The organism is Caballeronia sp. J97 (assembly GCF_905220305.1).
In the GTDB taxonomy this organism is placed as follows: Bacteria; Pseudomonadota; Gammaproteobacteria; order Burkholderiales; family Burkholderiaceae; genus Caballeronia.
Window position 1 is genome coordinate 1 of the sequence record NZ_CAJMZL010000027.1, and the last position, 108,028, is coordinate 108,028.

The following is a 108,028-nucleotide window of genomic DNA, read 5'->3' on the forward strand; positions in this document are numbered from 1 at the left end:
CGCCCCCACAAGCAGAACCGGGCTTGGCTCGCACACGGTCTGACAAGCCAGTCGTTCAAGGACACTGGTTCAGCACGAAACAGCATCGGCACAGCGCTACGCGCTGCCGCCGGGTCCACAAGGGAAACCAACCAGGGGCAATTGCAGTGAGATGGAAACGTTAGTAAAGAAGCACGGACCGACCCGATGGACCCATCGGCCGCGAAGCGGGCCGGAGCAGTTTTGTGCTGTACCAATTGGTCGTGTGGTGCGATGAGACGGATCGTGCGCGATCCAAGCGGTGTTCTGCTTGTGAGGGCACTTGCTACGGGCGGGCCATTAGGCCAATCGCCTGTGCCGGGGCCGGTGTGAGGTACTTTGGATGGGAGAAGCTGCTTTCTTTGGTTACTTTCTTTGCAGCAGCAAAGAAAGTGACTGCCGCCCCGCACAGGGGCAGAGCTAATAGACCGACACGAAAACAGGATTTCACGAGCAAAAGAAAAAGCAAAAGAGAAAGTAAAAGCAAGAGCAAAGACAAACCCAAAATCATTAAGGATGACAAAATGAACATCACACAAGGAACATTCTCATTCCTCCCACCTTTAACCGATGAAGAAATATCGGCACAAATCAACTACGCCTTGGACCAGGGCTGGTCCTGCTCGGTGGAATACACCGACGATCCCCATCCCCGCAACACCTACTGGGAAATGTGGGGCCTCCCCATGTTCGACCTTCACGACGCCGCCGGCGTGCTGATGGAAGTGAACGAATGCCGCAGCACCTATCCGAACCACTATATCAAGGTCAATGCCTTCGACTCGGTGCGCGGTTTCGAAACGATGCGCCTCTCCTTCATGGTGAACCGCCCGGCGCAGGAACGAGGCTTCCGTCTCGAACGTCAGGACGACAGAAGCCGCGTCCAGCGCTACGCGATCCGCACTTACGCAACCGACCGCCCGAGCGGCGAGCGCTATTGATGAGGAGGCGAGATCATGAGCGCCGAAGCCACGCTCGAAGAAGCGCCTCTTCGAACCAAACCGACGCATGCCGATCTGATGGCGCTGTACCGCGAATCGCGCATCGGCGAAGTGCTGGCCGAGCTGGACCGAGATCTCATCGGCCTCGCGCCCGTCAAGACGCGTATCCGCGAGATCGCCGCGCATCTGCTCGTGGAACGCGCCCGCGAAGCGCTCGGCATCGCATCGGGTGCGCCCACGCTGCACATGTGCTTCTCGGGCAATCCCGGCACCGGAAAGACCACGGTCGCGCTGCGCATGGCGCAAGTGCTGCACCGGCTCGGCTATATCCGGCGCAATCATCTCGTCTCGGTGACGCGCGACGACCTCGTCGGCCAGTACATCGGCCACACCGCACCCAAAACGCGCGAAGTGCTCAAGCGCGCGATGGGCGGCGTGCTCTTCATCGACGAGGCCTATTACCTGTATCGCCCGGAGAACGAACGCGACTACGGACAGGAAGCCATTGAGATTCTGCTGCAGACGATGGAGAACCAGCGCGATGACCTCGTCGTGATTCTCGCGGGTTACGAATCGCGCATGGAAACGTTCTTTCACAGCAATCCGGGCTTCCGTTCGCGCATTGCGCACCACCTCGTGTTTCCGGACTATGCGCCCGACGAGCTCTTGCAGATCGCCGAGCACATGCTGACCGACATGCACTACCGCTTCGATGACGACGCGCGCCGCGCCTTCGAAGCGTATCTCGCACTTCGCATCCAGCAGCCGAACTTCGCCAACGCGCGCTCGGTGCGCAATGCGCTCGATCGCGCGCGATTGCGTCAGGCGAACCGGCTTTTTGCAGCGGCCGAAAGCGGCAGCGGCATCGCCGATGCCGACGCATTGATGCAACTCGACGCAAGCGATATCCGCGCGAGCCGCGTGTTCACCGATTCATAACGCCAGGGAGAGCGCGATGCAGGATGGACGCACGACCTTATCGAAGTTCCTGATCGACACGCTGGACCGCAAGCCCGGACCCGAAGCGGCAAGCGGTCTGTCCGCGTTGCTGATCGACGTGGCCGCGTCGATCAAGACCATAGCCGCGGCATTGACACGCGGCGCACTGGGTGGACAGCACGGCTCGGCGCAATCGATCAACACGCACGGCGAGGAACAAAAGAAGCTCGACCTCGTGACCAACGATATCTTCCTGCAACATTGCGAATGGGACGGCTTGCTTGCGGGCATGGTGTCGGAAGAGATGGACGAGGTCTATGCGATCCCCGAGCCGTATCCGCGCGGCGAGTATCTGCTCGCGTTCGATCCGCTCGACGGATCTTCGAACATCGATATCAACGGCGTGGTCGGCTCGATCTTTTCGGTGCTCCGGCGCGGCAACGACGAAAACGATGCACCAGACGATGCATCGTTCCTGCGCCCGGGCCGCGAACAGGTTGCAGCAGGCTACGCGATCTACGGCCCGTCGACGATGCTCGTGCTCTCCGTCGGCAACGGCACGCACGGCTTCACGCTCGAACGCGATGTCGGCAACTTCGTGCTCACGCACTCCGATATCCGCATCCCCGAAGATTCCTGCGAGTTCGCGATCAATGCATCGAACGAGCGCTTCTGGGAACCCCCCGTGCGCCGCTACGTGCAGGAATGCAAGGACGGCCGCACCGGCTGCCGCGAGCAGGACTTCAACATGCGCTGGATCGCGTCGATGGTCGCCGAAGTGCATCGCATCCTGATGCGCGGCGGCGTCTTCATGTATCCGCGCGACTTCAAGACGCCCGAGATGGAGGGACGCCTGCGTCTGTTGTATGAAGCGAGCCCGATGAGCTTTCTCGTCGAGCAGGCGGGCGGCCTGTCGATCACCGGGCGCGAGCGCATTCTCGATGTCGAGCCGAAAGCACTGCATCAACGCGTGCCGGTGATTCTCGGGTCACGCAACGAAGTCCATCGCATCCAGCGCTATCACGGCGAATACGATCGCGGCGAGGACAAGCCGTTCTCGTCGCCGCTGTTCAAGGAACGCTCGTTGTTCCTGCCGGAAACGCAGGCGTAATTCATCTGAAACAGCGCTCACCAAATAGACCAAGGGAGGCAAGCGCATGTCAGTCAAACATCCGATCGTCGCGGTGACGGGTTCGAGCGGCGCCGGCACCACTACCGTCATGAAGAGCTTCACGCATATCTTCAGGCGCGAAAAAATCAATGCGCAGATCGTCGAAGGCGATGCGTTCCATCGATACGATCGTCTCGGCATGCGCGAGGCAATGAAGCAGAGCGAACGCGACGGCCTCGTCAACTTCAGCCACTTCGGGCCGGAAGCGAACTTGCTCGCGGAACTCGAAACGTTGTTCGAAACCTATGGCGAAACCGGCGGCGGCCAGTTCCGTCATTACGTGCACGATGACGGCGAAGCCGCGCACTACAAGCAGGACGCGGGCACGTTCACGCCGTGGGAAGACGTCACGCCCGGCACCGACATGATGTTCTACGAAGGCCTGCACGGCGGGGCCGTCACCGATAAGGTCGATATCGCGCGTCATGCGGATCTGCTCGTCGGCGTGGTGCCGATCATCAATCTCGAATGGATTCAGAAGCTGCATCGCGATCAGACGATGCGCGGCTATTCGCATGAAGCCGTGGTCGATACGATCCTGCGCCGCATGCCCGATTACGTGAACTACATCTGTCCACAGTTCTCGCGCACGCACGTGAACTTTCAGCGCGTGCCGACGGTGGATACGTCGAACCCGTTCACCGCGCGCGAGATTCCGCAGCCCGACGAGAGCTTCGTCGTGATCCGCTTCGCGAAGCCGAAGGGCATCGACTTTCCTTATCTGCTGACGATGCTGCACGACTCGTTCATGTCGCGGCCGAACGTGATTGTCGTGCCCGGCGGCAAGATGGGTCTCGCGATGCAGCTCATCTTCACGCCGATGATTCTGCAGCTGCGCGACCGATGCGCGCGCGCATAGAAAGGTTTCTCATCATCGCATCAAAGGAGGCATCTCATGAATGCCGTCGCTGAAGCTTTGCCCGCACTTCATCGCTCACCCGACACGCGACAGATGGCGAACGCGCTGCGCATGCTCGCCGTCGATGCCGTGAGCCAGGCGAACTCCGGTCATCCCGGCATGCCGATGGGCATGGCGGAGATCGCGGTCGCGCTGTGGGGACGTCATCTGAAGCACAATCCCGCCGATCCCGACTGGCCCGACCGCGACCGCTTCGTCCTGTCGAACGGTCATGGCTCGATGCTGCTCTATGCGCTGCTGCATCTCAGCGGCTACGACCTCTCTATCGACGAGATCAAACGCTTCAGGCAGATGGGCAGCAAGACGCCCGGGCATCCGGAAGCGGGTGTCACGCCCGGAGTCGAAACGACGACCGGGCCGCTCGGGCAGGGCCTGACGAACGCGGTCGGCATGGCGCTCGCGGAGGCGCTGCTCGCGCGCGAGTTCAATCGGCCGGGGCATGAGATCGTCGATCATCGCACGTATGTTTTCGTGGGCGACGGCTGTCTGATGGAAGGCGTGTCGCATGAAGCGGCGTCGCTCGCGGGCACGTTGCGGCTCGCGAAGCTGACCGTGCTCTACGACGACAACGGCATTTCCATCGACGGCCATGTCGGCGGCTGGTTCACCGACGACACACCGAAGCGCTTCGAGTCATACGGCTGGAACGTGATCCGCGCCGTGGACGGCCACGATGTCGACGACGTATCGCATGCGTTGCAGCTCGCGCGCGAGTCCGATCGTCCGACCTTGATCTGCTGCAAGACGGTGATCGGCCTCGGCGCGCCGAAGATGGCCGGCACGCACGATGTGCACGGCGCGCCGCTTCCCGCCGATGAAGTCGAGGCGACGCGGCGCGCGCTCGACTGGAGCCATGCGCCGTTCGAGATTCCATCGTCGATTCGCGCGCTGTGGGACGCGCGCGAGGCGGGCGCAGCGGCGCAGCAGGCGTGGACTCGGCGTTTCGACGCGTATCGCCGGGTATTCCCGCTCGAGGCCGCGGAGTTCGAGCGGCGCGTGCGTGGCGCATTGCCCGCGAACTGGCGCGACATGGCGCATGCGCTCGTGCGCGACGCGGACCGCGCGCGACAGACGGTTGCGACGCGCAAGGCCTCGCAGCTCGCGATCGAGGGGCTCGCGCGCGCGTTGCCCGAACTGCTGGGCGGGTCGGCCGACTTGACCGGTTCGAATCTCACGCGCTGGAAGGATGCGGTGGATGTGAGCGCGGCGCCGGAAAAGGGCAATTACATCCACTTCGGCGTGCGCGAGTTCGGCATGAGCGCGGTGTTGAACGGCGTCGCGCTGCATCGCGGCTATCTGCCGTTCGGCGGCACCTTCCTCACGTTCTCCGACTACTCGCGCAATGCGCTGCGCATGGCCGCGCTGATGAAGACGCGCACGGTGTTCGTTTTCACGCACGATTCGATCGGCCTCGGCGAAGACGGCCCGACGCATCAGCCGATCGAGCATGCCGCCACGCTGCGCATGATTCCGGGCCTCGACGTGTGGCGTCCGTGCGATACCGTCGAGACGATGCAGGCGTGGATCAGCGCGGTGGAGCGCGACCGGCCTTCGTGTCTGCTGCTGTCGCGCCAGAATCTGCCGTTCGTGCCGCGCGATGAAGCGCAGATCGACGGCATCGAGCGCGGCGGCTACGTGCTGCTCGACTGGCCGTCGACCTGCGAGCGCGCCGCGCGCCGCGTCGTGCTGATCGCGACAGGCTCGGAAGTGGCGCTCGCGCTCGCCGCCGTCGAGCCGCTGAAGCAAGAGGGCATTCTGGCGCGCGTCGTGTCGATGCCGTCGACCACGGTGTTCGACCGCCAGTGCAACGTGTGGCGCGAACGCGTGATGCCCGAGGGCGTGCCGCGCGTTGCGATCGAAGCGGGCATCACCGGGTTCTGGCGGCAGTACGTCGGGCTGAACGGCGGTGTGATCGGCATCGATCGTTTCGGCGAATCGGCGCCGGCGGGCGAATTGTTCGCGCACTTTGGCGTGACGACCGATGTGCTCGTCGACGAAGCGCGCCGCGTGGCCGCCTGATTTTCGCGTTCTGCATGGAGACATCACGATGGCTTTCATCGCATTGAGGCAGTTGCTGGATCACGCGGCGGAGCACGCTTACGGCGTGCCCGCGTTCAACGTCAACAACATGGAGCAGGTGCACGCGATCATGCAGGCCGCCGAGGCGACGCGAAGCCCGGTGATCCTGCAGGCGTCGGCGGGCGCGCGCAAGTATGCGGGCGAGCCGTATCTGCGGCATCTGGTGCTCGCGGCGGTCGAGGCGCATCCGGATATTCCGGTGGTGCTGCATCAGGATCACGGCGCGAGTCCGTCCGTGTGCCAGCAGGCGATTCGTTCGGGCTTCACGTCCGTGATGATGGACGGCTCGCTCATGCCCGATCAGAAAACGCCCGCCGACTACGCGTACAACGTCGACGTGAGCCGGCGCGTCGTCGATGCGGCGCATTCGGTGGGCGTGTCGGTCGAAGGCGAGCTGGGTTGTCTCGGGTCGCTGGAGACGGGACGCGCCGGAGACGAGGACGGGGTCGGCGCAGAAGGCACGTTGAGTCACGATCGCCTGCTCACCGATCCCGACGAAGCCCGCGCCTTCGTCGAAGCCACCGGCATCGATGCGCTCGCGATCGCCATCGGCACGTCGCACGGCGCGTACAAGTTCAGCCGCCAGCCGACCGGCGATATCCTCGCGATCGATCGCATCGCCGAGATACACGCGCGCGTTCCGAACACGCATCTGGTGATGCACGGGTCGTCGTCCGTGCCGCAGGAGTGGCTCGCGATCATTCGCGAGCACGGCGGCGAGATCCCGGCGACGTTCGGCGTGCCTGTCGATGAAATCCGGCGCGGCATCGCGAACGGCGTGCGAAAGGTGAATATCGACACGGATATCCGGCTCGCGATGACGGGCGCGATGCGCAGGGCGATGGCGTCGGCGAAATCGGAGTTCGATCCGCGGCACGCGCTGAAGGCAGCGACGGCGGCGGCGCGGGATTTGTGTATCGAGCGGTTCGAGGCGTTCGGCTGCGCGGGGCACGCGGATCGCATCAGACCGGTGGGACTGGAGGCGATGGCAAGGCGGTATCACTGAGGGAGCGCCGCGCGTTGGAGGGACGGGCGCCGCTGGGTTAAACAAGCTCCAGTCGTCCGGATCCAAACGGCCAACCGAAACAACAATTGGGAGCATCTCATGCCCACCGGATCACCGACAGCGGAACTCGGCACGATCGCCTCCGGATTCACGCTCACCGCGACCGACGGCAGCACGTACACGCTCGATTCGCTGAAGGGCGCGAACGGTCTCGTGATCGTCTTCATCTGCAATCACTGTCCGTACGTGAGGGCCGCGGTGCCGAACCTGATCCGCGATGCGCGGGCGCTGAGGGAAATCGGCATCAACGTGGCGGGCATCAATTCGAATGACGCGAGCGTCTACACCGACGATGCGTTCGATCGCATGATCGTGGCCGCGCGAGAATGGAATCTGCCGTTCCCGTACCTGCACGATGAAACGCAAGAAGTCGCGCGCGCTTACGATGCGGTCTGCACACCGGAGTGCTTCGGCTTCGACCGCGACTTGCGATTGAGATATCGCGGCCGGATCGACGCGTCGCGCAAGGAAGCGTTGCCCACCGCCCGCCGCGATCTCTTCGAAGCGATGCGCGTGATCGCGCAAGGCGGCGGAGCACCCGAAGCGCACTATCCGGCGCTAGGCTGTTCGATCAAATGGAAGGTTTAGCTCTGCTTCTTCGTGCTGCCCGGCGCATGCCACGCCATCAGATCCTCGTCGGGCCGATCGACTTCGCAGCCCCAATCGAGCGGCTGATCCTGATCGAATCGCTTGCCGAGTTGCCACGCGATTTCAGCGCGCGCAAGCTGCACGCCGAGATAGAACGCATGCCCGCCGTCGTGCTCGACCTCAAGCTCGGGATAGAGTGCGAACGGATCGGCCGCGACGTGATGTCCGTCGCGGTTATAGACATGAATGCCGTCCGCCGACACCTGCACGCGAAAATTCGGATCGCGCACCGCGGCGGCGAACGCGCCGATCTCATCGGCATCGTAGGGGAAGGGCCGCTTCGCATGCAGCGCCGACAGGTCGGCGCAGATGCCCTTGGGCAGCGTCTGCGTTTCGCGCGCGGCATGCATCACGCGGCGCGCGACATCGGCTTCACGAACCGCGCGACGCGCATGAAGACTCACCGACGTCGTCAGCACGGCGGCGATGCGCAATTCCGCTGCCATGCCGAACAGCACCGCATTGATGCCGGTCGTATCCGCCTCGGTCAGCTCGGTCACGTTGCCGACGCCCATCATGATCGGCATGTCCGGATAGCGCTCGCGTAGCGACACATAGCGCGCGATGGACGCCGCGAGCCCGAACGGAATCGGATCGAGAATCGGATCGGCGAGAAAGGCGCGGCCGCGCTTCGTCATCGCTTCGATGGCGGCATCGAGCGAGGCCGTGTCGGCCGGCTCGCGCGGCACGAGGATCGGTGTCGATGCGATCTCGTCCGCGATCCACAACGTGTCGGCGTTGAGGCTCATCACGTAGTCCGCGCCCGCGCGCCCGCCGCGCACGAGTTCTTCCTCGCGCATCGAATCGACGCTCACGCGATAGCCCTGCTCCTTGAGCATCGCGACGGCATCTTCGAGATGCGCGAACGCGGTCTCGGGCAGGCAGCCGATATCGATCACGTCCGCGCCTTGCCGCCTGTATTCGAGCGCGCGCGCCGCGATGCCATCGAGATCGAGCTTCGGCGCATCGACGATCTCCGCGAAGATTGCCGTCTCGTAGCGCGACAGATCGACATGCCGCGCCTCGCGCCCGAAAAATTGCGGCAGGTCCTTCACTTCTTCGGGACCGCGCTCGACCTTCACGCCGTAATGCGCGGTGAGCGCATCGAGATCGCCGCGGCATCGGCCGGGCACGATCATGCGGCTCGTACCTTCGCTCAAAGGCGTCGCGACGCGCCGGCGGATCATGTCGGCGGTCATCAGCCCCGCGACCTGAAGACCGATCTCGCGGACTTCCCACGTGAAGGGCGCGCGCGCGGCAACGGGCGCGATGCCTTCGAGCACCTGCAGCAGGCTTTGCTGAGCGAGCCGCCCCGTCAGGAAGACGATGTGTTCCATGCGAGCTTCAGGTCCGACAGGCGTTGATCGAGCGCGGCTTCGAGATCGTCGAGCGAGCGGGCCACGGTGGTATGCGCGAATCGCGCGAGCCGTTCGACGTTTTCGAACTCGATCGCGCGCGGCCTCACTTCGACCCATTCGTGCGGGGCGTGCGTGATGACGCTCGGCGCGGTATCGCATGCGAACACGATGCCCGGCACGCATTGCTTGCCGGCTTGCGCATAGAGATTGGTGGGTAGGGTGTCGGAGATGCCGAACGCGCATTTGGCGACGGTATTGCTCGTCGCGGGCGCGATCACGACCGTGTGATATTCGCCGTTATAGATCATGCCGACGGGAACGCTGCTCGCGCTGTTGTCGCGCAACACCTTGAAGTGCTCGCGCAGCTTCGCGATGGTCCAGCCATAGAGCGGCAGCACTTCCTCGCCGGCTGCCGACAGAAACAGATCGACGCCGGGCAGACGCCGCGCGAGCGCGATCGACTCTTCAAGCATATGGCCCGAGCCGGTCACGCACCACGCGAAGCGCGCGTCGGGCTTGAACTCGTCGAGCCGGCGGGCGGGCGTGGGTTGCGTCATGCGTCGGCTGCGTTGGGCGTGTCGTGCGAAAGGCGAATATGCAGCCGATGCATCTTCCGATACAGCGTGTTGCGACTGATGCCGAGCACCTTCGCGACATTGCTGACGTTCCAGCGATGCTCGTCGAGCAACTGGAGCACGGTCTCGCGCTCCTTCACCTGGATCGCGTTGAGCGACGAGGTATCGGCGTCTTCGGCGAGATGCGGCGCCGGGGTCAGCGGCGCGCGCGCGGCGGCCTGCGCAACCGGCGCGACGCCGTTCACGATCTCCGGCGGCAGATGCGCGCAGCGGATCTCGGGACCGTCGCAGAGCGCGATCGCCATTTGCAGTACGTGACGCAACTGGCGAATATTGCCCGGCCACGGATAGCTGAGCAGCGCCTGCTTCGCTTCGGCGGAGAGCGCGGGCGGCTCTTCGGCTTCGGTGCCGAGAATATGGCCGATGAGCGCGAGCGCATCTGCACGTTCGCGCAGCGGAGGCAAATTGATTTCGATGCCGTTCAGGCGGTAATACAGGTCCTCGCGGAACATGCCCGTCTGCACGAGCTCGATGAGGTTGCGATGGCTCGCGCTGATGAGCTGGAAGTCCACCTTCACCGTGGTCTCCGCGCCGAGCGGAGTGACCTCGTGTTCTTCGAGCACGCGCAGGAGCCGCGCCTGCAACGCGAGCGGCATGTCGCCGATTTCATCGAGGAAGAGCGTGCCTCCGTTCGCCTGCACGATCTTGCCGCGCCGTCCTTCGCGTTGCGCGCCCGTGAACGCGCCCGCGCGATAACCGAACAATTCGCTTTCGATCAGATTCTCCGGCAGCGACGCGCAATTCACCGCGACGAACGCGCCCGTGCCGTTCGGGCTGATGCTGTGCAGCGCATTGGCGAAGACTTCCTTGCCGGTGCCCGTTTGCCCGCGCAGGACGATCGGGATCTTGCGCTGGATCACGCGCGCCGCGAGCTGGATCTGCGAAGCCATGCGCGGGTCGCCGAATTCCAGATGCGAGAGCTTGTCGAGACGCCCGGCCGACGACGGCTCGCGCGGGTCTTTTTTCGCTGCTTTCGCGCGTGCGCCCGGCGCGGACAGATCGCGCGAGACGGGATCGTTCATCAGGATGCGCGTCGCGCCGTTCGCGCCTTCGCGCGGCGTCTGCGCGGTGAGGAAGAAGCGGCTGTTCGCCTTCGCGCTATAGACCGTCACCGGATGGAACGAGCCGCGGATGCTGCGCGCGATCATGTCTTCGAGCGATGCATTGAACGCTTCCTCGATGCGTTTGCCGCACAGCTCGGCGGGCGAGCGCAGATCGAGCTGGAAGAGCGCGCTGCGGCTCGCGGCGAGCACGACGCCTTCGTCGCTGACGGCGAGCTTGCCCGCATGCAGGGTGCCGACGAATTCGGGCCGGCTATGAAAGTGGATCATGTTCGCGTGCCGGTAGCGCGCATCGATCAGACGATTTTCGATCATCTGCCGCGACATGCCGACGAGCACGAGCGAATGCTGCTGCAGGAGCTTTGAGCGGCTCGTCACGTCGAGCACGCCGACGACCGTGCCGCGCTCGTCGAAGATGGGCGCGGCGGAGCACGTGAGGGACGTATAGCGCGGATAGAAATGCTCGTGCTGGCAGACGGCGATGCAATCGCGCTCGATGAGGCACGTGCCCATGCCGTTGGTGCCGGCCTCGCGCTCGCTCCACATCGCGCCGACGCGCAGGCCATCGGCGGCGACGGCTTCGCCGAACGGCACCGACGACACCTGATGCACGATGACGCCGTCCGCATCGACGAGCACGACGGCGAGTTCCGGATCGGCGAGCTGCTGATACAGCGTCGTCATTTCGAGCTTCGAGCACGCGATGAGGTCGCTGACGGCTTCGCGCCTGTCGTTGAGTTCATGCTGCGTGAGCACGGGCGGCATGACGAAGCGGCCCGGATCGAGCCTGAATTCCGTGAGGCACCGCAGCCACGATTGCGCGACCGAATCGCTGGCGCGGCGTGCGGCCAACGGATTATTGACGATGTTCAGCACTTCCCGGACATGCGTGTCTACGTCAGCGAGTGACGACATGGGGGCAAGTCTCCGTTGCGCCGCGTTCCGGTGCGCGGTCATCGCGCGGCCGGCCGGCGCCGAATCTGTTGTGTTTTACGCTGGCGCTGCGGCTTTTTCCCGCGTGGTTCGGTGCTGCCGATAGTCTGCTCGCAGGCGCGCCTCGTGGCCGGACAGTCGGGTGGTTTCAGGTGCTGTCCGAAACCCGATCCGGCCGGTTCTCAAAAACTTTACATCCTTAGACGCGTAGGTTCAATAAGTAGTCGCATACGGTGGCGCGGACTCGCCCGTTTTTTGCTTGCTGCTTACGGATGACTTCGGCGATGGGCGCCGGAGATCTTTCCGACAGGGGCCGCTTCACGCGGCGACGAGCATATGGGCCGATCCGAACCGATTCGCGAAGCGGTGTATGTTGCGCCGCAACCAGCCGCCTACGACGCGCGCGCTGCGATGGACATCGTTTATATCGAGGGACTCACGGGGCAGACGGTGATCGGCATCGACAAGAGCGAATTGCATGATCCGCAGACGGTGCGGATGAGTCTTGCGATCGGCGTGCCGTCGCTGCGTGCCTGCGTGACGGATCGGATCGAGGACACGGTCAATTATGCGGCGGTGCGGGAGGCGGTTCACGGGCTGCTCGCGTCGCATGGATTGCAGTTGCTGGAAGCGCTGGCGGAGCGCATCGCGCAGATGGTGATCGCGGATTTCGGAGCGCATTGGGTGAGGGTTTCGCTTGCCAAGCCCGCGAAGTTCGATGATGTCGAGGCGGTGGGGGTGGTGATCGAGCGGCGGCGAGGGGGGGAGGGGCGCGGGGCGGCGGGCGGCCCCGTGAGCCTCGCGTGGATCGGGCGGGGGTTTGTGCCGGGGTGATTGGTTTTGGTTTTGGTGTCGTCGGGTCCCGTTTTCGCGTCGGTTTATTAGCACTGCCCCTGTGCGGGGCGGCAGTCACTTTCTTTGCTGCTGCAAAGAAAGTAACCAAAGAAAGCGGCTTCTCCCATCCAAAGTACTTCACACCGGCCGCGGCACAGGCGATTGGCCTAATGGTCCGCCAATAGCGAGTGCCCTCACAAGCAGAACACGGCTTGGATCGCGCACGGTCGGTCACATCGCACCGCAACCCCCGCTGGCTCAGCACGATTTAACTCCGGCCCGCTTCGCGGCCGATGGGTTCATCGGGTCCGCACGTGCTCTCGTCGGTTTCTCTTGTGGACCCGGCGGCAGCACGCAGCGCTGTGCCGAAGCTGTTTCTTGCTGATGGGGCGTCCGTCATTATTGAGACAGTTCCGCGAGGACATCCCTGTCTCCCGATAGGATCAGCAATCCTGTTGGAATACGGAGGTGACATGTCGTTTCCCGAATGGGGATATTCCTACAACGCGCTCTATGTGCCGCTGACCGGAGGCTGGCATTGCGCGTTAATGCCCGCCCACGAGGTGCAGGAAGTCGACCGATCCTGGCGCTTGCCCTTCGAAGAGCGCAAGCAGAAGAGAAAAGAACAAAACGAGCAGATCGAACAAGACCGGCAAGACTTCGACCGCCTGTTCAAATTGCGCATCGACCGGCGCCGCGCGCGCTCATGTTCCGAATTCCGCGAATATGTGGCGTTCATCAGTCGTTACTCGCGCGTACCAAGTTGGGACTTGCGCGATGGCGCAGGCATCACACGGGCGCTGCGCACCGCCGTGCGTGACCGCTATATCATTCCCGTGATCGCGCGAAATTGGCACGGCGGACAACGCGTGTTCAGGCATTACGCCCCGCAACGCTGGACCGCGAGCGCCGGCGGTGGCACTTACAGGGAACCGAGCGACGTCATCACCTATAGCGAGTTCAAAGCATTGCAACGGGCCAATGGCGAACTCGGTGTGCTGGATTCAGTTGCCGATAGTGCAGGTCTGACCGCGGCGCGCGATCTCGCGTCGAGCGGTAGCGGCTTCGACTGGATGAGCGTCATCGAAGCAGCGGGCGGCGCGGTCGCGGGCGGCGCGCTTGCTGGCTCTGACGCCGACAGCAGCGACAATTCGATGCTCGAGAGCTTCGGGGATTCGGACGGCGGCAAGTCTCTGTTCGGCGATGCGCAGCCATTCGAATATCAGCCAGATTCGATGAGCGGCAATAGTTTCGAGGTAGCGGCGCGCGGCGTGAAAATGACAGGAAACGAACCAGGAGGATTCACGCTCAATCCGAATGGCCTTGATACGGATTTTTTCGATGTCAACGGAAATCTGACCGCGCAATATCATGAAAGCCACGGCGACGCGCATGGGCATAATTTCTACGATGGCGTCCGTGATCCCGCTCACTTACCGATGTCATCAATACCACGGCGTTAGATCTTTTTAGAAGCGATGCATATGAACGCAAAGAGTTTCGGCTGGGAATTGGCGAAGAATAGTTTTCTGTTTCCCAAGATACTCGGGGAATACCCGTCCTTTCATGATTCGGCCGTGCAATCCTTTTTCATGCAAAGAGTGAGATCCTCGCATGTGAACGACGAGGGGGAGCCGCTCGCGCCAGGTTGCGAGCGAGATCTGGTCGACCTCACACTCGAAATTCTTCACAACCGATACGGTCCACGGCATGCGAACGATGGCGCCGACTTTCTGGTAACGATCAAGTTGCTGGACATCAAAGCGGGAAACATCGATATTAACGCAATGCTTGAGGAAGCCTGGATCAGGGACATTACTTTGACTCAAGCAACAAGCGGTCTGATCGAGTTTGACCTCAATCCTAATATCGGACTCGACGTTGTTCTGACGTGCAAAGAGATCATCGTCGAATCGATCCGGCCGTATTATCGCTGACACATCATCTCGGACGCGAAGCTAAAAACCTGCGTTGAGGGCCGGCGAAAACAGGCATGCGCAACCACCATACGCAACCTCACTTCGCCGCAGACTTCTGCTGAATCCCACAAGCCTTATACGCATCCTTCTGCAAATCCCGATACTTCTTCGTCTGCGCCTTAGCGCGATCCACCCGAAACTCCGCCCCGCCTTCCCCGCCCAACGCGGCGTATTTGGAAAACGTAGACTGCTCGACGTAATCGTCATAAGTGAGCACCTGCGCGATTTTGTCGATCGCACAAGAGCACTTGTACACGTTGGCGAAGTCGTGCCCGTTATCGTCCATGCACCCGAGCACATACTCCACGCGCCCTTCGGTCGGATAGTCGTGAGTCTTCGCGGGCGCGCCGCCCCCGCCCCCCGTCGCGGCGAGCGAAAAAGGCGAAATCAGCGAGAGGCAAGCGAGCACCGTCAACGCGCAGCAACGTGGGGTCATGCGATGAGCCTCGTGGTTATCGAAAGGAGCAAGCGGCCGGCACGCATCGTCGAAACCCGCACCGGCCAGAGGCCGGATCAGTCCGGCGAGAACGGATGCGACATCGTGCCCTTCTTCGATACTACATCCTTCGCCGACGGCTCGCCCGCCACCGCGCGCGCGATCGCTTCCTTCGTCGCCTGATAGTTGAAGTCGTGGATCTTCTGGTCGTCGTCCGCTTCCCAGTGGATGAACACGCCGACGCAGATGAACACGTCGTCGGCTTCGTCGGCGGGAATCACGCCGCCTTCCACGCTGTCGGCGACCGCCATCGCCACCGCGCGCTGCGCCGGGCCGAACATCTGCACGGCCTGCTTCGCGCCCTTGATCGTCACCTTGTTGAAGAGAATCGTGTTCGGCTTGGTCAGCAGATTCGGCGCGACCACGGCGAGCAGCGACGTGAAACCATCCTTGTTGTTCGTGAGCGCGTTGCAGAACGCGGTCTCGGCTGCGGAACCTCGCGGTCCGATGATCAAGTCGATGTGTGCGACCTCGTTGCCATCGCCGACGAGCGACTCTCCTACCAGGACGCGGTTGATCTTGGCCATGCTGTTCCTCCAGTAATGTGTGGTTCCAGGGACTAGCGACTTGCTCTCGACTCGCGACGGTAAGACCTAAAGCCGCGCAAGGCTCGCGGTTCCACCGGATTGCCGATGCGACCGCTCAACCGCGAACTTCCTAACATGTTCCGTGCCAATTTTTGGTCCGCGCGGGCAGACTTCATGCATGGGTCGATGAGCTCGCCAGCGCGACGAACAGCGTCGCCACCGCGAGGTCCGCGCTCGTGCCGGGATTGATGCCGCGCGCCTTCAGTTCGGCATCCCAGTCGTCGAGCGACGGCGACTCGACGGGACAGCCCGCCATGCGCCACTCCACGCGATGCCGCGCCGCGTCGCGCGTGACACTTTGCGCCACCGCCGCGCCTTGCTTGCGCACTATGTGCGAATCGGGCCAGCCTGCGAGAAACGTCAGGAACACGTCCAGCATCGCGCGATGTTCGGTCGCCGCGCCGGGCGCGCCCGCCACGTCGAGGCCCGCGCCGAAGACATCGGCGAAACCGTTCTCATATTGACGCGCGATGCTGTCGCGATCCGCCGCGAGCGACATCGCGGCTCGCAAGGTCACGGTCGGCGGCGCGTGGACCGGTTGCTCGGGTGCGTCGCCCAGGCCGCCCGGATTGGCGAGCGCGATCGCGCGATAGGCGAGCCGCGCATCGTCGACATCCAGCTCCGCGAGCACGCGTTGCGTGGCCGCGCGCCAGCGCGATGGATCGATCGGCGCATCGGCGTCGAAATGTTCGAGCGCGGCGCACAAGGGCGCGGCGAGCAGCACGATGCCGAGATTCGTATTGCAGCCGACGGCGTCGAAGGTGCGGCGCACGGCGTCGAGTATGCGCGCGCCCACGCGCGCGCCTGGCGAGAAAATGCCCGCCGCCGCGGTGCCCGCGCTCGCGATGAATTGCGCCGACGTCATGTCGTGCCCCGCGCTCGCGATGCTCACGTTGCCGGGCTTTCGCGTCTCCACGTCGAGCCGGCACGCGCGCAGGAACGCGGCGCGCGCGCGTTGCGCGAGCGGTGCGTCAGACGCGTTCATCGCCGCTGGCGAGCGCAAGCGTGCCTTTCGATGCGGCCAGCTTGCGATCGATAAAGTCGTCGACGAGCAGCGCCGCGATATCGACCGGCGTCACCGATTGCAGGCCGCGCCACGCCGCGACGCCGTTCACTTCGAGCACGACCGGCCGTGCGCCCTCCGACGGAATCAGATCGACGCCCGCGTAATCCAGCCCGAGCGCCTGAGTCGCGCGCACGGCGATTTCCGTGAGCGCGGCTGTGAGTTCCGCCGGCTCGCATTTCGCGCCGCGCGCGAAGTTGTGAATCCAGTCGTCACCGCCGACGCGCTTCATCGCCGCGACCGCCCGGCCGCCGATCACGAGCACGCGCCAGTCGAAGCCCGGCGTGCCCGCATCGACATAACGCTGCAGATACGCGACCTGACTGAACGCCCTGAGCGACGGCAAGCTGACACCGGGCTTCTTCAGCCCCTTGCCCTGCGAGCCGAAGAGCGGCTTCATCACGACCTGCCGGCCCGCCGCCGCCTCGCGCATCAGCACGCGCCGCGCATGCGCCGGCGATTCGCCGGCCCACGTCGCGGGCGTCGGCACGCCGTAGCGGTGGAGCAGAAAGCTCGTCATCGACTTGTCGACGCTGCGCTCGATCGCGCGGGCATCGTTATAGACGGGCACGCCGCATTCGCGCAGCGCATGCAGAATGCCGAGCCGCAACGTCACTTGCTCGAAGGTGCCGCCCGCGATGCCGCGCACGAACACCGCGTCGGGCAGCGTGTGGCCGAAGCCGGGAATCGCGAGTCCGTGCGGCTTCCATGTCGTGTCGATGCGGCAATCGGCGAGATCGACGCAACGCGCGTCCACGTCGCGCGCGCGGAACGCTTTTTTCAGGCGGCCGGTGTGCCAGCCGGTTTCATCGGTCATGATGGCGACGCGCAAGCTCATGACGCGCTCCATTGCGCATCGAGCAGCGGTTTGTCGACCTTGCCGCCGTGATACGTCGCGCCGCTTTCGAGACTCGACACCCACGCCTCGGCGGGCGCGAAGAGCGCCGGGTCGATCTGATAGAAGTCGTAGTTGAACGACGTGAAGATGTCCGCGAACGGGCGCCCGTAATCGCGCGCATTGGACGACGGCAATTCGGCGGCGAGGCGTTTCGCGACCGCATCGCTCTTCACGGTCAGATGCACGCGGCCGCCGTAGAGGATCGCGTCGTTGGTGCGGCCCATCGCGGCGATGCCGTCGGGCGCGGGCGGCGGAAGCGGCGCGCTGCCGCTGCCTTCGACGATCTCGGCCAGATCGATCCCGAGCACATGCGTCTTGTGCAGCGCAACTTCGACGACACGCGCGACGACCTGCACCGTGCCCGCGACAGACTGTGTCGGCGTCACGGCGATCACGAGCTTCTCGGGCGCGAGGCCGCAATCGTTGAGCACCTTGTCGATGACGACCTGCGGCGGCAGGCGATCCACTTCCATCACGAGCGCGCCGCGATCGTGGCGGTCGCGATAGCCGAGCTCGTCGAAAAGCGGCTCCTTGCATGCGAGCGCGCGCGCCGGACCCGAGCCGAGCGAAAAGAACTTCTTGCCGCCCGTCTGCTCCTTCGTCGCCGAAAGGCTCCAGCCCGCGTACTGGCTCGCCAGGCACGCGAGCACCGGATTGCTCGTATGAACTTCGATGAAGCCCGGCCACAGCGGCGCGTCGTCGAACGCGACGCGACGCGCGACGCGCCCGAGGCCGCCCATGCAGATGCGCGCGATCAGGACGCCCGCGTCGGCGCTGCCTTTGGCGTTCACGCCCGCATCGACGATGACGGTGCCGGCGTTCGTGCGGGCGATGTCGACATGCAGACGCGCGGCATCGTCGATGAGACGCGCGACGAGCCGCTCGCTCGATGCGTTGACGCTCACCGCGGCATCCGCCTGAAAAGTTGAAGTCATGGTTTCGACAAGGTTTCGATGCGTTGCAGAAGGCGCGCGTGCTCGCGATCCAGCGCGTCGCGCAGATCGGAGAACGCGGGCGCGGACGCCGTCATCGTGCAAACGGGCTGGCCCGCTTCGATGCGCGCGCCGACGAGCGGCACGTCGTGGCACGCGGGATCGTCGAAGCAGGCGTCGCTGAATGCGCGCGATGCGCTGAAGCCATCCTGCGCGAACACGACGCGTTGCCCCGCGTGCAGCGGCGGCGTGCGCGCAGCCGTATTCGGCGTGTGCGGCAGGTCGCCGTGCAGGCACGCGTCCAGATGCGCGCCGATCAGCCCGCGCGGCCACGCGTCGGGCCACGCGGCCTCGTAAAGCGCCATCGTCGATGACGGGCGCGTGTTGATTTCGAGCACGCTGAAGGCATCGCCGTCGAGCAGAAAGTCGATGCTGTTCAGGCCCGTCAAATCCGTTTGCCAGACGATTCTGTCGATGGCTTCGACGATGCGCGCCGCGATGTGCGCGGGCAGGCGCACCGGCCCGAGCGAGCCCGCATGCACGAACGGCAGGCGTCCCGCTTCGACCGTCAGTTGCTCCGCGAAGCCGATCACCGCCGCTTCGCGATGCGCGGCGACGAAGAGCGCGGACATCGATCGGCCTTGCGCGAGCCGCTGAAAATACGCGCCGGCGGGCGTGCGAGCGACGTCGTCGGCCCATTCGATATGCGTGCCGCCGCAGCCGTCGGAGCGCTTCACGAGCCAGCCGCGGCGATCGGCGGGCGGCGTGTAGCGGACTTCCGGATGCGCGATATGCGCGTCGTCGAGCAGCGCGAAAAAGCGCCGCGGATCGCGCACGGCCGCCGCCTGCGCGCCGTTGCCGATGAAGCGCGGCACGCGCGGCGCGCGGCTCAGCTCGCCCGCGAGCGGCTCGAGTCCGCTCGTCACGATGAGGCCGAGCATGCGCGGCAGGCGCGCGGCATGTTCGAGCGCGTCGTAGAGACGCGTCCGGTCGATCGACAGACCGCGGCCGCCGATGTCGAACCACATGCCCGCGTGCTCGCGCGTGTCGCGATCGCCGAAGATATCGAGCGCGACGACATTCAGTCCCGCGCGCGCCGCCGATTGCGTCAGCAGCCGCGCCGACAAACCGGCGACCGCGATGCGCGGCGCGCGGGACAGCTCGCCCGAAATCACGAGCTTTGTCCCGCGACGATCGCGCGGGCTTCGTCGAACGCTTCGGGAAAGCCGAGATAAACGGGCTTGCCGCCCGTGCGCATGCGCAGAAAGAGCCGATGCTCGGCCTGATACTTCACGTTGCCGATCGCGAGCGCGCCGATGCCGACCGCGTCGGCGCGCGCGGCGCCCGCAAGCGGCTTGCCGTCGTCCATCACGTTGACGCCGGCGATGCCTTCGGGCGGCACGGCGTTGACATCGGCGGCGATCAGCAGATTCTTCGCGTGCGCGAGATCGGCGGACGTCATCACCTGCACGCCCGCGACCGCGGTGGCGAACACCACTTCGGCGCGCGCGAGCTCGCGATGCAGCTGATCGGGCGAGCCGGTCGCGACCCCCGAGGTCGCGATATCGAAGCGGCGATTGATCTCGTCGCTGACCTGCGTCGCGCGCGACTGGCTCGAATGGCTCGCGACGGCGACATCCGCTCCGAGCGATGCGGCCATCGCCGCCGCCACGCGTCCGACCGCGCCGGTGCCGCCGAGAATGAGCAGACGCTTGCCGCCGAGATCGACGGAATGCGCGGCGCGCAGATGCTTTTCCGCGAGCGCGACGAGCGCGGCGGCGGTCGTGTACGCGCCGCTCGGATCGGCGAAGACGGAGACTTCGAAGGGCGGGACCATCGCGTTGCGGGCTTTTTCGAGCATGTCGGCGGCGAGCATCACGTCGCGTCCGCCGATGAAGATGCCGGTGCGCGACACGCCTTTCGGCCCGCGCGAGAAGATCGCGTCCTGCGTGAGTTGCACGACGCTGTCTTCGTCGACATTGCAGTAGGGCACGAGGATCTGATAGCCCGCGTCGGCGGCCATGTTCACGTCGAACGGGCTCATTTGCGGCGTGCTGGTGAACATGTGCAGGACGTAGGGTCTTTCGGTGGCTTCGGGCATGGCGATGAACTCGTTGGCGTGTTGATGTCGATGTCGCTTGAATCTGTCGATGTGCTCTCGTGCTCAGGCCGCGTTCGCGCCGTGATGACGGTGACCGGCCGCGCGCCACGTCGCGCCGCGATTGCGTCCCGAGGCAATCGTGAGCGTGAGCGGCGTGCCCGGCGAGACGCGCTGCGCGGTGGCGCGCGCGCGCTCGGCGTCCTGCGCGCTCGCGACGAACGCGAAGCCGACCGGGCCCCACGACGTTTGTCCGATGCCCGCCTTCTGCTCGGCGGCGACGGCTTCGAGCGCGCGCGCGACCGCCGGGCTCGCGAATACGCCGCCTTGCACGGGCGCGAAGTATTCGCCGATGGTTTGCTGCAGGTCGCAGATGGCGTCGGCGAAGGTGTCGAAGTCGCTTTCCGCGACGGCGGGCAGGACGCGCATCAGCACCAAATGAGACAGATGTGCGGCGAGCGTCGCTGGGAAGGGCGCGAGCGACGCGAGGCCGCGCTTTTCTTCGTCGCCGTGCAGGCCTTCGCGCGAGGTGTCGTCGATGAGCAGGACGCGCCATGCTTCGGGGAACGGCTGACGCGCGATGAGCGGCGGCAGTTTCGTGGCCGACGCGTGGCGCAGGTCGCGGCCGCCGTCGACGATCAGGCCGCCGTGATCGAAGCCATGTATGCCGATGCCGGAGCGCGCGCCGCGTGTGAGGATTCTCGCGATATCGGCGGTGTTCGTGTCGTGGCCTTGTACGCGGGCGAATGCGGTGCCGAGCGCCAGCGCCAGTTGTGTGCCGGAGCCGAGGCCCGTGTGGGCGCGCGGTGTTTCGTGTACTTCGATGTCGATCGTCGAGGGCGCGCCTAGCGCTTTCTCCAGTTGCTCGAGGTGCCGCTCGATGCGGTCGCGCTGGGCATCGCTCGTGACGCCTTCGATCATCGCGTTGCGCCGCGAGGCGGGGGCTTGCCGGGCGGTGATGCGCGTGCCGTGGGCATCGATCGCAAGGCCTACGCTGCCGAAGGCGCGGCCCAGAGAACCGTTCGGGTCGATGAAGCCGAGATGCAGGCGCGCAGGCGATTCGACTGTGATCGCCGAGGGCGGCGATAAGCGTCCGGGGGAGGTCGGCATCGGGATTGGCTTCCTGTTTGGAGGAATCTTTTTTGGGGCTTTGGGGTTAGGCAAATCCTGTACCAGGGAGGGGTTTGGTTTTTTTCGCCGGGTCCCGTATTCGTGGTGGTCTATTAGCACTGCCCCTGTGCGGGGCGGCAGTCACTTTCTTTGCTGCTGCAAAGAAAGTAACCAAAGAAAGCAGCTATCCCCATCCAAAGTACCTCACACCGGCCGCGGCACAGGCGATTGGCCTAATGGTCCGCCAGTAGCGAGTGCCCCCGCAAGCAGAACACGGCTTGGACCGCGCACGGTCCGACGAGCCAGTACCTTGAGGACGCTGGTTCAGCACAAAAGAGCATCGGCACAGCGCTACGCGCTGCCGCCGGGCCCACAAGGGAAACCGACGAGAAGCATGCGCGGTGAGATGGAAGTGTTAGCAAAGAAGCACGCGCCGACCCGATGGACCGGTCGGCCGCGAAGCGGGCCGGCGCTATTTCGTGCTGAACCCGCAAGGATTGCGGTGCGATGAGACGGACCGTGCGCGATCCAAGCGGTGTTCTGCTTGTGAGGGCACTCGCTACAGGCGGGCCATTAGGCCAATCGCCTGTGCCGGGGCCGGTGTGAGGTACTTTGGATGGGGATAGCTGCTTTCTTTGGTTACTTTCTTTGCAGCAGCAAAGAAAGTGACTGCCGCCCCGCACAGGGGCAGTGCTAATAGACCACCAAAAAATCGGGATCCGGCGAAAAAAACTCAACCCCAAACCCTAGTCATACTTGATATAGCGGAATCGCTGATCATCCGAAGGCGTGCCCTCGAGCGGCCCATCCTCCTTACCGGGTTGCCACTGAATAACTTCTTCGATCTTCGAAGCCAGAGCAAAATCCTTATCGGTGATGCCCTTAGCCGAATGCGTCTTCAGCTTGACGATGACGAAAGCATAAGAAACCGTAAGGTCCGGATGATGCCACGCGGCCTCCGCAAGATGCCCCACGGTATTGACCACCATCAGCGTTCCCTTCCAGCTCTCCGTCTTGAACTTGCGCCTGAGCCACCCATCCTCGACATACCAGTGCTTGAGCACGCCAGTCAGACGCTGCTGGATTTCCTCGTCGGAATAAACCTTTTCGGCTTGAGCCATGGCGAAGCCTCCAAATAGAAGAATGCGTCAGCAAGTCCAAGTATGCGCCAAGAAAACATGCTGCATCGCGCCATGTCACGCGGCCCGCTTACGTGTTCCATGCAGTTCACTTTTTCGCGTATTTGACACAGTATGTGTCGCCACCCGACATCGACCCGCCCGCACGCGACACCATTCCCCGTCAAATTCCCGATTTGAAGCAGCACGAGTTAAACCGGCATGGAATATGCAATTGGCCTCTCTACGCAAGCGGCCGGCTACGCACCGGACGAGGCGCAGCTCGTTACCTGCATTTGAAGGCGCGCACGATGCAACCTGGTAGCGTGGTCATCCCTGGGTCGGAGGCATCACCATTCTGGAGGAGACATGAACTTACGCACCCTGGTTCTTGGACTGGCGGTGGTCGCGACGGCTGGCCTGAATTCATATGTGGCCCAGGCCGACTCGCAACTCGACAGCCTGATCAAGAATCCCTCGAACTGGGCGGCGCAAGCGGGCGATTACTCGAATCACCGCTATAGCACGCTCAAGCAAATCAACGAAAACAACGTCGGCAAGCTACAGGTTGCCTGGACCATGTCGACTGGCGTGCTGCGCGGCCATGAAGGCTCGCCGCTCGTTATCGGCGACACGATGTATATCCACTCGCCATTCCCCAACAAGGTTATCGCCATCAACCTGAAGGATCAGACCTTCATCTGGCAATACCAGCCGAAGCAGGATCAGCAAGTTATCTCGGTGATGTGCTGCGATACGGTCAACCGTGGCCTCGCATACGGCGACGGCAAGATCTTCCTCCAGCAAGCCGACACCAAGCTCGTCGCGCTCGACGCAAAAACCGGCGACGTCGTCTGGACCGCGCAAAACGGTGATCCGAAGAAAGGCGAAACCAACACCAACGCGCCGCACGTTTTCGGCGACAAGGTGCTGACCGGCATCTCGGGCGGTGAGTTCGGCGTGCGCGGACGGATCATCGCGTACAACATCAAGGACGGCAAGGAGGTCTGGAAGGCCTATAGCACCGGCCCCGACAATGAAATGCTGATGGACCCGCAGGCGACCATGACCTGGACCGACGGCAAGATGGCGCCGGTCGGCACGGACTCGTCGCTCAAGAGCTGGCAGGGCGATCAGTGGAAGTACGGCGGCGGCACGACGTGGGGCTGGTACGCATGGGATCCAAAGCTCAACCTTGTGTACTACGGCTCGGGCAATCCGGGCACGTGGAACCCGACGCAGCGTCCGGGCGACAACAAGTGGTCAATGACGATCTTCGCGCGTGATCTCAACACGGGCAAGGCGAAGTGGGTCTATCAGATGACGCCTCACGACGAGTGGGACTATGACGGCGTCAACGAGATGATCCTCTCCGACCTGAACATCGGTGGCAAGAACGTGCCGGCGATCGTTCACTTCGACCGCAACGGCTTCGGCTATACGCTGAATCGCGATACCGGCGAACTGCTCGTCGCGCAGAAGTACGACCCGGCGGTGAACTGGGCCGATAGCGTCGATCTGAAGAGCGGCCTGCCGATTCGCAATGCGAGCTACTCGACGCAGAAGGCCGGTCCCGATCACAACGTGAAGAACATCTGCCCCGCGGCGCTCGGCTCGAAGGATCAGCAGCCGGCTGCATTCGACCCGGGCTCGAAGCTGTTCCTCGTGCCGACGAATCACGTCTGCATGGACTACGAGCCGTTCCAGGTCGACTACGTGTCGGGTCAGCCGTTCGTCGGCGCGACGCTCTCGATGTATCCGGGTCCGAACGAGAACGGCGCGATGGGCAACTTCATCGCGTGGGATGCCGCGAAGGGCAAGATCGTATGGTCCAAGCCGGAGAAGTTCTCGGTGTGGTCCGGTGCGCTCGCGACCGCCGGTGGCGTCGTGTTCTACGGCACGCTTGAAGGCTATATCAAGGCTGTGCGCATCAAGGACGGCAAGGAGCTGTGGAAGTTCAAGACGCCGTCGGGGATCATCGGCAACGTGTTCACGTACCAGTACCAGGGCAAGCAGTATGTCGGCGTGTATTCGGGCATCGGCGGCTGGGCCGGCATCGGCATGGCGGCAGGTCTCGAGAAGTCGACGGAAGGCCTGGGCGCGGTCGGCGGCTACAAGGAGCTCGCAAAGTACACGGCTCTCGGCGGCACGCTCTTCGTGTTCGCGATTCCCGGCGGTTGATCCTCCCGTTTGACGCGCATGAGTCGATGCGTGATGCGTGGCGGCCGCAACGGCCGCCGCGCCGAAATACCCCTATATACAAGACATGTTCAAGGAGTCAGACGTATGAAAGGCCGATCACTCTTGCTGCTGACGATGACGCTCGCCGCCTCGTCCGCTTCCTTTGCACAGACGCCGCCCTCGATGCCTGCGCAATTGAAGCCCGTCGCGTACAAGGTCGTCGATGGCAACAAGGTAGACAGCGACACGCTGCAGGGCTGGAAGACCTGGCGCGCGCTTGCGTGCGAACGCTGTCACGGGGCGAAGCAGGAAGGGATGGTCGGCCCGTCGCTGATCGATGCTTTCAAGACGCTGGACAAGAACGAGTTTCATCGGACCGTATTCGGCGGGCGCGTGGACAAGGGCATGCCCGATTTCAGCGCGAGCCAGATGATGCAAAAGAACTGGGAGAACCTCTATTCCTATCTGAAGGGGCGCTCCGACGGCAAGATCAACCCGGGCGATCTGCAGGCAATCGATGCAAAATGAGGACGTTGCACAGCCGGTCGACGGCTGGCGTCCGATGATTGCTCTCATACCCGGAGGTGTCGATGTCTGATCGCAATGCAAGCCGCGCCGCTTCGTTTCGATTCGCAGCCGCGTTATGCGCGGCATTCGCGACGTTCTCGGCGCAACACGCGCTCGCGCAAGGCGCGGGCGGCCCGCCGCCCAATCTGCCGAACAATGATGGCGCGGACGGCGTGCTGCGCGTGTGCGCGGATCCGAACAACATGCCGCTCTCGAACAAGAAGGGCGAAGGTTATGAGAACAAGATCGCGAGCCAGATGGCGAACGATTTCGGCTATAAGCTCGAATACACCTACTGGCCGCAACGCATGGGTTTCGTGCGCAACACGCTGCGCGAAAAGGTGCCTCAGACAGAGCGCTTCAAATGCGATCTGATCATCGGCGTGCCGAAGGGTTATGAGCTGACAGCCACGACGCGTCCCTATCTGCATTCCACGTACGCAATGGTGTTCCCGAACAAGCCCGAATACGCGAGCATCAAAGCGCCGTCGGATCTGATGAATCTGCCGCCCGATCAACTGAAGAAGATGAAGCTCGGCATTTTCGTGAAGAGTCCTGCGGTGGACTGGTTGCTCAGTCATAACCTGATCGATCAGGCTGTGTCTTATCAGGGGCAAAGCGGCGATCCGGAAGCTTTTCCGGGCGAGATGATCGAGCGCGATCTGGCGCAAGGCCAAGTCGATGCGGCTTTCGTATGGGGGCCGATCGCGGGTTATTTCGCCAATCGTTCGGACAACAAGGTGCGCCTCGTGCCGTTTCCGGCGGGTCAGCCGATCCGCTTCGACTACGAGATTTCGATGGGCGTGCGTTACGGCGAGAAGGCATGGCGCGACAAGGTCGATAACTGGATCGCGTCGAATCAGCCGAAGATCGATCAGATTCTCTCGACCTATCAGGTTCCGTTGCTGCCGTTGCAGCCGGCCAGCGCGCAATGAAGCGGACATTCGGCGGTTCTCTTTGCGCGTGGGTTTTCGCGCTGGGCGGCGCGATGTCTTTCGGCGCGATGGCCGCGGATGCGCCGCCGGCTTCGTCGCCTGCCGCGGACATCAAGCCGGCCGAGCAGTTGCTTTTCATGCAGCCGCATATGAACGGTGTCGAGCCGCAGACCGAGCTCGATTATGCGGTGGATTATTCGGGGCCGCCGTCGAAGGTGAACGATATGTTGCGCGTGCTCGTCGTGAGTCCGGGCAATAGCAAGAACGACGCGAAAGTGAGCGATCGAACGGGCAGCGTCAATGTGCCGGGCGGGCTGCCGTGCAATCCGGCGATCATCTATTTTCTCGAGCACGATATCGCGGAGATGGAGCAACTGACGGGCGGTCAGCGGCGCTATTTTCAGCAGCGCGTACGGCTGGCGCTCGCGGCGGGGCCTGCGATTACGCCGGTGTCGAGCGAGTCGCTCGGTCTCGGAAAGCATGCTAAGGCTCAGCAGATCGTCATTCAACCGTATTTGAACGATCCGAATGCGGAACGGTTCACCAAGTATCTTGGCAAGCGCTATACGTTTGTCATGGCGGATGATGTGCCTGGGCGGTTGCTGATGATTCGCACTGAAGTGCCGGGTGAGGGGAATGATTTCGTGCATCCGTTGCAGAAGGAGACGATTGCTTATCAGGGGATGGTCAAGAATATGAATGCGCCGGGGAAGGGCCCGAATGCGCCTCGGGCTAGTCGGTGATGGGTGGTTTTGGGTTTTTTGGGTTTTTTGGGTTTTTGCTTTCGCTGGATCCCGATTTTTTAGTGGTCTATTAGCACTGCCCCTGTGCGGGGCGGCAGTCACTTTCTTTGCTGCTGCAAAGAAAGTAACCAAAGAAAGCAGCTTCTCCCATCCAAAGTACCTCACACCGGCCGCGGCACAGGCGATTGGCCTAATGGTCCGCCCGTAGCGAGTGACCCCGCAAGCAGAACACGGCTTGGCTCGCACACGGTCCGACGAACCACTACTTTGAGGGCGCTGGTTCAGCACGAAACAGCATCGGCACAGCGCTACGCGCTGCCGCCGGGCCCACAAGGGAAACCAGCGGGCTGCGCATGCAGTGAGATGGAAGCGTTAGCAAAGAAGCACGCGCGGACCCGATGGACCCATCGGCCGCGAAGCGGGCCGGCGCGATTTCGTGCTGAACCCGCAACGATTGCGGTGCGACGAGGCGGATCGTGCGCGATCCAAGCGGTGTTCTGCTTGTGAGGGCACTTGCTACGGGCGGGCCATTAGGCCAATCGCCTGTGCCGGGGCCGGTGTGAGGTACTTTGGATGGGAGAAGCTGCTTTCTTTGGTTACTTTCTTTGCAGCAGCAAAGAAAGTAACTGCCGCCCCGCACAGGGGCAGTGCTAATAGACCGACGCGAATGCAGGATTGCATAGAACCCCAAACCACCCCAACCCATTACCAACCCCCCCCCGTGAATTTCATCCGTTCCCTCACGCTGCGTCAGCTGCAAATCTTCGTGATAGCCAGCCGCTGTCCGAGCTTCGCACGCGCCGCCGAGGAACTGCATCTCACGCAGCCAGCCGTATCGATGCAAATCCGTCAACTCGAAGAAGCCATCGGTCTGCCTCTGTTCGAACGCGTCGCGCGGCGTCTCGCGCTGACCGAAGCCGGCGAAAGGCTGTCGCATCACGCCACCCGCATTCTGGGCGAAATCAAGGACGCCGAAGACGCGATGATGTCGCTCACGCAAGCCGACAGCGGTTCGATCGCGGTGAGCATCGTCAGCTCGGCGACATACTTCGCGCCCAAGCTGCTCGCGCTCTACAGGCAGCAGTATCCGAAAGTCGATGTCCACTTCTCCGTCGGCAACCGCGAAACGCTGCTGCGTTTGCTGCAGGACAACGCGACCGATCTCGCCATCATGGGCCGCCCGCCGCCCGAACTCGGTACGACGGCCGAACCGCTCGCCTATCATCCGCATGTGATCGTCGCGCCGCTCTCGCATCCGTTGCGTCATGCAAAGGGATTCGACTTGCAGGAACTCGCGAACGATACCTTCCTGTTGCGTGAGCCCGGCTCGGGCACGCGCGCAGTGGCGGAGCATGTGTTTCGCCAAAACCTGTTCGTGCCCGCGCGCAGCGTCACGCTGGGCAGCAATGAAACCATCAAGCAAGCGGTGATGGCGGGCATGGGCGTGAGCCTCATCTCACTGCATACGCTCTCGCTCGAACTGCGCACCGGCGAAATCGCCGTGCTCGACGTGAACGGCACGCCCGTCGAACGGACCTGGCAACTCGTGCATTCGCGCTCCAAACAACTCTCGCCGACCTGTCTCGCGTTTCGCCGCTTTCTCCTCGAACACGCCGAGCCATTCCTCGAGCGCGAATACGCGCAGTTCGGCTTGCGCCGGCCCAGGCGTCTCGCCGAAGCAAGCAGCGCCCGATGAAGCTCGCATCGGCCTCGTGTCGCGTCGTGTTCTTCATACTATTCGCAGGCGCGACGGTCGCGCGCGGCGAGACCGCGCTATCGGTCACGCAGGTCGCGCCGGGCAACTACGCGCATCGCGGTCACGACGATGTCGCCACGCCCGAGAACGGGGGCGATATCGCGAACGTGGGCTTCATCGTCGGAACGCGCTGCGTCGCGGTAATCGACACAGGCGGCACGCTCGCGGAAGGCCGCGCGCTGCGCGCCGCAATACGCGCGGTTACGCCGCTGCCGGTCTGCTACGTCATCAACACGCACATGCATCCGGATCACATCTTCGGCAATGCGGCTTTCAAGGACGATCATCCGCAATTCGTCGGCAGCGCGACGCTCGCGCAGGCCGAGGCCGCGCGCGCGGACAACTACATGCGCGCGCTGAAGCGCGAGCTGGGTAGCGTGGCGGCCGGCAGCGAGATCGTCGCGCCGACGAAGACCATCGACGGCACGGGCACGCTCGATATCGGCGGACGCACGCTCACGCTGCGCACATGGAAAACCGCGCATACCAACAACGACTTGACGGTATACGATGAGAAGAGCGGCACGTTGTGGACGGGCGATCTTCTGTTCGTGCGCTGCATTCCTGTTGTCGATGGCAGCGTGGTCGGCTGGCTCGACGATATCGAGCGCATTCGCCAGATGAATCCGCGTCACGTCGTGCCCGGACACGGTCCGCTCGATCCGCCGTGGCCGCAAGCGCTCGACGCCGAGGCGCGCTATCTCGCGGATCTGGCGCGCGATGTGCGTGCGGCCATCAAGAAGGGCGAAACCATCGGGCAGGCCGTCGACAGCATCGGTCTCGAAGAAAAGGACAAGTGGCTTCTCTTCGACATGTACCACCGTCGCAATGTCACGGCCGCCTATGCGGAGCTGGAGTGGGAGCAGTAGTGCTGCACTGGAGGGACATCATGAAGACAGCATGGTCCGGCGTTCGCGCGATGACGATCGCGAGTCTCGCCGCCGCGGCGCTCGCGCCCTATGCCGCGCAGGCGGCGCAGCCGGAAGACGATCCCGACAAGGTGGCGCGCTGGCTCGACTTCAAGGAAGGCACGTTCAAGGGCCGTGCGATCGACACGCACGGCGACGCCGTCATCAAGCTCGACGCGCCCGCGCGCGCGGCCGACGCCGCCGTCGTGCCGATCGCGATCAACGCGCAATTCCCGCAGACGCCCACGCATTACATCAAGAAGGTCTATCTCTTCATCGACGAGAATCCGGAGCCTTATGCGGGGTCGTTCGAATTCACGCCGGAATCGGGACTCGCGTCGATCGAAACGCGCGTGCGCGTGGAGGACTACACCTTCATGCGGGCAATCGCGGAAACCAATGACGGCAAGCTCTATAGCGCGGTTCGCTTCGTGAAGGCATCGGGCGGCTGTTCCGCGCCCGCCGACAAGGACGAAGACGCCGCCGAGCGCGCGGCGGGACAGGTCAGGCTTCAGACCGAAGGGCAGGCCGTGACGGGCAAGCCCGCGCTTGCGCAAGTGATGGTGCGTCATCCGAACCGAACCGGCATGGCGATGAACCAGGTCACGCGCAACTACGCAACGGCGTATTTCATTCGCAAGGTTTCGATTACGTATGCGGATAAGCCGGTGATGACCGCGAACGTGAATTTCTCGATCAGCGAGAACCCGAATTTCCGCTTCTATTTCGTACCGGGCGGCAAAGGCGAACTGAAGGCGTTCATCGAAGACACGAAGAACAAGCACTGGGACGGCGCCGTGGCAGTCGACGCGCAACCCGGCGGCGCGCAAACATCGGCGATGAAATGACGGCGCGCGGCTTGCGAACGCTGGTCTGCACGCTGCTCCTCGTCCTGAGCACGCTCGCGCACGCGGCGATGAGCGGCATGCCCGCGCCCGTCGCGATCGCGCCGGGCGTGTACGCGTTCATCGGCGACAGCGATGCCGTCGCGCCCGCGAATCATGGCATCGTTGCGAACAACGGTTTCATCGTCGGAGAGGATGGCGTCACGGTGATCGACACGGGGCCTTCCTATCGCTATGGCCGCGCGATGATCGAAGCGATCCGCAAGGTCACGCCGTTGCCGGTGAAGCTCGTCATCATCACGCATCAGGCGCCCGAGTTCGTGTTCGGCGCGGCTGCGTTCCGCGATGTCGACGTCCCGATTCTCGCGCACGCACGCACCGCGCAACTGATTCGCGAGCGCTGTTCGATCTGCCTCGCGAATCTGCGCAAGACCCTCGGCGAAGACGAAATGGCGGGCTCGCGCGTGACCGTGCCCGATAAAACAGTGAACGGGACGACGGAGATCGAAAGCGGCGGGCGCAAGCTGCAACTGCTGCATTTCGGCCCCGCCAGCACGCCCGGCGATCTCGCCGTGCTCGACACGCAAACCGGTGTGCTGTTCGCAGGCGGGCTCGTTTCGAACGGTCGCATACCGGAATTGCGCAACGAACAGATTTCCGGCTGGCTTGCAGCGCTGGAGAACCTTCGCGCGCTCGACCTGAAGACGGTCGTGCCCGGCTTCGGCGCAACCTTGCGCGGCGACGACATCCTGCAGACAGGCGCGTATCTGCGCGCGCTCGAAGCATCGGTGAAGCGCGCGTATGCGAGCGGCGTCGGCCTCACCGAGGCGATGCACACCGTGCAGGTGCCCGCTTTCAAAGACTACAAGCTCTATGCGATCGCGCAGCCGCAGAACGTGCAGCGCATCTATCTGCAACTGGAAAAGCAGTAGCGCGTTGCCGCAATGTTCTTTCCGATGCCGTACAACCACCAGGAGACTCGACGATGGCCCAGCTCGTAGCGCTATACAAGACCCCGTCCGACCCGAAGGCATTCGACGAATACTATGCATCGACTCACGCGCCGCTCGCGAAGACGCTGCCGGGCTTGCGGCGTTATGAGATCAGCACGGGACCGGTCGCGACAGCGTCGGGGGATTCGCCCTACTACCTCGTTGCGCTGCTGGAATTCGATTCGATGGAAGCGATCAAGACCGCACTCAATTCGCCCGAAGGCCAGAAAACCGCCGGCGATCTCGCCAACTTCGCGCAAGCCGGCGTCGAGCTATTGATGTTCGATGCGAAAGAAGCCTGACCACGCCTCATGCCTTCGGAGATGCGCGCGCATCTCCGAAGCGCCATCGCATTTCATCAGTACATTCCCCTGCAGCAAGACCCGCATCGTCGAATGGAGATGTTGCGCGGTTTTGTATCCATCGATATATAATCCGTTCTGTATCGGACGATATAAAACATCCGTCCGTTGAATCGATGGAGCTGGATCATGGCGCGACCGCGCAATTTCGACGAGGACAGCGTGCTCGATGCCGTTGCCGAGGCGTTCTGGACGCACGGCTACGAAGGCACGTCCACGCGCGACCTCGTGCAGTACACCGGGCTCACGCAACCGAGCCTCTATAACGCATTCGGCGACAAGCGCGCGCTCTTTCTGCGCGCGCTCGATCACTATCTCGAACACACCTTGCGCGAGCGCATTCAGCGTCTCGAATCGACGATGACGCCCGACCGGGCCATTTCTGCGTTCTTTCGCGAGATCGTCGAACGCTCGGTGTCGGACGAGCATCGACGCGGCTGCATGCTGGTGAACGCGGCGCTCGGCGTGTCGCCGGAGGACGAGGAATTTCGCGAGCTCATCGCCGAGGAAATATCGTTGATGCGCGCGTTCTTCGAACGCTGCATGAAGGCCGGGTTGAAGAGCGGCGATATCGAACGCGTGATGCCGGCTGATGCTGCCGCCACGAGCCTGCTCGCCGTGCTGCTCGGCGTGCGCGTGCTGGCGCGCGTCGACCCGAAGCCTGCGTTGCTGAGCGGCGCCGTCGCGCCGACGCTCGCGATGCTGAAGTTGCCGCCACTCGGACAGCCCGTGGCCAGGCGCTAGGTCCATCGATTTTTTTCACGTCACGTTGTCCGGCCGCGTGCATGCTCGCCCGGCCGCGGGAGTCGTCATCATGTCGGATCAAACGGCATCGGCCATGCGCGCCGATCAACCCGCTTCACTCGATGTCCGCACGTTCTTCGCGATGCTCGCGGGCTTTTGCGCGAGTCTCGTCGCGATCGGCCTTGCGCGCTTTGCTTACACGCCGCTCATTCCGCCGCTGATCGAAGCGCACTGGTTCACGTCGTCGCAGGCGGTGACGCTCGGCGCCGCCAACTTCGCGGGCTATTTCGCGGGCGCGCTCTTCGGTCGAGCGATCGCCAACGCACTCACGAATCGTCACGCGTTGCGTCTTCTCATGCTGATCGCGACAGCCGCGTTCTTCGCTTGCGCGTTTCCGTTGTCGATCGCGTGGTTCTTCGCGTGGCGGTTTCTCTCGGGCCTTTCGGGCGGGGCGATCATGGTGCTCGTCGCAACGACGATCCTGCCGCACATTCCCCCTGCGCGACGCGGCTTCGCGAGCGGCATGATCTTCGTCGGGCTGGGCTTCGGCATTGCGGCATCGGGCACGCTTGTTCCGCGGCTCCTGCATCACGGCCTGCACGATACATGGATGGGCCTCGGCGTGTTCTCGCTCATGCTGACCGCGATCGCGTGGTTCGGCTGGCCCGCGTCGAATCCACCCGCTGTCGCGGCGCCGCGCGCGTCGGCGCATTCGAGCGCGTACGGCGGCGCGCGTCTGCGGCTGCTGTATGCGCAATACGCGGCGAATGCGCTCGGGCTCGTGCCCGTGATGATTCTGCTCGTCGACTGCATCGCGCGCGGCTATGGTAGAGGTGCCGAAACGGGCGCGAGCTATTGGGTGCTCTATGGCGTCGCGGCGATTTCCGGGCCGCTCATCTGCGGGAATGCGGGCGATCGCATTGGCTTCGGCAGGGCTTATCGCCTTGCGTTGCTGTTGCAGGCGTGCGCGGTGACGTTGCTGGCCTTATCGGGGAATGCGTATGTGATGGGCCTCGCGACGGTTGCGCTCGGCATCTCGACGACCGGCATCGTGCCGCTCGCGCTCGGCCGCGTGCATGAGCTGTTGCCGCACGATCACGCGGAGCAACGCGCGGCATGGAGCCGGGCGACATCGGCGTTCGCGCTGTGTCAGGCGCTCGCGGGTTATGGCTATTCGTACCTGTTCTCGCATACGCATAACGACTACGCGCTGATCTTCGCGTGCGGAGCGTCGGCGCTCGCGATCGCGTTCATCGCGGATCTCGTCGTGAATCGCACGCGAGCGGCGAGTTAATCGATGCGGCCGGAGGGCGGATCACCCGATTCGATTTCCGGGTCGGCCACGCTCAGGTCTTCGCGCCGATGGTTGATCATGAGAAACACGCTCATCAGCACGAGAAACGCGACGACGAGCATCGTCGCATTGATGAGGACGCGCTCATAGCCCAGCTCCGCGACGTTGATGAACGGATAGGGATAGAAATCGGAGAAGCTTCCGCGCCACAGCGTGATGCAAAGATAAGAGAGCGGATAGACGAGCCAGAGCGCGCATCGTCGCCATGAAAGATGAAAGCGCGGCACGAACAGGAACCAGTACAAGGCAGCCAGCGCCGGCACGACGGTATGCAGCGATTCGTTGACGAGCGCGCGATAACCCGAGGGCGTCCATAGATAGCGCAGCAACGCGTTATAAGCGATGCCGACGAAGACGATATACACGACGACCGCCGTCACGACGGTCGGCTTGCGAAAGAAGCGCGCGATGGGAAATTGCGCGCGCGTCGCGACGCAGGTAAAGCAGAACGCGGTCAGCAGCACGGTCAGATTCGTCAGATAGCTGCTCATGCGGGCAAGGCCGTCGAACACGGTAAAGCCGCGATTGACGAGGCGCGCGACGGTGATATCCGTCTGCGCCGCGAACGCGAGCCACGCGATCATCGCGATGGCAGCGGCGACGGCGAGCGAGGCTGTGCTGGGCGTGTGAAGCGGCAACTCGGGCGCTCGCCGCGAAGGTGTGCGGGATTCATTCGACATGACGCCATTTTACGTGCGCGCGTTCATGGTCGACAAAGCGGGCGCGGCCGCAGTGGATGCGGACGCGCTCGCCTGGCAGTGCTGTATCAACGATCCGCGAGCTTCCCCGAAATCGAGCGCACCGCGAATGCGCCGACGATCATGAAAGCCGCGACCGCATAGAGGCCGATGCTGTTGTTATGCGTCGTCACGTTCAACCAGCCGACCATGTAGGGCGACACGAAACCGGCGAGATTGCCGACACAATTGATCCCCGCAATGCCCGCCGCCGCCGATGTGCCCGCGAGAAACGCGGCCGGAATGCCCCAGAACAATGACAGCGCCGACAGAATCCCCGCGGCGGCGACCGATAGCGCAATCACCGCGAGCACCGGCTGATGTCCGACATAACCGCTCGCCGCAAAGCCGATCGCGCCGATCACGAGCGCCACCGAAAAATGCATGCGACGCGTGCGGAATCGGTCGGCGCTCATGCCGGTGAGGATGATCGCCGGAATCGCGACGAGATAGGGCACCGCCGAAAGCCAGCCGATCATTTCGATATTCGTGAGGCCGCTGTCCTTGATGATCGAGGGCAGCCAGAAGCTGATGCCATAGAGACCGATGATCTGGCAGAAGTAGACGCCACACAGCTTCCAGATGTTGACGTCCGCGAGGAACGCGCGCGCGTCGTGATGGGCGGTCTTGTCCGCTTCCTCGCGTTCGACCGCATGCGTGACGAGACGCTTTTCATCATCGCTGAGCCATTTCGCCTGACTCGGCCTGTCGACCATCAACCACAGCACCATCACGCCGACGACGAACGCCGGTATCGCCTCGATCAGGAACAGCCATTGCCATGCGGCCATCACGCCCGAATGGCTGAACGCTGAGAGAATCCAACCGGACAGCGGCCCGCCGACGATGCCCGCGAGGGGGATCGCGATGTAATACACGCCATATGCGAAACCGCGCTTCCGTGCCGGAAACCAGTACGTGAGATAGAGCATGATGCCCGGCGAGAAGCCTGCTTCGGCGACGCCCAGCAGAAAGCGCACGACATAGAACTGGAAGGGTGTCTTCACGACGAGCGTGAGCGCGGAGATGATCGCCCACGTGATCATGATGCGCGCGATCCAGCGCCTCGCTCCCACGCGATGCAGGATCAGATTGCTCGGCACTTCGAAGATGAAATAGCCGATGAAGAAGATGCCGGCGCCCAGACCGTAGACCGCATCGGAGAACCCGAGATCGGACAGCATTTGCAGCTTCGCGAAGCCGACGTTCACGCGATCCAGGTAATTGCAGAGATAGCACAGCACGATGAACGGCATGATGCGCCATGTGATCTTGCGGTACACGTCCGACGTGCCGGACTGCGCGACACCTAGCGTTTCACTGATTTGGCTCATGTCTCCTCCGTCGCCCTTTGCCGGGCGTTGAGAGTGCGAAGCGCCCGGGCCATCGCATGGTCCGGGCGCGCAAGGGAATCAAAGAACGTGCATGTCGTTAGCTGGCGAGCTTCTGCGCAAGCACTTCCAGCTTCATCTCGGCCCGGAAGATATCTTCCATTTCGCGGCGCACGCGCACCGATTCCTTGTTCGCGTCGTACGCGACATCGCTCCAGCGCACGGGTTGTCCGGCCGCGACCGGACGTTGCAGCACCACGTTATGCGCAAGGCCGATGGGCAATGCGCCCTGGATCAGCGAATCGGCGGCGGGCATCAGCCTGCCGTAGACCGTATGGCCGCCTTCTCCGTCGAGACGCTCGCCCGCGCGCAGATCGCGTTTGGCGGTAGCGGCCACGTCGCCGTGAAAGCCCGAGGTCGCGCCGGTCGCTTCACCGCGCACGGCGATGCTCGCGATCGATTGACCGAGCTCGAGGCCGATCAGGTGATAGGGCTTGTACATCGCGGCGAAGCGGCCCGTGCTGTCGGTCTTGAGGCCGTATTGCGCGAAGCAGTCGCGCACGTAGTCGGTGGGCGCTTCGAACACGGCGTACACGCCCCAGCGCAGATCGCGGAATACGGGACGTCCATCGCGTTCGAGCGACGACACCACTTCGACGCTGCCGCGATGCGTGAGGATGCCGCCGTCGGATGCGGGGCGCAGCAAGGTCGGCAGATCATCGACGCCGCATGCGGGGAACGCGAGGCCATCGGCGGGCGGGCGCAGATCGCAGGCATTCGAGACGGCCGCCATTTCGAGCGCGGATTTCGTGCCGTCGAGGAACGAGTTGAACATCTGCGCATTGAAGTCGCCCGAGCCGACCTGTTCTTCGGTGAACCCGTAATGGCCCCAGACGGTATCGGGCGTCGATTGATGATAGATCGGCAGGTACTTCGTGCCCTTGCCCGCGCAGATCACCTCCATGCCGATGGTGCGCGCCCAGTCGACGAGTTCCGCGATGAGCGCGGGCTGATCGCCCGAAGCCATCGAGTAGATGATGCCCGCTTCTTCGGCGCGTCGCGCGAGCAGGGGGCCGGCGAGCACGTCCGCTTCGACGTTGACCATCACGATGTGCTTGCGATGCTTGCAGCACAGCAGTGCGTGATGAATGCCCGCGGCGGGGCTGCCCGTCGCGTCGATGACGATATCGACGTGATCGCTCGCGATCATCGCGTCGGCATCGTCGGTGATGAAGGTCGAGCCGTCGGCTCGCGCTTCGCTCCACGAGCGCGCGGCGTAGCGCGCTTCTTCCCAGCCGACGCGTTTGAGCGATGCGCGCGCGCGATCGGGCGAAAGATCGGCGACACCGACCAGATGAATGCCCGGCGTGCGCGGCGCCTGCGACAGATACATGGAGCCGAATTTTCCTGCGCCGATCAGACCGACCTTGACCGGCTTGCCTTCCTGCGCACGGGCCTTGAGTTTCGCGATGAGCGACATGCTGTGTGTCTCCTGATTGGTGCGTGGCTGCGTGCTCTGCTTGTGCAGAGTTCAGGAAAAAGATAGCAGTGAGTTTCTTGCAATAGAATGGGCAATTCGACAATCGCTCTGTGCAAAAATCCCCATGCGCGGCTTCGACTGGGACGACATTCAGGCTTTCCTCGCCATCTCGCGTTCGGGCCGGCTCACGGTCGCCGCGCAGCAGATGGGCGTCGATCATTCGACGTTGAGCCGGCGCGTGGCCGCGCTGGAAAAAGCGCTGGGCGTGAGGCTTTTCGATCGCAGTTCGCAGGGTTTCGTGCTGACGCCCGAGGGCGAGCGCGTGCTGAGCGATGCCGAGAGCATGGAAAGCCTCGCGACGCGCATGCGGCACCGGCTGGAAGATGCGTCCATTGGTCTGACGGGAAGTGTGCGCATCGGCACGCCGGAGGGATTCGGCACGTACTTTCTGGCGCCGCGCATCGCGCAGATATCGGCGGTGCATCCGCAGCTCGAAATCGAGCTGATCGCGAATCCGCGCATGTTCAGTCTGTCCAAGCGCGAGGCGGACCTTGCGGTGAGCATGACGCGGCCCGCGCAAGGACGCGTGTATGCGCACAAGCTGACTGACTACGCGCTGGGCGTCTATGCATCGCGCGACTATCTGCAGCGGCATCGCGGGATCGCGTCGCGGCGCGAGTTGCTCAAGCATCCGTGGGTCGGGTATGTCGAAGATCAGATGTGGTCTGCGGAATTGAACTATCTGCCGCAGATTTCCAGTGCCCTCGTGCCGGCGATTCGCATTTCCAATGTGATCAGTCAGGCGGCGGCCGTGTCGGGCGGCGTGGGGCTCGGCGTGTTGCCGTGCTTCATCGCGCGCACCGATCCGAATCTCGTGCGGCTGTTTGCCGAGGACATTGCGTTGTCGCGCTCATACTGGCTCGTGACGCTGGCGGAAACGCGGGATGTCGCGCGCGTGAAGTGGCTGGGGGACTTCATTCGACACGAGTGCGCGGGAACGTGGTTTCTGGAAGGGTAGACATTGCGCCGATCGAAGCGTAGTCCGATCGGCGCGCGAGCCTCACGCCAGCTTCCCCACTGCCTCCCGCAACGCCGTCCGCACCCCTTCCTCGACTACCGGATGATAAAACGGCATGCGCAGCATCTCGTCGACGGTGAGCTTCATCTGCAAGGCCCAAGCAAGCAGATGCGCGATATGCTCCGCATCCGGTCCGATCCATTCCGCGCCGACGAAGCGGCGGCTCGCGCGATCGACATACACATGCATCAGCCCGCGATTCCTGAGCATCACGCGGCTGCGGCCCTGATCCTCGAAACTCACTTCGCCCGTCACGAACGACTCCGGCTTCAAGTCGACATGACGCGCGCCGACCATCGCGATGCCCGGATCGGTGAACGCGATCGCGATAGGCGCACGACGCTCGACCGGCTCGACATGCGGATAACGCGCCGCATTCGTGCCCGCCGCGCGGCCTTCGTCGGCGGCTTCATGAAGCAAGGGCAGCACGCCGTTCGCATCGCCCGCGATGAAGACCGGATGAGCGCCCGCCTGCAAGGTCAGCGGATCGTAGACGGGCAAGCCGTCGTCATCGAGCACGAGCGATGTGTCGTGCAATGCAAGTCCGCCGACATTGGGCTTGCGTCCGGCGGCCACGAGCACGTAGTCGAACGTATGCTCGACCTGCTCTCCGCTACCGGAGACATAACGCAGGCGCACTTCATCGCCCTCGCGCACGGCGGCTTGCACTTGCGCGCGCGGCTCGAAGCGAAACGCTTCGCCGAACACGCGGCCGGCATACTCGCGCACCTCCGGATCGGTCAAAGGCCCGACGCGGCCACGCGCACCCAGTACGGACACCTGCACGCCGAGCCGCGCGAGCGCCTGACCGAGTTCCAGCCCGATCACACCCGCGCCGACCACCGCCACGCGCTTCGGTAGGTCGTCCCACGCGAACACGTCGTCGTTGATGATGGCGCGCTCGCCCAACGCGCGATACATCGCCGGCATGACAGGGCTCGATCCCGTTGCGATGACGACGCTCTTCGCCTGCACCTTCGTGTGCTCGCCCACTTGCAGCAAGTTGTCGTCGATGAAGCGCGCGTAGCCGGTGAGCTTGTCGGCCTCGGGCATCGCATCGACGCCCGCGACGACGAAGCTCACGAAGCGGTCGCGTTCGCGCTTCAGGCGCGCCATCACCTCGCGCCCGTCGATGCGCACCGCGCCGTCGATATGCACGCCGAATGCCGCCGCGTGCATCGCCTGATGCGCGGCCTCGGCCGCTGCGATGAGAAGCTTCGACGGCATACAGCCGACGCGCGCACACGTCGTGCCGTGCGCGCCGCCTTCGATGAGAACCGCCGACGCGCCCGCCGCCTTCGCCGCCCGATACGCGGAGAGTCCCGCGCTGCCCGCGCCGATGATGGCGACATCCGTATGGATCGTGTTCATGATGAAGTCCCGAATGATCGTTGCATTTGCGGTCCATCATGCGGCGCGACGCTGAAAACGTGAATGCTCGTTCGGATCGTTTTCCTGCTCGATCGTCTCAAACGGCGGTGCGGAGAAGTCATATATTCATCTAGACGTCTCATGCGCGTCACTTTCTCGTCATGTTTGCTTTCTAGAATCTCCCGAACGTTACAGCGCGCCATTCGAGCGCGCCCATCGAGGGAAGCTATGGACGCAATTCGCATCGAGCGTCTCACCAAGACGTTCAAGAACGGCCGCAAGGCGCTCGACTCCGTCGATCTGCGCGTGGAAGAGGGCGAGATGGTCGCGCTCATCGGCGCGTCGGGATCGGGCAAGTCGACGCTTCTGCGCCATATCGCCGGCTTTACGGCATCCGACCCCGCACCGTCGCATGTCACGCTGCTCGGCCGGCCGATTCAGCAGAACGGCAAGATCGTCCGCGAAGTGCGCGCGATTCGCCGCGACGTCGCCTTCGTGTTTCAACAGTTCAATCTCGTCGGACGGCTTTCCGTGCTGACCAACGTGCTCATCGGCGCGTTGTCGCGCGTGTCGCTATGGCGTCGTCTCGCGGGGCGTTTTCCACGCGGCGAACGCTTGCTCGCGATGGAGTCGCTCAGCGCAATGGGCATCGGCGAGCACGCGTTCGAACGCGCGAGCAATCTGTCGGGCGGTCAGCAGCAACGCGCGGCATTGGCGCGCGCGCTCGTGCAGCGAGCGCGTATCGTGCTGGCCGACGAGCCGATCGCATCGCTCGATCCCGAATCGGCGCGCCGCGTGATGGAGTTGATGCAGACGCTCAACCGCGAGCACAAGCTGACGGTCGTCGTATCGCTGCATCAGATCGATGTCGCGATGAAGTATTGCCCGCGCACGATCGCCCTGCGCGATGGCCGTGTCGTCTTCGATGGCGCGAGCGAGCGCCTCACGCCCGCAGTGCTGCGAAAGCTCTACGGCTCGTCCGCGGATGAACTGCTTGCGCATCACGTCGCGCAGGCCCGCAACGAAGCACCTGCGTTCGCCGCCTCCTGAATCTCAGAACCCGAACATCAACTACTGGAGCATCATGAAAACAGCCCGTTTCTTCCTGGCTGGCGCCGCGCTCGCGTCTTGCCTTCTGACGCAGACGGCTCTCGCCGAGACCATCAACTTCGGCATCATCTCGACGGATTCGTCCGCCGCGCTCAAGCAACGCTGGCAACCGCTCATCGACGATCTGAACAAGCAGACCGGTCTCGACGTGAAGGCGTATTTCGCCACCGACTACGCGGGCATCATCGAAGCGATGCGCTTCAACAAGGTGCAGATGGGCTTCTTCGGCAACGCATCGGCGATCGAAGCGGTCGATCGCTCGAACGGCGAAGTCTTCGCGAAGGTGAAGTACAAGAACGGCGAGGCAGGCTATTACTCGCTGCTCATCACGAACGCGAACAGCAAGTGGAAGTCGCTCGATCAGGTGCTGAAGAACACGAAGGACATCAACCTCGGCTTCGGCGATCCGAATTCGACCTCGGGCACGCTCGTGCCTTCGTACTATCTGTTCGCGAAGAACGGCATCAACGCGAAGTCCGCGTTCAAGAGCGTGCTGCCGTCGAGCCATGAAGCGAACATGCTCGCGGTCGTGAACGACAAGATCGACGTCGCGACCAACAACACCGACATGCTCGACACCATCAAGACGCAGCATCCGGAGCTATATCCGAAGGTGCGCGTGCTGTGGAAGTCGCCGCTGATTCCGTCGGACCCGCTCGTGTGGCGCCGCGATCTGCCGCAGGCGGCGAAGGACAAGCTGCGCACTTTCTTCGATCACTACGCGCAAAAAGATCCGCGCGAACAGGCCGTGATGGCCGCGATCTCGGGCTATTCGGGCTTCGCGGATTCGTCGAACGCGCAACTCGTGCCGATTCGTCAGATGGCGCTCTTTCAGAAGAAGGAGCAAGTGCAGAACGATGCGCATCTCGACGCCGCCGACAAGAAGGCGCAGATCGCCGCGCTCGATCAGAAGATCGCCACGCTCGACAGCACGGCGGCGAAGTAAATGAAGCCGCTCGATGTCACCACGCTCGAGGCCGGCATCGTCCGGCCCGTGCACGCGAGCGCGCCCAAACGCAGATGGACGTCGACGTTCGGCTGGATCGTCGTGATCGCGGTGCTGGGCCTGTCATGGCAAAGCGCGGACATGCGCCCGCTCGATCTGCTCGGCGCATCGGGCAACATGAGCCAGTTCGCGCGCGACTTCTTTCCGCCCGACTTCACGGAATGGCGCACGTATGTGCACGAGATGATCGTGACGCTCGCGGTCGCGGTGTGGGGCACGGCGCTCGCGCTGGTCTGCGCGGTGCCGTGCGGGCTGCTGTCGGCGCAGAACATCGCGCCCGTGTGGATCTCGCAGCCCGTGCGCCGCCTGATGGACGCGTGCCGCGCGATCAACGAAATGGTCTTCGCGATGCTGTTCATCGTCGCGGTCGGGCTGGGGCCGTTCGCCGGTGTGCTCGCGTTGTGGGTGCATACGACAGGCGTGCTTGCGAAGCTCTTCGCCGAAGCAGTGGAAGCCGTGGATGCGAGACCCGCGGAAGGCGTGCGCGCGACCGGCGCGAGCAGTCTCGATGAAATCGTCTACGGCGTGCTGCCGCAAGTGCTGCCACTGTGGATCTCGTTCGCGCTGTATCGCTTCGAATCGAACGTGCGTTCCGCGATGGTCGTCGGCATGGTCGGCGCGGGCGGGATCGGCGTCGTGCTTTACGAAGCCATCCGCTCGTTCAACTACGCGCAGACCTCGGCGGTGATGCTGATCGTCATCGTGATCGTGTCGCTGATCGATCTCGCATCGGGCTGGGTGCGCGAGCGCGTGATCTGAGCCACGTCATGCACTTTCGATGCCGAGCGCCGTAATCATGCGCTCGCGTCGTTCGAGCGCCTGCAGCGAGCGCTCGCCGAGATGGGCCGCGACGAGATTGAGCAAGCCTTCGCAGAACACGAGATACGCGCCCATGCTATTGCTGAAGAAGCTGCTCTCGTGCGGAATGAGGAACGCATGACGCGCGGGCGGCACGAGCGGCGAGGCGAGCGTATCGGTGATCGCGATGACTTCCTGGCCTGCCTCCTTCGCGGCGATCGCGGCATCGGCGACGCTGCGTGTATAGGGCGCGACGCTCGTGACCAGGACTACGTCGCCGGATTGCAACTGCGCAAGCCCTTCAGCGACGCCGAGACCTTGCGCATCGAGCAGCGCGACATCGGCGCGGATCATGCCGAGGCCATAACAGACAAAACTCGCGAGCGCGCTGAACTGGCGCAGGCCATGCACGCGCACGCGCTTCGCATCGGCGAGCAGACGCGCGGCGCCGCGCAAATCGGCGGGCGACAACTGCGCGATGAAACCCTCGACATTGCCGATCGATTCGCGCGCGAGCTTCACGACCATGTCGACTTCGGGCGCGGCATCTTGCGCGTGCGTCTTGCTGCTCGCGACGATGCGCTCCGCCTGCTGGCTGTAGAAATGCCGGTGACGCGCCGCGAGGCTGTCGCGGAACACGCTCTGGAAATCGGCGAAGCCCGCATAGCCGAGCCGGGTCGAAAGACGCGTGAGCGTGGACGCGTTCACATCGAGCGAGGTCGCGAGATCGGTGATCGTGCGCACCGCCACTTCCTCGGGACGTTCGAGCAGCTTCGCAAGCACGGTATGCGCCTTGCCGCCGAGCGAGACGTCGGCTTCGTCGCGGCCGATGCGTATCACGAGCTCGCGCAAGCCATCGACGCTGCGCGGCGGCATCTTCGTGCCTGCGTCAGCTTCGCTCGCGCGACGCCCCTTCTGTTTGCCTGTGTCCATTGATCATCCGGTACCGGGCGGGCTGCCCGGGATGTTCGTGAACTTGCCATTCTATGTGAGACGCGCGAATGACAATGTCGGCGGTGGCGAGCGTGTTCTCGTCGTCGGGATCGTCCGGATGCGTGCGATGAATCGGCAGCGCGGCGTCGTCACGATCGGCGAGGATCGCGAGCGGATCGATCGCTTCGTTCAATGCGACCAGCGCATCGCCGCGCGTCTGCCGATGACGCGACGAATCCGTGATGATCTGCGAGAAGCCGTGCATCGCGGGGTGAATCGCGTGATTCGCATGCAGCGACGGCGTCTCGACTTCGCTTACCGAGCAATCGTGCGCGCTGAATTCGACGCTCAGCAGCGCGGGGCGCGCGCACGCCCCGAGCGTCAGATGAAAACCGCCCGCACGCGGATTGTCCCGCACGATGGACACGGCCGAGTCGATATCGGCGGCATCGAGCATCGCGCGCGTGAGCACCATGCGCGGCACGCCCGCGACGACTTCACGCTGGCGTAGATTGTTCACGGTGATCGCGAGACCGTGGTCCGTCACGGCGAACGTATGTCCCGGCAGCGAGCCGGGATAGACGAATGCCGCGAAGCCCGGGCCGCCCTCGATCGTGCATTGCGCGATCGCGCAATCGCCCGCGAAGCCCGGAAAGCCGTCCTCGTTGTGGGCGATGCGCCGTACCTCCGCGCCCGGAAGCTGCACGGTGGTGCAGCCGTCGGGAGACATCGCCCAGAGATCGCCGCGGCAGTTCCAGAGGAAGACATCCTCGAAGGGCAGTCGCAGGCCTGCCGCGAGACCGTGAAGCTCGTCCCACACGCGCGCAAAGCGCTCGCGCACGAGCGCGGCCATCGCGCGCGACGTTTCGCTGCCGCGCCATTGCATGACCGTTTCCCATGCGCGCGTGTTGAGCAAGTGCGTATGAACCGCGTGCGCGCCAAATCGGCCGAGCGCTTCGCCCGCATCGCGCGGCGAGCCGGAAATGTCGATAAAGCCGAGTGCTGCCATAAATTCAGTTGATTCGAAAAAGTTATTCGACGTGTTGCAGGAAATCGCGCAGCCGCTGGTTAGGCGGATTATCGAGCAATTCGGCGGGCGGCCCGTCGACGGTGATATGGCCGTGCTCCATGAAGATGAGCCGCGTGCCGACCTTGCGCGCGAACGCCATCTCGTGCGTGACCACGACCATCGTCATGCCTTCTTCCGCGAGCGCCTGCATCACGCGCAGCACTTCCTGGCGCAACTCGGGATCGAGCGCGGACGTGGGTTCGTCGAAGAGCATGAGCTTGGGTTTCACCGCGAGCGCGCGTGCGATCGCGACGCGTTGCTGCTGGCCGCCCGACAACTCGCTTGCGTAATGCCCGACACGCGCGCCGAGGCCGACCTTCGTCAGCAGGTCGCGTGCGAGCGCTTCGGCATCGGGCTTGTTCATGCCGCGCACCTGACGCGGCCCGAACGCGACGTTTTCGAGCGCCGTCATCTGCGGAAACAGGTTGAACTGCTGGAACACCATGCCCGCTTCCTGACGAATCTCGCGCACCTTGCGCGCGCCGCCCAGCACGCTGATGCCATCGACGACGAGATCGCCGCCATCGATCTGCTCCAGCGCGTTGATGCAGCGCAGAAGAGTCGACTTGCCCGAGCCCGATGGCCCGATCAGCACGACGACCTCGCCCGCGTCGATGTCCAGGTCGACCTGATCGAGCACGACCGTCTTGCCGAAGCGCTTCGTCACGCCCTTGAACTGCACCATGTGGCCGTTGTGGTTCATCGTAGTCATAGGATGCGCATCCGCTTTTCCATCGTGCGCAGCCCGAAGGTCAGCGTACCGATCATGCAGAGATAGATGATGGCCACGGCCGTCCAGATTTCGACCGCGCGAAAATTCGACGCCATGATTTCCTGACCTTGCCGCGTGAGCTCGCCGACGCCGATCACGATGAAGAGCGACGTGTCCTTCAGGCTCACGATGAACTGATTGCCGAGCGCGGGGGTCATGCGCCGCATCGCGACCGGACCGACCACGAACGCGAGCACGCGCCAGCCGGGCATGCCGAGCGCGAGGCCCGCTTCCTTGAGACCGCGCGGCACCGAAAGAAACGCGCCGCGCACGATCTCCGCGATATACGCGCCCGAGTTGATGATGATCGATGCGATCGCCGCCGTCATCGCATCGACGCGCACATGCAGCAGCAAGGGCAGCGCGAAGTAGATGAACATCACCTGCACGACGATCGGCGTGCCGCGCACGAACTCGATATACGTGAACGCGATTTTCTGGCAGAGCGTGTTCCCGTACGCGCGCATCAAGCCGAACAGCAAGCCGACGAGCATGCCGCCCGCGAGTCCCGCAATGGTGATCAGCACCGTGAGACGCGCGCCGTGCATGAGCGCGGGCACGGCGTCCATGATGACCGACAGATCGAACTGCATCATTGATCTCCAGAGCGTCCGCGTTTCAGGATTTAGCCGGCTCGACGCCGAACCACTTCTTGTAGATCGCCGCATAACGCCCGTCGGCCTTGATCTTCGCAAGCTCGGCGTTGACCTTCGCGACGAGCGGGCTGCCCTTCGGAAACGCGATGCCGTATTGCTGCGCCATCATCTGCGGGCCGACGGCCTTCACGCGCGATTGGCCCGCGGTGTGGATGTAGTAGAGGACGTTCGGCGTATCGTGCATCGCGGCGTCGACGCGGCCGGTCGCGAGTTCGAGATACGCGTTGTCGATGTTCGGGAACGCGCGCAGTTCCGTGCTCTTGAAGTTCGCCTTCGCGTAATCGAAGGAAGACGTGCCGGTCTTGACCGCGAGCGTCTTGCCCTTCAGATCGTCCGGTCCCTTGATCGCGCTGTCGGCCGGCACCATCAGCGTGAAGCCGCTGTCGTAATAGCCGTCGGAGAAGTCGATGACCTTCTTGCGCTCGTCCTTGATCGTGATGCCCGCGAGCGCGACATCGACGTTACGCGTCTGCAGCGCGGGCAGGATGCCGCTGAAGTCCATCGGCTGCAGCTTGTAGTCGAGCTTCAGATCCTTCGCGATCTCCTTCCACAAGTCGACGTCGAAGCCGACGTACTCGTTGCCCTGCTTGAACTCGAAGGGCACGAACGCGGTATCGCACGCGACGAGTAACGTTTCGGCGCGCGCCGCGCCGCTGACGAGAGAGAACGCGGCAACGGCAGCCACGGCGAATTTTGCGGCGAGTTTCATGATCGACCCCTTGTCGAAGTGGTTGCAAGCAGATTTGCTCGTTCGTTAAATATGCAAATCTATTTGCGAAGTGTCGGCGAACGAAAATCCGCTTGCAACTAGGGGTTTACACGGAGAAGGGAGAGCGGGTCCGCACCGCCGAATCGGGCGCGGACCGGGAGAAACTCAGGCGCGAGCGCCGGGCGTGAGCATGTCGAGGAACTGCGCGCCGGCGTCGGCGAGCATGCCCGAGTTGTCGATTTTCACGACATGCGCGTGCGAGGGCAGGTCGAACGCCGGGCGGCGCGCGAGACGCGCTTCGATCTGCCGCGCGTCTTCGCGTCCACGACGCGCGAGGCGGGCGGCGAGCACCGATGGCGTCGCATCGATATGCACGAAGCGCGCATCGGGATAGCGCCTCAGCGCGAGTTCCGCGTGCTGCCGCGAGCCGTTCACGACCACGTGCATGCCGCGCGCGAGCCACGCATCCAGCTCGATGCCGATGCCGTAGCGCAGCCCGAGACTTTCCCAATGCATCGCAAAGAGGCCGTACGACAGCCGCGAAGCGAATTCGTCATGCGAAAGCGCGATATGGTTTTCGCCGTCCGCGACGGGGCGCGTGATATAGCGATGCGCGAACATCACTTGCGCGCCGACGCGTTCGCGCGCGAAGCCGAGCAGCGAGTCCTTGCCCGCGCCCGACGGTCCCATTACGTAGATCAGTTTCGTGCTATCGACTTCGGTCATGCCGCTTCCTGTGCGTTGTTGAACGGCAGGCGCTGCCACAGCGTGAACGGCGCGCCCGGCTCCGGTTCGATGAAAAGCGCGGCGCCGTGCACGGGCAACGGGCCGAGCGCGTCGATGCGCCGCTCCCAGTCCGACACGATCGAAGCGCGCGCGTTCGCGTCGTCGAGGGAATCGGAAAGCGTCATGTGAAAGCGATATTCGTCCAGGACATACGGATAGCCCCATTCCCGCAGCAGCTCGATCTGCCGCGCGCTCATGCCGTCGACGATGCGTCGCTCGATGCTTTCCCGCGATGGCATTGTGCCCAACGAGGAGAGCGCGTTCAGTGCGCTTGCGGCCAGTGCGCGAAGCATCGCGTCGTCGCGGGCTTGCGCGGGCCGCAGCGCGACGAAACGGCCGAGCACGTCGGCTTTCACCGGCATGTCGAAACGCGCCACCGAGCTTGCCCATGCCTGCGCGCGGGCGAGCACGTCCGCAAGCTCGACGCCCGGCGCCATGTGGAAGGGCGCGATGAGCGTCGCGTGCCAGCCGTAACGGCGCGGGGCGTGGGTCACGGCATGCGCGGGCGTCGCGGTTTCGCGTCCGTTCTCGGGATCGCGGCCGAGCCAGTCGCACCCTTCGCGCCACCACGCGGACGATGCGGGCGGCGCGTAGTACAGCGCCACGCGCGGACGGGCGGCGGCGGTCATAGATCGTGCTCGACCATCAATTGCACGCGATCCGCCGCGAAATGCGTGATGCCGTACTTGATCGGCACGCCGTGTTCGTCGACGTCGACGTTCTCGACCCACAGCACCGGCTGCTGACGATTGATCTGCAGGCGCCGCGCCACATCCGACGAAGGCAGCACGCTGCCGATACGGCTCCATTTGCGCGTGTAATCCTTTACGCCGAACGTCTCCAGCGCGGCGCTGACGCCGCCCGCCGCTTCGATGGCCGCCGGCAGATCGTTGAAGCGCGCGGCCGGATACCAGTTGCGCGCATAGGTCATCGGGATGCCGTCGGAATCGTGACGCGTTTCGATCTGATAGACGAGCGTGCCCGCGCGCACGCCCAGCGCCTTCGACACGGCCGGATCGGCCTTCACGCGCTCGGAACTCAGCACGACGCCCGCCGACGTGTGCTTCTGGCGGCGCAGATTTTCGGTGAAGCGCGTGCGGCGCCCGATCTGATAGTCGATCGCGCCCGGCTGCACGAACGTGCCGCGTCCCTGCTCGACGCTCACGAGGCCTGTCGCCGCGAGCCGCAGCATCGCGCGGCGCACGGTATGGCGGTTCACGTCGAAGCGCTTGGCAAGCTCCGCTTCGCTCGGCAGGCGTCCTTCCTCGCCGAAGCTTTTCGCGGCGATCTCGGCGGCGAGGATCTGTTCGATCTGCCGCCATACCGCGACCCCCGCGCCGCGCTCGACGGCAACGCCAGGCGCCGCATTTTCACTGGATGTCATTGCGCTGTCATTCCTGTCGGTTTGAATATCGTTCTCCCGGATTGTAGTTCGCAACTCGTGATGGAAATGTGAAAGCCTCATTACATGACCAAACGTCTAGACGACTAGATAAGACAACGAGTAGCATGACGATGACCGAATCCTTCCAGACAAAGGGAAAGCGATGTGTACTTCAATAGAGCCGCGGGACGCGCGGAGCCGCCGCGAATGGATGGCGGTGCTCGCGCGCACGCCGCGCGACGCGCTGAAACACGCACTGGACGCAGCGCTCGAAGGCGCGAAGGTGCCCGAGTACGAGTGGCTGCGTGCGCCGGATATCGGGCTTGCGATGGTGCGCGCGCGCATCGGCGGCACGGGCGATGCGTTCAATCTCGGCGAAACGACGGTCACGCGCGCGACGCTGCGCTTGCGCGCGGACGATGGCAGCGCGCCCGTCGGCGTTGCGGTGCACATGGGCCGCGATCGGGAGCGCGCGACGCTCGCCGCGCTCGCGGACGCGCTGTTGCAGATGCCGCGCTTCGCGGACAGATTGCAGGCGCAACTGATCGAGCCGCTGGCCGCGCGCATCGCCGATGAAAAGCGGCGCCGGCAAGCGGAAGCGGCCGCGACCAAGGTCGAATTCTTCACGATGGTGAGAGGCGAATGATGCGAATCGACATGACCACGCTCGTGCCCGGCTTCAACGACACGGTGCACGACGCGCAGCGCGTGTTCCGCGCGTTGCTCGATGCGCTGTCGCGCCCGGGCAGCATCGTCGCGATCGATGCCGCGCTGCCGAATAACCACGCAATGCGCGACGGCCTCGCCGGCCGCGTGCCGCTCGCCGCGTTCGCTTCGCTGCTGGCGCTGACGGATTACTCGACGCCGGTGTTCATCGAGCGCGAAGACGCCGTGCTCGGCGACGCGCTGCGCTTCCATGCGAGCGCGCCTTTGACGCGCGATCGCCGCGAGGCCGCGTTCGCCTATATCGACGATGCGCGCGACATGCCTTCGCTCGATGCGTTCTCGCACGGCGAGCCCGAATCGCCCGAAGATGCCGCGACGCTCTTCATTCGCGTGCCGTCGCTGACCGAGGGCGAGCCGCTCGTGTGGCGCGGTCCCGGCATCGCGGCGTCGCGCGATGTGGCCATCGCGGGGCTGTCGCGTGAATTCTGGCAACAACGCGCGGCGCTCACCGCGCTCTTTCCTTGCGGCATCGACTGTTACTTCGTCGCGGGCGGCGCGCTCGTCGGCCTGCCGCGCACGACGCACGTGGAGGTGAACTGATGTACGTCGCGGTCAAAGGTGGCGAACGCGCCATCGAACGTTCATGGGACGTGCTCGCGAAGAAGCGTCGCGGCGATGTGTCCGTGCCCGAGCTTTCCGTCGCGCAGATTCGCGAGCAGATGCGTCTCGCTGTCGCGCGCGTGATGACCGAAGGCTCCGTCTACGACGAAGATCTCGCGGCGCTCGCGATCAAGCAGGCGGCCGGCGATCTCGTCGAGGCGATCTTTCTGTTGCGGGCGTATCGCACGACATTGCCGCGCTTCGGCTACACGTTGCCGATCGATACGGAAGCGATGTGCGTCGAGCGCCGCATCTCGGCGGCCTTCAAGGACATTCCCGGCGGCCAGATGCTGGGCGGCACGTACGACTACACGCAGCGCCTGCTCGATTTCACCTTGCTCGCCGAAGGCCAACCGGCCGGCGATGTATCGATCGACGTAAAACAGACGGACGCGAGCGCGATGCCGCGCGTGCTGTCCATGCTCGACAGGGAAGGTCTGATCGAGCAGGAACGCGCGCAGGCGAACGCGCCGGAACCGGGCGATCTCTCGCGCGAGCCGCTGGCGTTTCCCGCGGATCGCTCGACGCGTCTGCAAAACCTCGCGCGCGGCGACGAAGGCTTTCTGCTCGCGGTCGGCTACGCGACGCAGCGCGGCTATGCGCACAGCCATCCGTTCGCGGGCGAGATTCGTCATGGCGAAGTGGCGGTGGAGATGATGGTCGACGAGCTGGGCTTCGCGGTGGAGATCGGCGATATCGACGTCACCGAATGTCAGATGATCAATCAGTTCGCGGGCAGCGGCGATGTGCCGCCGACGTTCACGCAAGGCTACGGTCTCGCGTTCGGCCATTCGGAGCGCAAGGCGATGGCCATGGCGCTCGTGGATCGCGCATTGCGCGCGGAGGAGCTCGGGGAGTCCGTGGGCTCGCCCACGCAGGACCCGGAGTTCGTGCTGTATCACAGCGATAACGTGGAAGCGTCCGGTTTCGTGCAGCATCTGAAATTGCCGCATTACGTCGACTTTCAATCCGAGCTGGAGTTGCTGCGACGATTGCGCGCCGCGCACGGCCCGGACGACAGCAAGGAGAATGCGGCATGAGCGCGCTCACCGAAGGTTATAACTTCGCCTATCTCGACGAGCAGACCAAGCGCATGATTCGCCGCGCGCTGCTCAAGGCCGTCGCGGTGCCGGGCTATCAGGTGCCGTTCGCGTCGCGCGAAATGCCGCTGCCCTATGGATGGGGCACGGGCGGCCTGCAGGTGACCTCGGCGATCATCGGCGCGAGCGACACGCTGAAGGTCATCGATCAAGGCTCCGACGAGACGACGAACGCGGTGAACATCCGCCGCTTCTTCGCGCGCACGGCCGGTGTCGCGACCACGACCCGCACCGCCGAGGCGAGCATCGTGCAGACGCGTCATCGCATTCCGGAAACGCCGCTCACCGACGAGCAGATCATCGTCTATCAGGTGCCGATGCCCGAGCCCCTGTTCCGCCTCGAACCGCGCGTGACGGAGTGCAGGAAGCTCCACGCACTCGCGGATTACGGGCTCATCAACGTGAAATACTACGAGGATATCGTGCAGCACGGCAGCATCGCGACGACCTACGACTATCCGGTGCTGGTGAACGACCGCTATCTGACGTCGCCATCGCCGATCCCGAAGTTCGACAATCCGAAGATGCACATGAACCCCGCATTGCAACTCTTCGGCGCGGGCCGCGAGCGGCGCATCTACGCCATTCCGCCCTATACGAAAGTGAAGAGCCTCGATTTCGAGGATCATCCGTTCAGCGTGCAGAAGTGGGAGCACGCGTGCGCGCTGTGCGGATCGCACGACAGCTTTCTCGACGAGATGATCGTCGACGATCAGGGCACGCGCATGTTCGTCTGCTCCGACAGCGATTACTGCCACAGCCGCCGCGACGACGAAGAGGTGACGCGATGAACGCACTGCTCAAGGCGACGCGCCTCACGAAGCGCTATGACGGACGCGGCGGTTGCGTCGATGTCGATCTCGACGTGTATCCGGGCGAAGTGCTGTGCATCGTCGGCGAGTCGGGATCGGGCAAATCGACCTTGCTGAATGCGCTCGCATTGCGCAGCGGCATCGACGGCGGCGCGCTCGCCTACACCACGCGCGAAGGCGAAGCGCTCGATCTGCTGACGCTCGTCGAGCCGCGCAGGCGTCTTCTGTCGCGCACCGAATGGGGCTTCGTGCATCAGAACGCGCGGGACGGACTGCGGCGCAACGTGTCGGCGGGCGCGAACATCGGCGAACCGTTGATGGCGATCGGCGCGCGTCATTATGGCCGCCTGCGCGAGACGGCGTCCGACTGGATGAGCCGCGTGGAACTCGATGCCGCGCGCATCGACGAATTGCCTTCCGCGTTTTCGGGCGGCATGCAACAGCGTCTGCAGATCGCGCGTAATCTGGTGACGGGGCCGCGCCTCGTGTTCATGGACGAGCCCACCGCCGGCCTCGACGTATCCGTGCAGGCGCGTCTGCTCGATCTGCTGCGCACACTCACGAGCAAGCTGCATCTCGCGGCGGTGATCGTCACGCACGACATCGGCGTCGCGCGTCTGCTCGCGCATCGGCTGATGGTGATGAAGGACGGGCGCGTCGTCGAAAGCGGCCTGACGGATCAGGTGCTCGACGATCCGCAACATCCTTATACGCAGACGCTCGTCGCGTCCGTGCTGCCTGTTTGAGGTGCGACTGATGACCAACCATTCCTTTGTCACCAACGACAAGCTCATGCTGCAGGCACGCGGCATCGAAAAGACCTTCACGCTGCATCAGCAGGGCGGCGCGCGCATTGCCGCGCTGTCGGGCGTATCGCTCGACGTGGAGCGCGGCGAATGCGTCGTGCTCGCGGGCGCATCGGGCGCGGGCAAGAGCACGTTTCTGCGCTGCATGTACGGCAACTATCTCGCGACGCGCGGCACCATCGCGATCCGCGACGACAGCCGTGCATCGCGTCACGTCATGCTGACCGACGCCGCGCCGCACGAGATCATCCGCCTGCGCAATACGACGCTGGGTTACGTGAGCCAGTTCCTGCGCGCGATTCCGCGTGTGTCGTCGCTCGATCTCGTCGCCGAGCCGCTCGTGTCGCGCGGTGTCGACGAGAGCGAAGCGCGCGAACGCGCGAGCGCCTTGCTCGAACGCCTCAATGTGCCGCGGCGCCTGTGGACGCTCGCGCCCGCGACGTTCTCGGGCGGCGAGCAGCAGCGCGTGAACATCGCGCGCGGGCTGATCGCGGCGCATCCGCTGTTGCTGCTCGATGAACCCACCGCGTCGCTCGATGCCGAGAACCGCGACGTGGTCGCCGATCTGATCGTCGAGGCGCGTGAGAAAGGCGCGGCGATCGTCGGCATCTTTCACGACGAAGACACGCGTGAGCGCGTCGCGACCCGCATCGTGCGGCTCGCGTCGACCGCCGCCGCGACTCATCAAACCGATTCCGGAGTGTTGCAGACATGCTGATCAAGAATGCGCGCATCGTGACGCGCGACGAGGATTTCACGGGAACCGTGCGTGTCGAGGACGGACGCATCGCGGAGATCGCGCCGGGCAATACCGCCGCGCGCGACGCGCACGACTGGGACGGCGATTACCTGTTGCCGGGTTTCGTCGAACTGCATACGGACAACATCGAAAAGCATCTGGCGCCGCGTCCGGGCGTGCTGTGGAATCACGAAGCGGCGATCATCGTCCATGACGCGCAAGTGGCGTCGGCGGGCATCACGACCGTGTTCGATGCGCTGGGCGTCGGCTCGCGTCCCGAAGACGGCGTGCGTGGCCGCGAGCTTCAGGTGCAATGCGCGAAGTCGATCGGCAAGTTCGTCGCGCGCGATCTGCTGCGCGCCGATCACTTTCTGCATCTGCGCTGCGAAGTGGGCACGACGGACGTGGTCGAAGTGTTCGATTCGCTCTCGTCCGATCCGCTTTTCAGGCTCGCGTCCGTGATGGACCACACGCCGGGCCAGCGTCAGTGGCAGGACCACGAGAAGTGGCGCAAGTATCAGGAGCGCCACGGCAAGTGGAGCGACGAGCACGCGAACAAGATACTCGCCGAGCTCGCGGAACATCAGTCGCGTTATGCGGCGAAGCATCGCGCGGAAATCGTCGAACGTTGCAGGCGCCTGAACATCTCGCTCGCGAGCCACGACGACACGCTCGTCGAGCATGTCGAGGAAGCGGCGCGCGACGGCATCGCGCTCGCCGAGTTTCCGACGACGCTCGAGGCGGCGCGCGCCGCGCGCGAACACGGCATCGCGACGATCATGGGCGCGCCGAACGTGGTGCGCGGCGGCTCGCATTCGGGCAATGTGTCCGCGCTCGAACTCGCGCGCGAAGGGCTGCTCGACATCCTGTCGTCGGACTATGTGCCGTCGAGCCTGCTGATCGCGGTCTTCGATCTCGTCGCCAAGGCAGGCTGGTCGCTGCCGCGCGCGGTCGCGACGGTGTCGTGGGCGCCCGCGCACGCGGCGGGCCTCACGGACCGCGGCGCCATCGCGACGGGCCTGCGCGCCGACTTCGTGCGCGTCGCCTCGGTGGACGGCGTGCAGGTGCCGCGCGAGACGTATCGCGCGGGGCGGCGCGTCGCCTGACGCCGCACGCTTCATTTCCCATCGGCTGCCTCGCGACAGCCACACGTCAGCGCTTCGTCATACGCGGGTAAGCCCGCGTTGACGAAGCGCAAGCATCTTCAGTACCCTCGCACGCATGTTCGCTATGTGAATCGGTGTTCGTCTAACGAACTTTCGGCCGATTTTCATGCGTTCGACCGGGGTCCGCGCCTCGCACGACAACAACAAGAACGCCGGCGGGATGCGGTTTCTGATCCGGGATGCGACCTTGCGAGGCGCGCCCATCATCGAAAAGGGAATGAAGTGAGTAGAAGTCCTGCCGTGAACGTACAGACGTTCATCAACGAGCATCCGTTCTCGCCGTTTCAGTGGCTCGTCTTCGCGATGTGCTTCGTCATCGTCCTGCTGGACGGTTTCGATACCGCTGCGATCGGCTTCATCGCGCCTTCGCTCGTCGCCGAATGGCATATCAGCCGTCCGGCGCTCGCGCCCGTGTTGAGCGCCGCGCTCTTCGGGCTCGCGGCGGGCGCGCTCTTGTCCGGCCCGCTGTCGGACAAGCTCGGCCGCCGCGCGTTGCTGCTTTCGTCGGTGCTGATCTTCGGCGTCGCCTGCCTCGCGTCGGCGTTTTCCGCGGACCTCACGCAATTGACGACGCTGCGCTTCATCACCGGGCTGGGTCTCGGCGCCGCGATGCCGAACGCCGTCACGATGATGAGCGAGTTCTGCCCCGACAACCGCCGGGCCACGCTCATCAACCTGATGTTCTGCGGCTTTCCGCTCGGCGCTGCGTTCGGCGGCTTTCTCGCGGCGTGGATGATTCCGCAGTTCGGCTGGCGCAGCGTGCTGATGCTCGGCGGCATCGCGCCGCTCGTGCTGTCGGTGCTGCTGATCGCCACGATGCCGGAATCCGTGCGCTACATGGTGGCGAAGTCGAAGCCCGTCGAGAAGATTCGCGCGACGCTTGCGCGCATCAGCGCCGACGCGGCGCATGCGGGCTCGTTCTTCATGACCGAAGCCGCGCCCGCCGCGACCGGGCAGAGCGGCATGAGCGTGGTGCTCTCGCGCTCGTACCTCGTCGGCTCGGTCATGCTGTGGCTCACGTACTTCATGGGCCTCGTGATCTTCTACGCGTCGATCAACTGGATGCCGATCCTGCTCAAGGAATCCGGCCTGCCGCCGCAGAAGGCGACGCTCATCTCCGCGCTGTTCCCGCTCGGCGGCGTCGGCGCGGTGCTGTGCGGCGTGCTGATGGACAAGTTCAATGCCAACCGGATCATCGCGGCGTGCTATGCGCTCACCGCCGTGAGCGTCTATATGATCGGCCAGGCGGCGGGCAACGTGGGCATGCTGGTGGTCGTCGTGTTCCTCGCGGGCGTGCTGATGAACACCGCGCAATCGTCGATGCCCGCGCTGGCGGCGGCGTTCTATCCGACACAGGGGCGCGGCACGGGCGTCGCGTGGATGCTGGGCATCGGGCGCTTCGGCGGCATCGCGGGATCGTTCCTCGTCGCCGAACTGACGCGCCTGCACTTCACCTTCGGCGGCATCTTCGCGACGATCGCGGTGGCGGGCCTCGTTTCGGCGGTCGCGCTGCTCATCAAGCAGGCCGCGCATCCGCAGACGGCGATGGCCAGCGATCTCAAGGCGTCGGAGCCGGTCGGACACTGACTTGCCGAAATCGACGCCCCGCGTGACGCCGGTCACGCGGGGCGTTTTGCTTTGTGCGATGCGTGTCGCGCCTCAAGATCCGGTACGCCTTGCCGTTAAATTGCAGGCGGCTTTCGATCACGAGGCGGCGTCGCACGCTCGCATGCAAACGTAAAACCGCCGCGCGATCGAAAGCCGAAAAACAGGCGCCTGCCCCGGCGCATCCATCGGCTCTTCCAACCAGATCGTGAATAAACTTTCCTTCAAGACCAAGCTCATGAGCACCGTGGGCTTCGTATGGCTCAGTCTGATCCTGCTGTGCGCGCTCAACGCGATTTCCACGAAACACTCGCTGATGAAGAACCGTGAAGGCGCGCTCGCCGAGCAGGTTCAATCGGCGACGAGCGTCGTCAGGTTCTATGTGAAGCAGGCGCAAAGCGGCGCGCTGCCCGAGGAAGAAGCGAAGAAGCTGGCGATCGCCAGCGTGCGCGCGATCCGCTACGGCACGAGCGGTTATCTCGGCATCCTCGATTCGAAGATGTTCCAGATCCTCAATCCCGTGCGCCCCGACACCGAAAACAAGATCAACGATTTCGTCGATAGCACCGGCAAGCATTTCACCGGCGAAATCGTGAAGCACGGGCTCGATGGCTCGCACGTCACGACCTATTTCTATCCGAAGCCCGGCGAGACGGAGCCGCTGCAGAAGCTGACCTACGGCGATTACGTGCGCGAGTGGGACTGGCACGTCTACACCGGCGCGTATATCGACGATATCGACGCCGCCTTCCACGCGATCGTGCTCAAGTCGCTGCTGCTGGTCGGCGCGATCGGCGCGGCGCTGACGCTCGCGATGGCGTTCATCATTCGCGGCGTGCTGAAGAGCATCGGCGGCGATCCGCGCGACGTGGCGATCGTCTGCCAGCGCATCGCGGCCGGCGATCTCGCGCAGGCCGTGCACGTGCAGCGCGGCGACGACTCGAGCCTCATGCATTCGATGCACACGATGCAGTCGCGTCTCACGCAGACGATCGCGCAGATCAAGCTCGTCGCGGACGGCATCACGGCGGCTTCGCGCGAAATCGCGGACGGCCATCACGATCTGTCGTCGCGCACCGAAGAGCAGGCGGCGTCGCTCGCGGAAACGGCATCGAGCATGGAAGAACTCACGTCGACCGTGCGTCTGAACTCCGATAACGCGGGCCAGGCGAGCCAGCTCGCGGCGAGCGCATCGTCGACGGTGGAAAGCGGCAGCGGCGTCGTGCTCGGCGTGGTCGCGACGATGGACAAGATCGCGGGCAGCTCGGAGAAGATCGTCGACATCATCGGCGTGATCGAAGGCATCGCGTTCCAGACCAACATTCTCGCGTTGAACGCGGCGGTCGAAGCGGCGCGCGCGGGCGAGCACGGCCGCGGCTTCGCGGTGGTCGCATCGGAAGTGCGCGCGCTCGCGCAGCGCTGCGCGGCGGCCGCGAAGGACGTGAAGACGCTGATCGACGAATCGGTGACGAACGTCACGGCAGGGCAGGATCTCGCCCAGCAATCCGGCGACACGATGAAGCAGATCCTCACGTCCGTCACGCGCGTGAACGACATCATGAACGAGATCTCGTCGGCTTCGTCGCAGCAGACGCAGGGCATCGAGCAGGTCGGCGTCGCGATCACGCAGATGGACGCGGTCACGCAGCAGAACGCCGCGCTCGTCGAGCAGGCGACGGCGGCCGCCGCGGCGCTCGCCGTTCAGGCCGAAGAGTTGAAGCACGCCGTCGCGGTGTTCAAGACCTGAACGCCGTGCGGCGCTCGTGTCGGCGAATCGTCACGTGGCATGGCAAACGGGACGCCGCGTGGCGTCCCGTTTGCTTTTTGCGCGCCTTACTTCGCGAACAGCGACGACATGTCGGCGAACGCCTTGATCTCGACGGCGTTGCCCGACGGATCGAGGAAGAACATCGTCGCCTGTTCGCCGACTTCGCCCTTGAAGCGCACATGCGGCTCGATGATGAAGCGCGTGCCCGCGGCGCGCAGCTTGTCGGCGAGCTCCTGCCATTGCGGGATCGACAGCACGACGCCGAAATGGCGCACCGGCACGGCGTCGCCATCGACGGCGCTCGTCGTGCGATGCCCGGCTTCCTCCGGCGCGAGATGCGCGACGATCTGATGACCGTAGAAATCGAAATCCACCCAGGCGTCGGAACTGCGGCCTTCCGGGCAGCCGAGCAGCTCGCCATAGAACTCGCGGGCGGCGGCGAGACTGTGGACGGGGAACGCGAGGTGAAAAGGCGGCATGGCGTGCGGGGTCGTGCTCATGGCGGAGAATCCTTCGATCGGCGTGTGGGAAGTGAAGCCACAGTGTATTAATAAATAAATGTGTTGAAAAACGATATATTGCGGGAGTCAGCCCCAATATTTTCGATGAATCGCCATGCTTCGCGAACTTCAGACTTTCATCGCGGTGGCGCGCCACGGGACCTTCGCGGGCGCGGGCGCGCAGATCGGCCTCACGCAATCGGCGGTGAGCGCACAGATGCAGCGCCTCGAAGCGCATCTCGGCGTCGAGCTTTTCGACCGGACCGGTCGCTCCGCGACGCTCAACAAGGCCGGCAGGCGCACGCTCGAACTTGCCGACGAACTGATCGCGCTGTATGCGCGCCTCGCCGCGCCGGACGGCGAGGACGGGCGCGGCGGCTCGCTGTCGGTGGGTGCGATCGCGTCGGCGCATGCGGCGCTTTTGCCCGAGGCGATCGGCGCATTCAGGCGCGTGCTGCCCGCGTGGCGCATCCGGCTCGTGCCGGGCGTGTCGCTGAATCTGCTCGCGAGCGTCGACGCCGGCGAGATGGACATGGCCGTCATCATCCGTCCGCCGTTTTCGATGCCGGCGGAACTGCGCTGGCGCACGCTCGCCGCCGAGCCGTTCGTGCTGCTCGCGCCCGCGTCGAAGAAGGGCGCGGACTGGCGCGCGCTGATCGAGTCGGAACCGTTCATTCGTTACGACCGGCGCTCGTTCGGCGGCCGGCAAGTGGACTCGTTTCTGACGAAGCGCCGCATCGCGGTGCGCGATTCGATCGAGGTCGACGAACTGCCGGGCATCGCGCAACTCGTGGCGCGCGGGCTGGGCGTCGCGCTCGTGCCGGTATCGGATGGCATCGGTCCGTGGCCGCGCGGCGCGGCGGCGCTCGATCTCGGCGACGATACGTTTCATCGCGAGATCGGTCTCGTCGAGCGCGCGCGGCGCGTGCGGGCGGACGAGCCGGATGCGGCGGCGCGCCTTGCCGGCTGCATCGTCGAGGCGGCGCAGCGCGGCGGGACGAAGCCGGCCGCCGGACGTGCACGCAGGCGGAACGCGCCGCGCGGCATCGCCTAGAATGCGTTGCAGACCCGCTTCCTTCGGTGGATGCCAATGGATGACGAGCAGCACATCGGCGACGCGAAAACGCGTCTCGCGGATTCGGCGCTGACGATCGCGCAGACGGGCGCGCAGCGCGTGCAGGCGGCGCTCGCATGGCTCGACCGGGTGGACCCGGGCACGCATCGGCGCATCAAGGGCTTGCGGCTCGTGACCGCGTACGGGCTCGCGGCGGCGCTCGGCGCGTTGCAGGACGTGACGCAAAGCGTGCCGCCCGGCGTGTCCGTCGGCTCGCTCGCGGGCGGCTTCGCGCTGTGGGCGAGCGTGTCCGAGGCGCGCACGACGCGTTTCGAGTCGAGCCGCGATCTGGCCGTGCTCTGTATCGCGGCCGCGTTCGGCGCGCTGGCCTTCACGCTTTTCGCGCCGATGCTTCGTGGCTTCGGACGCGGCGGCGCCGAGCTGATTCTCGTGACGGGCGCGTTTCTCGCGGGCTATCTGAAGCGCTTTGGCCCGATCGGCGCGGGCATCGGCTCGCAGCTCTATATCGGCCAGCTTCTCGCCTACGGGATGGATCTCAGGCCCGGCGATTCATGGGCGATCCTGCTCGCGTTGCCGATCGGCATGCTCGCCGCCATCGTGCCGCGCGTGTTGAGCAGGCCGGCCGAGCATCCGGCGGTGCTGCCGGCGCTCGCGTCCGAGCCTGCTTACGGGCGTTTCGCGATTTCGCCGGCGTTCGCGATGGGTTTGCAGGCCGCGTGCGGCGCGCTCGTCGTCGTGGCGTTGAATCGCGTGTTCGGGCTCGCGGAATCGGCGTGGGCGATCACGGCGTGCGTGTATGTGGTCGCGACATCGGCGGTCGGAACGGCGGAGCGCGTGCGGCGGCGCATCTACGGCACACTGGTCGGCGTGCCGATCGGGATCGTCTGTCTGCCGCTCGCGGAGCATTGGCCGCTCGTCGTCTGGACCTTGTCCGCGGTCGCGATGATCGTCTATGCGATGGCGTTGCCGGAACGCTATGACATCGCGTGCGGGGCCTTTGCGTTCGTGCTCATCGTGACGCTTGCCGCGAGCGGCGTGCATTCGGTCGAACTGCTGACGGCGCGGGCCTGGGAGACGTTGCTGGGCGGCGCGCTGGGGTTGATTGCCTCGCGCTTCATCTTTCCGCTGCGGCTGGTGCGGGCGTGACGGCCCTCAGCGTTGCACCAGCTTCTCCAGCAACCGGTCCAGCACCTCGAAATCCACCGGCTTCACCAGATGCGCATCGAAGCCCGCCTGCGCGGAACGTTCCTTGTCGCTCTCTTGCCCGAACCCCGTCATCGCGACGACCGTCGCGTGCCCGAGGAGCCGTTGCGAGCGCAACGTCCGCAGCACCGCGTATCCGTCCATATCGGGCAGCGCGAGATCGAGCAGAACCAGGTCCGGCGGAAAATGCCGGATCACGTCGAGCCCTTCCTTGCCGTGATACGCGATGCGCACGTCGTGCCCCTTCATCTGCAGCAGCATCGCGAGGCTGTCGGCCGAATCCTGATTGTCGTCGATCACCACGATGCGCAGGCCGTCGCCCACGGACTGCGTCGCGCGCTGCGCGAGCACGCGATGCGGCCGCGGCGCATCTTTGTCGGACGCATAGGGCAGGCGCACGGTGAACGTGCTGCCCTGATTCGGGCCGCCGCTCGCCGCGCTGATCGAGCCGCCGTGCATCTCGACGATCGACCGGCACAGCGTGAGCCCGATGCCGAGCCCTGCCTCGCCGGGATTGAGATAGTGATCCTCCTGCACGAACAGATCGAAGATGGTCGTGAGGCCCTTCTGCGAAATGCCGCGACCCGCGTCGATCACTTTCAGCAGCAGCGCGGTCGTCTCGCGCTCGACCTCGACGATGATCGTGCTCGTGCGCGGCGAGAACTTCGACGCGTTGTTCAACAGGTTTTGCACGACCTGCACGAGCCGCGTGCTGTCGCCCAGGACATGGACCGGCTCCTGCGGCAGCTTCGTGACGACGCGCTGCGTGCGCTCATCGGTGAACGGATGCACGAGCTCGATGCTGCGCGCGACGATATCGTTCACGTCCACGCGCGCGATGCGCAGATCGATCTTGCCCGTCGTGATGCGGCCCATGTCGAGCAGATCGTCGACGAGCCGGCCGAGATGCGAGGTCTGTCTGTCGATGATGTCGCGGCACGCGGCGACATGCTCCGGCATGCCCGCTTCCATCTGCATCACGCCGATCGCATTGCGCACCGGCGCAAGCGGATTGCGCAGTTCGTGCGCGAGCGTCGCGAGAAATTCGCTGATGCGCCGCGACGACACTTCGAGTTGCTCGAGGCGCTTTCTCTCGCTCATGTCGCGCGTGACCTTCGCGAAGCCGCGCAGCACGCGATGCTCGTCGTACACCGCCGTGATCACGACGTTGGCCCAGAACAGCGAGCCATCCTTGCGCACGCGCCAGCCTTCGTTTTCCACGCGCCCCGTGCGGATCGCGGTCTGCAATTCGATCTCGGGGATATTGGCGTCGAGGTCTTCCGGGCAATAGAAGATCGAGAAGTGCTTGCCGAGAATCTCCGACGGCTGATAACCCTTGATGCGCATCGCGCCCGTGTTCCAGCTCGCGATATGGCCGGTCGTATCGAGCATGAAGATCGCATAGTCGCTCACGCTTTCCACGAGCAGGCGAAAACGCTCTTCCGACAGGCGCAGCTTCGCTTCCTCGGCGCGCTTCGCGGTGAGATCGCGCGTGTATTTCGCGTAGCCGATGATCTCGCCCTTCGTGTTGCGCGCCGCCGTGATGACGACGTTCGCCCAGAACAGCGTGCCGTCCTTGCGCACGCGCCAGCCTTCGTCCTCGAAGCGGCCGGTCGCGTATGCCTGCTTCAGCTCGTACTCGGGCCAGCCGCGCGCGGTTGCCTCCGCCGGATAGAAACGCGACAGATGCTGCCCGATGATCTCGTGCGCCTCATAGCCCTTGATCTTGCGCGCGCCCTTGTTCCAGCTCGTGATGCGGCCGTTCAGGTCGAGCATGAAAATTGCGCAGTCTTCGATCGCGTCGACGAGCGCGTGATACTGCGGCTCGCTCATGGCGGGCTCCGATGGCGCGTCGCGAATGACGTCGGGCGTTGAGGCTGCTTTTGATCGGGTCATGGTTCGGGTAGCCGGCGCGAGGCGGACGATTCCTGGACAAAGGTCCGCCGACGCCATCAGTCTACCCGCAGCCCCGGCATCGCTGCCACGCCTTTGTCACGCAGCCTGCCGTCACGGAAACGTCCCTTGACAGCGGGCCATGCGATTTATAGCTTTTAAGTCGGTTCATTTCCGAAGAGAGCGACGCTCATCCGTCGGTGGTCGGCTCGACGCATCCAGCGAACTCCTGCCTTTCGCGCACTGCCTTCACGTCCGCAAACGGAGACTCCGATGGATCGCCGTCGCTTCCTTTCGCTGTCCGCCTTCTATACCGTCGCCGCTGCCGCCGGCACGCTCGCCGCCTGCCATTCCGGCGACGACGACAACGGCAACAATTCCGGCAGCGGCGGATCGACGCCGCCACCGGCCGGTGCATACGCATTTCCGCAGGGCGTCGCGAGCGGCGATCCGCGCGATGTCTCCGCCGTGTTCTGGACTCGCTGCGTCGTCAATGGAAGCACGATTGCGTCGTCGCCGGTCGCGCTGACCTTGCAGGTGTCCACGCAGCAGAACTTCTCGCAACTCGCGGCGAGCGTGCCGTTGAGCGCCACGCCGGATTACGACTTCACCGTTCGCGCGAAGGTCACGGGTCTCGCCGCGAAGACGACCTATTACTATCGCTTCGTCGCGGGCAGCGATGTCAGCGTGACGGGCACGACGCGCACCGCGGCCGCCGCGGGCGAAGCGATCGCGCAACTGCGTTTTGCATGGTTCGTGTGCCAGAACTGGAGCGCGAATCACTGGCAGGCGATGTCGCTGCTCGCCGCGGAAACCGATCTCGATTTCGTCGTGCATCTGGGCGACTACATCTACGAGGCGGGTTTCGCCGCGCAACCCGGCGCCGTCGAGCCCGCTCACCCGGCGATCACGCTGCCGAGCGGCGGCTCGTATGCGAACACGCTCGACGACTACCGCACGTTGTATCGCACGTATCGGGGCGATGCGCGCCTGCAGAACGTGCATGCGCGCTTTCCCGTCATCGCGATCTGGGACGATCACGAGTTCTCCGACGACTGCTGGCAGGATCACCAGACCTACACGAACGCGAATCTTCAGCAGACCGCGCGGCGGCGCAGCGCGAATCAGGCATGGGCGGAGTACTTGCCGGTCGACTGGGGCGACGTGTCGTTCGATCTCAACAACGCGGCATACGACAACATCCGCATTTATCGCGACTTCCACTTTGGCTCGCTGATGCATCTCGTGATGACCGACGAGCGGCTCTATCGCGACGATCACGTCGTCAGCGAAGCGGCGATCGCGCAGGCGCTCGGGCACGATCCGGTCAACGGCAACGATCTCGTCGGCTCGCGTTATTTCGTGCCGCAGCCGGTGCTCGCGCAGTTCGAAGCGGCCGATACGCGGCGCCTCGGCCGCGTGCCGTCGATCTTCGGCCCCGCGCAGACGCAATGGTGGAAGGACACGCTGAAGGCTTCCACGTCGATATGGAAAGTGTGGGGCAACGAAGTGATGATGAACCGCATGTGGCTCGATCTCTCGTCGATCGCGCCCGCGCCCGACAACGTCGTCTTTGTGCTCGACTGCGACGCATGGGACGGCTATCCGTCGCACAAGGCCGATCTCATGTCGTATGTGAAGACGCAGGGCATCACGAATCTCGTCGCGATCACGGGCGATCTGCACGCGTTCCAGGCTGGCATCGTGCGCGATGTGCCCGATCCCGCGACGGGCACGCCCGTGATGATCGATCTGATGTCGGCGGGCATCAGCAGCCAGCCTTTCTTCGAGGACGTGAAGAGGTATGCGGCGGGCATGCCGCTCGCGTCGCTGATCAGCTCGTCGGGGCTGTTCGACAGCTTCATTCGCCAGAACAATCCGGACATGCTCTATGCCGATCACGACGGCATCGGCTATGCATCGGCGACGCTCACGCCCACGCAGTTCATCGCGATCTTCAACAAGGTGAAGTTCCTCAACGCCGACGGCAGCGCGCCGCAATCGCCGCTGCAAAAGCGCACGCGTCTCACGATCAACGCGGGCGCGGTGTCGGTGGCCGTCGAGGACAACATATGAATGCGCAACGCGCTTCATTCATTCGCGACGAATCCATCCATTCGTATCCTTGCTTTTGAGGGGATTTCAACGCCGACCGGCGCACGTAGACTGCGTGCACATTTCAGAAGGTCGTTTGCTGGCAGGCAGTGCAATGAGGCCGATTGAAGTGACCGTGTGAAACCCTCAGGAGCACTATCATGATCGGCAATCTCAAAGGCATCATCTTCGTCGCCGCGCTCGCGGGCGCTTCCTATGCACTCGCGAGCGGCTATGGTCCCGCGCCGCATTACGCACCGATGGACGGCGCGCCCACGTCGCAGCAAGGCATGAACATGCAGACCATCGCGCAGGATGCGCAGCAGAGCAACGACGCGAGCGTCGATAAATCGAAGCAGGACAGCCCGCTCATTCAGGCGCAGGACTGAGCGTGACTGCATGAGGCCGTGTCCCGCCGGTGTCATCGGCGGGACGCGCGATGCGCGCCTCAGTGGAACGCCTGATTCGCGGCGCTTTTCGCCTCGGCCGCGCCGACCTTTTCGACCGTTTCCTTTGCGCGCCCGATCTCGATCTTCGGCATGAACAGCATCGAGATCACAGTGCCGAGCGCGATCACGAACATCGCCGTGAAGGTCAGATGCAGCGAATGATGCAACACGAGGCGAATCTCGTGGTTCATCGAGAAGTCGCCGGGCACGGACGAAAGCAGTTGCTTCAACTGATCCGCGTGCACGGGCGGCAGGCCGTCCGTGTGCGTGAGGCCGTAGTTCTGCACCGCGCCGAACACGGCCGCGCCGAGCGTGTTGCCGAGATTGCGCGAGAACAGATTCGATGCGGTCGCGCTGCCGCGTTCGAGCGGCTGCACGATCTCCTGAATCAGGATGAGGCATGACACGCTCGTGATGCCCATGCCGAAGCCCAGTACCGCCGAGCCGACGCCCGCCCAGACCGGGCTCGATTGCGGGCCGAGCAGCACGAACGGCAGCGCGCCGAGCGGAATGAACACCGGGCCGACCATCAGGAGGCGTCTCAGACCGATGCGGCTGAACGTGCGCGACGTGAAGGTCGCGCCGCTCGGCCAGCCGATCATCATCATCGTGAGCGCGAGGCCCGCTTCCACCGGCGTGCGATGCATCACGCCCTGCACGTACATCGGCAGGAACGTGGTGAGACCCATCATCGCCATGCCGGCGAGCAGGGTCGCGACATTGCTCGCCGCGATCGGCCGATGCGACCACAACCTGAACGAGATCATCGGATCGGCGGCGCGCCGCTCCTGCGCCACAAAGCACACGATGGCGAGCACCAGTACGGCGATCTCGATGCCGACGCGCGCGTTGCTCGCGTGACCGGCATCCGTGAGCGCCATCATCAGCGAGGCGACGGCGGCGGTGAAGAAGAACGCGCCCGCGAGATCGATCGCCGGCCGGTCGTGACGTTTCTCCTCGTGCAGAAAGAGCGTGAAGAGGAGGGCGGCGAGAATGCCGATCGGCACGTTGATCCAGAAGATCCACGCCCACGAGAACTGCCGGATCAGCAGGCCGCCGACCATCGGCCCGAGCACCGCGGACACGGCCCACACGCTCGCGAGATAGCCCTGCACCTTGCCGCGCTCGCGCGCCGGATAGAGGTCGCCGACCACCGTCAGCGCGACCGGCAGGATCGCGCCCGCGCCGACGCCCTGAACGAGCCGGAAGACGATCATCGCGGGCATCGACCATGCGAAGCCCGCGAGCACCGAACCGATCAGGAAGATCGCGATGCCCGCGAGGATCGCCGGCTTGCGGCCGTACAGGTCCGCGAGCTTGCCGAACACCACGGTGAGCGCGGTCTGCGTGAGCAGGAACGACGAGAACACCCAGCTGTAGAGATTGAGGCCGCCGAGCTGCGTCGCGATTTGCGGCATCGCGGTGGAGACGATGGTGGCTTCGATCGCGACCATGGCCATCGAGGCCATCACCGCTGCAATGACGAGGGGACGGGTGGTTTTTCTGTTCTGTGACATGCGATTCCGAAGGGCATATCGCCGGCCGCACGAACCGGGGTGGATGCGCGCAAGCAGGCCATGCTCGAAAAATGGAGATGCGGCGGCGACGCTCCGGCTTGCGGATTCCTTGCGGCGCAGGCAATGTCGCCGATGAAAATGCGCCGGATGCAATGTTATCCCGCCCCGCGAAACGCTGCTCGGCGGATCACCTGCGCTCATTCAACGCTAATTCTTCGCGCCTACGCTCTGTCATGTGGACGGGCAGCACGCTTCTCCGAGCTTCCAGGCCCGTTTCACGTTTCTCGTAACTCCTCAGCCCTTGGCGCCGGCCGCGACCGGACCGGCGCCTTTTTTTCTCCGGCGCTCACGCGCATCTGTCACGCACATGCTGTCTTTCAGACCGAAATCCCCGGGAATGTCGCCTAAAATCGAACGGGCTGGCGTAGCGCCCCGTTCCCTTCCGAAGCGGCGGACTCGAATGATCAAATCACTGAAGAATCAGCTGGTGCTCGCGCTCGGGCTGCTCGTCAGCGTGATCGGCGTCGTGCAGGGCGTGAGTTCGTATCAGTTGACCAAGACCGGCATGAGCGCGCTGCTCGACATGCGGCTCGAGCAGGTGGCGGCGCGACTGCGCGACGGGCTCGCGTACAGCCTGCCGAAAAATCCCGCGCGCGGCACGCAGGACGAACGCGATGTCGTCGCCGTCGTATGGAAGCCGGGCGAAGATCTGCCGTTCCGCACGACCGACCCGTCGCTGCATTTTCCGCGCGATGCGCAGCCGGGCTTCTCCGGCGTCGATGTCAACGGCGAGCACTGGCGCGTCTTCACACGCCAGGAGCCGACCATGACGATTCAGGTCGCGCAACGCTCGGCCATCCGCCGCGAACTGACGCAGGAAGCCGCGACGCAAACGCTCTGGCCGATCGCCGTGCTGCTGCCGCTCGTGTGGATCGCGGTCGCGCTCGTCGTGCGGCGCTCGCTGCGCCAGTTGAACGAACTCGGCGCGGAAGTGGGGGCCATCGACATGAGTCATCTGCAGCCATTGCCGACGGTCGGCGTGCCCACGGAAATCGCGCCCTTCATCCACTCGATCAACACGATGATCGAGCGCCTCGCGATCTCGATCGAGAAGGAGCGCAAGTTCATCGCCGATGCCGCTCACGAACTGCGCACGCCGCTCACGGCGCTTCAGCTTCAGGCCGACAATCTCGCGCCGCATATCGTCGCCGGCAATCAGGAGCGCTTTCAGGAGCTGCGCAAGGGCATCGCGCGCAGCGGCAAGCTGATCACGCAACTGTTGCGGCTCGCGCGCGCCGATGGGCCGGTGGGCGGCACGCCGTTCGCGCGCGTGGATCTCGCGGAGGCGGTGACGGGCGCAGTCGCCGACGTGCTGCCCATCGCGCTCGCGCGCGGCATGGATATCGGCGCGGAGGAAATGGTGGACGCGCATGTGCGCGCGGTGGAAACCGACATCGGCATGGCGGTGAAGAATCTCGTGTCGAACGCGGTGCGCTATACGCCCGATGGCGGCACCATCGACCTGCGCATGCGACGTGACGGCGAGCTCGTCTGGATCGATGTGATCGACACCGGACCGGGCATCGACGAAGCGTTGCTGCCGCGCGTGTTCGACCGGTTCTTCCGCGCGAATCCCGACGTGGAAGGCAGCGGGCTGGGGTTGTCGATCGTGAAGGCGATCGCCGCGCGCTACGGCGGCGACGTGACGCTGAAGAATCGCGACGACGGCCGCTCGGGCATCGTCGCTTCGATCGGCTTTCCGGTCGAGAAAGTCAATGAAAGCACCGCTGCGCCCGCACTAAGCACATAGGGATTTGCGCGCGGTTTTACGCCGATTACAATGCATTCGCTGCGTGGCGCGAAGCGATCATCGCCGGTCAGTCAAAGAGTCAAAAAGACCGGGCGTGCATTTTCGATCGTTCCAGATCCTTCGGGCCGCATTCCGGGCGCGTGGCGCGCGCCATTCTCGCCAGGCGCGGGGTGGAACATGCGAATTCTTCTGATCGAAGACGACGTGCAGATCGGCACGAGCCTCATGCGGGCGCTCAAGGATGCCGATTACGCCGTCGACTGGGTGCGCGACGGCAACGCGGGCCGCGAGGCGATCAGCGCCGCCGAATACACCGTCGTGCTGCTGGATCTCGGCTTGCCGGGCATGACGGGCATCGAGCTGTTGCGACAGGCGCGCACGGCGGGCAACGCGACGCCGGTGCTGATCCTCACCGCACGCGACGATCTCGACACCCGCGTGCAGGGCCTCGATCTCGGCGCCGACGACTATCTGCTCAAGCCCTTCGACATGCCCGAGCTGCTCGCGCGCATCCGCGCGGTGCTGCGCCGCAAGGCGGGCTATGCGGTTTCGCGCCTCGGCGACGATTCGCTCAGCCTCAATCTCGATCAGCGCACGCTCACGTGCGGCGAGAATTCGGGCGTGCTGTCCGCGCGTGAATTCGCGCTGATGCACGCGCTGCTCGAACGCCCCGGCACGATCTTCTCGCGCGATCAACTGGAAGACCGTCTGTACGGCTGGGGCAAGGAAGTGGAGAGCAACGCGGTCGACGTGCTGATCCACTCGGTGCGCAAGAAATTCGGCGCGAGCGTGATCCGCAACGTGCGCGGCCTCGGCTGGACCGTGATGCTCGGCCAGGCGGGGCGCGAGGAATCGAAGTAGCGCGCGTTGCATGGGCGGCGCGCTCAGTGCGCGTCGTAATGGCGGCCGAGCGAGCCGCAAAAATACATGCTGTAGCCGTGGTCCTGCGTTTCGATCTGACGCATGCGCCGCTCGAGATCGGCGAGATCGCTCGATGACGCGAGATAGGCATCGCGTGCTTCGTTCGCGGTGCGGATCGAAAAGAGGCTGTCGATGGAATGAGTAAGACGCTCGAACATGATGTGCTCCCGTCGTTGAAAGAAGGCCGGTGGGTTGAGTGAGGCCGACGAAAGCAGGTTATGCCCCGTGAATTAGAAGCGAATGAGAGCGCACCGCATACGCGATATCGCGCTTCGCACGGCGCAGCGTTCGCCAACGCACCGTGACGAGGATCGCACTGCGGGAAGGCACTGCCGCGCCGCACCATCCCGTGCTATCGTGTTTCATAGGGGTTTCATACGGAACGCCGTGCGCTGTTCGCATTCGTCGATCGTCTCTCGTGAAGGCCGCCATGAACGATGTGTCTCGTACCCTCAGCGCTCGCGACCGCGTCGAGTTGCTCTGCTGGCTCACGTGCGGCAGTCTTGGCGCGTATTACCTGAATGGCGACTGGCCGGCACCCTCGTTTCATGTGCAGGCCGCGCACAAGTGGCTCGACCGGCATCAGCGGCTCGCGGACTGGCTCACGGTCGCGAAGCTCGCGGCGATCGCCCGTGAAATCGCCACGCAACATTGCGCGATGCTCGAAGCAGACTGGGCGCGCGACGCCGTCGAGGAAATCCTCGATAGCGAAGATCTCAACTATCAATCGGATGTCGTGCGGCAGGTTTTCGACGATTGCCGCCGCGCGCTCGCCGAAAAGCGCACGCCGGAGTGAACCGGCCATCGCGGGCATCATGGACAGGCTCTAGCGTGAATTACTGTATGAATGTACAGTAAGCCATTTTCCTGGCTCCGATCGCTGCGATGGACGCGCCGTCTTCCGCACCCGCACCGCGCCGCATCGCGCATCTCGACATGGATGCGTTCTTCGCGTCGGTCGAACTCCTGCGTTATCCGGAACTGCGCGGCATGCCGGTCGTGGTCGGCGGCGGCCGCAGCGCCACGCCCGAAACGCTCCCCGACGGCACGCGCCGCTTCAGGCGGCTGCGCGACTACGCGGGCCGCGGCGTCGTGACCACCTCCACGTACGAGGCGCGCAAGTTCGGCGTCTTCTCCGCAATGGGCATGATGAAGGCCGCCCAGCTTGCGCCGGACGCGATTCTCCTGCCCACCGATTTCGATTCCTATCGCCATTACTCGCGCCTCTTCAAGGCAGCCGTCGCGACGTTCACCACGCAGATCGAGAATCGCGGCATCGACGAGATCTATATCGACGTCAGCGACCTGCCCGGCGAGCCGGGCGACATCGGCCAGCGCATGAAAGACGCGGTGCGCGAAGCGACCGGACTCACGTGCTCGATCTGCATCGCGCCGAACAAGTTGCTCGCGAAGATCGGCTCCGAGCTCGACAAGCCCGATGGTCTCACCATCCTCACGATGGACGATCTGCAAACGCGCATCTGGCCGCTCGCCGCGCGCAAGGTGAACGGCATCGGGCCGAAGGCGAACGAGAAGCTCGCGGCGCTCGGCATCGTCACCGTGGGCGATATCGCCGCTGCCGATCCCGGCTTCCTGCAGACGCATTTCGGCCACACGTACGCCGCATGGCTCGCGCGCATCGCGCAGGGGCAGGACGAGCGGCCCGTCGTCGTGAGCTCGACGCCCAAGTCGATGAGCCGCGAGACGACCTTCGAGCGCGACTTTCATCCGAAGCAGGATCGCGCGACGCTTTCCGCGGCGTTCACCGGCCTGTGCACGCGCGTCGCCGAGGACTTGCAGCGCAAGGGCTATGTCGGGCGCACGGTTGGCATCAAGCTGCGCTTCGACGACTTTCGCACCGTGACGCGCGATCTGACCGTGCCCGTTGCGACGGCCGATCCCGTCGAGATCCGCCGCGCCGCGACCGAGTGCCTGAAGCGGATCGTGCTCGATCGCCGGATCAGGCTGCTCGGCGTGCGTGTCAGCGCGCTCGCCGGGCGCGACGAGCACGGCATCATCGAGCCGGTGCAAGTCGAGTTGCCGTTCGATATCGCCGGTGAATAAAGGCGTCTCGCCGGCTTTCAGCGTTTTCCCTCATGGCGCGTTCGCCGCCAAACCGTCATTGGTCTGATCAATGTATTCGACTTTATGTCCGTCGGGCGCCACACATACTTAATTCAATCGCGCCGCTAAGTTTCCACCAGGACGCAGGACATCGACCTGTTCGCGCGGGTCATCTCACATGCACCCGAGGAAAAAAAGAATGAGAAAGCGGGCGTTGGTCTGGACGACGTGCGTCGTCTGTTCGGGGGCGGCAGTCGGGCAGGAGGTCTTCACGCAAGGCGGAACGCAAGGCATCGGTATCGGCGCGGCGTTCGCGCTGGGATCGTCTTTCGGCGTGCATGCCGATTTCAACGGATGGAACAGCGGGCGCGGCTTCACGCTGGGCGGCAATCGCTACGAAGGCGACATGCGTCTGAGGCACGGCGGCATCTACCTCGATTACTTTCCGTTCGAAAATCGGGGATGGCGCGTGACGGCGGGCGTCAGATTCAACGACGACTCGCTCGTTGCCGTATCGCAGCAGGACAATGGCACCTATGTATTCGCGGGAAAGCGCTTTGCCGTGCCGCCCGACGCGACGGCCACCGCGACGGTCAAATATCCGGTCGCGATGCCTTATCTCGGGCTGGGCTTCGGGCACAAACCCGCGGGCAAGGGCTTCGGGTTCGTCGCGGATATCGGCGTCGCTTATGGCGTGCCGAAAACGAGCTATACGTTGTCGCCGAGCCTCGCGCAGATCGCCGGATCGAATAGCGCCTTGCTGATCAGCACCGGCGAGCAGCAGTTGAATGACAAGGTATCGCGTTATCGCTGGTATCCGGTGGCGCAGGTCGGCGTGTCGTATCGCTTCTGACGCGGCTTTATCGCAGCGGCACATAACAAAAGCTCGGATCGTTCGTTGCCGCCCGAATCGCCGCGCGTTAGATTGATCGCTTCCCGAAGTTATCGATTGTTATCAGTTCGACCGTGACGATTCAGACCGCCCTCAACCCCGCTCTCGTTTCACTCGATTCATCCGGCGAAGCCGCCGATCAATCCATCGAGATTCGCCGACTCGACGCGCCGCTCGGCGCCGAAGTGATCGGGCTCGATCTGTCGAAGCCGCTATCCAGCGCCGATTTCGCGCGCATTCACCGCGCGCACCTGGATCATCACGTACTCGTGTTTCGCGATCAGCGCATCACGCCCGACGAGCAGGTCGCGTTCAGCAATCGCTTCGGTCCGTTGCAGATTCACGTGCTGCATCAGTTCGGCCTCGCGGGGCATCCGGAAGTGCTGATCGTGTCGAACATCGTCGAGAACGGCAAGCCGATCGGTCTCGGCGATGCCGGCCATTTCTGGCATTCGGATCTCTCGTACAAGGAAAAGCCGAGTCTCGGGTCGCTGTTGCACGCGCAGGAGTTGCCGGCGGTCGGCGGCGACACGCTGTTCGCGAATCAGCATCTCGCATGGGAGACGCTGCCCGCGCATCTGCGCGATGCAATCGAAGGCCGCGTCGCCGAACATACCTATCTCGCCAAATACGGCGAGTTGCAAAAGCGCAGCCCGTGGCGTCCGAATCTGTCGGCGGAGCAGATTGCGCAGGTCAAGCCGGTGACGCATCCGATCGTGCGCACGCATCCGGAAACGAAGCGTCGCGCGCTCTTCGTCAGCGAGCATTTCACGACGCGCGTGATCGGCCTGCCCGAAGACGAAAGCCGCGCGTTGCTCGCGGAACTGTTCGCGCACAGCACCAAGCCGGAGTTCATCTATCGGCATCGCTGGCTGGCGCGCGACATGGTCTTCTGGGACAACCGCTCGGTGATGCATCTCGCGGCGGGCACGCCCGACGACCAGCGCCGCAAGCTGTACCGCACGACCATCGAAGGCGACGCGCCTTTCTAAAACCACACCTTCGTCGCGTTCGTGCAAGGCATTGCATCGGGCGACCTGATCGAGGAGATCGGCATTTCCATGTAGATGTTGTTGCGCGGTTATGCGCTCGGCGCGGCGCTCGCGTTCGTGCTGACATCGCTTGCAGTGTCGACTCGCATCGGCGGCGACCTGCTTTCGATGCTCACCGCGATGTTCAATCCGCCGCCGTCCATCGCGCTGTTGCCGCTCGCGTTGCCATGGTTCGGACTCGGTCGCGTGGCGCACGCTGATCGCGGCGGCGCTCGTGTTCGGCGCGAGCCAGGGCAAGGGCGGCCTCGGCTAGTACATCGTCCAGAACCGCAACGAGCTTTACACGGACCGCGTGTTTGCAGGATTGGCCGCGGTCATCGTGATCGGACTCGCGGTCGAGCATCGCGTCTTCGATACCGTCGGGCGCATGACGGTGCGGCGTTGGGGCGTGCAGCAACAAGCGGTTCTCAAGTCTCGTCGCGAATGAAGTCGATGAACGCGCGCAGCGGCCCCGGCATGTGCGCGCGGCTCGGATAGTACAGACGCGGGCCGGTGAAACTCTGCCACCAGGGTTTGAGCACCGGCACGAGCGCGCCGTTATCGATCGCCTCGCGCACGAATTCGTCGAACGTATAGACGAGGCCCAGCCCGGCGATGGCCGCGCTGCGGCTGATCTCGATCGACGACGTGACGAGCGGCCCCTCGGGCGCGATGCGGATCGTTTCCTTGCCGCGCATGAACTCCCACACGGCCAGCACGCCGCTATCGAAGCGATGTCCGATGCACGCGTGGTTCACCAGATCCCGCGGATGCTTCGGCTCGCCGTGCGCGGCGAGATAAGACGGCGCCGCAACCGCGACGAAGCGCTGCGTGCGCGGCCCGATCGGCACGGCGATCATGTCGCGCTCGATGCGTTCGTCGTAGCGAATGCCCGCATCGAAACCGGCGGCGAGCACGTCGATGAACGTATCGGTCGCGCTGATCTCCAGCTTGATGCCCGGATGCGCCGCCAGAAAGCGCGCGACGATCGACGGCAATATCTCACGCGAGACGATGCGCGGCACGTTCAGGCGCAGCGTGCCGGTCGGGCTGTCGCGAAACCCGTTGACGGCATCGAGCGCGCCCGCGATCTCCGTGAACGCGGGAGCGAGGCGCTCGATCAGGCGCTCGCCCGCTTCGGTCGGCGTGACGCTGCGCGTCGTGCGATTCAGAAGACGCACGCCGAGGCGCGTTTCGAGCCTGCGTATCGCCTCGCTCAACGACGACGCCGACACGCCGCGCAACAGCGCCGCCTGCCTGAAGCCGCGCGAGCGCGCGACGGCCAGAAACGCATGGAGATCCGACAGATCCGGTTCGCTCATGACTCACCCATTGTTCGCCTCGGCGCACAGCCCATTCGCATTGAGGCGGATTATCGCACGCGAAGTTTGCTCCCATAATCGTCTTCATCCCTTCTGGAGAGAACGAACATGGAATCACGCAGACTCGGAAAGCACGGACCTCAATCGTCCGCCATCGGACTCGGATGCATGGGCATGTCGGGCATGTACGGGCCGTCGGATCGCGCGGAAAGCATCGCGACGATACACGCGGCGCTCGAAGCGGGCGTGACGCTGCTCGACACCGGCGACTTCTACGGCATGGGCCACAACGAGATGCTGATCGGCGAGGCGTTGAGAAGCGCACCGCCTTCGCGCCGCGATTCGGCGATCCTCAGTGTGAAGTTCGGCGGCATGCGCGATCCGGCCGGCAACTTCATCGCGTTCGATGGCCGTCCCGTCGCGGTGAAGAATTCGCTCGCTTATACGCTGCAGCGGCTCGGCGTCGAGCATGTCGACATCTATCGCCCCGCACGCCTCGATGCCAGCGTGCCCATCGAAGACACCGTCGGCGCGATCGCCGACATGATCGAGGCGGGCCATGTGCGCCATGTCGGACTGTCGGAAGTGGGCGCGCAGACGATCCGCAAGGCCGCCGCCGTGCATCCGGTGTGCGACCTGCAGATCGAATACTCGCTGATCTCGCGCGGCATCGAGGAATCGATCCTGCCGGCGTGCCGCGAACTGGGCATTGCCGTCACCGCGTATGGCGTGCTGTCGCGTGGACTCATCAGCGGACACTGGAGCAAGGACGGCGCGCAATCGGGCGACTGGCGCGCGAACAGTCCGCGCTTTCAGCAAGGCAACGTCGAACGCAATCTCGCGCTCGTCGATGCATTGCGCAAGATTGCCGATGAAAAGGGCGTGAGCGTCGCGCAGATTGCGATTGCGTGGGTGCTCGCACAGGGCGACGACATCATTCCCGTCGTCGGCGCGCGCCGCCGCGACCGGCTGACGGAATCGCTCGGCGCACTCGACGTGACGCTCGCGAAGGACGAACTCGCGGCGATTGAGGCGGCGGTGCCGAAGGGCGCGGCGGCGGGCGACCGCTACGAAGCCGTGCAGATGGCGCACCTCGACAGCGAGAAGCACTGAGCGTCACGATTCGCGTCGACGCGGCACGCGAACTGCGACGCGTGTACGATCGATTCCGATTCACCGATGGAGAGACGCCGAGTGAAGATCGCGACCTTCAACATCAACGGCATTCGTCCGCGGCTCGACGCGTTGCTGAAATGGCTCGAACGCGAATCGCCCGATATCGTCTGCCTGCAGGAATTGAAAGCGACGGACGCGCAGTTTCCCGCCGATGCGATCGCGAATGCGGGCTATGGCGCGCTGTGGCACGGGCAGCAATCGTGGAACGGCGTGGCGATTCTCGCGAAGGATGCCGAGCCGGTGCTGAGCCGGCGCGGCCTTCCCGGTTACGAGGACGATACGCACAGCCGTTATATCGAGGCGGCCGTGGGCGGCTTGCTCATCGGTTGTCTCTATCTTCCGAACGGCAATCCGCAGCCCGGCCCGAAGTTCGATTACAAGCTCGAGTGGTTCGCGCGTTTCAATGCGCATGCGAAGAAGTTGCTCGCGAGCGGTCATCCCGTCGTGCTCGCGGGCGACTACAACGTTGTGCCCACCGACGAGGATATCTACAACACGCGCTCGTGGCTCAAGGACGCGCTGCTGCAGCCCGAGAGCCGCGCGTCCTATGCGGATCTGCTCGCGCAGGGCTGGACGGACGCGTTGCGCAAGCAGTTTCCCGATGAGCGCATCTATACGTTCTGGGATTACTTCCGCAATCACTGGCAGACGAATTCGGGCCTGCGCATCGATCACATTCTGCTCAGCAAGGATCTCGCGAAGAATCTGGAGAGCGCGGGCGTCGATAAATGGGTGCGCGGCGAGCCGCATGCGAGCGATCACGCGCCGACGTGGGTGATCCTGAAGCCCGGGCGCGCCCGCAAGAAAACGGCTTAGGCTTGCAGTGTGTCGCGTGTCGGTTGCAGCGAGCGGAGGAACTGCATCACGTGGTCGCGGCCGCCCATCGCCCAGGCATTGAGATGATCGGCGTCTTCGATGAGCGCGAGATGCTTGTCGCCGCGCGCGGCGTCGAAAAGGCACTGGAACTGCGCGGGCGGGATCACGCCGTCTTTCGTGCCGCCGTAGATCAGCAGCGGTGCATCGATCGATGCGATTTTTGCAAGGCTTTCGTAGCGGTCGCGCGCGAGCAGGCGCACGGGAAAGAGCCGGAAGCGCTGCGCCGCGACATCGACGATGCTCGTGAACGGTGCTTCGAGCATCAACGCATTGATCCTCGCTTCGCTCGCCAATTGCACGGCGACGCCCGAGCCGAGCGAATAGCCGTGCAGCACGATATTCGACGAGCGCGCGGACGCATAGGCGTAGGCGGCGCGCGCATCGGCATAGAGGCCGGCTTCGCGCGGTCTGCCGGGATTGCCGCCGTAGCCGCGGTATTCGGCGAGCAGCACGCCGTAGCCCGCTTCGATCATCTCCAGTGCGATATGGCCGCGTTGCGTGAGGTCTTCGCCATTGCCGTGAAAGAGGATGATGGTCGGCGCGGATTCATCGGGCGGTGCCTTGTAGCGCACGGTCAGGTCGAGGCCGTCTTCGGTTCTGATGCCGACCGCTTCCGTGCGTTCTTCCAGTTCGGCGCTCTTGAAGGCTTCGATCTGCTCCAGTGGATAGACGAGTCTTCCTTGCAGCCAGTACAGGCCCGCCAGCGCGACGGCGTATATCGATGCGATGACGGCGAGGAGGATCCAGAGGACTTCGCGCATGGGTGTCGGGGGCGGCGTCGGGTTCCTCGTATGTTAGTGGGTTTGCGCGTATCGGTTTCGTGCGCCACCGCAGCAAACGCCCTCACTCCCTCGCGTCTCCATCTCCATGACGCAAGCTCAAGGGCATTTCCGCCGCGATTTCCTTCTCGATCTCTTCCGAATCCCGCCCGCGATTGAACAGCGCATTGAGCAGAATCGCGAACACCGCGGCCAGCGTGATCCCGCTGTGCGTGAGCGGCCCGGCCCAGGCCGGCATGTGCGCGAAGAAGGTCGGCGCGGCGAGCGGAATCACGCCCACCCCCAGACTGATCGCGATGATCAGCAGGTTGTTCTTGCTGTCGAAGTCGACCTTGCTCAGGATCTTCACGCCGGTTGCCGCGACCATGCCGAACATCGCGATGCCCGCGCCGCCGAGCACGACCACCGGTATCGAAGCAATCAAGTTGGAAAGCTTCGGCAACAGCCCGAGCAGGATCAGGATCACGCCCGACACCGCGACCACCCAGCGGCTTTTCACGCCCGTAATCCCCACGAGCCCGATGTTCTGCGAGAACGACGAATGCGGAAACGTATTGAAGATCCCGCCGATCACGGTGCCGAGACCGTCGGTGCGCAGGCCGCGCGTCGCATCGACGCGGGAAACGGGCCGCATCGCGAGATCGCCGAGCGCGAGAAACATGCCGAGCGATTCCACCATGATGACGACCATCACGAGACACAGCGATGCGATCGCCGCGATATCGAAGGTCGGCATGCCGAACGCGAACGGCCGCACCGGCGCGAACCACGCGGCCTGACCCACGCCCGCGAAATCGACGAAGCCGAGCGGCAAGGCGATCACGAAGCCGATCGCCATGCCGAGCAACACCGAAATGTTCGCGATGAAGCCTTTCAGATACTTGTTGATGAGCAGAATCGCGAACAGCACGATGGCCGCGATCATCAGATTGCGCGGCTCGCCGAAATTCGGTGCGCCGCGCCCGCCGCCCGCCCAGTTGATCGCCACCGGAAACAGCGTCATGCCGATCGTCAAAATGATCGTGCCCGTGACGATCGGCGGAAAGAAGCGCATCAGCCGCCCGAAGAACGGCGCGATCAGCACCGCGAACACGCCCGCCGCGATCGTCGCGCCGAAGATCGTCGGCAGGCCCGCGCCGGACGACGCCATCGCGACCATCGGCCCGACCGGCGCGAAGCTCACGCCCATGATCACCGGCAGCCGGATGCCGAACTTCCATACGCCGATGCACTGCACCAGCGTGACGAACCCGCATGCGAAAAGGTCCGAGCTGATCAGGAACGCCACCTGATCCTTCGGCAGCTTCAACGCCGCGCCGATGATGAGCGGCACCGCGATCGCGCCCGCATACATGACGAGCACGTGCTGAATGCCGACTGCAAGCATCTGACCGATGGGCAGCACTTCGTCGACGGGATGAATCGTTTGGGCCATGTGCGCTCCGGCGTTCGAATGACGTTTGAGTCGGTCGCCCGAGTATTGCATCGCCCGATAGCCGAAAAAATATTCCAGCCGCTATACATGGGATCGGCGGCGCGCGTGTGTCATCAGGATAATTGACCGGGTTTTGTCCAGCGCGCGTAGCACGACCGGCAGCTATTGCCGATGTTCGTGCCCGTGCCCGACGCGAGCCGAAATAAACCTCGAATCCCTTGCGCAACAAGGCTTGCCGGACTGTCGAATTTCGAGATGACGTGCTACATTCCGAGCGCCTTGCGTCGCCTTGTTTGCGTTTTTTTCTTGTGGCGACGCAGCAAACCAGTATCCGGGCTCGGCGCCCAATAACATCAATTGCACAGGGATCTCGGCATGGAAATGGTCGGCGGAATGCGGCTTTCGCAGTTGTTCACCACCAACCAGGATCAATTGCTCGCGGAGTGGTTCCCGCAGCAGCACGCCATCGCGTCGCGGCGCGGGCTCGTCGGCGAAGCGGAATTGCGCACTCAGTTCACGCAGTTCGTCGCGCTTCTGGTGACGGCGCTCGGCACATCGGAGCGCGTCGATTTCAAGGCGCCCGAGTGGCAGGAAGTGCGCGCGTTTCTTGCGGAAATGTCGTCGCAGCGCGCGCGTCAGGGCTTCACGCCCGCCGAGACCGCGATGTTCGTGTTCTCGCTCAAGCAGCCGCTCTTCACGCGCTTGCGCGAGATGCTCCGCAACGATGCCGGCACGCTCGCCGACCTCACCTGGATGATCAGCACGCTCTTCGACGAGCTCGGCCTCTTCACGACGGAAGTCTTCCAGGCGAGCCGCGAGCAGGTCATCGTGCGCCAGCAGCAGGAACTGCTCGAACTCTCGACGCCGGTCGTCCAGTTGTGGGACGGCATTCTCGCGCTGCCGCTCATCGGCACGCTCGATTCCGCGCGTACGCAGGTCGTGATGGAAAACCTGCTGCAGAAGATCGTCGAGACGGGCGCGGCCATTGCGATCATCGACATCACCGGCGTGCCGACCGTCGACACGCTCGTCGCGCAGCACTTGCTGAAGACCGTCGCCGCGGCGCGTCTGATGGGCGCGGACTGCATCATCAGCGGCATTCGTCCGCAGATCGCGCAGACGATCGTGCATCTCGGCGTGAACCTCTCGAACGTCACGACCAAGGCGACGCTCGCGTCCGCTTTCGTCGTCGCGCTGCAGCGCACGGGCAAGTCGGTGACGGCGGCGCTCGCGCCGGACGCATCGCGCGGCAGCCGTGCGAGCGACGGCTTCGATTCGATGCAAGCGGAATGACGCGCCATCTCGCCATGCGAGGCGCGCATCGAACGCAACGCGACTGAACGGGGTTTCAAGCGATGGAACGCATTCCGATTCTCACGATGGGCAAGCTCCTGCTCGTCACCATTCAGGTCGACATGCACGACCGGCTCGCGCTCGCGCTGCAGGACGATCTGACGAGCCGCATCGTGAAGGACGGCGCGCGCGGCGTGCTGATCGACATTTCTTCGCTCGACGTGGTCGATTCGTTCATCGGACGCATGATCGGCAACACGGCCGCGATGGCGCGCGTGCTCGATGCCGAGACGGTCGTCGTCGGCATGCAGCCTTCGGTCGCGATCACGCTGGTCGAGCTCGGCCTCACGCTTTCGGGCGTGCGCACCGCGCTCAACGTCGAAAAAGGCATGGCGCTCCTCGCGCGGAGCGGCACGGGCTGACGGCCGCGTGCGAACGATCCCATGACGATCTTCAACTCCACAGCCGCGCCGACGTCCGCATCGCCGCCCGACACGCTGCCGATCCGATCCGACGAGCAGATCGTGCGGCTGCGCCAGTTCGTGCGCGAGAAGGCGGTCGCGCAGGGCCTGTCGCTCATCGATCAGACGAAGTTCGTGACGGCGGCGAGCGAGCTGGCACGCAACACGCTCATCTACGGTGGCGGCGGCGACGTGCATTGCTACGTCGTCGAGCGCAACGGCCGCCGCGGGCTCAGGCTCGAATTCGTCGACAATGGTCCGGGCATTGCCGATATCCCGCGCGCGCTCTCCGATGGCTTCACGTCGGGCAGCGGTCTCGGGCTCGGTCTCGGCGGCGCGAAACGCCTGTGCGACGAGTTCGACATCCGCTCGGCGCCCGGTGAAGGCACGCACGTTTCGATCACCAAATGGAAACCGTTCTGAAGGAATCGATGGCCGCGCAGCAACGCTACGAGATCGCCGAGGCGAGCCAGATCGCCTATGCGCGGCGCTCGATCGGCGAACTCGCGCGCGGGCTCGGTTTTAATGAGACGGCCGCGGGCGAGCTCGCGATCGTCGTCACCGAATGCGGCACGAATCTGCTGAAGCACGCCGGGCGCGGCGAGTTGCTCGTGCGCCCGCTCGTCGATGGCGGCGCCGGCGCGGCTCCGCGCTACGGCATCGAAGTGTTGTGCATCGATAACGGGCCGGGCATTCACGATCTGCATCGCTGTTTCGAGGACGGCTACACGACGGCGGGCAGTCCCGGCAACGGCATGGGCGCGATCGAGCGTCTCTCCGACGAGCTCGACATCTGGAGCGCGCCGGCACACGGCACGGTGTTGCGCGTCGTGTTCTGGAACGCGCCGGGCGCGGCGAACGCACCCGCGCCCCAGTTGACGTACGGCGTCGTGAACCTGCCGCTGCAAACCGAAACCGTTTCCGGCGATGCGTGGTCCGTTCACGCGCATGACGACGAATTCACCGTGCTCGTCGCCGATGGCCTCGGTCACGGCCCGCTCGCCAATGTCGCGGCGATCGAGGCCGCGAAGACGCTCGCCGCGCACGGCGGGTTCTCCCTCGATCGGATCATGGATGCCGCCAACGACGCGCTGCGCCCGACGCGCGGCGCGGCGGTCGGCATCGCGCGCATGCCGGCGTTCGCGTCGACGGCCGGCATGCCGGTCACGTTCGCGGGCATCGGCAACATCTCCGCGAGCGTGTGGACCGAAACGACGCACAAGCATCTGGTGTCGCATAGCGGCATCGTCGGGCATGCGACGCGGCGCGCGCAGATCTTCGACGTGCCGTACGCGCCGGGCGCGCTCGTCGTGCTGCATTCCGACGGGCTCACGTCGCGCTGGGATCTCGCGCGCTATCCGGGTCTCGCGATGCGGCATCCGGCGCTCGTCGCGGCGGTGCTGTATCGCGACTTCTCCCGCGGCCGCGACGACATCACCGTGTTCGTCGCCCGCGCGGCCGGAGACGCATGATGACGCTCCCGCTCTTCGCGATGCGGATCGACGACGAGCGCGATATCGTCGCGGCCCGCGTGAAGGCGCGCGACGCGAGCGCGGCGCTCGGCTTCTCGCCGCAGGACCAGACGCGCATCGCCACGTCCGTGCTCGAAGCGGCGCGCACGGTGCTGATCGCGGGGAAGGCGGCGCGCGCGGAATTTCTCGTCGATAGCGCCGTGCGGCCGCCGCGCTTCGTCGTGCGTTTCCTGACGGGCGCCGGCGCGGGCGAGCGTCTGCGCGCGATGCGCAACGACGACTCGCAAACCGCGCTCGGCTTGCTCGCGGCGCAGCGTCTGATGGATCAATGCGTGATCGCCGAGGAAGCGGACGGCGTCACGTCCATTTCCCTCGCGAAGACGCTGCCCGAAGGCGTGCCGTGCGATCTGCAGACAGTGAGGAACGTGCTCGCGCGTCAGTCGAGCGAAGACACGGTCGTGGAACTGCAACGCCAGAATCGCGAATTGATCGCGGCGCTCGCCGATCTGCGCGAGCGTCAGGAAGAGCTCACGCGTCTCACGCGCGAACTCGAGGACACCAATCGCGGCGTCGTCGCGCTCTATGCGGAACTCGATGCGCGCGCGGATCATCTGCGTCGCGCGGACGAATCCAAGTCGCGCTTTCTGTCGAACATGAGCCACGAGTTCCGCACGCCGCTCTCGTCGATCCGTGCGCTCTCGAAGCTCTTGCTGGAGCGCATCGACGGCGATCTGACGGAAGAGCAGGAAAAGCAGGTGCGCTTCATCCGCAAGGCGGCGGAAGACTTGTCGGAGACGGTCGACGATCTGCTCGATCTCGCGAAGATCGAAGCCGGCAAGATCGAAGTGCGTCCCGCGGAATTCGAGGTCGATACCTTGTTCTCGGCGCTGCGCGGCATGTTGCGGCCGCTGTCGCCGGGCGGCGCGGTGGAACTCGTGTTCGAATCCTGCGAAGGCCTGCCGCCCATTTGCACCGATGAGGCGAAGGTCGCGCAGGTGCTGCGCAACTTCGTGTCGAACGCGCTCAAGTTCACCGAGCGCGGCGAAGTGCGGGTCGCGGCGAGCTACGACGACGCGCGCCGGCTCATCACGTTTTCCGTCAGCGATACGGGCATCGGCATCGCGCCCGAGCATCAGCAGGTCGTGTTCGAGGAATTCGGGCAGGTCGAAAACCGGCTTCAGCAATATGTGAAGGGCACGGGCCTCGGTCTGCCGCTGTGCCGCAAGCTGTGCAAGCTGCTGGGCGGCGACGTGTCGCTCGCGAGCGAAGTCGCGCGCGGCTCGACCTTCAGCGCGACGATTCCCGCGTACTACGGCGCCGATTTCGACGCGGCGCATCACGCCGCGAGCGACACGCGGCCCGCCGTGCTGATCGTCGCGAGCAATCCGATCGAGCGGCTCGACTGCGAGTCCGCGCTGCGCGATTCGCCGTATCGCGCGATGAGCGCCGCGACGCTCGACGAAGCTGGGCGCCTGCTCGCGCACACGCAGCCCGCGGCGCTTCTGCTCGCGGTGCGGCCCGCGCCGTCGGAAGCGTGGATCTGGCTCGCCGCCCTGCGCGCGCAGGCCGCGACGCGCAGCATTCCGATCGTCGTGCTGGGCGAGCACGACGATCGCACTGAAGCGCAGGCGCTGGGCGCGGACGCGTTCATCGGCAAGCCGGTGGGCGGCGGCGAACTGCCGGGCGCGCTCGACGCGGTGACGGGCAAGGGGCGACCATCATGAGAAGCGACTGGAACGAGGTGCTGATCCTCAACGTCGACGACAACGACGGCGCGCGCTATGCGAAAACGCGCATCCTGTCGCGCGCGGGCTTCAACGTGATCGAAGCGGCGACGGGCACGGCCGCGCTGGAACGCGTGCGCGGGCAAGCGCCCGATCTCGTGCTGCTCGACGTGAAGCTGCCCGACATCAACGGGCTCGAAGTGTGCCGTCAGATCAAGGCGTCCGCGGAGACATCGGGCACGCTCGTGCTGCAGACATCCGCGGCGGCCGTGCATAGCCTCGATCGCATTCGCGGTCTCGAAGGCGGCGCGGATAGTTATCTGACCGAGCCCGTGGAGCCCGCGGAACTGATCGCGCACGTGCGCGCCCTGTTGCGTGCGCGGCTCGCGGAGAATGCGCTGCGCGAGAGCGAGGAGCGCTTTCGCCAGCTCGCCGAGAATATCGACGACGTGTTCTGGATGCTCGATCCCGCATCCGGCGAACTGCTTTACGTGAGTCCCGCCTACGCGCATCTCTTCGACACGGGCGGCGGCGCGCCCGCGCCCGTTCCCGGACCCGATCACTGGTCCGGCGACATTCTGCCGCTCGACCGCGATCATGTCGCCGATGCGTATCGGCAGCTGCTCGCCAACGGCACGCCGTATCAGGTCGAATATCGCATCGTGCGCGCGAGCGGCGGCCCGCGCTGGGTGGCCGAGCGTGCGTTTCCGGTGCGCGGCGCGGCGGGTCATCCGGCAAAGCCTTATCGCGTCGCGGGCATCGTCAACGACATCTCCGAGCGCAAGGCCGCCGAGTTGCTGTTGCGCGAAGCGGACCGCCGCAAGGACGAATTTCTCGCGATGCTCGCGCATGAACTGCGCAATCCGCTCGCGCCGATCCGCAACGCGGTGGACCTGCTCGACCCCGATCGCGAGCCGTCCGTGCAGCACTTCGCGACGGTGCGCGCGATCATCGACAGACAAGTGCGGCATCTGAGCCGGCTCGTCGACGATCTGCTCGACGTCGCGCGCATCACGCAGGGCAAGATCACGTTGCGCCAGGAAACCGTCGAACTCGCGACGGCGATCGCGGCAGCCATCGAAACCGTGCAGCCCGCGCTCGAAAGAAAGCGCCATACGCTGACGGTGAAGCTGCCGGATGCGCCGCTTCATATCGTCGGCGACAGCGTGCGGCTCGCGCAGGTGTTCGGCAATCTGTTGTCGAACGCGTCGAAGTACAGTCTCGAAGAGGGCGAGATTTCCATCGAGACGGAGCAGTTCGGCGACGAGGTGCGCGTCACCGTGCGCGACATGGGCATCGGCATCGCGCCGGACATGTTGCCGCATATCTTCGATCTCTTCGTTCAATCGGAGACCTCGCTGGAACGGTCGGAGGGCGGGCTCGGCATCGGCCTGCCGCTCGCGAAGACGCTCGTCGAGCTGCAGGGCGGACGCATCGAAGCGTTTTCCGCGGGGCCGCAGGCGGGCAGCGAGTTCGTCGTCTGGCTGCCTCTCGCGAAGGATGCGCGGGTGGCCGCGCAAGGCGTTCCGCTAGCGCCCGCGAACGTGAGCGCCGGCAGGCGCGTGCTGCTCGTCGATGACAGCGTGGACGCCGCCACCGCGATGGCGCTCCTGCTCGAAGCGGACGGCTTCGATGTGCGCACGGCGCACGACGCCAACGAAGCGCTCGCGCTCTCCGATACCTTCATGCCGCAGATCGTGCTGCTCGATATCGGCTTGCCGGGCATGGACGGCTATCGCCTCGCAAGCGAGATGCGCGCGCGTCCCGCCACCGCCGATGCGTTGCTGATCGCGGTGACGGGATACGGGCAGGCGCACGATCGTCAGCGATCGAAGGAAGCGGGCTTCGATCATCATCTCGTGAAGCCGGTGGCGTTCGAGGAGATTCAGCGGGCGCTGTCGGGTCGCTTCGAATAACTGGCCTTCGCGTTTTCACCTAGCAATTCAAGGTTGACTCACACGCCCACGCGTCCGACACTTTAGCTATTCAAGTGTGATCACAGGTCACATCATTCGAAAGCATCGCAGCAGCCGAACGAAAGAACGGAGGCACAGAGTGGCGACACGCTCGACGACGGACTTACCCGCGCTCGAATTAATTGCGCGCGAAACGATGGCCGGGCGCGTCTACGCGCAGTTGCGGCAAGCGATCATGACGGGCCGTTTCGCGCCCGGACAATTGCTCAGTCTGCGCAGCGTCGCGGAGGCGGTCGGCTCTTCGACGATGCCGGTGCGCGCGGCGCTCACGCGCTTGCAGGCGGAGGGCGCGTTGATCGACGGTCCCGGCCGCGCGCTGATGGTCCCGCCGATGACGCTCGACTTGCTCGAGGAACTGCGCGACGTGCGCATCGCGCTGGAAGGCGCGGTCGCGAAGCGCGCGGCGTCGCGCATGACGCGCGCGCATCTCGAAGCGCTGCAATCGATCTTCGACACGATGGACGCGCATGTCGAAGCGGGCGACGTGCCCGCGTATCTGCGCAGCAACTTCGAATTCCACATTGCCATCTACACGCACGGTGCGAGCGATCTCACGCTCGCGACGATCCAGAATCTCTGGATGCGCATCGGCCCGTTTCTGAATCTCGTCGCGCCGGACATTCCGCATATGCGACGTTCGATGGCGGCGCACCGTCATATCGTCGAAGCGCTGTGGCGTGGCGACGGCGAAGGTGCGCGCGCCGGCATCGAGGAAGACATCGGCGATGCGGCCGCCGATCTGCAAGAGCGTCTGCTAAGCGGCGAGCCGAGCAACGAAGCAAGCGCCTGAGCTTCATGACAACAACGGAGACGAGCATGACGGTTCTTCAGATGCTGAAACCGCACGCGGGATTGCGCGTGCTCATCACGGGCGGCGCATCGGGCATCGGTCTCGTGATCGCGCGCGCGTTCACCGATGCGGGCGCGCGCGTGCATGTCTGCGACGCGAGCCCCGAAGCCATAGATGCATTGGCGCAGGCCGAAGCGTGCGCGGAGTGCAATGCGATCACCTCGACGCTCGCGGACGTGTCGGACAAGGACGCCGTCGAGCGCGTGTTCGCCGATGTGCAGCGCGAATTCGGCGGACTTGACGTGCTCGTGAACAACGCGGGCATCGCGGGTCCGACGGGCGGCATCGACGAGCTCGACGTGAACGAGTGGGAGCAAACCATCGACGTCAATCTGAACGCGCAGTTCTACTTCGCGCGCCGCGCGGTGCCGCTCTTGCGTGACGCGCATGGCGGCGGAACGATCATCGCGCTGTCGTCGGTGGCGGGGCGGCTCGGCTATGCGTTTCGCACGCCCTATGCCGCGACGAAGTGGGCCGTCGTCGGCATGACCAAGAGTCTCGCGATCGAACTGGGCCCGTCCAATATCCGCGTCAATGCGATTCAGCCGGGCATCGTGAAAGGGCCGCGCATCGAGCGCGTGATCGCCGCGCGCGCGAAGCAGATGAACCTCTCGTACGAAGAGATGGAGAAGCAGTATCTCGCGAAGATTTCGCTGCGACGCATGACCACGCCCGAGGAAATCGCGGCCACTGCGCTTTTCCTGTGCTCGCCCGCGGGCAGCGGCATCTCGGGACAGGCGATCTCGGTCTGCGGCAACGTGGAAGTCCTTTAAAACAACGAGGATCACATGGCAACGAAACGCAAGGTCATCATCACGTGCGCGCCGACGGGTGCGATTCATACGCCTTCGATGTCGCCGTATCTTCCCGTGACGCCGCAACAGATCGGCGATGCGGCGCTCGCGGCCGCACGAGAAGGCGCCGCGATCCTGCATCTGCATGCGCGCGATCCGGACGACGGTCACCCGACGCAGGATCCCGCCGTGTTTCAGGAATTCCTGCCGCGCATCAAGGCCGAGACCGATGCCGTCATCAACATCACGACGGGCGGCAGTCCGCACATGACCGTGGCCGAACGATTGAAGCCCGCGCATCACTTCAGGCCGGAAGTCGCATCGCTGAACATGGGCTCGATGAACTTCGGCCTGTATCCGATGCTCGAGCGCTTCAAGGAATTCAAGCACGAGTGGGAACGCAAGCATCTGGAGAACAGCCGCGATCTCGTGTTCAAGAACACCTTCGCGGATATCGAATACATCCTGACCTCGTGCGGCGCGAACGGCACGCGCTTCGAGTACGAGTGCTACGACATCTCGCATCTGTATAACCTCGCGCATTTCGTCGATCGCGGGCTGGCGAAACCGCCGTTCTTCGTGCAGAGCGTGTTCGGCCTGCTCGGCGGCATCGGGCCGCATCCCGAAGATCTCGCGCATATGAAGCGCACGGCGGACCGTCTGTTCGGCCGCGACTACGTGTGGTCGATTCTCGGCGCGGGGCGCAATCAGATTCCGCTCGGCTCGATGGGCGTCGCGCAGGGATCCAACGTGCGTGTCGGCCTCGAAGACTCGCTGTGGATCGAACCGGGCAAGCTCGCCGAATCGAGCGCGGCGCAGGTGCGCAAGATCCGGCAGGTGATCGAAGGACTGTCGCTGGATATCGCAACGCCTGCCGAAGCGCGCGAAATGCTCGCGCTCAAGGGCGCGAGCGACACCAACTTCTGACGACGGAGGGCATCGTGAGCGCCAGGCTGAAAGTAGTCGCGATGCCGACGGGTTGGCTCACCGTCGATCGCTCGTCGCAGGTGTATGGCCGCTACTTCGGCCAGCAGATGAAGGTGCCGGTATGGTCGACGGCGATCGTCGGCGCGCAGAAGAAGATCGTCGTCGATACGGGCATACACGATCCGGCATGGGTATCGAATTTCGTGTGTCCGTGCGATCAGGCGCCCGAAGAGAAGCTCGAACGCGCGTTGAAGGAGTATGTCGGCTGGAGCGCGGACGAGGTCGATATCGTGATCAACACGCATCTGCATTACGACCATTCCGGTGGCAACACGCTGTTCAAGAACGCGCGCTTCATCGTGCAGGCCGCCGAATGGGAATACGCGGGTCATCCGCTGCCCACGCAGGCGACGTACTACCAGGAGTTTCTGATCGGCCGCGAGCCGCTCGCGTATTTTCGCTGGCAGTTCGTGAACGGCGTGACCGATATCGTGCCCGGCGTGCGCGTCGTGCCGACGCCGGGTCATACGCCGGGGCATCAGTCCGTTGCGGTCGATACCGAAGAAGGCGTCGTGCTGATCGCGGGCGACTGCGCGAACTGCATGGAGAACATCGTCGATCTCGTGCCCGTGGGCATCGTGCATGAAACGCTCGCGGAGATCGGCTCGTTGTCGCGTATCCGCCAGATCGCGGATTTCGTCATACCCGGACACGATCCGAACGTCGTGCCCGGCAGCGCGGGCATCGCTCTGCCCGCGAGCGCCCGTTTGCCGCACGTCCGAAGTTAGAGGCGCTCGCTTCGCTTCATAACCATACGAAGACCGGAGGAAGACATGAAAGCATTGACGCAGTCGATTCGTCATGCAGGACGGGCCGCGCTCGGCCTCGCGTTCGCGGCGGCGCTCGCCGTCTCGGGCCAGGCGCACGCGGCCGGCAAGTACAAGATTTTCCTGTCGATGAGCTATGTCGGCAACGACTGGCAGACCGAAGCCGCGAACATGGTCAAGGCGATGGCCAATACGCCGGGCCTGAAAGACAAGGTCGATCTCGAAGTGCAGGTCGCGGGCACCGACGCGCAAAAGCAGATCCAGCAGATCAACTCGATGGTGCAGGCGGGCGCGAAAGCGATCGTCATCTATCCGATCTCGCCGACAGCGCTCAATCGCGCGATCAAGAACGCCTGCTCGAAGGGCGTGGTCGTCGCGGCATACGACGGCGAAGTGACCGAGCCGTGCGCGCACAACGTGACCATCGATCAGCATCAGGCCGGCACGGTCACCGCCGAATGGCTCGCGAAGACCATCAACGGCAAGGGCAATGTCGTGATGATCACGGGCGTGCCCGGCACGTCCGTCGACCGCGCGCGCACCGAGGCGGCGAAGGCCGTGTTCGCGAAGTATCCGGGCATCAAGATCGTCGCGGAAGGCACGGGCATGTGGAGCCAGGCGACCGCGAAGACCGAGCTCTCGAAGATTCTCGCGACGAACAGCTGGGACAAGATCGACGGCCTGTGGATGCAGGTGGGCTGCTTCACGGCAGCGTCGATGCAGCTCGAAGCGGGCATCGCCGACGACAAGATCAAGCCGTGCGCGGGTGAATCGTCGAACGGGCATCGCGTGCAGATGCTGCCGCCGGGCGAAGTGAAGGGGCAGGGCGCGTATCGTTCGATCGGCTATCGCTCGATCTCCTACGGCGCGCCGCCGTACTCCGGCGCGATGGCGCTCAAGATGGCCGTGAAGAAGCTCGATGGCGGCGACTTCCCGGCGCGCGTGACGCTCAAGCTGCCGCTCGTGCTGACCTCGGAATCGAAGCTTTGCAAGACCGGCGGCATCGACGAGCTGAAGGCGGGCTGCACGGCGTTCCCGCCCGACAAGGTGCCGCCGGGCTGGTTCGCGGACATCTACTCGGAAGACACGAAGGAAGTGGGCTTCAACGCGGCGCTCACGGGCAATCAGGACTGAGATCAGGATCGAGGCATGACGATGAACGACCCATCACTGGCGATCGATCTTTCGAAGGTGACGAAGCGCTTCGGCGCGACCGTCGCGCTCGATGGCGCGTCGTTCTCGGTGAAACGCGGCGCGGTGCATGCGCTGCTCGGCGAGAACGGCGCGGGCAAGTCCACCACCGTCAAGTTGCTGTCGGGATTGATGCAGCCCGATGCGGGCAGCATCCGCGTGATGGGCAGCGACGTGACGATGAGAAGCCCGAAGGACGCGCATCGGGCGGGCGTCCAGACGGCGTTTCAGGAGATGACGCTGGTGCGCGATCTCACGGTCGCGCAGAACCTGTTGATGTCGTATGAGCCGACGGGATTTCTCGGACGCATCAGGAAGCGCGACGCGCAGCGCCAGGCGGCGGAGTGGCTCGACAGGCTGGAGCTTACCGACGTGCGCCCGGGCGCGTATATCCGCGATCTCTCCCTGCCCGTGCGACAGAAGATCGAGATTGCGAAGGCGATCGTGCGCGCGCCTGACGTGCTGCTGCTCGATGAACCGACGTCGGCCTTGTCGGGCCGCGATGTCGCGTGGCTTTCGAGGCGCATCGACGAACTGAAGGCGAACGGCGTGACCTTCGTGTTCATCTCGCATCGCATGCAGGAGGTGCGCGAGTTCTGCGACAGCCTGACGGTGTATCGCAACGGGCGCGACGTCGGCGCATTCGATGCGACTGATATATCGGATGACGAAGTAATTCGGCTCGTGATCGGCCGCTCGATGGAGGCGAAGTATCCGCCGAAGGTCGCGGCGGTGCAAAGCGATGCGACGCCGGCGATCGAGACGCGCAACGTTCGCGTCGACGGCGTCGTGAGCGACTTCGATCTGACCGTTAAGCCAGGCGAAGTGCATGGCATCGCGGCGCTGCAGGGCATGGGGCAACGCGAGCTGTTCGAGGCGCTTTTTGGCGCGACGTATATCGACGATGGCGAGATCCGCATCGATGGCAGGCCCGTCACGTTGACATCGACGGCGGACTCGTTGAAGGCCGGCGTATCGACGAGCTTTCTGCCCGAGGATCGCAAGACCGAAGGCCTGTTCCTGCGTTTGCCGGGCGGCGAGAACGTGTCGCTGCCGGTGATCGGCCGCTATTCGCGCTTCGGCCTCATCGATCGAAAGCGCGAGCAGGCGGCGATCCGGCGCTCGCTCGCGCAGATGGAAGTGAACCCGCGCGCGCTCTACAAGCCGTGCCTGTCGTTCTCGGGCGGCAATCAGCAGAAGATCGCGATGGCCAAGTGGCTGCTCACGCAAAGCCGCGTGTGGCTCATGTTCGATCCGACACGCGGCATCGACGTCGGCACCAAGCATCAGATCTTCGTGCTGATGCGCGCGTTCGCGGCGGCGGGCGGGTCCGTGCTGTTCTATTCGACCGACGTGCCCGAGCTCGTCAACGTGTGCGACCGCGTTTCGGTGATGTATCGCGGACGCAATGCCGGCGAGCTGACCGGCGATGCGCTGACCGAAGAAAACGTGATGCGCAAGATGCTTTCCAGTTGAGAGGTTGCTCATGAAGATAGCCGTTGCGTCGCCCGACAGCGAGGTCGTGCGGCCGGGTGCGCGCGTGGGACTCGGCGCGCGCATCGATCATCATCGCGGGCTCATCATCGCGATCGGCGCGTTGCTTGCGATGCTCGCCGGATGGGTCGCGCTGTCCGCGACGCCCGTCGGGCTCTACGACATCGGATCCGTCATATCCAGTGCGACCACCCTCGCGCTCGCGGCGATCGGGCAGACCATCGTCGTGTTGTCCGGTGGCTTCGATTTGTCGGCGTCGGCGGTCGTGTCGCTCGCGAATGTGCTCGCGGTGCGCTTCGTGCAGGGATCGCCCGTCGAGCAATGGGCCGGCGCCGCGCTGATTCTCGCGATCGGCGGCGGCATCGGCCTCGTGAACGGCGCGCTGATCGCATGGTTTCGCTTGCAATCGATCGTCGTTACGCTCGCGACGATGTTCATGGTGCAGGGCCTTACGCTTCTGATCCAGAACAAGCCGGGCGGAAGCGTCGGCGACCAGTTCGGCGCGTTGCTCACGGCCGATCTCATCCCCGACAAGATGCCGATGTCGGCCGCGCTGCTGATCGTCGCGTTGCTGATCTGGTCGTTCATCAAGCGCACTCGCTTCGGCGTGGGGCTCTACGCGCTCGGCAGCGATCCCGACGGCGCGTATGCGAACGGCATGCCGGTCACGCGCTATCGCATCGCGACTTATGCGCTCGCCGGGATGTTCTACGCGGCGGCGGGGCTGTATGTCTCCGCGCAGACGGGCTCGGCCGATCCGCTCGTCGGCCGTCCGCTGCTGCTCTCGATGTTCACGGCGGTGGTGCTCGGCGGCACGCTGCTCGGCGGCGGACGTGGCGGCTGCGTTGGCACCGTGTTCGCGGCGATGACGCTCATGATCACCGTGAACATCCTGCTCGTGCTGAATGTATCGGCGTTCTTCACGACGATCGCCGAAGCGGTGATTCTGATTCTCGCGGTGCTCGGTTCGTCGATCGGCAAGCAATCGGCGGCGCACGAATGCGCGCGTCATGCGGCGCAGTGGCTGAAAGCGGTGCGAACGGGCACGCGCGCGCGCGACGACCGACAGGCCCGGCGCGTGACCTTCGAAGTCGACGATTATCGGCCCGTCGAGAACACGGAGTTGAAGGGACGCCCGATCGCCGACTGGATCGAACGTAATCGCGAATGGGTCAAGTATGTCGTGCCGGCTTATCTCCTGTTCTTCGCGGTGGTCGTCATCACGGGCGTCGTCTATGGCCCGGGCGTGCTCGTCAGCGCTAACTTCTATAGCAGCCTGCTCACGCTGACCTTGTTTCTCGCGATCCTCGGACTGGGTCAGGGCGCGGTGATCCTGACCGGCGGACTCGACCTGTCGATGCCCTGGCTCATCACGCTGTCCGGCGTGCTGTTGACCGGGCTCACGCACGGCATGAACGGCGCGGCCGCGTGGGCGGTGCCGCTGGTGTTGCTGGTCGGCTTGCTCGTCGGCGTGTTCAACGGCGTGGGCGTCGTGATGCTCGGCTTGCCGCCGATCGTCGTCACGCTGGCGGCGAACGGCTTGCTGCAAGGTCTGACGCTGATCTATTGCAATGGCTCGCCTCAGGGCTGGTCGCCCTCGACGATCAGCGAATTCACCAACGGACGCATCGGGCCGCTATCGCTCGCGGCGTGGAGCGTGCCGGTGTTTCTCGTGTTCGCATTGTTGCTGCTGCATCGCACGCCGTTCGGCAGGCGCGTGTACGCGGTCGGCAATTCGCCGGTCGCGGCGAAGCTCTCGGGCGTGCGGGTCGGCACGACGCTGATCGCCGTGTACTGCCTCTCGGGTCTTTGCTCGGCGGTCGTCGGCCTGTTGCTGGCCGGATTCAGCTCGCAGGCGTTTCTCGGCATGGGCGATCCGTATCTGCTGCCGTCGATCGCAGTGGTCGTCGTCGGCGGCGCACTGATCACCGGCGGGCGCGGGCACTATCTCGGTGTGTTCGGCGGCGCGCTGCTGCTCACGGCGCTCGGGACCTTGCTTGCCGGAACCACCGTGCCGCCCGCGGTGCGCGACATCATCAACGGGCTCGTCGTGCTGGCGGCGGTCATCACGTTGCGAGACAAGAAGGGCTAATTCAACTCGAATGAGGACCAGACACGGATGCAAGCAAAAAACATTGCGGTGATCGGTTCGGGGCGCATCGGCCGCGCGTGGGCGATCGTGTTCGCGAAGAGCGGCTTCGACGTGAAGATCCACGATGCATCGAAGGAGATGCTGTCCGGCGCGATTCCCGCGATGCGCGAAAGCGTGCGGGATCTGGCGTCATTCGATCTGATCGACGAATCCGTCGATACGATCGTGGCTCGCATCAGCGCGTGCGAAAGCCTCGCCGATGCCGTCGCCGACGCGGATCTCGTGCAGGAGAACATCGCGGAAGTGGTGGAAGCGAAGCGCGCGCTGTTCATCGAACTGGATCGGCTCACGAAGCCCGATGCCTTGCTCGCGAGTTCGACCTCGGGCTTGCCGGCATCGACGTTCACGGAAGGCATCGAAGGCCGCGCGCGCTGTCTGGTCGCGCATCCGGTGAATCCGCCCTCGCTCGTGCCGCTCGTCGAATTGTGCGGCGCGCCGTGGACCTCACCGGACACGATGGCACGCGCCCGCGCCATCTATGAAAAGGCGGAACAAAAGCCCGTGACGGTCAATCGCGAGATATCGGGCTTTCTGCTCAACCGGCTGCAAGGCGCGCTGCTCGACGAAGCGCTGAGTCTTTACGAACAAGGCTATGCGAGCGCCGCCGATCTCGACACGGTGATGCGCGACGGGCTCGCGATGCGCTGGTCTTTCATGGGGCCGTTCGAAACGATCGACCTGAATGCGCCCGGCGGCGTGGCCGATTACGCGGCGCGCTACGCCGGCACGTATCGAAGCATTGCGGCGAGCCGCAAGCCGTTCGACTGGTCGGCGGAAACGCTCGGCAAGCTCGATGCCGAACGCCGCGCCGCGCTGCCGCGCGACCAGATCGAGGCACGCAGCCGCTGGCGCGATCGCCGTTTGATGGCGCTGCTCGCGCACCGGCGCGATGTCGACAATGGCGAAGCCTGACCAAAAGGAGACGACGATGGCCGAAGTACGCTTGCTGGTCGATGCGAACAATCATCTCGGCGAAGGACCATTGTGGGACGTGAAGGAGGACCGGCTGTACTGGATCGACAGCACGGCGGCGGAAATCTATAGCTGCCGCGCGGACGGCAGCGACGTGAAGCGCTATTTCGTGCCGCGTCACATCGGCTCGATGGCATTGCGCGAACAAGGCGGCGCGGTGGTCGCGCTCGCGAACGGGCTGCATTTCTACGACTTCGACGCGCAGACGGTGCAGTTCATCGCCGATCCCGAAAGCGACGATCCCGAGACGCGTTTCAACGACGGCAAGGTGGATCGCCGTGGCCGCTTCGTCGCGGGCACCATGTCCTACGACTTCGATCGTTACGACGCCGATCGCGGCCAGCGCTCGACGCGCAGCGGCGGGCTTTATCGTCTCGATACGAACGGCAAGGTCACGCGGCTCGACAGCGGCATCAGTTGTTCGAACGGCCCGTGCTGGAGCCCGGACAACAAGACGTTTTACTTCACCGACACCTACAGCAAGGAGATGTACGCATACGACTACGACATCGAAACAGGCGCGGCGACGAACAAGCGGCTGTTCGCTTCCGCGCACGACATGGCGGGCACGTTCGACGGCGCAACCGTCGACGAGGAAGGCTATGTCTGGTCGGCGCTCGTGTTCGGCGGGCGCATTCTGCGCTTCGCGCCCGATGGCAAGCTCGATCGCGTCGTGCCGTTTCCGGTGCGCAATCTGACGAGCGTGATGTTCGGCGGCCCGAATCTCGACATCCTGTACGTGTCGACGATGGGCCGTCCGATGTGGGGCATTCCGCAGAAGGAGCGCGACAAGGGCGGATTGTTCGCGGTGACCGGACTCGGCGTGCGTGGCCTTCCCGAACCGCGCTTCGCCGGTTGATGCACGGGCGTTATCATTCGGGCCTCAGGGTCACGAACGTCATCGCTCGATATGGATACGAACCAGCTCATCGCGTCGCTGCCCGCGCGTCTCGACGCGATCGTTTCGCGCGGCGCGAAGGCGCATCCCGATCACATCGCCTTGCATGAGGACGCGCGCACGCTGACCTATGCGCAACTCGACGATGCGGTCGATGCGCTCGCCGCCCGTCTCGCGGCCGCGGGCGTGCGGGCCGGCGACCGCGTCATGTTGACCGGCGAAAACAGCGTCGCGCTCGTCGCATCGCTCTTTGCCGTGAGTCGTCTCGATGCGTGGGCGCTCATTGCGAATGCGCGCCTTTCCTCCGTCGAACTCGATGCGATCCGCGCGCATGCGAAACCGCGCATCGCACTCTATACGATCGAAGCGTCCGACGATGCCGCGCGTCATGCGCAACGCTTCGGCGCTTTGGTCGAATCGCTCGATGCAACGCCGATCGGCGCGTTCGCGCTGGACGAGCCCGACGCCGCCTCGGAGCCGGAACCGCACGGGCTGCCTTCGGATCAACAATGCGCGGCGCTCATCTATACGACGGGCACGACCGGCGCGCCGAAGGGTGTGATGCTGTCGCATCGCAATCTGCTGTTCGTCGCGGCGATATCGAGCACGCTGCGTCGCGTGAGTTCCAGCGATCGCGTCTATGCTGTCCTGCCGATCTCACATGTGTTCGGTCTCGCTTCCATGTGCCTGGGTTCGCTGTATGCGGGCGCGACCTTGCGCCTCGCGGCGCGTTTCGATGCCGAGCGCGCGGGCCGCGTGCTCAGCGATGAACGCATGACGATCTTCCAGGGCGTGCCCGCGATGCACGCGAAACTGATCGATCATTTCTCGCCGCGCGGCGGCCTGAACGCGCCGTCGTTGCGCTTCGTCTATTGCGGCGGCTCGCCGCTCGACATGACGCTCAAGGCCGCTGCCGAAGCGTTCTACGGCGTGCCCCTGCACAACGGTTATGGCATGACCGAAAGCAGCCCGACCGTGTCGAACACGCTGCTCGATGCACCGGCGCGCGATTCGTCGGTCGGTCCGTTGATTCCGGGCGTCGAGGCGCGCATCGTGCCGCTCGCGCCACCGAGCGACGCCGACGATGCCGGCGAGCTATGGGTGCGGGGCCCGAACGTGATGCTCGGCTATTACCACGATGCGGCGCAGACGGCGGCCACGGTCACGGACGACGGGTGGCTCAAGACCGGCGATCTGGCGCGCTTCGAAAGCGGCAATCTGTATATCGTCGGGCGCAGCAAGGAGCTCATCATCCGCTCGGGCTTCAACGTCTATCCCGCCGAAGTGGAGCAGGCGTTCAACAGCCATCCCGCCGTGCTGCATTCCGCCGTTATCGGGCGAAGCGCGCAGGGCAACGAGGACGTGCTCGCATTCGTCGAACTGAGACCCGGCAGCGCTGCGAACGAACACGAACTCGCGGCGTGGGTGAGCGCGCGGCTCGCGCCGTACAAGCGGCCTTCCTCGATCCGCATTCTCGACGCGTTGCCCGTGTCCGCGAGTGGCAAGGTGCTCAAGCATCGGCTCGGCAAACTCGCTAGTTAGTCGTGGATGCAACCGGTTTGTCCGCCGCTTTCATGTCTTCGCCGGCGCCGCCCAGGGACTGGAAGAGCGCGGCGGTGTCGGAAAGACGGCTGGCTTGCGCGAGCGCGTAGTCGAGTTGCGTCTGCAGAGCCTGACGTTGCGTGTCGAGCAGATCGAAGCGGCTCACGCCGCCTGCCGCATAGCGCGCGTTGGTCGTGTCGAGATTCGCCTGAGCTTCGTTCGCCGCGATTTCGCGTGCGTGCAATGCGTCGGCGTCGTTTTGCAGCGCGGTGAGGCTATCGGCGACCTGTTGCAGGGCGTCCAGCACCGTTTGCCGATAGGCTTGCGTGGCTGCATCATAGGCCGCTTCCGCCGAACGCTTCTTCGCGCGCAATTCACCGCCGTGAAAGAGCGGCTGCGTGAGATTCAGGCCGACATTCCATACGTTCAGGCTGTTGAGCATGTCGTGGATGTTCGTGCGCTGACTGCCCACGCCCGCCGAGAGCGAGAACTTCGGATAGAGATCGGCCGTCGCCACGCCGACATTTGCGCTCGCCTGATGCAACAACGCTTCCGATGCGCGGATGTCGGGGCGTTCGCGCGCGAGCGTCGAAGGCAAGGTGAGCGGAACGTTGTCGGGCAAATGCAGCGATTCGAGCGTGATTGCATCGAAGTCGGCTTTGGATGGCGCGACGCCGAGCAATACCGCAAGCCGGTGATCGACCTGATCGCGTTGCGTGATGAGCGATGGCAGGCTGGCGCGCGTCTGCTCGACGAGCATGCGCTGGCTGCGCACATCGAACGGTGCGACGCCGCCCGCGTTCAGGCGGCCTTCCATGATCGACAATTGACGGCCTTGTGCATCGACGAGACGCTCGGTGAGCATGATTTGCTGCTGCAACGAAGCGCGGCGGATCGCGGTGGCGACGACATTGCCCGCGATCGAGAGCCGTGCCGCATCGAGTTCGAAAGACTGATAGTCCACTTGCGCACGCAGGCCTTCGAGCGCACGCCGCTCGCCGCCGAAGACATCGAGCGTGTACGACACGCTGATCGATGCATCGTAAAGCGTGAACGGCCCGGGGCTCGGAACGGGCACGCCGAACGCGGCGGGATCGACCTTTTGCCGTGAACCGGAGAGCGAGGCATCGACGGCGGGGAAGTACGTCGCGCCCGCTTGCGCGCGGTAGTCTTCGCGCGCTTGCACGAGCTTCGCGCGCGCCTGTTCGAGCGTGGGACTGTCGTTCAATGCGCGATCGACGAGACGGTTCAATGCTTCGGAGCCGAACTGCGTCCACCATAGCGGCAGCGCGTGATCGGCTGCCGGAAAGCCTTGCGCCGCCACGGACGTCTTGACATAGCCTTGTGTATCGGGCGGCGCGGGCGCATGAAAATCGGGGCCGACCGTGCAACCGCACAACACGAACGCGCAGACGGGAAGAATCTTTTTCATCGATGTCTCCCTAATCGAGCGTGCGCCGATAGAAGCGCAACGCAATGCCCATCACGATGACGGTGAAGAGCGCCATCGGCCAGACAGAAGGCCACAGGTCCGCCCAGCCGTTGCCCTTGAGCAGAATGCCGCGAATCAGGCGATTGAAGTAGGTGAGCGGCAGCAGATTGCCGAGGAACTGCGCCCATGCGGGCATGCCCGCGAACGGGAACATGAAGCCCGACAGCAGGATGTTGGGCAGGAAATAGAACATGGTCAGCTGCATCGCCTGAAGCTGGTTCTGCGCGAGCGACGACAGCGTGATGCCCACAGTCAGATTCGCGGCGATGAACAGCAGCGCGGCGAGATAGATGGCGAACGGATTGCCGACGAGCGGCACGTGAAACACGAAGCGCGTGGCCGCGAGAATGATCGATGCCTGTATGAGACCGATGAACACGTAGGGCACGATCTTCCCCGTCATCACTTCGACGGGGCGTACCGGCGTGGCGAGCAGATTCTCCATCGTGCCGCGTTCGCGTTCGCGCGTCATCGCGAGGCCGGTCATCATGACGAGCGTCATCGTGAGGATCACGCCCATCAGGCCCGGCACGACGTTGTATTGCGTGATGCCCTCGGGGTTGTAGAGGTTGTGCACCTGCACGTCGAAAGCGGCGGGTGTTCCATTCAACCGTGCGAGCGGGCCGGTGATGTCCTTGCTTGCGACCGACTGCACGAGCGAGGCGAGCGAACTGCTCGCCTTGCTGACCGCATTCGGATCGGTGGCGTCCGCCTCGACGAGCAGCGCGGGCCGCTCGCCGCGCAACAGTTTGCGCGAGAAGTCGGCCGGAATATTGAGCACGAAGAGCACGCGGCCTTGCGCAAGCGCGCGACGGCCGGCTTCGTCGTCGGGCAGTGTGTCGACGATATCGAAGTAATTTGAGTGCTCCATCGCCGCGATGAAGCTGCGGGAAAACGGACTTTGATCGCCGACGATCACCGCCGTAGGCAGATGCTTCGGGTCCGTGTTGATCGCATAGCCGAAGAGCGCGAGCTGCACGATCGGCAAGCCGACGATCATGCCGAACGTGATGCGATCGCGCCGCAGTTGCAGGAACTCCTTGATGACGATGCTCCACCAGCGCGTGACGGAGAAGCGCGCGAACATCGCGAAGCGGCCATGCGCTTTCATGACGTCACCTTGAAGTTGTCGGTCGCACGGCTCATCAGATAGATGAAGACGTCTTCGAGCCCGGTTTCGATCGGCTCGGCGTGCGTTGCACCGTCCTTCGTCGCGTCGCGCACGGCCCGTTCGAGCGCGGCATGATCGCTGCCGCTCACATGCAGCGCCGATCCGAATACGACCGTCTGATCTATTCCGGGTGTCTTGCGCAAGCGTTCGGATAGCGCGCTCAGATGTTCGCCGTGTATGCTCCACGTCGCGAGGTTTTGCGATGCGATCACTTCGTTCGCGGTGCCACGGGCGAGCAGCTTGCCGTATGCGATGTAGGCGAGCTTGTGGCAGCGCTCGGCTTCGTCCATGTAGTGCGTGCTGACCAGCACGGAGATGCCCTTCGCGGCGAGACGATGCAGCTCTTCCCAGAAGTCGCGGCGCGCGGTGGGATCGACGCCCGCGGTCGGTTCATCGAGCAACAGCAGTTTCGGCTCGTGCAGCATGCAGGCGGCAAGGGCGAGGCGTTGCTTCCATCCACCCGATAGCGAACCCGTCAATTGATTCGAGCGGCTCTGCAGGCCGAGCGCTTCGAGCGCGCGATCCACGGCTTCGCGGCGATTGGCCATCTGATAGATGCGCGCGACGAAGTCGAGATTCTCGCGAATGGTCAGGTCTTCCCAGTACGAGAAACGCTGCGTCATATAGCCGACGTTGCGCTTGATCTCTTCGCTCTCGCGCACGATGTCATAGCCGAGGCACGTGCCGCTGCCCGAATCGGGCGTGAGCAGGCCGCACATCAGGCGGATGGATGTCGTCTTGCCACTGCCGTTCGGACCGAGAAAGCCGAAGATCTCGCCGCGCGCGACTTGCAACGACACATCATTGACGACGTGCTTGTCGCCGAAATGTTTGTTGAGATTGTGTACGTCGATGACGTAAGGCGTGTCCTGCGCGCTCATTGCAGCCTCACTGCGACGGGCTGGCCGGGATGAAGCTTCGAGGCATCGGCGGGCTGAGGATGTGCCTCGACCATGAATACGAGCTTCGAGCGGCTTTCGTTGCTGTAGATGACGGGCGGCGTGTACTCCGCCTGATTCGACACGTACGTGATTTTCGCGGGCACGTCTTCCGCGCATCCGTCGCAATGGATCGATATCGCGCGCCCCGTCGCGAGGCTGCCTATTACGCTTTCCGGCACGAAGAAGCGCACTTTGATGTTCTGCGGCGGCAACATCTGCACGACGGGGCTGCCCGCCTGCACCCACTCTCCGACGCGATAGAGCGTGTCGTAGACGAGTCCGTCTGCCGGCGCCGCGACTCGCTTCTGATCGACTTTCCACCGCGCCTGCGCGACGAAGGCCTGCGCCGCGGCCACTTGCGCGCGTTGTGCCGCGATTTGCTGCGGCCGGCCCGGCAGGCGTGCCACGTCGACCTGTTCGGTGAGGTCGCGCACTTGCGCGGCGGCGGCGTCGGCATTGGCGCGCGAATCGTCGAGTTGGCCTTTGGCGATGCCGCCGACGCCGAACTGCGCTTCGTCGCGGCTCAATTGCAACGCGGCCTTGCGGGCGTTCGCGCGTGCCTGAGCGAGCTGCGCGCGCACCGATGCGACTTCCGGCGCACGTTTTCCCGTGAGGATGTCTTCCAGTTGCGACTGTGCAGCCGTGAGTTGACGCTCAGCTTGATCGAGCGCGGCGGTTTCATCGACGGATTCGAGCGTGAAGGTGCTCACGCCCGCCTTCACGGTTTGCCCGCGCGCGACGGACAAGGCAGTGAGCTTGCCCGATTGCGTCGAGCCGAGATAGACGAACTCGCCTTCGACATAACCCTGATAAGTGTCGCGGTCCTGATGAGAGCACGCCGCGAGCGCCGCGGCGAAAAGCAGGCAGATCGGTATGCCGGTGAAGCGGCTCATGGCGCACTCCGCGATGGAAGATGTTGCTAGTGTTTGGTTGGTCTACCAAACAATACGCGAATCGAATCGGCGCTGTCAAGCAGGGCGTGCTTATGTCGCACGCGCTCGCGTGTTCAAGACAAAGAATAGGAGAGGACGACGCCGATGAGGCGTTTGCGCGTAGGAAGGGGCGGCTTTTAAAGCGCCTTGATGACGTAACTGGCGATAAGGCGTGGCTCGTCGAACATGGTCGCCAGTTCGAAGAAGAGCACGAAGGCAAGCATATAGCCCACGGCCGGCCAGTATTCCATGAATCGCACGAAGAGCGGCGCGAAGCGCCGGCGCAGCGGCTCGCGGGTAAGGATCCACGCCGAGAGTGCGCCGATGGCCGAGCCGCCGATCACATCGGTGGGATAGTGCATCCCGAGATAGACGCGCGGCAGGCACACGAAGAGGATGCAGTGCAGGATCGCGAGCACGCCGATCCATCGCCATACGAGGAAGATGCCGAAGGCGATCGCCATCCACAGCGCGGCGTGATCGCTGGGAAATGAACTCCACATGCGTAGAAACTTTCCCGTCTCGTCCGCGAGCGGGAAAGTCAGGTGAATCGTCGGATCGTAGAGCGGCCGCAGGCGAAAGGGCAACGTAAGCGCGAACAGCCTGCCGAGCAGGAACGCAATGAAACCCGAAAGCAGAATGGCCACGACCATTTCGCGGCGCCACCGCTGCGATTCTCCGGCTTTGAACCAGATCGCCCAGAGAATTGCGAGCGGAATGACTCCTTTGGCGATGTAAAAATCGGCAATCGCATGAACGACATGAGTAAAAGTGACAGACGAGGCGGCAATATGTACCAGCCAGGTCTGGATCGACATGTCGAAGGCATTCATGCCGCGTCTCTCATCTATCTATGAACATTCGATGAAAAGCGTACGAGCATGAAAGCACTTTGTTCGTGCGACGCCTCGCATAACAAATCAGATGAATCAATCGATGCAACGAACGAAAGGTTGGCGAAAGCGAGAGCGAGAGCGGGATGTAAGTAGTCGCTTGCAGGTGCAACGCCGGGAATCTGATTGACCCGCCGTCCCCGTCGCGCCGGCGGAAGGTGATTTAATCAAATTCGGATACCGAAGTAATATTCAAAGAAAGCCTCCTTCGGGCGCTTCGTGCGGAAGCATCCATCCAAAGAAGACCTGTGCGTCGACGAGCTTGCCGTCGCGAATGGTGAGGATCTCGGTGTTGCGAAATGCGCTGCCGTCCTTCATGCGCAAATCGTAGGTTACGAACACACGATCGTCGTCATGCACGAGATGGACGAACGTGAAATCGTCTGTCACGTGCGAGTTGGGCCAGCATCGAGCGAAGTAAGTCGCGCGGTCGAGCCGATTGTCGCGCGGGCTCGTGAAATGGAAATCGTCGGCGATGAGTGCTTCGATCGCATCGCGGTCCTTCGTGACATAGGCATCATAGACGCGCTTTGCAACAGAGATCGGATCGATATTTCGGGCGGTGAGAGTCATCGTGTAGCTCCTTTACCGGGACGCTGTCTTACTATCTCGACGAACGAGGCCGAACGGCATCGACAACACATCGAATGATCGAGTGCTGCTTCGTGTATCGAAATGTAACCGTGCTTCGGGAGATGCTTTGCGTGCCTCCCACATTCGAATTACATTGCGATATCCCCGCGTGACTCGAATCGACACCGATAAAAATGGAGACGCCAAGATGAAGGGAAAGAAGGGACAACGCCTGCTCGCGCTGATGATCGGCGCGTCGCTGATCGGACCGCTCACCGCCCGAATCGCATTCGCCGACACACCGGGCGACGAAACGATCGCCGTGGCGGGCCTCTCGCAACCGTCGGACATTCTGATCGATCGCTGGGGCGTACCGCACATTTTCGCGGCCAACGATAGCGATGCGTTCTTCGTGCAAGGCTTCAACGCCGCGCGTGACCGGATGTTCCAGATCGATCTATGGCGCAGACGAGGACTGGGCGAACTCTCAGAGGTGTTCGGCCCAGCCTATGTGGAACAAGACAAGGCTACGCGGCTCTTTCTGTATCGTGGCGATATGGCCACCGAATGGCAACGTTATGGACCCGATGCAAAGCCTGCCGCGACACGCTTCGCAGCAGGCGTCAATGCGTATGTCGACTGGCTGGCCGCGCATCCGGAGCGCATGCCCTATGAATTTCGCAGGATCGGTTACTGGCCGGCGAAATGGAACGCCGACGACATCGTTCGCATTCGTAGCCACGGCCTCACGCGAAATCTGACGAGCGAAGTGGCGCGTGCGCGTGTGGCGTGCAAGGGTTCGCTCGATGCCGATGTCGTGCGTTTCGGCCTGCAACCGCAGTGGAAGGCACAGATGCCCGCGGGCCTCGATCCCTGTCTTCCCGATGACGTGCTCAAAGTCTTCACGCTTGCGACACAAGGCGTGCGCGTGACGAAGGAATCGATGAAGAGCGCGGATGCAACGACGACGATGATCGCCGCCGCCGACAATCCCGAAGAAGTCACGGAAGGCAGCAACAACTGGGTGATCGCGCCATCGAAGTCGGCGACGGGCCGCGCGATCATGGCCAATGACCCGCATCGCGCCTATGCGGCGCCAAGTCTTCGCTACATTCAACAGATCAGCACGCCCACGCTGGACATCATCGGCGCGGGCGAGCCTTCGGCGCCGGGTATTTCGATCGGGCATAACGGTTCGATCGCGTATGGACTCACGATCTTCAATATCGATCAGGAAGACCTCTATGTATATGAGTTGAATCCGGCGAAGTCGCGGCAGTATCGCTACAAGGGCAAGTGGGAGCCGATGCGCGTCGTGCGCGAACAGATCGCCGTGCGCAATGGCGCGCCTGTCACTGCCGATCTGCTTTTCACGCGACATGGTCCCGTGATCTATGCGGAAGAAAGCAAGCATCGCGCGTTCGCCGTGCGCACGGCATGGCTGTCGCCCGGCATGTCGCCTTATTTCGATTCGATGCGCTATATGCGCGCGAAGAACTACGCGCAATTCAAGGCATCGCTCGCGACCTGGGGCGCGCCGACGGTGAATCAAGTCTATGCGGACAAGGAAGGCAACATCGGCTGGGTGCCGAGCGGACTCGCGCCGATACGCCCGAACTGGGATGGCCTCATGCCCGTGCCCGGCGATGGCCGCTATGAATGGGCGGGCTTCTGGCCGCGCGATGCGATGCCTTCGGTCTATAACCCGGCGCAAGGCTACTTCACGACGTCGAATGAAATGAATCTGCCGGCGGGATATCCGTATGCGGAGCGCAAGCTCGGTTTCGAATGGACCAACGGATCGCGGCATCAGCGTATCGATGAAGTGTTGAAGTCGCTGCCCAAGGTGTCGATCGAAGACTCGGAGCGCTTGCAGAACGATATCGTTTCGATCCCTGCGCGCAGGCTCGTCGCGTTGCTCGCGCCGCTCTCGAGCGATGATGACGACGCGCGTGCGGCGCTGTCGATGCTCAAGGGCTGGGACGCGCATATGGGCGCGGATTCGCCGCAAGCCGCGCTCGAAGAAGTATGGCTCTCGCGGCATCTCGGAAGCGCGTTCAAGGAAGCGGTGTTGCCGAAGAACGCGGCGGCATCGTTCGGGCCACCCGATACGGCCGTGATGCTCGATACACTCGAACATCCCGAGACGCGCTTCGGCGATAACGCGCAAGCCAAACGCGATGCGGTGCTGCTTTCGAGTCTGCACGATGCCTATGTGGAGATGCTGCGTCTGCAAGGCGCCGATTCGAGTCAGTGGCGATGGGGCAAGCTGCAAACGAACCTGAACGCGCATCCGTTGGCCGATGTCGTCGATGCGGACATGCGCGCGAAGCTCAACGTCGGTCCAATCGGAAAGGGCGGCAGTGCTTACACGCCGAATCAGTCCACGTATCGCGCGAGCGATTTTCGCGAGACCAACGGACCGTCGTTTCGTGTGGTCGTCGATGTCGGCAACTGGGACGCCTCGCGCGCTGTGAATCTGCCCGGCGAGTCGGGAGATCCGGACAGCCCGCATTATCGCGATCTCGCACAGATGTGGCTCGACGGGCAGTACTTCCCGCTGCTGTATTCGCGCTCCGCTGTCGAGGCCGCAACCGAGAAGCGCGTGCATCTCGTGCCGGACAGTCATTGAGCGACGGTCTCGCAGGCGTCATTGTTGCGAGATCGGCAAGGCATCTTCAACGCGAGCGGCGATGATCTTCGCGCCGCCTTGCGTCACAATTCAATCGCGGTGGACGGGTGCTGGCTGGCGCCTTGCCGGACTCCTCATTCGGTTCGTCCTCCGCACTCTCCTGCCCTTGTCCCCTCCCTGATGTTCCGCTTCGTCGCGGGAATAGATTGCCGCGTCTCCGGGTTAACCAATCGAAGCCTCTACGCTTGAAACCTCGGTGTCGACCGGAGTCAGCGCTGACTCCGGTCCCATGCACCGCTCGAGTGAGTCGAAGCCGCGCAAGGGCCCTGTGCGTTCGATGAGGTTCGTGGATCGCATGCGATCCGGTCAACCTTTTCTGTCGGAGTGAACATCATGAACGCCATCGCCAAATTCGTCGTGTCCGTCGTCGTGGTTGCTGCGCCCACGTTTGTTTTCGCGCAGAACCAGAGCGCTCCGTTGACGCGCGCACAAGTGAAGGCCGAGCTCGTCCAGCTCGAGCAGGCCGGCTATTCGCCTGCCACGGGCGAGCAAGCCAACTATCCCGCCGATATCCAGGCAGCGGAGGCAAAGGTCGCCGCGCAGCAGAAGACGAACGAAGCCAACGAAGCATACGGCGGCACCCATGCCGGAGGCGCCGCAGCGGGTTCGGGCCCGATGCGCGCGCCTATGTCGATGAAGCATGGTTCGATGCCGGCGGAGGATTGCGTCGGCCCGGTGAGTTTCTGCACGCCATTTTTCGGAAGCTGAATCGTCAGCGACGGGCCGATGAAAATAATTTGCGAAAGGGGCTTGCGAAGACGTCATCGGCTCGTCATAATCTCGTTTCTCTGCTGCTGATGCAGCGACGCAAGACGGAAGTGAAGTGATCTTGCGATGTGCTCTTTAAAAACTAACAGCCGATAAGTGTGGGCGCTTGATGCGAGTGCGGTTTCAGTCTTTGGGCTGAAGCAG

General features: G+C 64.2%; 101 protein-coding genes and 1 pseudogene. 65 read left to right on the forward strand and 37 right to left on the reverse strand.

All coding sequences use genetic code 11. The annotated features are described in order from the left end of the window. Positions 1 to 542: 542 nt before the first annotated feature. The 7 genes from U4Y90_RS27065 (at position 543) to U4Y90_RS27095 (ending at position 7,721) form a co-directional block, all read left to right on the forward strand. Positions 543 to 959 carry a ribulose bisphosphate carboxylase small subunit gene (locus U4Y90_RS27065; protein ID WP_321799233.1) on the forward strand — a complete coding sequence of 139 codons (417 nt, stop codon included), beginning with the start codon at positions 543 to 545 and terminating at the stop codon, positions 957 to 959. 15 nt (positions 960 to 974) lie between these two features. Beyond that, positions 975 to 1,898 (forward strand): CbbX protein, encoded by a 924-nt coding sequence (cbbX, locus tag U4Y90_RS27070; RefSeq protein ID WP_321799235.1) that lies wholly within the window; start codon positions 975 to 977, stop codon positions 1,896 to 1,898. A gap of 16 nt (positions 1,899 to 1,914) precedes the next feature. Next, positions 1,915 to 3,009 carry a class 1 fructose-bisphosphatase gene (locus U4Y90_RS27075; protein ID WP_321799237.1) on the forward strand — a complete coding sequence of 365 codons (1,095 nt, stop codon included), beginning with the start codon at positions 1,915 to 1,917 and terminating at the stop codon, positions 3,007 to 3,009. A gap of 46 nt (positions 3,010 to 3,055) precedes the next feature. Next, on the forward strand, positions 3,056 to 3,928 hold the full coding sequence (locus tag U4Y90_RS27080; protein WP_321799238.1) for a phosphoribulokinase: 873 nt from the start codon (positions 3,056 to 3,058) through the stop codon (positions 3,926 to 3,928). Positions 3,929 to 3,964: 36 nt separating this feature from the next. After that, positions 3,965 to 6,007 carry a transketolase gene (tkt, locus tag U4Y90_RS27085; protein WP_321799239.1) on the forward strand — a complete coding sequence of 681 codons (2,043 nt, stop codon included), beginning with the start codon at positions 3,965 to 3,967 and terminating at the stop codon, positions 6,005 to 6,007. Between the two features lie 28 nt (positions 6,008 to 6,035). After that, positions 6,036 to 7,073: a class II fructose-bisphosphate aldolase gene (fba, locus tag U4Y90_RS27090; protein ID WP_321799240.1), complete on the forward strand. Its 1,038-nt coding sequence runs from the start codon at positions 6,036 to 6,038 to the stop codon at positions 7,071 to 7,073. 99 nt (positions 7,074 to 7,172) lie between these two features. Next, positions 7,173 to 7,721: a thioredoxin family protein gene (locus tag U4Y90_RS27095; protein ID WP_321799241.1), complete on the forward strand. Its 549-nt coding sequence runs from the start codon at positions 7,173 to 7,175 to the stop codon at positions 7,719 to 7,721. Here U4Y90_RS27095 and U4Y90_RS27100 read toward each other — a convergent pair. Genes U4Y90_RS27100 through U4Y90_RS27110 form a run of 3 tightly spaced genes read right to left on the reverse strand, consistent with a single transcriptional unit; the run spans position 7,718 to position 11,750 of the window. Beyond that, positions 7,718 to 9,118, reverse strand: coding sequence for a DUF6513 domain-containing protein (locus U4Y90_RS27100; protein WP_321799242.1), 1,401 nt, complete (start codon positions 9,116 to 9,118; stop codon positions 7,718 to 7,720). The genes U4Y90_RS27095 and U4Y90_RS27100 overlap by 4 nt on opposite strands. Continuing rightward, positions 9,097 to 9,696 carry a flavoprotein gene (locus tag U4Y90_RS27105; RefSeq protein WP_321799243.1) on the reverse strand — a complete coding sequence of 200 codons (600 nt, stop codon included), beginning with the start codon at positions 9,694 to 9,696 and terminating at the stop codon, positions 9,097 to 9,099. Before U4Y90_RS27105 ends, U4Y90_RS27100 begins: the two co-directional genes overlap by 22 nt. Further along, on the reverse strand, positions 9,693 to 11,750 hold the full coding sequence (locus tag U4Y90_RS27110) for a sigma-54-dependent Fis family transcriptional regulator (RefSeq protein WP_321799244.1): 2,058 nt from the start codon (positions 11,748 to 11,750) through the stop codon (positions 9,693 to 9,695). Before U4Y90_RS27110 ends, U4Y90_RS27105 begins: the two co-directional genes overlap by 4 nt. 354 nt (positions 11,751 to 12,104) lie before the next feature. Here U4Y90_RS27110 and U4Y90_RS27115 point away from each other — a divergent pair, with 354 nt between their 5' ends. From U4Y90_RS27115 to U4Y90_RS27125, 3 genes are all read left to right on the forward strand, one after another. Next, entirely contained in the window at positions 12,105 to 12,602 is a 498-nt protein-coding gene (locus tag U4Y90_RS27115) for a dihydroneopterin aldolase (RefSeq protein ID WP_321799245.1), read from the forward strand. A gap of 473 nt (positions 12,603 to 13,075) precedes the next feature. Then, on the forward strand, positions 13,076 to 14,065 hold the full coding sequence (locus U4Y90_RS27120; protein WP_321799246.1) for a hypothetical protein: 990 nt from the start codon (positions 13,076 to 13,078) through the stop codon (positions 14,063 to 14,065). A 21-nt stretch (positions 14,066 to 14,086) separates the two neighbouring features. After that, a complete protein-coding gene (locus U4Y90_RS27125) occupies positions 14,087 to 14,539 on the forward strand; it encodes an Imm50 family immunity protein (protein ID WP_321799248.1) in 453 nt (150 codons plus the stop codon). 79 nt (positions 14,540 to 14,618) lie between these two features. Here the strand turns inward: U4Y90_RS27125 and U4Y90_RS27130 are convergent, their stop codons facing one another. From U4Y90_RS27130 to U4Y90_RS27170, 9 genes are all read right to left on the reverse strand, one after another. Continuing rightward, positions 14,619 to 15,017, reverse strand: a complete 399-nt coding sequence (locus tag U4Y90_RS27130; protein ID WP_321799250.1) for a hypothetical protein — start codon at positions 15,015 to 15,017, stop codon at positions 14,619 to 14,621. A 77-nt stretch (positions 15,018 to 15,094) separates the two neighbouring features. Beyond that, a complete protein-coding gene (fae, locus tag U4Y90_RS27135) occupies positions 15,095 to 15,604 on the reverse strand; it encodes a formaldehyde-activating enzyme (RefSeq protein WP_321799251.1) in 510 nt (169 codons plus the stop codon). Positions 15,605 to 15,776: 172 nt separating this feature from the next. Then, entirely contained in the window at positions 15,777 to 16,649 is an 873-nt protein-coding gene (locus U4Y90_RS27140; protein ID WP_321799253.1) for a triphosphoribosyl-dephospho-CoA synthase, read from the reverse strand. After that, the gene (locus U4Y90_RS27145) at positions 16,636 to 17,565 is read right to left on the reverse strand and encodes a RimK family alpha-L-glutamate ligase (protein WP_321799255.1); all 930 of its coding nucleotides are present in this window, start codon (positions 17,563 to 17,565) and stop codon (positions 16,636 to 16,638) included. The genes U4Y90_RS27140 and U4Y90_RS27145 overlap by 14 nt, the downstream gene beginning before the upstream one ends. After that, positions 17,562 to 18,560 (reverse strand): methenyltetrahydromethanopterin cyclohydrolase, encoded by a 999-nt coding sequence (gene mch, locus U4Y90_RS27150; RefSeq protein WP_321799256.1) that lies wholly within the window; start codon positions 18,558 to 18,560, stop codon positions 17,562 to 17,564. The genes U4Y90_RS27145 and mch overlap by 4 nt, the downstream gene beginning before the upstream one ends. Further along, complete coding sequence (locus U4Y90_RS27155) at positions 18,557 to 19,732, reverse strand: ATP-grasp domain-containing protein (protein ID WP_321799257.1); 1,176 nt, start codon at positions 19,730 to 19,732, stop codon at positions 18,557 to 18,559. The genes mch and U4Y90_RS27155 overlap by 4 nt, the downstream gene beginning before the upstream one ends. Then, positions 19,729 to 20,658, reverse strand: coding sequence for an NAD(P)-dependent methylenetetrahydromethanopterin dehydrogenase (locus tag U4Y90_RS27160; protein ID WP_321799259.1), 930 nt, complete (start codon positions 20,656 to 20,658; stop codon positions 19,729 to 19,731). Before U4Y90_RS27160 ends, U4Y90_RS27155 begins: the two co-directional genes overlap by 4 nt. Before the next feature lie 63 nt (positions 20,659 to 20,721). Further along, positions 20,722 to 21,765, reverse strand: a complete 1,044-nt coding sequence (locus U4Y90_RS27165; RefSeq protein ID WP_321799261.1) for a beta-ribofuranosylaminobenzene 5'-phosphate synthase family protein — start codon at positions 21,763 to 21,765, stop codon at positions 20,722 to 20,724. 746 nt (positions 21,766 to 22,511) lie between these two features. Beyond that, entirely contained in the window at positions 22,512 to 22,886 is a 375-nt protein-coding gene (locus U4Y90_RS27170; RefSeq protein ID WP_321799263.1) for a 4a-hydroxytetrahydrobiopterin dehydratase, read from the reverse strand. Between the two features lie 366 nt (positions 22,887 to 23,252). Between U4Y90_RS27170 and U4Y90_RS27175 the strand changes: the two genes are divergently transcribed. From U4Y90_RS27175 to U4Y90_RS27225, 11 genes are all read left to right on the forward strand, one after another. Then, positions 23,253 to 25,064, forward strand: a complete 1,812-nt coding sequence (locus U4Y90_RS27175) for a methanol/ethanol family PQQ-dependent dehydrogenase (RefSeq protein WP_321799264.1) — start codon at positions 23,253 to 23,255, stop codon at positions 25,062 to 25,064. 105 nt (positions 25,065 to 25,169) lie between these two features. After that, a complete protein-coding gene (locus U4Y90_RS27180; protein ID WP_321799266.1) occupies positions 25,170 to 25,592 on the forward strand; it encodes a c-type cytochrome in 423 nt (140 codons plus the stop codon). Positions 25,593 to 25,654: 62 nt separating this feature from the next. Next, entirely contained in the window at positions 25,655 to 26,566 is a 912-nt protein-coding gene (locus U4Y90_RS27185; protein ID WP_321799268.1) for a substrate-binding domain-containing protein, read from the forward strand. Beyond that, positions 26,563 to 27,309 carry a hypothetical protein gene (locus U4Y90_RS27190; protein ID WP_321799270.1) on the forward strand — a complete coding sequence of 249 codons (747 nt, stop codon included), beginning with the start codon at positions 26,563 to 26,565 and terminating at the stop codon, positions 27,307 to 27,309. Before U4Y90_RS27185 ends, U4Y90_RS27190 begins: the two co-directional genes overlap by 4 nt. 721 nt (positions 27,310 to 28,030) lie before the next feature. Beyond that, complete coding sequence (locus U4Y90_RS27195) at positions 28,031 to 29,005, forward strand: LysR family transcriptional regulator (protein WP_321799271.1); 975 nt, start codon at positions 28,031 to 28,033, stop codon at positions 29,003 to 29,005. Beyond that, positions 29,002 to 29,934 (forward strand): quinoprotein relay system zinc metallohydrolase 2, encoded by a 933-nt coding sequence (locus tag U4Y90_RS27200; RefSeq protein ID WP_321799272.1) that lies wholly within the window; start codon positions 29,002 to 29,004, stop codon positions 29,932 to 29,934. The genes U4Y90_RS27195 and U4Y90_RS27200 overlap by 4 nt, the downstream gene beginning before the upstream one ends. 20 nt (positions 29,935 to 29,954) lie before the next feature. After that, positions 29,955 to 30,821: a quinoprotein dehydrogenase-associated SoxYZ-like carrier gene (locus U4Y90_RS27205; RefSeq protein ID WP_321799274.1), complete on the forward strand. Its 867-nt coding sequence runs from the start codon at positions 29,955 to 29,957 to the stop codon at positions 30,819 to 30,821. Positions 30,822 to 30,832: 11 nt separating this feature from the next. Then, complete coding sequence (locus U4Y90_RS27210; RefSeq protein WP_321799275.1) at positions 30,833 to 31,750, forward strand: MBL fold metallo-hydrolase; 918 nt, start codon at positions 30,833 to 30,835, stop codon at positions 31,748 to 31,750. A gap of 53 nt (positions 31,751 to 31,803) precedes the next feature. After that, complete coding sequence (locus U4Y90_RS27215; protein ID WP_321799277.1) at positions 31,804 to 32,112, forward strand: EthD family reductase; 309 nt, start codon at positions 31,804 to 31,806, stop codon at positions 32,110 to 32,112. A 189-nt stretch (positions 32,113 to 32,301) separates the two neighbouring features. After that, positions 32,302 to 32,916: a TetR/AcrR family transcriptional regulator gene (locus U4Y90_RS27220; RefSeq protein WP_321799278.1), complete on the forward strand. Its 615-nt coding sequence runs from the start codon at positions 32,302 to 32,304 to the stop codon at positions 32,914 to 32,916. Positions 32,917 to 32,986: 70 nt separating this feature from the next. Then, positions 32,987 to 34,210, forward strand: a complete 1,224-nt coding sequence (locus U4Y90_RS27225) for a YbfB/YjiJ family MFS transporter (RefSeq protein ID WP_321799279.1) — start codon at positions 32,987 to 32,989, stop codon at positions 34,208 to 34,210. Here the strand turns inward: U4Y90_RS27225 and U4Y90_RS27230 are convergent. From U4Y90_RS27230 to U4Y90_RS27240, 3 genes are all read right to left on the reverse strand, one after another. Beyond that, positions 34,207 to 34,950 (reverse strand): Pr6Pr family membrane protein, encoded by a 744-nt coding sequence (locus U4Y90_RS27230; protein WP_321799281.1) that lies wholly within the window; start codon positions 34,948 to 34,950, stop codon positions 34,207 to 34,209. The two genes, U4Y90_RS27225 and U4Y90_RS27230, sit on opposite strands and share 4 nt — an antisense overlap. An 86-nt stretch (positions 34,951 to 35,036) precedes the next feature. After that, on the reverse strand, positions 35,037 to 36,341 hold the full coding sequence (locus U4Y90_RS27235) for an MFS transporter (RefSeq protein ID WP_321799282.1): 1,305 nt from the start codon (positions 36,339 to 36,341) through the stop codon (positions 35,037 to 35,039). A 97-nt stretch (positions 36,342 to 36,438) separates the two neighbouring features. Then, positions 36,439 to 37,818 (reverse strand): NAD(P)H-dependent oxidoreductase, encoded by a 1,380-nt coding sequence (locus tag U4Y90_RS27240; protein WP_321799284.1) that lies wholly within the window; start codon positions 37,816 to 37,818, stop codon positions 36,439 to 36,441. A 124-nt stretch (positions 37,819 to 37,942) separates the two neighbouring features. On the opposite strand from U4Y90_RS27240, the gene U4Y90_RS27245 reads away from it, so the two are divergent. Beyond that, complete coding sequence (locus U4Y90_RS27245) at positions 37,943 to 38,836, forward strand: LysR family transcriptional regulator (RefSeq protein WP_321799285.1); 894 nt, start codon at positions 37,943 to 37,945, stop codon at positions 38,834 to 38,836. A gap of 42 nt (positions 38,837 to 38,878) precedes the next feature. Here the strand turns inward: U4Y90_RS27245 and U4Y90_RS27250 are convergent, their stop codons facing one another. After that, positions 38,879 to 40,267, reverse strand: a complete 1,389-nt coding sequence (locus tag U4Y90_RS27250; protein WP_321799287.1) for a dihydrolipoyl dehydrogenase — start codon at positions 40,265 to 40,267, stop codon at positions 38,879 to 38,881. A gap of 228 nt (positions 40,268 to 40,495) precedes the next feature. Between U4Y90_RS27250 and phnC the strand changes: the two genes are divergently transcribed. Genes phnC through phnE form a run of 3 tightly spaced genes read left to right on the forward strand, consistent with a single transcriptional unit; the run spans position 40,496 to position 43,142 of the window. Beyond that, complete coding sequence (gene phnC / locus U4Y90_RS27255) at positions 40,496 to 41,317, forward strand: phosphonate ABC transporter ATP-binding protein (RefSeq protein WP_321799288.1); 822 nt, start codon at positions 40,496 to 40,498, stop codon at positions 41,315 to 41,317. Positions 41,318 to 41,351: 34 nt separating this feature from the next. Beyond that, entirely contained in the window at positions 41,352 to 42,323 is a 972-nt protein-coding gene (gene phnD, locus U4Y90_RS27260) for a phosphonate ABC transporter substrate-binding protein (protein WP_321799290.1), read from the forward strand. Continuing rightward, entirely contained in the window at positions 42,324 to 43,142 is an 819-nt protein-coding gene (gene phnE / locus U4Y90_RS27265) for a phosphonate ABC transporter, permease protein PhnE (protein WP_321799292.1), read from the forward strand. Positions 43,143 to 43,148: 6 nt separating this feature from the next. Here phnE and U4Y90_RS27270 read toward each other — a convergent pair whose 3' ends face one another. The 8 genes from U4Y90_RS27270 to phnF form a co-directional block, all read right to left on the reverse strand. Beyond that, the gene (locus U4Y90_RS27270; protein ID WP_321799293.1) at positions 43,149 to 44,114 is read right to left on the reverse strand and encodes a MurR/RpiR family transcriptional regulator; all 966 of its coding nucleotides are present in this window, start codon (positions 44,112 to 44,114) and stop codon (positions 43,149 to 43,151) included. Beyond that, positions 44,071 to 45,123: a C45 family peptidase gene (locus U4Y90_RS27275; protein WP_321799295.1), complete on the reverse strand. Its 1,053-nt coding sequence runs from the start codon at positions 45,121 to 45,123 to the stop codon at positions 44,071 to 44,073. The genes U4Y90_RS27270 and U4Y90_RS27275 overlap by 44 nt, the downstream gene beginning before the upstream one ends. 22 nt (positions 45,124 to 45,145) lie before the next feature. Beyond that, entirely contained in the window at positions 45,146 to 45,895 is a 750-nt protein-coding gene (glnQ, locus tag U4Y90_RS27280) for a glutamine ABC transporter ATP-binding protein GlnQ (RefSeq protein ID WP_321799296.1), read from the reverse strand. Beyond that, on the reverse strand, positions 45,892 to 46,548 hold the full coding sequence (gene glnP / locus U4Y90_RS27285; RefSeq protein WP_321799376.1) for a glutamine ABC transporter permease GlnP: 657 nt from the start codon (positions 46,546 to 46,548) through the stop codon (positions 45,892 to 45,894). The genes glnQ and glnP overlap by 4 nt, the downstream gene beginning before the upstream one ends. Before the next feature lie 25 nt (positions 46,549 to 46,573). Continuing rightward, on the reverse strand, positions 46,574 to 47,320 hold the full coding sequence (gene glnH / locus U4Y90_RS27290; protein WP_321799298.1) for a glutamine ABC transporter substrate-binding protein GlnH: 747 nt from the start codon (positions 47,318 to 47,320) through the stop codon (positions 46,574 to 46,576). Between the two features lie 165 nt (positions 47,321 to 47,485). Beyond that, positions 47,486 to 48,046 carry a phosphonate metabolism protein/1,5-bisphosphokinase (PRPP-forming) PhnN gene (gene phnN, locus U4Y90_RS27295; RefSeq protein WP_321799300.1) on the reverse strand — a complete coding sequence of 187 codons (561 nt, stop codon included), beginning with the start codon at positions 48,044 to 48,046 and terminating at the stop codon, positions 47,486 to 47,488. Beyond that, positions 48,043 to 48,735 (reverse strand): DUF1045 domain-containing protein, encoded by a 693-nt coding sequence (locus U4Y90_RS27300; protein ID WP_321799301.1) that lies wholly within the window; start codon positions 48,733 to 48,735, stop codon positions 48,043 to 48,045. The genes phnN and U4Y90_RS27300 overlap by 4 nt, the downstream gene beginning before the upstream one ends. Continuing rightward, positions 48,732 to 49,490 (reverse strand): phosphonate metabolism transcriptional regulator PhnF, encoded by a 759-nt coding sequence (gene phnF, locus U4Y90_RS27305; protein ID WP_321799302.1) that lies wholly within the window; start codon positions 49,488 to 49,490, stop codon positions 48,732 to 48,734. The genes U4Y90_RS27300 and phnF overlap by 4 nt, the downstream gene beginning before the upstream one ends. A gap of 163 nt (positions 49,491 to 49,653) precedes the next feature. Between phnF and phnG the strand changes: the two genes are divergently transcribed. From phnG to U4Y90_RS27350, 9 genes are all read left to right on the forward strand, one after another. Further along, the gene (gene phnG / locus U4Y90_RS27310; RefSeq protein WP_321799303.1) at positions 49,654 to 50,136 is read left to right on the forward strand and encodes a phosphonate C-P lyase system protein PhnG; all 483 of its coding nucleotides are present in this window, start codon (positions 49,654 to 49,656) and stop codon (positions 50,134 to 50,136) included. After that, on the forward strand, positions 50,133 to 50,756 hold the full coding sequence (gene phnH, locus U4Y90_RS27315) for a phosphonate C-P lyase system protein PhnH (RefSeq protein WP_321799305.1): 624 nt from the start codon (positions 50,133 to 50,135) through the stop codon (positions 50,754 to 50,756). The genes phnG and phnH overlap by 4 nt, the downstream gene beginning before the upstream one ends. Next, a complete protein-coding gene (locus U4Y90_RS27320) occupies positions 50,756 to 51,856 on the forward strand; it encodes a carbon-phosphorus lyase complex subunit PhnI (RefSeq protein WP_321799307.1) in 1,101 nt (366 codons plus the stop codon). Before phnH ends, U4Y90_RS27320 begins: the two co-directional genes overlap by 1 nt. Then, positions 51,853 to 52,707, forward strand: a complete 855-nt coding sequence (locus U4Y90_RS27325) for an alpha-D-ribose 1-methylphosphonate 5-phosphate C-P-lyase PhnJ (protein WP_321799308.1) — start codon at positions 51,853 to 51,855, stop codon at positions 52,705 to 52,707. The genes U4Y90_RS27320 and U4Y90_RS27325 overlap by 4 nt, the downstream gene beginning before the upstream one ends. After that, a complete protein-coding gene (phnK, locus tag U4Y90_RS27330; protein ID WP_321799309.1) occupies positions 52,704 to 53,474 on the forward strand; it encodes a phosphonate C-P lyase system protein PhnK in 771 nt (256 codons plus the stop codon). Before U4Y90_RS27325 ends, phnK begins: the two co-directional genes overlap by 4 nt. A 10-nt stretch (positions 53,475 to 53,484) precedes the next feature. Continuing rightward, a complete protein-coding gene (phnL, locus tag U4Y90_RS27335) occupies positions 53,485 to 54,252 on the forward strand; it encodes a phosphonate C-P lyase system protein PhnL (RefSeq protein ID WP_321799310.1) in 768 nt (255 codons plus the stop codon). Continuing rightward, the gene (locus tag U4Y90_RS27340) at positions 54,246 to 55,379 is read left to right on the forward strand and encodes an alpha-D-ribose 1-methylphosphonate 5-triphosphate diphosphatase (RefSeq protein ID WP_321799311.1); all 1,134 of its coding nucleotides are present in this window, start codon (positions 54,246 to 54,248) and stop codon (positions 55,377 to 55,379) included. Before phnL ends, U4Y90_RS27340 begins: the two co-directional genes overlap by 7 nt. 282 nt (positions 55,380 to 55,661) lie before the next feature. Continuing rightward, the gene (locus tag U4Y90_RS27345) at positions 55,662 to 57,026 is read left to right on the forward strand and encodes an MFS transporter (RefSeq protein WP_321799312.1); all 1,365 of its coding nucleotides are present in this window, start codon (positions 55,662 to 55,664) and stop codon (positions 57,024 to 57,026) included. A gap of 226 nt (positions 57,027 to 57,252) precedes the next feature. Next, positions 57,253 to 58,791, forward strand: coding sequence for a methyl-accepting chemotaxis protein (locus tag U4Y90_RS27350; protein WP_321799314.1), 1,539 nt, complete (start codon positions 57,253 to 57,255; stop codon positions 58,789 to 58,791). 86 nt (positions 58,792 to 58,877) lie between these two features. Here the strand turns inward: U4Y90_RS27350 and U4Y90_RS27355 are convergent, their stop codons facing one another. Further along, a complete protein-coding gene (locus U4Y90_RS27355) occupies positions 58,878 to 59,312 on the reverse strand; it encodes a VOC family protein (protein ID WP_321799316.1) in 435 nt (144 codons plus the stop codon). A gap of 115 nt (positions 59,313 to 59,427) precedes the next feature. Between U4Y90_RS27355 and U4Y90_RS27360 the strand changes: the two genes are divergently transcribed. Together U4Y90_RS27360 and U4Y90_RS27365 are read left to right on the forward strand one after the other, a co-directional pair. Then, positions 59,428 to 60,366, forward strand: a complete 939-nt coding sequence (locus U4Y90_RS27360) for a LysR family transcriptional regulator (protein ID WP_321799317.1) — start codon at positions 59,428 to 59,430, stop codon at positions 60,364 to 60,366. A 36-nt stretch (positions 60,367 to 60,402) separates the two neighbouring features. Next, a complete protein-coding gene (locus U4Y90_RS27365) occupies positions 60,403 to 61,533 on the forward strand; it encodes an FUSC family protein (protein WP_321799318.1) in 1,131 nt (376 codons plus the stop codon). Positions 61,534 to 61,539: 6 nt separating this feature from the next. On the opposite strand, the gene U4Y90_RS27370 is transcribed toward U4Y90_RS27365, so the two are convergent. After that, complete coding sequence (locus tag U4Y90_RS27370) at positions 61,540 to 63,423, reverse strand: PAS domain S-box protein (protein WP_321799319.1); 1,884 nt, start codon at positions 63,421 to 63,423, stop codon at positions 61,540 to 61,542. Positions 63,424 to 63,756: 333 nt separating this feature from the next. Between U4Y90_RS27370 and U4Y90_RS27375 the strand changes: the two genes are divergently transcribed. Both U4Y90_RS27375 and U4Y90_RS27380 read left to right on the forward strand, forming a co-directional pair. Beyond that, positions 63,757 to 65,559: an alkaline phosphatase D family protein gene (locus U4Y90_RS27375; protein WP_321799320.1), complete on the forward strand. Its 1,803-nt coding sequence runs from the start codon at positions 63,757 to 63,759 to the stop codon at positions 65,557 to 65,559. Between the two features lie 179 nt (positions 65,560 to 65,738). Continuing rightward, on the forward strand, positions 65,739 to 65,966 hold the full coding sequence (locus U4Y90_RS27380; RefSeq protein ID WP_321799322.1) for a hypothetical protein: 228 nt from the start codon (positions 65,739 to 65,741) through the stop codon (positions 65,964 to 65,966). A gap of 59 nt (positions 65,967 to 66,025) precedes the next feature. On the opposite strand, the gene U4Y90_RS27385 is transcribed toward U4Y90_RS27380, so the two are convergent. Beyond that, entirely contained in the window at positions 66,026 to 67,543 is a 1,518-nt protein-coding gene (locus U4Y90_RS27385) for an MDR family MFS transporter (RefSeq protein ID WP_321799324.1), read from the reverse strand. 460 nt (positions 67,544 to 68,003) lie between these two features. Between U4Y90_RS27385 and U4Y90_RS27390 the strand changes: the two genes are divergently transcribed. Beyond that, positions 68,004 to 69,353, forward strand: a complete 1,350-nt coding sequence (locus U4Y90_RS27390; RefSeq protein WP_321799326.1) for a sensor histidine kinase — start codon at positions 68,004 to 68,006, stop codon at positions 69,351 to 69,353. A gap of 177 nt (positions 69,354 to 69,530) precedes the next feature. Next, positions 69,531 to 70,214 (forward strand): response regulator transcription factor, encoded by a 684-nt coding sequence (locus tag U4Y90_RS27395; protein ID WP_321799327.1) that lies wholly within the window; start codon positions 69,531 to 69,533, stop codon positions 70,212 to 70,214. A gap of 23 nt (positions 70,215 to 70,237) precedes the next feature. On the opposite strand, the gene U4Y90_RS27400 is transcribed toward U4Y90_RS27395, so the two are convergent. Then, the gene (locus tag U4Y90_RS27400; protein WP_321799328.1) at positions 70,238 to 70,432 is read right to left on the reverse strand and encodes a DUF3563 family protein; all 195 of its coding nucleotides are present in this window, start codon (positions 70,430 to 70,432) and stop codon (positions 70,238 to 70,240) included. A gap of 272 nt (positions 70,433 to 70,704) precedes the next feature. On the opposite strand from U4Y90_RS27400, the gene U4Y90_RS27405 reads away from it, so the two are divergent. The 5 genes and pseudogenes from U4Y90_RS27405 to U4Y90_RS27425 all read left to right on the forward strand — a co-directional run. Beyond that, positions 70,705 to 71,070, forward strand: coding sequence for a hypothetical protein (locus tag U4Y90_RS27405; RefSeq protein WP_321799329.1), 366 nt, complete (start codon positions 70,705 to 70,707; stop codon positions 71,068 to 71,070). Positions 71,071 to 71,159: 89 nt separating this feature from the next. Then, on the forward strand, positions 71,160 to 72,338 hold the full coding sequence (gene dinB, locus U4Y90_RS27410) for a DNA polymerase IV (protein ID WP_321799330.1): 1,179 nt from the start codon (positions 71,160 to 71,162) through the stop codon (positions 72,336 to 72,338). Positions 72,339 to 72,537: 199 nt separating this feature from the next. Further along, complete coding sequence (locus tag U4Y90_RS27415) at positions 72,538 to 73,191, forward strand: hypothetical protein (protein WP_321799332.1); 654 nt, start codon at positions 72,538 to 72,540, stop codon at positions 73,189 to 73,191. A gap of 119 nt (positions 73,192 to 73,310) precedes the next feature. Further along, the gene (locus U4Y90_RS27420; RefSeq protein ID WP_415749420.1) at positions 73,311 to 74,222 is read left to right on the forward strand and encodes a TauD/TfdA dioxygenase family protein; all 912 of its coding nucleotides are present in this window, start codon (positions 73,311 to 73,313) and stop codon (positions 74,220 to 74,222) included. Between the two features lie 6 nt (positions 74,223 to 74,228). Beyond that, positions 74,229 to 74,709: pseudogene (locus tag U4Y90_RS27425) on the forward strand (ABC transporter permease); the annotation flags it as partial. Here U4Y90_RS27425 and U4Y90_RS27430 read toward each other — a convergent pair. After that, complete coding sequence (locus U4Y90_RS27430) at positions 74,690 to 75,583, reverse strand: LysR family transcriptional regulator (protein ID WP_321799333.1); 894 nt, start codon at positions 75,581 to 75,583, stop codon at positions 74,690 to 74,692. The pseudogene U4Y90_RS27425 and the gene U4Y90_RS27430 overlap by 20 nt on opposite strands. 108 nt (positions 75,584 to 75,691) lie before the next feature. Here U4Y90_RS27430 and U4Y90_RS27435 point away from each other — a divergent pair, with 108 nt between their 5' ends. Both U4Y90_RS27435 and U4Y90_RS27440 read left to right on the forward strand, forming a co-directional pair. Further along, complete coding sequence (locus U4Y90_RS27435) at positions 75,692 to 76,696, forward strand: aldo/keto reductase (protein WP_321799334.1); 1,005 nt, start codon at positions 75,692 to 75,694, stop codon at positions 76,694 to 76,696. Between the two features lie 66 nt (positions 76,697 to 76,762). Next, complete coding sequence (locus U4Y90_RS27440) at positions 76,763 to 77,575, forward strand: exodeoxyribonuclease III (protein WP_321799336.1); 813 nt, start codon at positions 76,763 to 76,765, stop codon at positions 77,573 to 77,575. Here U4Y90_RS27440 and U4Y90_RS27445 read toward each other — a convergent pair. Both U4Y90_RS27445 and U4Y90_RS27450 read right to left on the reverse strand, forming a co-directional pair. Then, positions 77,572 to 78,396, reverse strand: a complete 825-nt coding sequence (locus U4Y90_RS27445) for an alpha/beta hydrolase (protein WP_321799338.1) — start codon at positions 78,394 to 78,396, stop codon at positions 77,572 to 77,574. The genes U4Y90_RS27440 and U4Y90_RS27445 overlap by 4 nt on opposite strands. An 82-nt stretch (positions 78,397 to 78,478) precedes the next feature. Beyond that, positions 78,479 to 79,849, reverse strand: a complete 1,371-nt coding sequence (locus tag U4Y90_RS27450) for a nucleobase:cation symporter-2 family protein (protein WP_321799340.1) — start codon at positions 79,847 to 79,849, stop codon at positions 78,479 to 78,481. A 375-nt stretch (positions 79,850 to 80,224) separates the two neighbouring features. Between U4Y90_RS27450 and U4Y90_RS27455 the strand changes: the two genes are divergently transcribed. The 16 genes from U4Y90_RS27455 (at position 80,225) to U4Y90_RS27530 (ending at position 98,422) form a co-directional block, all read left to right on the forward strand. Beyond that, positions 80,225 to 81,142 (forward strand): STAS domain-containing protein, encoded by a 918-nt coding sequence (locus U4Y90_RS27455; RefSeq protein WP_321799342.1) that lies wholly within the window; start codon positions 80,225 to 80,227, stop codon positions 81,140 to 81,142. Positions 81,143 to 81,204: 62 nt separating this feature from the next. Further along, a complete protein-coding gene (locus tag U4Y90_RS27460) occupies positions 81,205 to 81,564 on the forward strand; it encodes an STAS domain-containing protein (protein WP_321799344.1) in 360 nt (119 codons plus the stop codon). Between the two features lie 21 nt (positions 81,565 to 81,585). Continuing rightward, positions 81,586 to 82,026: an anti-sigma regulatory factor gene (locus tag U4Y90_RS27465; RefSeq protein WP_321799345.1), complete on the forward strand. Its 441-nt coding sequence runs from the start codon at positions 81,586 to 81,588 to the stop codon at positions 82,024 to 82,026. After that, on the forward strand, positions 82,011 to 83,075 hold the full coding sequence (locus U4Y90_RS27470; protein WP_321799347.1) for an ATP-binding SpoIIE family protein phosphatase: 1,065 nt from the start codon (positions 82,011 to 82,013) through the stop codon (positions 83,073 to 83,075). The genes U4Y90_RS27465 and U4Y90_RS27470 overlap by 16 nt, the downstream gene beginning before the upstream one ends. Further along, a complete protein-coding gene (locus tag U4Y90_RS27475) occupies positions 83,072 to 84,799 on the forward strand; it encodes an ATP-binding protein (protein ID WP_321799349.1) in 1,728 nt (575 codons plus the stop codon). Before U4Y90_RS27470 ends, U4Y90_RS27475 begins: the two co-directional genes overlap by 4 nt. After that, the gene (locus U4Y90_RS27480) at positions 84,796 to 86,715 is read left to right on the forward strand and encodes a response regulator (protein ID WP_321799351.1); all 1,920 of its coding nucleotides are present in this window, start codon (positions 84,796 to 84,798) and stop codon (positions 86,713 to 86,715) included. The genes U4Y90_RS27475 and U4Y90_RS27480 overlap by 4 nt, the downstream gene beginning before the upstream one ends. A gap of 196 nt (positions 86,716 to 86,911) precedes the next feature. Continuing rightward, positions 86,912 to 87,565 (forward strand): GntR family transcriptional regulator, encoded by a 654-nt coding sequence (locus U4Y90_RS27485; RefSeq protein WP_321799379.1) that lies wholly within the window; start codon positions 86,912 to 86,914, stop codon positions 87,563 to 87,565. A gap of 26 nt (positions 87,566 to 87,591) precedes the next feature. Next, complete coding sequence (locus U4Y90_RS27490; RefSeq protein ID WP_321799352.1) at positions 87,592 to 88,398, forward strand: SDR family oxidoreductase; 807 nt, start codon at positions 87,592 to 87,594, stop codon at positions 88,396 to 88,398. A gap of 15 nt (positions 88,399 to 88,413) precedes the next feature. Further along, complete coding sequence (locus U4Y90_RS27495; protein ID WP_321799353.1) at positions 88,414 to 89,346, forward strand: 3-keto-5-aminohexanoate cleavage protein; 933 nt, start codon at positions 88,414 to 88,416, stop codon at positions 89,344 to 89,346. A gap of 14 nt (positions 89,347 to 89,360) precedes the next feature. Further along, positions 89,361 to 90,134 carry an N-acyl homoserine lactonase family protein gene (locus tag U4Y90_RS27500; protein WP_321799354.1) on the forward strand — a complete coding sequence of 258 codons (774 nt, stop codon included), beginning with the start codon at positions 89,361 to 89,363 and terminating at the stop codon, positions 90,132 to 90,134. A gap of 45 nt (positions 90,135 to 90,179) precedes the next feature. Next, the gene (locus tag U4Y90_RS27505; RefSeq protein ID WP_321799355.1) at positions 90,180 to 91,307 is read left to right on the forward strand and encodes a sugar ABC transporter substrate-binding protein; all 1,128 of its coding nucleotides are present in this window, start codon (positions 90,180 to 90,182) and stop codon (positions 91,305 to 91,307) included. A 21-nt stretch (positions 91,308 to 91,328) separates the two neighbouring features. Then, positions 91,329 to 92,840 (forward strand): sugar ABC transporter ATP-binding protein, encoded by a 1,512-nt coding sequence (locus tag U4Y90_RS27510; RefSeq protein WP_321799357.1) that lies wholly within the window; start codon positions 91,329 to 91,331, stop codon positions 92,838 to 92,840. A 10-nt stretch (positions 92,841 to 92,850) separates the two neighbouring features. Further along, the gene (locus tag U4Y90_RS27515; protein WP_321799358.1) at positions 92,851 to 94,950 is read left to right on the forward strand and encodes an ABC transporter permease; all 2,100 of its coding nucleotides are present in this window, start codon (positions 92,851 to 92,853) and stop codon (positions 94,948 to 94,950) included. A 27-nt stretch (positions 94,951 to 94,977) separates the two neighbouring features. Then, positions 94,978 to 95,922, forward strand: a complete 945-nt coding sequence (locus U4Y90_RS27520) for a 3-hydroxyacyl-CoA dehydrogenase (protein ID WP_321799360.1) — start codon at positions 94,978 to 94,980, stop codon at positions 95,920 to 95,922. A 16-nt stretch (positions 95,923 to 95,938) separates the two neighbouring features. Next, positions 95,939 to 96,841, forward strand: coding sequence for an SMP-30/gluconolactonase/LRE family protein (locus tag U4Y90_RS27525; RefSeq protein WP_321799361.1), 903 nt, complete (start codon positions 95,939 to 95,941; stop codon positions 96,839 to 96,841). Between the two features lie 51 nt (positions 96,842 to 96,892). Further along, complete coding sequence (locus U4Y90_RS27530) at positions 96,893 to 98,422, forward strand: class I adenylate-forming enzyme family protein (protein ID WP_321799362.1); 1,530 nt, start codon at positions 96,893 to 96,895, stop codon at positions 98,420 to 98,422. Here the strand turns inward: U4Y90_RS27530 and U4Y90_RS27535 are convergent. The 6 genes from U4Y90_RS27535 to U4Y90_RS27560 form a co-directional block, all read right to left on the reverse strand. Further along, entirely contained in the window at positions 98,415 to 99,854 is a 1,440-nt protein-coding gene (locus U4Y90_RS27535) for an efflux transporter outer membrane subunit (RefSeq protein WP_321799363.1), read from the reverse strand. The genes U4Y90_RS27530 and U4Y90_RS27535 overlap by 8 nt on opposite strands. Positions 99,855 to 99,864: 10 nt before the next feature. Then, entirely contained in the window at positions 99,865 to 101,025 is a 1,161-nt protein-coding gene (locus U4Y90_RS27540; protein ID WP_321799364.1) for an ABC transporter permease, read from the reverse strand. Further along, the gene (locus tag U4Y90_RS27545; protein ID WP_321799366.1) at positions 101,022 to 101,966 is read right to left on the reverse strand and encodes an ABC transporter ATP-binding protein; all 945 of its coding nucleotides are present in this window, start codon (positions 101,964 to 101,966) and stop codon (positions 101,022 to 101,024) included. Before U4Y90_RS27545 ends, U4Y90_RS27540 begins: the two co-directional genes overlap by 4 nt. Then, positions 101,963 to 102,919, reverse strand: coding sequence for an HlyD family secretion protein (locus U4Y90_RS27550; protein WP_321799368.1), 957 nt, complete (start codon positions 102,917 to 102,919; stop codon positions 101,963 to 101,965). The genes U4Y90_RS27545 and U4Y90_RS27550 overlap by 4 nt, the downstream gene beginning before the upstream one ends. 176 nt (positions 102,920 to 103,095) lie before the next feature. Further along, positions 103,096 to 103,791, reverse strand: a complete 696-nt coding sequence (locus U4Y90_RS27555) for a phosphatase PAP2 family protein (protein ID WP_321799369.1) — start codon at positions 103,789 to 103,791, stop codon at positions 103,096 to 103,098. 252 nt (positions 103,792 to 104,043) lie between these two features. Beyond that, entirely contained in the window at positions 104,044 to 104,424 is a 381-nt protein-coding gene (locus U4Y90_RS27560) for a nuclear transport factor 2 family protein (RefSeq protein WP_321799370.1), read from the reverse strand. A gap of 208 nt (positions 104,425 to 104,632) precedes the next feature. Here U4Y90_RS27560 and U4Y90_RS27565 point away from each other — a divergent pair, with 208 nt between their 5' ends. Both U4Y90_RS27565 and U4Y90_RS27570 read left to right on the forward strand, forming a co-directional pair. Continuing rightward, positions 104,633 to 107,056, forward strand: coding sequence for a penicillin acylase family protein (locus U4Y90_RS27565; protein ID WP_321799372.1), 2,424 nt, complete (start codon positions 104,633 to 104,635; stop codon positions 107,054 to 107,056). Positions 107,057 to 107,449: 393 nt separating this feature from the next. Then, the gene (locus U4Y90_RS27570; protein WP_321799374.1) at positions 107,450 to 107,824 is read left to right on the forward strand and encodes a DUF4148 domain-containing protein; all 375 of its coding nucleotides are present in this window, start codon (positions 107,450 to 107,452) and stop codon (positions 107,822 to 107,824) included. Positions 107,825 to 108,028: the final 204 nt, after the last annotated feature.

Excerpts from the sequence above, each read along its gene's own strand:
- U4Y90_RS27065 (WP_321799233.1), top strand. The coding sequence starts at position 543 with ATGAACATCACACAAGGAACATTCTCATTCCTCCCACCTTTAACCGAT.
- cbbX (WP_321799235.1), top strand. The coding sequence starts at position 975 with ATGAGCGCCGAAGCCACGCTCGAAGAAGCGCCTCTTCGAACCAAACCG.
- U4Y90_RS27075 (WP_321799237.1), top strand. The coding sequence starts at position 1,915 with ATGCAGGATGGACGCACGACCTTATCGAAGTTCCTGATCGACACGCTG.
- U4Y90_RS27080 (WP_321799238.1), top strand. The coding sequence starts at position 3,056 with ATGTCAGTCAAACATCCGATCGTCGCGGTGACGGGTTCGAGCGGCGCC.
- tkt (WP_321799239.1), top strand. The coding sequence starts at position 3,965 with ATGAATGCCGTCGCTGAAGCTTTGCCCGCACTTCATCGCTCACCCGAC.
- fba (WP_321799240.1), top strand. The coding sequence starts at position 6,036 with ATGGCTTTCATCGCATTGAGGCAGTTGCTGGATCACGCGGCGGAGCAC.
- U4Y90_RS27095 (WP_321799241.1), top strand. The coding sequence starts at position 7,173 with ATGCCCACCGGATCACCGACAGCGGAACTCGGCACGATCGCCTCCGGA.
- U4Y90_RS27100 (WP_321799242.1), bottom strand. The coding sequence starts at position 9,118 with ATGGAACACATCGTCTTCCTGACGGGGCGGCTCGCTCAGCAAAGCCTG.
- U4Y90_RS27105 (WP_321799243.1), bottom strand. The coding sequence starts at position 9,696 with ATGACGCAACCCACGCCCGCCCGCCGGCTCGACGAGTTCAAGCCCGAC.
- U4Y90_RS27110 (WP_321799244.1), bottom strand. The coding sequence starts at position 11,750 with ATGTCGTCACTCGCTGACGTAGACACGCATGTCCGGGAAGTGCTGAAC.
- U4Y90_RS27115 (WP_321799245.1), top strand. The coding sequence starts at position 12,105 with ATGGGCCGATCCGAACCGATTCGCGAAGCGGTGTATGTTGCGCCGCAA.
- U4Y90_RS27120 (WP_321799246.1), top strand. The coding sequence starts at position 13,076 with ATGTCGTTTCCCGAATGGGGATATTCCTACAACGCGCTCTATGTGCCG.
- U4Y90_RS27125 (WP_321799248.1), top strand. The coding sequence starts at position 14,087 with ATGAACGCAAAGAGTTTCGGCTGGGAATTGGCGAAGAATAGTTTTCTG.
- U4Y90_RS27130 (WP_321799250.1), bottom strand. The coding sequence starts at position 15,017 with ATGACCCCACGTTGCTGCGCGTTGACGGTGCTCGCTTGCCTCTCGCTG.
- fae (WP_321799251.1), bottom strand. The coding sequence starts at position 15,604 with ATGGCCAAGATCAACCGCGTCCTGGTAGGAGAGTCGCTCGTCGGCGAT.
- U4Y90_RS27140 (WP_321799253.1), bottom strand. The coding sequence starts at position 16,649 with ATGAACGCGTCTGACGCACCGCTCGCGCAACGCGCGCGCGCCGCGTTC.
- U4Y90_RS27145 (WP_321799255.1), bottom strand. The coding sequence starts at position 17,565 with ATGAGCTTGCGCGTCGCCATCATGACCGATGAAACCGGCTGGCACACC.
- mch (WP_321799256.1), bottom strand. The coding sequence starts at position 18,560 with ATGACTTCAACTTTTCAGGCGGATGCCGCGGTGAGCGTCAACGCATCG.
- U4Y90_RS27160 (WP_321799259.1), bottom strand. The coding sequence starts at position 20,658 with ATGCCCGAAGCCACCGAAAGACCCTACGTCCTGCACATGTTCACCAGC.
- U4Y90_RS27165 (WP_321799261.1), bottom strand. The coding sequence starts at position 21,765 with ATGCCGACCTCCCCCGGACGCTTATCGCCGCCCTCGGCGATCACAGTC.
- U4Y90_RS27170 (WP_321799263.1), bottom strand. The coding sequence starts at position 22,886 with ATGGCTCAAGCCGAAAAGGTTTATTCCGACGAGGAAATCCAGCAGCGT.
- U4Y90_RS27175 (WP_321799264.1), top strand. The coding sequence starts at position 23,253 with ATGAACTTACGCACCCTGGTTCTTGGACTGGCGGTGGTCGCGACGGCT.
- U4Y90_RS27180 (WP_321799266.1), top strand. The coding sequence starts at position 25,170 with ATGAAAGGCCGATCACTCTTGCTGCTGACGATGACGCTCGCCGCCTCG.
- U4Y90_RS27185 (WP_321799268.1), top strand. The coding sequence starts at position 25,655 with ATGTCTGATCGCAATGCAAGCCGCGCCGCTTCGTTTCGATTCGCAGCC.
- U4Y90_RS27190 (WP_321799270.1), top strand. The coding sequence starts at position 26,563 with ATGAAGCGGACATTCGGCGGTTCTCTTTGCGCGTGGGTTTTCGCGCTG.
- U4Y90_RS27200 (WP_321799272.1), top strand. The coding sequence starts at position 29,002 with ATGAAGCTCGCATCGGCCTCGTGTCGCGTCGTGTTCTTCATACTATTC.
- U4Y90_RS27205 (WP_321799274.1), top strand. The coding sequence starts at position 29,955 with ATGAAGACAGCATGGTCCGGCGTTCGCGCGATGACGATCGCGAGTCTC.
- U4Y90_RS27215 (WP_321799277.1), top strand. The coding sequence starts at position 31,804 with ATGGCCCAGCTCGTAGCGCTATACAAGACCCCGTCCGACCCGAAGGCA.
- U4Y90_RS27220 (WP_321799278.1), top strand. The coding sequence starts at position 32,302 with ATGGCGCGACCGCGCAATTTCGACGAGGACAGCGTGCTCGATGCCGTT.
- U4Y90_RS27225 (WP_321799279.1), top strand. The coding sequence starts at position 32,987 with ATGTCGGATCAAACGGCATCGGCCATGCGCGCCGATCAACCCGCTTCA.
- U4Y90_RS27230 (WP_321799281.1), bottom strand. The coding sequence starts at position 34,950 with ATGTCGAATGAATCCCGCACACCTTCGCGGCGAGCGCCCGAGTTGCCG.
- U4Y90_RS27235 (WP_321799282.1), bottom strand. The coding sequence starts at position 36,341 with ATGAGCCAAATCAGTGAAACGCTAGGTGTCGCGCAGTCCGGCACGTCG.
- U4Y90_RS27240 (WP_321799284.1), bottom strand. The coding sequence starts at position 37,818 with ATGTCGCTCATCGCGAAACTCAAGGCCCGTGCGCAGGAAGGCAAGCCG.
- U4Y90_RS27245 (WP_321799285.1), top strand. The coding sequence starts at position 37,943 with ATGCGCGGCTTCGACTGGGACGACATTCAGGCTTTCCTCGCCATCTCG.
- U4Y90_RS27250 (WP_321799287.1), bottom strand. The coding sequence starts at position 40,267 with ATGAACACGATCCATACGGATGTCGCCATCATCGGCGCGGGCAGCGCG.
- phnC (WP_321799288.1), top strand. The coding sequence starts at position 40,496 with ATGGACGCAATTCGCATCGAGCGTCTCACCAAGACGTTCAAGAACGGC.
- phnD (WP_321799290.1), top strand. The coding sequence starts at position 41,352 with ATGAAAACAGCCCGTTTCTTCCTGGCTGGCGCCGCGCTCGCGTCTTGC.
- phnE (WP_321799292.1), top strand. The coding sequence starts at position 42,324 with ATGAAGCCGCTCGATGTCACCACGCTCGAGGCCGGCATCGTCCGGCCC.
- U4Y90_RS27270 (WP_321799293.1), bottom strand. The coding sequence starts at position 44,114 with ATGGACACAGGCAAACAGAAGGGGCGTCGCGCGAGCGAAGCTGACGCA.
- U4Y90_RS27275 (WP_321799295.1), bottom strand. The coding sequence starts at position 45,123 with ATGGCAGCACTCGGCTTTATCGACATTTCCGGCTCGCCGCGCGATGCG.
- glnQ (WP_321799296.1), bottom strand. The coding sequence starts at position 45,895 with ATGACTACGATGAACCACAACGGCCACATGGTGCAGTTCAAGGGCGTG.
- glnP (WP_321799376.1), bottom strand. The coding sequence starts at position 46,548 with ATGCAGTTCGATCTGTCGGTCATCATGGACGCCGTGCCCGCGCTCATG.
- glnH (WP_321799298.1), bottom strand. The coding sequence starts at position 47,320 with ATGAAACTCGCCGCAAAATTCGCCGTGGCTGCCGTTGCCGCGTTCTCT.
- phnN (WP_321799300.1), bottom strand. The coding sequence starts at position 48,046 with ATGACCGAAGTCGATAGCACGAAACTGATCTACGTAATGGGACCGTCG.
- U4Y90_RS27300 (WP_321799301.1), bottom strand. The coding sequence starts at position 48,735 with ATGACCGCCGCCGCCCGTCCGCGCGTGGCGCTGTACTACGCGCCGCCC.
- phnF (WP_321799302.1), bottom strand. The coding sequence starts at position 49,490 with ATGACATCCAGTGAAAATGCGGCGCCTGGCGTTGCCGTCGAGCGCGGC.
- phnG (WP_321799303.1), top strand. The coding sequence starts at position 49,654 with ATGTGTACTTCAATAGAGCCGCGGGACGCGCGGAGCCGCCGCGAATGG.
- phnH (WP_321799305.1), top strand. The coding sequence starts at position 50,133 with ATGATGCGAATCGACATGACCACGCTCGTGCCCGGCTTCAACGACACG.
- U4Y90_RS27320 (WP_321799307.1), top strand. The coding sequence starts at position 50,756 with ATGTACGTCGCGGTCAAAGGTGGCGAACGCGCCATCGAACGTTCATGG.
- U4Y90_RS27325 (WP_321799308.1), top strand. The coding sequence starts at position 51,853 with ATGAGCGCGCTCACCGAAGGTTATAACTTCGCCTATCTCGACGAGCAG.
- phnK (WP_321799309.1), top strand. The coding sequence starts at position 52,704 with ATGAACGCACTGCTCAAGGCGACGCGCCTCACGAAGCGCTATGACGGA.
- phnL (WP_321799310.1), top strand. The coding sequence starts at position 53,485 with ATGACCAACCATTCCTTTGTCACCAACGACAAGCTCATGCTGCAGGCA.
- U4Y90_RS27340 (WP_321799311.1), top strand. The coding sequence starts at position 54,246 with ATGCTGATCAAGAATGCGCGCATCGTGACGCGCGACGAGGATTTCACG.
- U4Y90_RS27355 (WP_321799316.1), bottom strand. The coding sequence starts at position 59,312 with ATGAGCACGACCCCGCACGCCATGCCGCCTTTTCACCTCGCGTTCCCC.
- U4Y90_RS27360 (WP_321799317.1), top strand. The coding sequence starts at position 59,428 with ATGCTTCGCGAACTTCAGACTTTCATCGCGGTGGCGCGCCACGGGACC.
- U4Y90_RS27365 (WP_321799318.1), top strand. The coding sequence starts at position 60,403 with ATGGATGACGAGCAGCACATCGGCGACGCGAAAACGCGTCTCGCGGAT.
- U4Y90_RS27370 (WP_321799319.1), bottom strand. The coding sequence starts at position 63,423 with ATGAGCGAGCCGCAGTATCACGCGCTCGTCGACGCGATCGAAGACTGC.
- U4Y90_RS27375 (WP_321799320.1), top strand. The coding sequence starts at position 63,757 with ATGGATCGCCGTCGCTTCCTTTCGCTGTCCGCCTTCTATACCGTCGCC.
- U4Y90_RS27380 (WP_321799322.1), top strand. The coding sequence starts at position 65,739 with ATGATCGGCAATCTCAAAGGCATCATCTTCGTCGCCGCGCTCGCGGGC.
- U4Y90_RS27385 (WP_321799324.1), bottom strand. The coding sequence starts at position 67,543 with ATGTCACAGAACAGAAAAACCACCCGTCCCCTCGTCATTGCAGCGGTG.
- U4Y90_RS27390 (WP_321799326.1), top strand. The coding sequence starts at position 68,004 with ATGATCAAATCACTGAAGAATCAGCTGGTGCTCGCGCTCGGGCTGCTC.
- U4Y90_RS27395 (WP_321799327.1), top strand. The coding sequence starts at position 69,531 with ATGCGAATTCTTCTGATCGAAGACGACGTGCAGATCGGCACGAGCCTC.
- U4Y90_RS27400 (WP_321799328.1), bottom strand. The coding sequence starts at position 70,432 with ATGTTCGAGCGTCTTACTCATTCCATCGACAGCCTCTTTTCGATCCGC.
- U4Y90_RS27405 (WP_321799329.1), top strand. The coding sequence starts at position 70,705 with ATGAACGATGTGTCTCGTACCCTCAGCGCTCGCGACCGCGTCGAGTTG.
- dinB (WP_321799330.1), top strand. The coding sequence starts at position 71,160 with ATGGACGCGCCGTCTTCCGCACCCGCACCGCGCCGCATCGCGCATCTC.
- U4Y90_RS27415 (WP_321799332.1), top strand. The coding sequence starts at position 72,538 with ATGAGAAAGCGGGCGTTGGTCTGGACGACGTGCGTCGTCTGTTCGGGG.
- U4Y90_RS27430 (WP_321799333.1), bottom strand. The coding sequence starts at position 75,583 with ATGAGCGAACCGGATCTGTCGGATCTCCATGCGTTTCTGGCCGTCGCG.
- U4Y90_RS27435 (WP_321799334.1), top strand. The coding sequence starts at position 75,692 with ATGGAATCACGCAGACTCGGAAAGCACGGACCTCAATCGTCCGCCATC.
- U4Y90_RS27440 (WP_321799336.1), top strand. The coding sequence starts at position 76,763 with ATGGAGAGACGCCGAGTGAAGATCGCGACCTTCAACATCAACGGCATT.
- U4Y90_RS27445 (WP_321799338.1), bottom strand. The coding sequence starts at position 78,396 with ATGCGCGAAGTCCTCTGGATCCTCCTCGCCGTCATCGCATCGATATAC.
- U4Y90_RS27450 (WP_321799340.1), bottom strand. The coding sequence starts at position 79,849 with ATGGCCCAAACGATTCATCCCGTCGACGAAGTGCTGCCCATCGGTCAG.
- U4Y90_RS27455 (WP_321799342.1), top strand. The coding sequence starts at position 80,225 with ATGGAAATGGTCGGCGGAATGCGGCTTTCGCAGTTGTTCACCACCAAC.
- U4Y90_RS27460 (WP_321799344.1), top strand. The coding sequence starts at position 81,205 with ATGGAACGCATTCCGATTCTCACGATGGGCAAGCTCCTGCTCGTCACC.
- U4Y90_RS27465 (WP_321799345.1), top strand. The coding sequence starts at position 81,586 with ATGACGATCTTCAACTCCACAGCCGCGCCGACGTCCGCATCGCCGCCC.
- U4Y90_RS27470 (WP_321799347.1), top strand. The coding sequence starts at position 82,011 with ATGGAAACCGTTCTGAAGGAATCGATGGCCGCGCAGCAACGCTACGAG.
- U4Y90_RS27475 (WP_321799349.1), top strand. The coding sequence starts at position 83,072 with ATGATGACGCTCCCGCTCTTCGCGATGCGGATCGACGACGAGCGCGAT.
- U4Y90_RS27480 (WP_321799351.1), top strand. The coding sequence starts at position 84,796 with ATGAGAAGCGACTGGAACGAGGTGCTGATCCTCAACGTCGACGACAAC.
- U4Y90_RS27485 (WP_321799379.1), top strand. The coding sequence starts at position 86,912 with ATGGCCGGGCGCGTCTACGCGCAGTTGCGGCAAGCGATCATGACGGGC.
- U4Y90_RS27490 (WP_321799352.1), top strand. The coding sequence starts at position 87,592 with ATGACGGTTCTTCAGATGCTGAAACCGCACGCGGGATTGCGCGTGCTC.
- U4Y90_RS27495 (WP_321799353.1), top strand. The coding sequence starts at position 88,414 with ATGGCAACGAAACGCAAGGTCATCATCACGTGCGCGCCGACGGGTGCG.
- U4Y90_RS27505 (WP_321799355.1), top strand. The coding sequence starts at position 90,180 with ATGAAAGCATTGACGCAGTCGATTCGTCATGCAGGACGGGCCGCGCTC.
- U4Y90_RS27510 (WP_321799357.1), top strand. The coding sequence starts at position 91,329 with ATGAACGACCCATCACTGGCGATCGATCTTTCGAAGGTGACGAAGCGC.
- U4Y90_RS27515 (WP_321799358.1), top strand. The coding sequence starts at position 92,851 with ATGAAGATAGCCGTTGCGTCGCCCGACAGCGAGGTCGTGCGGCCGGGT.
- U4Y90_RS27520 (WP_321799360.1), top strand. The coding sequence starts at position 94,978 with ATGCAAGCAAAAAACATTGCGGTGATCGGTTCGGGGCGCATCGGCCGC.
- U4Y90_RS27525 (WP_321799361.1), top strand. The coding sequence starts at position 95,939 with ATGGCCGAAGTACGCTTGCTGGTCGATGCGAACAATCATCTCGGCGAA.
- U4Y90_RS27530 (WP_321799362.1), top strand. The coding sequence starts at position 96,893 with ATGGATACGAACCAGCTCATCGCGTCGCTGCCCGCGCGTCTCGACGCG.
- U4Y90_RS27535 (WP_321799363.1), bottom strand. The coding sequence starts at position 99,854 with ATGAAAAAGATTCTTCCCGTCTGCGCGTTCGTGTTGTGCGGTTGCACG.
- U4Y90_RS27540 (WP_321799364.1), bottom strand. The coding sequence starts at position 101,025 with ATGAAAGCGCATGGCCGCTTCGCGATGTTCGCGCGCTTCTCCGTCACG.
- U4Y90_RS27545 (WP_321799366.1), bottom strand. The coding sequence starts at position 101,966 with ATGAGCGCGCAGGACACGCCTTACGTCATCGACGTACACAATCTCAAC.
- U4Y90_RS27550 (WP_321799368.1), bottom strand. The coding sequence starts at position 102,919 with ATGAGCCGCTTCACCGGCATACCGATCTGCCTGCTTTTCGCCGCGGCG.
- U4Y90_RS27555 (WP_321799369.1), bottom strand. The coding sequence starts at position 103,791 with ATGAATGCCTTCGACATGTCGATCCAGACCTGGCTGGTACATATTGCC.
- U4Y90_RS27560 (WP_321799370.1), bottom strand. The coding sequence starts at position 104,424 with ATGACTCTCACCGCCCGAAATATCGATCCGATCTCTGTTGCAAAGCGC.
- U4Y90_RS27565 (WP_321799372.1), top strand. The coding sequence starts at position 104,633 with ATGAAGGGAAAGAAGGGACAACGCCTGCTCGCGCTGATGATCGGCGCG.
- U4Y90_RS27570 (WP_321799374.1), top strand. The coding sequence starts at position 107,450 with ATGAACGCCATCGCCAAATTCGTCGTGTCCGTCGTCGTGGTTGCTGCG.